A 115,343-nucleotide genomic window follows, 5' to 3' on the forward strand; every position below is an offset into this window, starting at 1 on the left:
GGCCTGGCGGCCATGGCGACGGAGGAGGCGCTGGCGCTGTTCGACGCCGCGCTGCGGTCCCCGGAGGCGCTGCTGGTCCCGACCCGGCTGGACCGTGACGCGCTGCGCGGGCAGGCGGCGGGCGGCGAACTGAACCCGCTGCTGCGCGGCCTGGTCCGCACCCCCCGCCGCACCGCCGCCACCGCCGGGGCACCGGCCGGCGACGGCCGTGAGGTCCTGTTCCGCAGGCTCTCCGCGGTGGGCGAGGCCGAACAGCTCCGGCTGCTCCTGGACCTGGTCCGGGCCAGCGCGGCCAAGGTGCTCGGCCAGAGCATCGACGAGACGGTGAAGCCCGCTCAGGCGTTCAAGGACGTCGGCTTCGACTCGCTGACCTCGCTGCGGATCCGTACCAGTCTTACCGAGGCCACCGGTGTCCGGCTCCCGGCGACCCTGGTCTTCGACCACCCGACCCCGGCCGCCGTCGCCGAGCACCTGCGGGACCGGCTGGGCCTGGCGGGCTCGGTGGCCGTGCCGCCCGTCCTGCTCGAACTCGACCGGCTGGAGCAGGCGTTGGCGGCCACGGCGGGGACGGCCGGCGCGTCCGGGGCGCCCGACGGGCTGCGCGCCCAGGTGGCCGCCCGGCTGGAGGCCCTCACCGCCCGCTGGGCGGAGTCGGGCGAGGAGCCCGAGGCCGAGGGCGTCGACCTGGGCGCGGCCTCGGACGACGAGCTCTTCGACCTGATCGACAACGAACTCGGCCTTTCCTGATGACGGATACGAGGAAGAACCCCATGTCGAACGACGACAAGCTGCGCGACTACCTCAAGCGCGTCACGGCCGACCTCCAGCAGACCAGGCGCCGCCTGCGCGACGTCGAGGCCCGGCGCACCGAGCCGATCGCCATCGTCGGGATGGCCTGCCGGCTGCCCGGCGGCGTCGCCTCCCCGGCCGACCTGTGGCGCCTGGTCCACGACGGCACCGACGCCATGGCCCCGTTCCCCCGCGACCGGGGGTGGGACGTGGACGGCCTGTACGACCCCGACCCGGACGCCGCCGGGAAGACCTACGCCGAGGAGGGCGGCTTCCTAGCCGACCCGGGCGGCTTCGACGCCGCGCTCTTCGGGATCTCCCCGCGCGAGGCGCTGGCGACGGACCCGCAGCAGCGGCTGCTGCTGGAGGCCTCCTGGGAGGCCCTGGAGCGGGCCGGCATCGACCCGGCCTCGCTCAAGGGGCAGCCGGTCGGCGTCTACGCGGGCCTGATGTACCACGACTACGCGCACCACGTGCTCAACCTCCCGGAAGGCCTGGAGGGGTACTTCGGGATCGGCAACTCGGGCTCGGTCGCCTCCGGCCGGGTCTCCTACACCCTGGGTCTGGAAGGCCCGTCGGTGACGGTGGACACCGCCTGCTCCTCCTCGCTGGTCGCCGTCCACCTGGCCGCGCAGGCGCTGCGCGACGGCGAGTGCACGCTGGCCCTGGCCGGCGGGGTCGCGGTGATGGCCACGCCGGAGGTGTTCGTCGACTTCGCCACCCAGCGCGGCCTGGCGCGTGACAGCCGCTGCAAGGCGTACGCGGAGGGCGCCGACGGGACCGGGCTCGCCGAGGGTGTCGCCGTCCTCCTGCTGGAGCGGCTGTCGGACGCCCGGCGGCTGGGGCACGAGGTGCTGGCGGTGGTCCGGGGTTCGGCCGTCAACCAGGACGGCGCGTCCAACGGCCTCACTGCCCCGAACGGTCCCTCGCAGGAGCGGGTGATCCGGGCGGCCCTCGCCAACGCCCGGCTGACGGCGGCGGACGTCGACGCCGTCGAGGGCCACGGGACGGGGACCTCGCTGGGCGACCCGATCGAGGCGCAGGCGGTGCTGGCCACGTACGGGCAGGGCCGTCCGGCCGAACAGCCGCTCTGGCTGGGGTCGTTGAAGTCCAACATCGGCCACACCCAGGCGGCGGCCGGTGCGGCCGGTGTCATCAAGATGGTGGAGGCGCTGCGGCACGGCGTGCTGCCGAAGAGTCTGCACATCGACACACCCACCTCGAAGGTCGACTGGGACTCGGGCGCGGTCGCGCTCCTCACCGAACGCCGCGACTGGCCGGAGGTCGACCGGCCGCGCCGGGCCGCCGTCTCCTCCTTCGGCGTCAGCGGCACCAACGCCCACGTGATCCTGGAGCAGGCCCCGGCCGGGGACGCTCCGCAGCCGGAGGCCGAACCGACCGGTGCCGCACTGCCGTTGGTGCTGTCGGCCGCCTCCGAGGACGCCCTGCGGGCCCAGGCCGGCGCCTGGGGCCGGCTCCTGGCCGAGCAGCCGGACACCGGCCTGGCCCGTACCGCCCGTACCCTCGTCACCGCGCGGGCCGCGCTGGAGCAGCGCGCCGTGGTGGTGGCCGCCGACCGTGCGGACACGGTGGCGGCGCTGGACGCGGTGGCACGGGGGGAGGAGGCGGCGGGTGTCGTCTCGGGCCGGGCGGAGGTGAGTGGTCGGTCGGTGTTCGTCTTCCCCGGTCAGGGTTCCCAGTGGGCGGGGATGGGGCGTCGGCTGCTCGCGGAGTCGGCGGTGTTCGCGGAGGCGCTCGGTGAGGTCGACAAGGCTCTGAGGGCTTATGTCGACTGGTCGTTGCTGGATGTGGTGAACCAGGTGCCGGGTGCCGCCTCGCTGGAGCGGGTGGACGTGGTGCAGCCGGTGTCGTTCGCGGTGAACGTCGCGCTGGCGCGCCTCTGGGCGTCGCTGGGTGTGGTGCCGGACGCGGTGGTCGGTCACTCCCAGGGGGAGATCGCGGCGGCGCATGTCGCGGGCATCCTCTCGCTGGACGACGCGGCGGCCGTGGTCGCGCTGCGGTCGCAGGCCATCGCCCGTGGTCTGGCCGGACGCGGCGGGATGGTGTCGGTCGGGCTGCCGCTCGCCGAGGTGACCGGCGCGCTGCCGGACGGCGTCGAGGTCGCGGCCGTGAACGGTCCGTCCTCGGTGGTGGTGGCCGGTGACCCGGCGGGTCTGGACACGCTCGTCGTCTCGTACGAGGAGCAGGGCGTGCGGGTGCGCCGGATTCCGGTGGACTACGCCTCCCACACCTCGCACGTGGAGTCCATCGAGGCCGAACTCGCCGAGCTGCTGGGTTCGGTGAAGCCGCAGCCGGCCGTCGTCCCGTTCCTCTCCACCGTCGAGGGCCGCTGGCTGGAGGGCCCGGAGCTGGACGCGGGGTACTGGTACCGCAACCTGCGGCAGACCGTCCGCTTCGCCGAGGCCGTCGAGACCTTGGCCGGTGACGGTTTCCGGGCGTTCGTCGAGGTCAGCGCCCACCCCGTGCTCGCCCACGCCGTCGTCGAGGCCCTGGAGGAGGCCGTCCAGGCGCCGACCGTCGTCACCGGGACCCTTCGGCGCGAGGACGGCGGCTGGGACCGTGTCCTGCTCGCCGCCGCCGAACTCCACGTCCGGGGCCTGCCCGTGGACTGGTCCACGGCCTTCCCGGACGCCGCCCTCCTCCCCGCCTCCGAGCTGCCCACCTACCCCTTCCAGCACCAGCGCTACTGGCTGGAGACCCGCCCCGCCACCGACGTGGGCGCCGCCGGGCTGGCGCCCGTCGGGCACCCGCTGCTGGGCGCGGCGGTGCAACTGCCCGAGGGCGGGGCGCTCCTCACCGGACGGCTCGACCCGAAGGACCACCCGTGGCTCGCGGACCACGCCGTCGCCGGCACCGTCCTCGCCCCGGGGGCAGCGCTGCTGGAGCTGGCCTCGCGGGCCGGAGACGAGGCGGGCACGCCCACCGTCGAGGAGCTGGTGATCGAGGCCCCGCTGCTCGTCCCCGGACGCGGCGCCCTGCAGCTGCACCTGCGGGTGGACGCGCCGGAGGACGACGCCGCCGACAGCCGGCGGCCGTTCGCCCTGTACTCGCGGCCCGAGGACGGCGAGGGCGGTGCCTGGACCAGGCACGCCACCGGGTTCCTGGCCGGCGAGCGGGCGCCGGACACCGCCGCCCCCGGCGCGTGGCCGCCGGCCGGCGCGGAGCCGGTCGCCCTGGACGGCTTCTACGAGCGGCTGGCGGACCGCGGCTTCGGCTACGGACCGGCGTTCCAGGGGCTGCGGGCCGTCTGGCGGCTCGACGGTGAGGTGCACGCCGAGGTGTCCCTGCCCGCCGGCCGGGCCGCCGAGGACTTCGGCATCCACCCGGTGCTGCTGGACGCCGCCCTGCAGGCCACCAACTTCCTGGGCATCGCCGAGCCGGAGCCGGGCCACGTCCTGCTGCCGTTCGCCTGGAACGACGTGGCCCTGTTCGCCACGCGTCCCACTGCTCTGCGGGTGCACGCCCGGCAGACCGGCCCGCACGCGTTCTCGCTCGTCCTCACCGACCCGACCGGCGGACCGGTGGCCTCGGTCGGCTCCCTGTCGCTGCGGCAGGTGCCGGTCGACCGGCTCGCCGGCCTCGGCGGGGCCGGTACCGACCACCTCTACCAGGTGGGCTGGACGCCTCTCGTCCTGCCCGCCGGCGCCGCCGGTGTCGCCGCCCCGGCGGTGCTGGACCTGACCGCCGGGACGGCCGAGGGGCCCGAGGGCGCCCGGGCGCTGGTCGGCCGGGTCTCGGAGTTCCTGCACCAGGGGCTCACCGATCCCGCCCGGAGCGGGGAGCCGCTGGCGGTCGTGACCGGGCCGCCGGACGCGGACCCGGCGGTCAACGCGGTGTGGGGGCTGGTCCGTTCGGTCCAGCAGGAGCAGCCCGGCCGGATCGTGCTCCTCGGCGGCGAGGGAACGGGCTTCCCCGCCGCGGCGGTGGACCCGTCGGTGGTGGGCGGCCTGCTGGCGTCCGGCGAGACCCAGGCGCTCTGGCGCGACGGCGGTGTGGTGGTGCCGCGTCTGGCGCGTGCCTCCGCTCCGGCCTCCGCCGACGGGCACGGCGTCCTGGATCCGGCGGGGACGGTGCTGGTGACGGGTGGCACGGGGACGTTGGGCGGGTTGGTGGCCCGGCACCTGGTGGAGTCGCACGGGGCGCGGCGGCTGCTGTTGGTGAGTCGCCGCGGCGTGGCGGCGCCGGGTGCGGCGGAGTTGGTGGCCGGGCTCGAGGCGCTGGGTGCCGAGGTGGAGGTGGTGGCCGCGGACGTGTCGGACCGTTCGGTGGTCGATGACCTGGTCCGTCGGGTCCCGGAGGGGCGTCCGCTGACGGCGGTGGTGCACACGGCCGGTGCGCTGGCCGACGGCGTGTTCGAGGGGCAGCCCGCAGGGCGGCTGAAGGAGGTGTTCGCGCCGAAGGCGGACGCGGCCTGGCACCTGCACGAGGCGACCGAGGGCCTGGGTCTGGCGGCCTTCGTCCTCTTCTCCTCCGGCGCCAGTGTCTTCGGGAACGCCGGGCAGAGCCTGTACGGGTCGGCGAACGGCTTCCTGGACGGCCTGGCCGGGTGGCGCCGTGAGCGGGGCCTGCCGGCGGTCTCGCTGGCCTGGGGCCTGTGGGCTCAGGCCAGCGGCCTGACCGGGCACCTGGACGAGGCCGATCGCGCCCGGCTGGCCCGGGGCGGCCTGGCGGCCATGGCGACGGAGGAGGCGCTGGCGCTGTTCGACGCCGCGCTGCGGTCCCCGGAGGCGCTGCTGGTCCCGACCCGGCTGGACCGCGACGCGCTGCGCGGGCAGGCGGCGGGCGGCGAGCTGAACCCGCTGCTGCGCGGCCTGGTCCGCACCCCCCGCCGCACCGCCGCCACCGGAGCGCCCGCCGACGACGCGGCGGACTTCGCCGCCCGGCTGGCCGCGCTGCCGGAGCGCGAGCAGCACCGCGAGGTCCTCGACCTGGTGCGCTCCGCCGCCGCCGCCGTCCTCGGGCACCCGTCCAAGAACGCCGTCGCCGCCGCCCAGGCCTTCAAGGAGGCCGGGTTCGACTCGCTCGGCGCGGTGCAGCTGCGCAACCGGCTGGCCCGGGCGACGGGCGTCCGGCTCCCGGCGACCCTGGTCTTCGACCACCCGACCCCGCTCGCGCTCGCCCGCCACCTGCGGTCCGAGCTGCTGCCGGAGCCGGCGGCCGGTCCGGCGGCCGTGCCCCCCGAGCCGCGCGCGGCCGGCCCGGACGCAGGACCGGTGCCCGTGGACGGGCCCGCCATCGCGGACCTGGACATCGACGGCCTCGTCGCCCGCGCCCTGCGCGGCCGCGGCTGAACCGTCCACCCGACCGCGCCCAACCCGACCGCGCCCACCCGACCGCGCGGACCCACCGCGCAGACCCACCGAGCCGACGCACCGCGCTCACCGACCCGCGCCCGTTCGTCCGCGCTCGGCGCCCGGCGCACCATCCGAAAGGCTGACATGACCACCACCACCAACGACGGCGCGGCCGCCCTCGACCAGACGGCGAGGCTGGTCGAGGCACTGCGGGCCGCGCTCCAGGACAACGAACAACTCGCCTCCGAGAAGGCCGCGTTGGAGGCGGCGGCCGGTGAGCCGATCGCCATCGTCGGGATGGCCTGCCGGCTGCCGGGCGACATCGCCTCCCCGGCCGACCTGTGGCAGCTGGTCGCCGACGGACGCGACGGCGTGGCCGAGTTCCCCGAGGACCGCGGCTGGGACCTCGACGGACTCTTCGACCCCGACCCGGACCGGGCCGGCCGCTCCTACGTCCGCGAGGGCGGATTCCTGCACGGCGCCGCCGACTTCGACGCCGCCTTCTTCGGGATCTCGCCGCGCGAGGCGCTCGCCATGGACCCGCAGCAGCGGCTGCTGCTGGAGACCTCCTGGGAGGCCCTGGAGCGGGCCGGCCTGGACCCGGCGGGCCTGCGCGGCACGGCCGTCGGCGTGTTCTCCGGCGTCATGTACCACGACTACGCCACCGGTCTGCGAAGCGTGCCCGCCGGGCTCGAAGGCTTCCTCGCCACCGGCACCTCCGGCTCCGTGGCCTCGGGCCGGGTCGCCTACACGCTCGGCCTGGAGGGGCCGGCGATCACCGTCGACACCGCCTGCTCCTCCTCACTGGTCGCCGTCCACCTGGCCGCCCAGTCGCTGCGCAGCGGCGAGTCCACGCTGGCGCTGGCCGGCGGTGTCGCGGTGATGTCCCAGCCCTCGCCGTTCGTGGAGTTCTCCCGGCAGCGCGGCCTGGCGACCGACGGGCGCTGCAAGGCCTTCGCGGACGCCGCCGACGGCACCGGCTGGGCGGAGGGCGTGGCGGTCCTTGTCCTGGAGCGGCTGTCGGACGCCCGTCGTCTGGGGCACGAGGTGCTGGCCGTGGTCCGGGGTTCGGCCGTCAACCAGGACGGTGCGTCCAACGGTCTCACCGCGCCCAACGGGCCCGCCCAGCAGCGGGTGATCCGGGCCGCGCTCGCCAACGCCCGGCTGACGGCCGCCGACGTCGACGCCGTCGAGGGCCACGGCACCGGCACCCCGTTGGGCGACCCGATCGAGGCGCAGGCGGTGCTGGCCACCTACGGGCAGGGCCGTCCGGCCGAACAGCCGCTCTGGCTGGGGTCGTTGAAGTCCAACATCGGTCACACCCAGGCAGCCGCCGGCGTCGCGGGCGTGATCAAGATGGTCGAGGCGCTGCGCCACGGCGTGCTGCCGCGGACCCTCCACGTGGACGCGCCGACCACCCAGGTCGACTGGTCGGTCGGGGAGGTGCGGCTGCTGACGGAGGCCCGGCCGTGGCCGGCGGCCGACCGCCCGCGCCGGGCCGCCGTGTCGGCCTTCGGGGTGAGCGGCACCAACGCCCACGTCATCCTGGAGGAGGCGCCCGCCGCGGAGGCGCGGACACCCGCCCCCGAGCCTGCCGCCGTCCCCTGGCTGCTGTCCGCCGCTTCCGCCGGCGCCCTGCGTGCTCAGGCGGAGCGGCTGCTCGACTACACCGAGGCACGCGGCCCGGCACCCGCCGACGCGGCCCGGACACTGGCCGAGGCCCGGACCCTGCTGGCGCACCGCGCCGTCGTGGTGGCCGACGCGCTCGACGGTCACCGCACCGGCCTGGCCGCGCTCGCGGGCGACGCCGCCTCGCCCGCCCTGGTCACCGGCACGGCGGACGTCGCCGGGCAGACCGTCTTCGTCTTCCCGGGTCAGGGTTCCCAGTGGGCGGGGATGGGGCGTCGGCTGCTCGCCGAGTCCGCGGTCTTCGCGGAGGCGCTCGGTGAGGTCGACAAGGCCTTGACGTCCTATGTCGACTGGTCGTTGCTGGATGTGGTGAACCAGGTGCCGGGTGCCGCTTCGCTGGACCGGGTGGATGTGGTGCAGCCGGTGTCGTTCGCGGTGAACGTCGGCCTGGCGCGCCTCTGGGCGTCGCTGGGCGTGGTGCCGGACGCGGTGGTCGGCCACTCCCAGGGCGAGATCGCGGCGGCGCACGTCGCCGGCATCCTCTCCCTGGACGACGCGGCGGCCGTGGTCGCGCTGCGGTCGCAGGCCATCGCGCGGGGTCTGGCGGGCCGGGGCGGCATGGTCTCGGTCGGCCTTCCCCGGGAGCGGGTGGTGAGCGCGCTGCCGGACGGTGTCGAGATCGCGGCCGTGAACGGCCCCTCCTCGGTGGTCGTCGCCGGTGACCCGGCCGCGCTCGACACCCTGGTGACCGGGTACGAGGAGCAGGGCGTGCGGGTCCGCCGGATCCCGGTGGACTACGCCTCGCACACCTCGCACGTGGAGTCCATCGAGGCTGAACTCGCGGAGCTGCTGGGCTCGGTGAAGCCCCAGCCCGCCGCGATCCCCTTCCTCTCCACCGTCGAGAGCCGCTGGCTGGAGGGTCCGGAGCTGGACGCCGGGTACTGGTACCGCAACCTGCGGCAGACGGTCCGCTTCGCCGAGGCCGTCGAGGCCCTCGCCGCCGCCGAGTACCGGGCGTTCGTCGAGGTCAGCGCCCACCCCGTACTCGCCCACGGCATCGTCGAGGCCCTGGAGGCGGCCTCCGTGCGCGACGCGGCCGTCACCGGGACCCTGCGGCGCGACGAGGGCGGCTGGGACCGCGTCCTGCTCTCGGCCGCCGCGCTGCACGTCCGCGGCGTCGAGGTCGACTGGTCGGCCTCCTACGCGGGCGCCGGCACCCTCCCCGCCTCCGAGCTTCCGACCTACCCCTTCCAACACCGGCACTACTGGCTGGAGTCGGTGTCCGTGACGACCACCCCCGCAGGAGATTCCCCGATGGCCACCGAGACCGAGCCCGACACCACCACCGAGGAGGCGCCCGGCGCCGTCCTCGCCCGCCGGCTGGCGGACGCCGACCCGGGGGAGCGCCTGGCCGTGCTGGTCGACGTGGTCCGCACGGAGGTCGCGGCCGTCCTCGGGCACGAGGGCACCGACGAGATCGGGGCGGACGCCGTCTTCTTCGACATCGGCTTCGTCTCGCTGACCGCCGTCGAGCTGCGCAACCGCCTCCAGAACGTCACCGGGCTCGAACTGCCCGCCCTGCTCGCCTTCGACCAGCCCACCCCGGAGCGGATCGCCGGCCACCTCCTCTCCCTGCTCGACGAGACCGTGCCCGCCGAGACCGAAGCCTCCGAGACCGTGCCCGCCGAGACCGAAGCCTCCGAGACCGTGCCCGCCGAGCAGCGGACCGAAGGGAAGTGACCGCCGTGTTCGACACCGCCGCCTACCTCAAGGCCCTCGACTACGACGGCCCGCTCGACCCCACCGCCGACACCCTGCGCGAGCTGCACCGGCGCCACCTGATCGCCATCCCGTACGACTCCTCGCTCAACACCGCCCGCGGCGAGGCCCTGTGGGCGGGCGTCGACATCGACGTCGACGCCGTGTTCGACGCCGTCGTGCTCGGCGGCCGGGGCGGCGTCTGCTACGAACTGAACGGGCTCTTCCTCGCGCTGCTGCGCGAACTCGGCTACGAGACCGGGCTGTTCTCGGCCGGGATCCGGCAGGTGGACGACAGCTTCGGGCCGGACCTGGAGCACGTCCTCGGCTTCGTCCGGCTGGACGGCGACCTCTGGCTGGTCGACGTCGGCTTCGTCGGCCCGTCCTACCTGGAGCCGCTGCGGGTGGTGCCCGACGAGGTGCAGCCGCAGTTCGGCACCGACTTCCGCGTCGTGCGCGCGGACACCGGCCACCACGTGGTGCAGCGCCGGGGCCGGGTCGGCGACTGGCGCGCCGTCTACCGGTTCCACGCGCGGCCGCGCGCCTTCGCGGACTGGCTGGTCCCCTCACCGGAGCTGGACCGGTTCGCCCGGGCCCTGGCCGGCTCCGGCATCGTGGTGCGCGGCCGGGCCTTCGAGGGCGGCCAGCGGATCCTGATCGGCACCCGCCTGGTCGTCGTCGAGGACGGCACCGAGCGGCTGCGCGGCCTCGCCGACCCGGAGGAGCACGCCCGGGTGCTCGCCGAGATCCTGCGGAAGGACGCGGCCACCGCATGAGCACCCCCGTCCACACCGAGACCGCCGCCGCTGTGGGAGACGGCGACGGCTTCGACACCGACGTCGCGATCGTCGGCTACGGGCCGGTCGGCCAGACCGCCGCCCTGCTGCTGGCCGCCCGCGGCCACCGGGTCACCGTCCTGGAGCGCTTCCCCCGGCCGTACCCGATGCCGAGGGCGGTCTCCTTCGACGGCGAGTCCGCCCGCATCCTCGCCGCCACCGGCGTGGGCGCGGCCCTGGACGAGCACGTCGAGTCCTCCCGGGACTACGTCTGGCACAACGCCGACGGGCAGACCCTCTTCCGGGTGGACGTCGAGGACGCCGGCCGCTCCGGCTGGCCCGACTCCAGCGCCGTCTACCAGCCGGGTCTGGAGGCCGCGCTGGCCGCCCACGGCGAGCGGTTTCCCACGCTGCGCGTCCTGCGCGGCCACCGGGTGACGGCGCTCGCCGACCGCGGCGACGCGGTCACGCTCACGGTCGAAGGACCGCGGACCGGCCCCTCGGGCGGCCCGCTCACCGCCCGCTGGGTGATCGGCTGCGACGGCGCCAACAGCGTGGTGCGCGAGGAGGCCGGGCTGACCGCCACCGACTTCGCGTTCTTCAACGACTGGCTGACCTGCGACGTCGTCCCGCACGACGGCCGGGAGTTCGTCCCCAACAACCTCCAGGTCTGCGACCCGGCCCGGCCGCGCACCGCCGTCTCCGCCGGGCCGGGCCACCGGCGCTGGGAGTTCATGCGGCTCGACCACGAGTCGCCCGAGGAGTTCGGCGGCGAGGCCAACGTCTGGAAGCTGCTCTCGCTGTTCGACATCGACCCCGGCAACGCCACCCTGCTGCGGCACGCCGTCTACACCTTCCAGGCGCGCTACGCGGACCAGTGGCGGCGCGGCCGGGTGCTGATCGCCGGGGACGCCGCCCACCTGATGCCGCCGTTCGCCGGGCAGGGCATGTGCTCGGGCCTCCGGGACGCCGCCAACCTCGCCTGGAAGCTGGACCTGGTGCTCACCGGCCGGGCCGGCGAAGGGCTGCTCGACAGCTACACCGCCGAGCGGCGCGAGCACGTGCGGCACGCGCTCACCATGTCGATGGACCTGGGCCGGGTCATCTGCCAGACCGACCCGGCCGCGGCCCGCGACCGCGACACCGTCATGCTGGCCGCCCAGGAGCGGGCCCGGCGCGGCGCGGAGGTCGGCGCGGCCCGGCCGCGCACCCCGGTCCAGCCGCTCACGGCGGGCCTGCGGCACGGAGGCGGGCCGGCCGGCGACCTGGTCGTCCAGGGGCGGGTGACGGCGGCCGGCCGGCCCGCCGGGCTCTTCGACGACGTGGTGGGGCGCGGCTTCGTGCTGCTCACCACCGAGCCGCCGGAGAGCCTGCTCACCGCCGGGGACCGCGCCTGGCTGGCCGACCTCGGCGGCCACGCGGTGAGGGTGCTCGCGGCCGCCGACGAGGAGCCCCCGGCGGGCGCGGTGGGCGACACCGACGGGGTGTACCTGCCGTACCTGGCCGAGGCCGGGGCGGTCGCGGTGCTGGTCCGGCCGGACTTCTACGTCTACGGCGCGGCTGCGGACCGGACGGAGCTGGCCGCGCTCCTCGAAGCGCTCCGCACCGACCTCGCCGCCTGACGGCCTGTCCGCCGGAACCTGCCTGAACCCGCAGGGAGTTGACCGCCCCCTCCCGCGCACGTGCTGACGGCCCGCTCCCCCTCCGCGTGGAGGAGTGGGCCGTCGGTCCGGGTGGGCGGTCCTCAGACCGCCACGGGCGCCCGCCGGGCGGAGTGCTCCAGCAGGATCTCCGCCACCACGCGCGCCAGGTCGAGGGTCTGGCGCCCGTTCAGCCGCGGGTCGCAGCCGGTCAGGTAGCGCTCGGGGAGCTGCTCCTCGCGCAGGTCCTCGCGACCGCCGAGGCACTCGGTCACGTCGTCGCCGGTCAGTTCCAGGTGCAGGCCGCCGGGGTGGCTGCCTATCGCGCGGTGCACGGCGAAGTACCCGCTCACCTCGGCGGCGATCCGGTCGAAGCGGCGGGTCTTCAGCCCGCCGGCCGCCGTCTCGGTGTTGCCGTGCATCGGGTCGCAGAGCCAGACCACCGGGTGTCCCGCGTCCGCCACCGCCTCCACCAGCGGCGGCAGCACGTCGGACACCCGGTCCGCGCCCATCCTGCTGATCAGCGTCAGCCGGCCGGGGACGCGGTCCGGGTCCAGCGCCTCGGCGTAGGCGACGGCCTGCTCCGGGGTGGTGGACGGGCCCAGCTTGAGGCCCAGCGGGTTGGCGATCCGGCGGGCCAGGGCGACGTGCGCGCCGTCGAGCTCGCGGGTCCGCTCGCCGATCCACAGGAAGTGGCCGGACAGCGCGTACCCGTCGCGCACCAGCGGCACCTCGTAGTCGAGCAGCAGGGCCTCGTGACCGGCGAACAGCTCGGTGCGGGTCGCGTCGGCCACCGAGTCCAGCACGTCGAGCGCGGCGCCGGCGCCGTCGTACGCGGTGAGCATCCGCCGCGGGTCCGGTGTGCGGGCCTCGGCCGTCGCCGCGAGGCCGTTGACGATGTCGCCCCGGTAGGAGGGCAGCCCGTCCGGGCCCGTCGGGCTGGAGCGCGGCTTGGCGTACTGCCCGGCGACGCGTCCGACCGGCACCACCGGCAGGCCGGAGGCGACCTCGAACAGGGTCGCGCAGTGCAGCAGGGCGTGCAGGTTGGCGCGCACGTGCTCGGGGGTGTTGCCGGCGAAGGTCTCGGCGCAGTCCCCGCCCTGGACGACCAGGGCCCGGCCGAGCGCGGCCTCGGCCAGGCGCTCCCGGAGCCGGTCCACGGCGGCGGGCTCCACCAGGGGCGGCAGGGCGCCGAGCGCGGCGCGCACCTCGCGCACCCGTTCCTGATCGGGCCACCGCGGTTGCTGGCCGGCGGTCAGGCCCGCCAGGGCCCGGGCGAGGTCGGGCCCGGTGCCGTCGTGCACCGTCAGGCTGGTGGCGGTCGGCGTGGTCATCGGCGTCGTCATCCCGTCTTCCTCAGGTTGGCCCACAGATCGGCGGGCAGGTCCTTGCGTCGGCGTACCCCGAGCTTGCGGTAGACCCGGGTGAGGTGCTGTTCCACGGTGCTCGCCGTGACGTAGAGGCGTCCGGCGATCTCGCGGTTGGTGTAGCCGAGTACGGCGAGCGAGGCGACCCGCCGCTCGGACTCGGTGAGCGCGTCGACCCCGCCCGGCTCCCGCGCGTCGGCGGCCGGGCCGCTCTCGCCGAGGTCCGCCGAGACCGACAGCAGCTCCTGGACGAGCGGCTGCAGGGCGCACATGTTCGCCACGTGCAGGGCCTGGCGCAGCAGCAGCCGGGCCCGGCGCCTGTTGCCGGAGCCCTGGTGCACCCGGCTCAGGTCGGTGAGCACCCGCACCTGCTCGTAGCGGTCGCCGGAGGCCTCGGTGAGGTCGACGGCCTCGGTGAGCAGGGGGCCGCGCCGCCCGGCCGGCCCGGCCGCGGCGAGCAGCCGCAGCGCCGGGCCGCGGTTGTGCGGCAGGTCGGCGTCGGCCCGGCTGAGCTGTTCGTGGATCAGCCGCCAGGCGCGGTCCCGGTTGTCCAGCCGCAGCCAGGCGTCGGCGGCCTGGGTGCGCCAGGGCACCACCCCGGCGCCGTCCAGGCCCCAGGTGCGCAGCAGTTCGCCGCAGGACAGGAAGTCGGCGAGTGCCGCGTGGCCGTGCCGGGTGGCCTGGTAGTGCTCGCCGCGGGCGAACAGGTAGTGCAGCCCGTACAGGCTCTGGAACATCGCCTCACCGACGGCGTGGGTGAGGTGCTTGGCGGCCGAGCGGTGCTCGCCGGTGCGGCTCTCGGCGATGACCAGCGTGCCCAGCGGCAGGCCCACCGCGATGCCCCAGGAGGTGGGGCTGAGGTGGGTCAGCGCGGCCCGGCTGTGCTCGGCCGCCGTGGTCGGCTCGCCGAGCCGCAGGGCCGCCTCGGCGTGCGCCGCCGAGTACAGGGCCGTCGCGGTCGGGGCCTCGCGGCGCGCGGCGGTGCCGAGCAGCCGTTGGCTCCAGACCGCCGCGGTGTCGGCGCGCCCGGCCTGGAGCAGCACCCGCAGCGCCAGCAGCGCGGCCTCCTCGGCCCACGCGGTGCGGCCGTGCAGGTGGGCGTCGTGCAGCACCTGCTGGGCGTGGTCGACGGTCTCCGTGGCCCGTCCCCGGGTGAGCGCCCCGGCGAGTGCGGCGGCGGCCCGCAGCTGTGGGTCGACGTCCGGGGCGACCGTGTGCCGCAGGTCGGCGGGCAGCACCGGGACGCGGCGGCCCCGGGCCAGGCCCGGGTGGGTGTAGGCGAGCCAGGTCTCGACGTCGCGCAGCGCGCCCGTCTCGGCGGGGGAGGCCGGTCCGGCCGGTCCGGTCCGGGCGCGCAGCAGGTCCAGGACGGCCAGCGCCTCCTCGCCGCGGCCGTGCCACAGCAGGTACCGGACGAGGACGAGCGCCTCGGCGAGCCCGAGGTGCCCGGCCCGGACCGCGGCGGTGAGCGGCACCAGGTGCCGGGCCGCCGCCGAGGGGTTGAGCTGCCACTCGGCCTGCGCCAGCCGGTGCCGGAGCACCGCCCGGTCGTTCTCCTCGGCGGCCTCCTTGTGGGCCAGGCTCAGGCAGGCGACGGCGGTGCGGTGACGGTGGTCGAGCAGGGCGTGCTCGGCCGCCTCGGTCAGCGCGGCGACCGCCCACGGCGCGGGCGCCCGCCCGGCCTCGACCAGGTGCCGGGCCACCTCGGCGGCGGGGCTGCCCGTCTCGTGGGCCAACTGGGCGGCCCGCAGCCGCAGTTCGGTGCGCTCGTGCGGGGCGAGGTCCTCCAGGACGGCGGCGCGGGCGGCCGCGGTGCGCAGCCGTCCCTCGCCGTCCAGCAGTCCGGCGGCGGTGAGCGTGGCGCGGGTCCGGGCGACCGCGTCGGCGCTCTCCCGCTCGCCCAGCAGCCGGGCCACGTCCTCGGCCGGGGCCTCCTCGCCGAGCACGGCCTGGGCCTGGACGACCCGCAGCACGCCGGGGCCGGCCCGGTGGAGGCAGCTCAGCAGGGCCGGGCCGTAGCGCGGTTCGGGCTCGTCGGCGCGGTCGAGGTGCTCCTCGACGAGGGCGTGCAGCAGCAGCGGGTTGCCGCCGGCCACGTCCACCAGGCCGGGGCCGCGGTGACGGGCGTCCTCCTCGCCCAGGCCCTCGGTGACCAGGCGCAGCGCGCCGGCCCGGGACAGCGGGGCCAGTGCGAGGCGGTGCGCGTGCGGGTGGCGCAGCAGTTCGGCGTGCAGCCGGCGCCGCGCGGGCCACGGGGTGCTGCCGTCGGTGAGGACCAGCAGCACCCGGCTCTGCGGCAGGTGGCGGACGAGGTGGCGCAGGAAGTGCAGGGACGCCTCGTCGGCGTGGCCGATGTCCTCGACGCAGAGCAGCACCGGGGTGTCGGCGGCGGCCGCGAGCAGGGCGGTGGTCAGGTCGCGGCAGGCGCGCAGCAGCGCCGGCGACGGCGGGCCGGCCGGGTCGCCGGCCGCGCCGCTGCCGTTGAGGGCGGTGCCGTTGAGGGCGGCGCCGCCGGCACTCCCGGCCGGGTCGGCGAGGACGGCCGGGTCCGCCAGCGCGGCCAGCCGCTCGGCGTGCTCGGCGGGCCAGCCGGGGGAGTGGGCGATCCGGTCGGCGATCCCGAAGGGCAGGTCCCGCTCCTGAGCGGAACAGCCCGCGCCCACGACCAGGACTCCGCGTTCGGCGGCCCGGGCGGTGAACACCCGCAGCAGCTCGCTCTTGCCGCTGCCGAGGGGTCCGTCGACCAGTGCCACCCGGCCCGCGCGGCCGAGACATTCGGCGAGCAGGTGGTCGAGTCTGTCGATGTGCGCGTCACGTTCCAGCAGGGAAGGCACCGGGTACCCCCGACCTCGTCTCTTGTAGGCGTCCGGCCGCCGGTCCCCGGCGGCTCTCCCGGGGCGGTGGCGACGGCCGCCCGCTCCCGGTCGAACCCATCATGGGGACACCCCGCCCATCGCCCGGGAACTGATCGCTCATGGGCGGGCCACTGCCGCCGGGGCGGCCGGGTGGGCAGGGCTGGTCCAGGGTCCTGACGATCTTTCATCGTCCCTGCTCAGGGGCGTGGAGGAGGACGAGTGGGCGGGTGAGGGGCCGACCGGAGGCGTGGCGGAGGCCGGCCGCGATGCCGGTGCGGCCGTGGTCGCGGAGGGTGTTGATCGCGGACGGCGTTGATCGCGGGGTCGCGCGGGGTCGCCGTGTTCCCGGGCCCGTGGCCGGTGCTGATCTCGGGGGCGTCCTGGCGGAAGGCGGTGTCGCGGACGGAGCGGAGCCGGGGTCTCGACCATGCGGATCACGCGGTCCACGGGGATCACGCGGACCACGGGGATCCACCGGCAACGCCGGCCGGTCCAGCAGGCCGGCGCCGTTACGACGCCCCCGTGGCCCGCACGCCTGCCCGATCACCGCGACGTCGAATCAGCCCGGCCGGTCGGCGGCGGCGAATTTGCCTCGGGGAATACCGGCAGGGGGGTCGCCATCGATAGCGTAGATCGAAGTCGACGTGCGGTCAACGGAAGGCCCCGGATCGATCTGATGTACCATCGGGCACATTCTCCGGAATGGCTTTCTCCGGAATCGCAGGGAATCAAGGGGGTAGGGGTGCGATTCAACGTTCTGGGGCCGCTTGAAGTGCTCTCCGACGGCACCGACGTGCCCATTCGCGGCCTGCAGCAGAGGGCCCTGCTCGGTGTTCTGCTGCTCCGCGCGAATAGCGTGGTGGGTATCAACGAGATAGTCGCCGCACTCTGGGGCGATGACCGTCCGTCCACGGCGCGGAAAATGGTGCAGAACTCGGTGGCCGGGCTGCGCCGCGCATTCCAGGCGGTCGGGGAGCCGGCGGACGGGAAACCCGCGCTGAATACCACTGTGCCCGGATACGTGCTCAGAATCGAGCCTGAACAGCTCGATCTCACGGAATTTCATGAGCTTGTCACATTGGGCCGGGCCCGACTGGCGGCCGGCGACTGGACGCGGGCCTCGGAACTGCTGCGCCGCGCCCTCGGCCTGTGGCGCGGTCCGGTGCTCGCCGACGTGAGCGACGCCGGGCTCACCTGGCCCGAGCTGGCCGCCCTCCAGGGCACCCGGCTCGCCGTCCACGAGGACTGCATCCAGGCCGAGTTGGCGATGGGGCGGGACCGCGAGCTGATCGGCGAACTGGAGTCCATGCTGGAGGCCGAGCCGACCCGGGAACGCCTGGTCGCCCAGCTGATGGTCGTCCTCTACAACTGCGGGCGCCAGTCCGAGGCGCTGGACCGCTACCGGCGCACCCGGGACCTGCTCGCCGACCGCTTCGGCCTGGAGCCCGGCCGCGACCTGCGACGCCTCCAGCGCGCGATCCTCAGCCACGACCCGGCCCTGGCGCTGCGGCTCACCACCGCCCCGGGCGGCGCGGCGGACTTCCCGCCCCCGGCCGGCCCCCGCCCTGCGGCCGCAGCCGCCCCGCAGCCGCCGCGCCCCCGGCCGGCCCCCGCCCCGCCCGCGCGCGCCGACGACCGCGCCGACGACAGCCGCGCCGACGACCGCGGCGCAGGCCGCGCCGGGACCGCCGCCGCCCCGGCCGCCGAACACGCCTTCCGCGCGTCCTGGGAACGGGTCGAGCGGCGCGCGGCCAGCGTCGTCATGGTCCGCGCCCAGTGGACGGCCGACGGCGGCGCCCTCGCCCCCGAGCGCGTCGACCACGCCGTCAAGGAGCTGACCGCCGACATCCGGCGCGAGATGGCGCCCTTCGGCGGACACGTGCGCCGCGCCTTCGGCTCGGTGTGGCTGGTCGTCTTCGGCGTCCCCCGGGCCCACGAGGACGACGCCGAGCGGGCCCTGCGCGCCGCCCTCGCCCTGCACCGCCACTTCGAGGCGCCCGGACCGGCCGCCCCCGGGGCCACCGCGGCCGGACCGGTGCCCGGCAGCGGGGCCGCCGCCACCCGGCCGGTCACCCACCTCGTGGTCGGCACCGGCGAGGTGGTGGTCACCTACGACGACAGCGCGCCCGAGCCCGTGGAAGTCACCGGAGAGGTCCTGGACGCCTGCCACCACCTGCTGCTGCAGGTCCCCCGCGGGGAACTGTGGGCCGCCGACGCCACCGTCGAGACCGGCGGCGCCGGCCTCGGCTTCGCCCCGGTCCCCGGCGTCCCCGGCGTCCACCGCCCCGCGCCCGCCCGCCCCGAGGGCCGCGGGCCGTCCGGGCACCCCGCCGAACCGCCGTTCCTGGAGCGCACCCACGAGCTGAACCTGCTGCGCGGCGCCTACCAGGACAGCGTCCGCCGCCAACTGCCCTACCTGGTCACGGTGCTGGGCGAGCCCGGCATCGGCAAGACCCGGCTGATCGGGGAGTTCGCCGCCGCGCTGCGCGACGGCGCCGGACCGCCCGCGCCCCGGGTGCTCCACGCGGGCACCCCCGCCTTCGACGCCCACACCCCTTATGAGCCGCTGGCCGGCCTGGTCCGCGCCTACACGGGCATCCGCGCCGGCGCGCCGGCGGCCGTCGTCCTGCCCGCACTGACCAACGTCGTGCGCGGGCTCCTCCCGCACGCCGACACCGGACCGATCGTCACCGCGCTCGCCGCCTGCCTCGGCCTGCCCGCCCCGGCCGCCTCCGCCGAGGGGCCGGACGGCGGCGCCGTCCCACGGGAGGAAGTCCTCGGCGCGCTGCGGCAGTTCCTGGAGGAGGCGGCCGCCGAGCGCCCGCTGGTGGTCGTCCTGGACGACCTCCACCGCGCCGCCGACTTCGTCCGCTCCTTCGTCGAGGACCTCACCGTCCGGCTCGGCCCGGTCGCCCTGCTGCTGATCGTCGGCGCCCGTTCCGAACTGCTCCACACCAGGCCCTCCTGGGGGTGCGCCAAGCGCCGCTCGGTCCTGCTGCACGTGGCACCGCTGTCCACCGCGGCCACCGCCACCGTGATCGGTGCCGCCTCCGGCCGCCGCCACCCGACGCCCGCCGACGACCGCCGCGCGGCCCTCGCCGACGGCAACCCGTTGTTCGCCCAGGCCTACGCGCGGGCGGCGGACGCCGGCGCCGACCACCCGCCGGCCGTCCTCGCCGTCGCCGCCGCCCAGCTCGACGGCCTCGACCGCACCACCCGCTCGGTGCTGCGCGACGCCGCCGTCGTCGGCGGCACGCTGTGGCGCGGCGCGGTCGAGGCCGTCAGCCAGCGCGACCCCGAGGAGGTCGGCCGCAGCCTGGAGCTCCTGGAGTCGCGCGAACTGCTGCGCCGGGTGCGCCGCAGCGGCGTCCCCGGAGACGTCGAGTACGCCTTCCGGTACGCCGTCAGCCGTGATGTCGCGCTCGCCCAGCTGCCCGGCCGCGTCCTGGTCGAACGCCACCTGCGGGCGGCCGACTGGGCCGCCCTGCTGGACGTGCCCCGCCCCGGGCTGCTGGCCTTCCACCACGACCGCGCCATCGTGCTCGCCGAGGCGGACGGCACCCCGGTGGAGGCGATGGAGCGCCGTGCCTGGGAAGCCCTGGTCGGGGCGTCCGCCCGGGCCGCCGCCGCGGGCGACGACGCGCTCGCGGTCAGCTGTCTCGACCACGCCCTGGACCGCTGCCCGCCCGGGGAGCCCGAGCGGGTCTGGCTGGTCACCCACCACCGCCGCATCCGCGACAGCCTCGGCGCCCGCGCCCATCGCCGCCGCCCGGCCGTTACCGGCTGACCCCGGCGGGGACGGGCAGCGCCGGGGCGAGGTCCCGCACGCGTTCCAGCGAGCGGATCTTCTCCTCGACGTCGGTGACGTTGTTGGTCACCATCAGCTCGTCCGCGCCGGTGCGCTCCAGCAGGTCCGTCAGCGCCCGGCGGACCTCCTCGGCGTCGCCGACCGCCTGGGTGCTGAGCAGCGCGTCGGCGGAGGCCCGCTCGGCCTCCGTCCACGGGTACGCCGCCGCCTCCTCGACGGTGGGCAGCGGCGCGATCGGCGAGGCGCCGTTCAGCCGCAGCACCGGGAACAGCGCCGGCGCCGTCAGCCGGCGCGCGTGCTCCGTGGTCTCCCCGCACACCGTGTAGGCGGTGACGATCGCGTGCGGCCGCTCGGCTCGGGCCGAGGGCCGGAAGCTCTGCCGGTACGCCCGCAGGGCCTCCTCGGTGCCGCGCGAGTTGAAGAAGTGGTGGGCGAACGCGTACGGCAGCCCGCGCCGGCCCGCGTCCACGGCGCTGCGCACACTGGCGCCCAGCAGCCACGGCCGGGGAGGCCGCGGCGGCTCCGGCAGGGCCTCCAGCCGCTGGTAGACGTGCCCGTCCGGGAAGCCGCCGTCGACGAAGGCGAGCAGCTCCTCCAGCGCCGCCGGGAAGTCCTCGTCGGGCGCCCGGCGCAGCGCGTGGGAGAGCAGCGGGTCCGCGCCCGAGCGGCCGATGCCCAGGTCCACCCGGCCGGGGAACAGCGCGGCCAGCGTCCGGAAGGACTCCGCGACGGCGTACGGCGGGTGGTTGGGCAGGATCACCCCGCCCGCGCCGATCCGGATCCGGCTGGTCCGCTCGCCGAGCGCGGCCAGCAGGACGGCCGGCACGGAGCCGGCGATCCCGCGCGAGTTGTGGTGCTCGGCCACCCAGAACCGGGTATAGCCCAGCTCGTCGGCGGCCGCCACCAGCCGGCGGGTGCCGACCAGGGTCTCGGCGGGGCTGCCGGCGGAGTCGATGGACGATATGTCGAGGACGGACAGCGGGACGGTCGGGGAACTGCTGGTCATGCGGGGGTGCTCCTTACTCGGGGTGTCACGCGTACCAGGTGGGGCGGGGGACTTCGCCGTGCAGGAGGTGGCGCCCCACCACGCGGGCGCGCCCCGGGTCGTCCTCGTGCACCCGCCGCGCCCGGGTGTCCCGCCAGTAGCGGTCCAGCCCGGCCGCGGCCTCGGCGCCGCCGGGGCAGGCCGCCCCGAGCACGCCGGCGGTGACCGCGTCGGCGGCCGCGCCGGCCTGCGCGGCCAGCGCCGCGACCCGGACGGCGTGCCGGCCGCGCTCCTCCTCGGTCACCGTGCGGCGCCGGGCGTGCAGGGCGTCCGCCTCGGCGCCGACGGCGTCGGCGAACGCCTCCACCGCCCACAGCGCGGAGGCCAGGGCGCCGTAGTGCCGGGCCGCGTCCGCGGCGGCGGCCTCGGTCAGCGGCGCCTGCGACCACTGCTCGCGGGCGTGCCGGGCGGCGGCGTCCAGCGCGCCCCGGGCCGCGCCGATCAGCGCGTTGGCCTGGGCGAGCTGGAAGGCCGGGGTGAGGAAGGTGTTGTAGACCCGGGGCACGAAGGTCTTGTCGACGTGGCCGAGCGCCCCGGTCCACGGGATGTTCGCGCCGTCGGCGACCACCGTCCCGGCGGCCAGCGACCGCAGCCCGAACTCCTCGGCGCCGGGCTCGAAGGACAGCCCCAGGTGGTCGCTCATCGCGAGCGCGCTGATCGGGGTGTCGCCGTCCTCCAGGAAGCCCTCCAGGATGGTGATGTCCGACACCGGGTGGCCCAGGACGCGCTCCAGCCGCCCGTGGAACAGCATCTCGCGGCCGGTGTCCTGGATCACCAGGGGCGCCGAGCGGGGCTTCGAGGACCCGCTGTAGAACCACCGGGCCCGGGCCGACACCTCGGCGATGTGCTGGATCTTCTCGTCGGTGCCGATGAACTCGGCGATCGACACCCACACGTAGTGGTGGGCCAGCAGCTCGCCGACCGAGGCGTCGGCCGCCGCGACGGTGCGCACCACCCGGAACGCGGTGGACCAGTCCTGGCCGGCCCCGCCGTACTCGACCGGCCCCAGCAGGGTCACCAGGCCGGACTCCTTCAGCAGCCGGATCTCCCGTACCGGCGGGGTGCCCTCGCGGTCGCGCCGGGCGGCGCCGGGCGCCAGCAGCGCCGCGACCTCCTCGGCCCGCCGCAGCCACGCCTCGGCGGCCTCGGGGACGGCGTCCGTCGTCGTGTCAGTCATGTCTCCCACTTCGTGACGTGCTCGCCGTCCTGCCCGGCGACGTGTTCGGTGTCCTGCTCGGTGTTCCGCTCCGGGGCCTGCTGCGGGTCCTGCCGGGGGTCGTCGCGGCCGGTGACGTCGGCGCCGTGCGCCCCGCCCGAGCCGTCCGTACTGCCCGTACCGTCCGCACTGCCCGTACCGTCCGCGCCGGGCAGCCGCAGGACGGCGTCCAGCAGGGCCCGGGTGTACGGGTGGGCGGGGGCCTCGAAGATCCGCTCGGTCTCGCCCTCCTCGACGACCGACCCGCCGCGCATGATCAGCACCCGGTCGGCGACCTGCCGCACCACGGCCAGGTCGTGGGTGATGAACAGCAGGGCGATGCCCCGCTCGCGCCGCAGCCGGTCCAGCAGCTCCAGCACCTGCGCCTGCACCGAGACGTCCAGCGCCGAGACCGGCTCGTCGCAGACCAGCACCCGCGGACGGCCCGCCAACGCCCGGGCGATGGCCACCCGCTGGCGCTGACCGCCGGACAGCTGGTGCGGCCGGCGGGAGAGCAGCTCGGCCGGCAGGCCGACCTGGTCGAGGAGTTCCGCGCACCGCCGGGCCCGCTCGGCGCGCCGCAGTCCCGGCAGCGCCTCGCCGATGATCCGCGCCACGGTGAACCGGGGGTCCGCCGAGGCGTACGGGTCCTGCTGGACGAACTGGATCGCCGAGCGCGAGGCCCGGCGCCGCCGCTCCGGCAGCGCCGACCAGGGCCGCCCGTGCAGCAGCACCTCCCCGGCGTCGGGACGGGACAGACCCATCGCGACCCGCGCCAGCGTGGTCTTGCCCGAGCCGGACTCGCCGACCACGCCCAGCGCCTCGCCCGCCCGCAGGGTGAACCCGACCTCGTCGAGGGCCTTCGGCCCGCCCGGGGCGAAGGACTTGACCAGCCCGCGCCCGGTCAGCACCGGGGCCGCCTCCTCGGCGTGCGGTGCCTCGGTGTCCGGTGCCTCGGCCTCGGCCGGGGCCTGGGCGGGACGGGCCGGCGGGCGGCCCGAGGGCACCGCGTCCAGCAGCATCCGGGTGTACGGGTGCTCCGGGGCGGACAGCACCCGGCCGGTCGGCCCGCTCTCCACCACCTCGCCCCGCCGCAGCACCAGCACCCGGTCCGCCAACTGCGCCACCACCGCCAGGTCGTGACTGACCAGCAGCAGTCCCCGGCCCTCGGCCTTGAGCCGGCCGAGCAGCGCCAGGATCTGCGCCTGGACGATCGCGTCCAGCGCCGTGGTCGGCTCGTCGGCGATCAGCAGCGGCGCGTCGGCGGCCAGCGCGGAGGCGATCAGCGCGCGCTGGCGCAGCCCGCCGGAGAGCTGGTGCGGGTACTGGGTGCGCCGGGCCTCCGGCTCCGGCACGCCCACCGCCGTGAGCAGTTCCACCACCCGGGCGCCGACGTCCGGGCCGGCGGTGCCGCCGAGACAGGCCGCCTCGGCGATCTCGGCGCCGACGGTGCGCAGCGGGTCCAGCGCGGTCAGCGCGTCCTGGAAGACCACGGCGACCCGCCGGCCGCGCACCGCGCGCCACTGCCGTTCGCCGAAGCCGGCGGTGTCCGTCCCTGCCACCTCCAGGGTCCGGGCGGAGACCCGGGCCCTGGCGCCCGCCAGCCCGATGAGGGAACGCGAGGTGACGGACTTGCCCGAGCCGGACTCGCCGACCAGCGCCACGCACTCCCCGGGGCCGATGGCCAGTGACACCCCGTCCACGGCGGGCCGCGACGCGCCGGGGAACGACACCCGCAGCCCCTCCACCCGCACGAGCGGGCCCGGCACCGGCGCACCGGTGTCCCCGGCCGTCGCCTCCGCACCGGTCGCTTCCGTTGTCGTCGTCGTCATCGCACCGCCCTCAGCTGCAGCGAACGGCCGATCAGCGTGGTGCAGACCACCACGACCGAGACGGCCAGGCCGGGTGAGATCGAGATCCACCAGGCCGTCTGGAGGAAGTCCTTGCCGTCGGCGACCATCGAGCCCCAGTCCGCCTCCGGCGGGACGGGGCCCAGGCCGAGCAGGCTGAGCCCGGAGCCCGAGATGATGGCCGAGCCCAGCCCGATGGAGGCCAGCACCACCAGCGGGCCCCCGACGTTCGGCAGCACGTGCCGCAGCACCGACCGCCAGGCCGGCACCCCCAGCACCCGCGCCGCCTCCACGTACTCCGAGCGCAGCACCAGCCGTGCCTGGCCGCGCACCAGCCGGGCGTAGTGGGGCACCCCGGCGATGCCGATGGCGATCGCCACGTTGACCGTGCCGCCGCCCAGAACCGCCACCACCACCAGCGCGAGCAGCAGTTCGGGGAAGCCCAGCAGCACGTCCACCACCCGCATCAGGACGAAGTCGACGCGCCGTCCGCCGCAGCCGGCGACCAGGCCGAGCAGCGCGCCGCCGCCCACCCCGATCAGCGTCGCGCCGACCGCGATCAGCAGCGACAGCCGGGTGCCGTGCACCAGCCGCGACCAGACGTCCCGGCCGAGCTGGTCGGTGCCCAGCCAGTGCTCGGCACCGGGCGGGCGCAGCGCCGCCGCGACGTCCGTCGCCGCGGGGGAGTGGGTGGCGAACACCCCGGGGAAGGCCAGGACGAGCGCCACCACGGCCAGCAGGACCAGCGGCGCCAGGCGGGCGGGCGAGCGCAGCAGCGCGCCCCGGCGGGCGGCGGCCCCGGCCGGCCGGTCGAGGAGGGCGGTCACGGTGCTCATGCCGCTCCTCCCTCGCGCAGCCGGGGGTCGATCAGCGGGTGGAGCACGTCCACCAGGGTGTTGATGACCACGAACGCCGCGCTGGAGATGACCACCAGGGCGCTGACCACCGGCAGGTCGCGGGAGCCGACCGCGTTGGCCAGCACCCGGCCCAGGCCGGGCCGGGTGAAGATGTTCTCCACCAGCACCGCGCCGCCGAACAGGCTGCCCAGCACGAAGCCGGCCAGCGTGGTCAGCGGCAGCAGCGCGTGCCGCAGGGTGTGCCGCAGCAGCACCGCCGTCGCGCCCAGGCCGCGCGAGCGCGCGGTCAGCACGAACGGGCGGCCGTCGGCGCTCTCCAGCTCCTGGCGGATCACCTGGGCGAGCACTCCGGCCAGCGGCAGCGCCAGCGCCAGCGTCGGCAGCACCAGCGCCGCCGGCCCGTCCGCCCCGATCGAGGGCAGCGCGTGCAGCCGGTAGGAGAACACCGTCAGCAGGATGATGCCCAGCCAGAACGACGGCATCGACACCATCAGCAGCTCGGCGACACCGGCGGCGGCGCGCACCGCCCGGCCCCGGCCGGCCGTCAGGGTGGCCGCCAGCACCGCCAGCACCAGCGCGGTGACCAGCGCGGACACCGCCAGCTCGACGGTCGGGCCGAGCTGGCTGCCGAGCAGCCGCTCGATCGGCTCGTTGAGCTGGTACGACCAGCCGAGGCCGCCGCTCGCCAACCGGGCGAGCTGGCGGCCGTACTGGACGAGCAGCGGGTCGTTCAGGCCGTTCTCGGCGATCACCTGGTCACGCAGGGCCGGGGTGCCGGCGGCGCCCGGCCCGATCAGTCCGTCCACGATGTCGCCGGGGGCGAGGTGGAGGGCGAAGAACGTCACCGTGAGCGTCCCCCACACCACCACCAGCCCCGCCGCGAGCCGCCGGGCGACGAACCTGGCCCAGGGCGGCACGTGCCGGACACTGTTCGACACCTCAGGCCACCCCGATGCCGTAGAAGTCGGTGTTGGCGTCGACGTCCAGGACCAGCCCGTTCACCTTGCCGTGCCGGGCGACGTCCATGGTGGCGATGTAGGCCGGGAAGGAGTACGCCTGCTCGACGATCTTCCGCTGGACCCTGCGGTACAGCTCGGCGCGCCGCTCGGCGTCCACGGTCGCCTCGGCCTCGTCCAGCCAGCCGTCGATCTCGGCGTCCTTGACCCGGCTGCCGTTCGCCCCGCCGCCCCCGAACTGGGACTTGGAGTGGTAGAGACTGCCCAGCAGGACCGGGTCGGAGCCCTGCCAGGCGAAGGCGAACACGTCGTAGTCGCCCTTGCCGGTGCGCCCGATGGAGCCCGCGGAGTCCAGCGGCACCAGCTTCAGCTCGATGCCGACCTGCTTCAGCGCGTCCTGCACGCCCACGTCGAAGGTGTGGTTCTGGGCCGAGACGAAGGTCTGCACGTACGGCTGCTCGGCGGTGAGGCGCTTGCCGTCCCTGGTGCGGTAGCCGTCGGCGTCCCGCCCGGTCCAGCCGGCCTCGTCCAGCAGCTTCTCCGCCTTCTCCTTGCTGTACTCCCAGGCCGGCTTGGCGAACGACGGCTCGGCGCCGGGGGTGGAGGGCGCCAGCGGCCCCCAGGCCTGCTCGTACTCGCCCTGGAAGACGCCCTTGACGATCCCGGCGAAGTCGATGGCGTGCCGGACGGCCTGCCGGGTGCGCGGGTCGTCGAACGGCGCGCGGGCGGTGTTGAGGTAGTAGGTGTAGGGGACGCCGGGGACCGCCTTGCGGACCACCTCGACGCCGTTGCGGCCGCGCAGGCCGGCCAGCCGGTTGGCGGGGATCAGCTCGGCGGCGTCGACCTGACCGGACGTCAGGGCGCCGACCCGGGAGGCGTCCTCCTTCAGCAGCAGCACGACGATGCTCTCCAGCTTCGCCGGCCCCTGGTGGGCGGCGGTCGGCGGGGCCCAGTCGTAGTCGGACCGGCGCTTGAACACCGCCTGCTGACCCGGCGTCACCGACTCGAAGGTGAACGGGCCGGTGCCGACGACGAACGCGCCGCCGGAGGAGAGGTCGCCCGCGTGGTCGCGCAGCGCGACGGGGGAGTGGAAGCCGAGGAAGGTGCTCCCCGCCGAGTTGAGGAACGAGGCGTGGGGGGCCGTCAGGTGCACGGCCACCGTGCGCGGGTCGACCACCTCGGTCTCCTGGTACGGGCCGAGCAGGCCGGCCGCCCGCTTGGACGCCGTCTTCGCCGCCGTGACGTGCTCGAAGTTCGCCTTCACCGCCGCCGCGTCGAACGGGGTGCCGTCGCTGAAGGTCACGCCGGTGCGCAGGGTGAAGGTGTAGGTGAGGCCGTCGGGCGAGACCGTCCACGACTCGGCCAGCCACGGCTTGACGGTCCCGTCCGGAGCGATCGCGACCAGCGACTCCAGTACCGGGCGCAGCAGCCGCCCGGTGACGGCGGTGGACGCGGCGTGCGGGTCCCAGCTGTCGGGTTCGACGGCGGCGCCGTAGCGCAGGGTGCCGCCGCCGGCGCTCTTCGCGGAAGGCGGGGCGGAGGAGTCGGAGCAGGCCGTGAGGACGGCGGGGCCGATGACGGCGGCGGCGGTCAGGGTGACCGGGAGACGGAGGAAACGGCGTCTGGTGTACATGGGTTCTTTCTCGATCCTGCGCGAGGCGGGGAACGGTGGGCGGCGTGAGGCCCGCCCACCCCGCGGGGGAGACGCTGATGGACCCGGCCGCGGACGATGCGACGAGTCTGCTGGCTCCGTCCGGATCCGACCCCCCTGACCGTCCCCCTAAGCGGGCCCTTTCCCGGGGCCCGCGGGTTTCGCGGCGGGATCCTCGTGGGTGTGCTCGGCCGGCGTGCTCGGCCGGCGTGTTCCGACGCGGTGCTCCGCCGCGGTGCTCCGACGTGGTGCCGAGTGCGGTGCGGCCCCGGCGGCGGTACGCGCCGTCAGGGTGGTGCGGCCGTTCCGGGAGGCCCTCCGGAACGGCCGCACGGGGACCGTCAAACGTGCGGTACGGGGGTGTCCGCAGACTTGAGGTCCGACTCGGGGGCGCTCTCGGCGCCGTCCGCGGGGCTGCGCAGGACGAAGGCGGCCACCAGGACGCCGACCGCCACGAACAGGGCGCTGAGCCCGTAGGAGAGGTGGAAGCCGCCGGTGAGCGCCGCCACCTTGCTGTCGCCCTCGCCGAGCAGCGTCGCGGTGCGGGAGGCGGCCACCGTGGCGAGCACGGCGGTGCCGATCGAGGCGCCGACCTGCTGGGTGGTGTTCACCAGGCCGGAGGCGATGCCGGCGTCGTTGGGCGAGGTGACCGACATGGCCTGGCCGATCAGCGCCGGCATGGCCGCGCCGAAGCCGAGGCCGAGCAGCACGAACGGCGGCACGATGTCGACGAGGAAGCTGCCGTCGCTCGGCACCCGGGCCAGCAGCGCGAGCGCCGCGGCCACCAGCAGCAGGCCGACGACCAGCACCCGGCGGGGCCCGAACTTCTGGTTCAGCTTGACCGCGAAGCCCAGCGAGACGATCGCGATGGTGACCGGCGCGGGCAGGAAGGCGAGCCCGGTCTTCAGGGCGTCGTAGCCCAGGACGTTCTGGAAGTAGAGCGCGGTGCAGAACTGGTAGCCGAACAGGCCGGCGACCATCAGGACCATGATGCCGTTGGCGCCGGAGACCGCCCGGGAGCGGAAGATGTGCAGCGGCAGCAGCGGCTTGGCCGCGTACGCCTGGCGGACCACGAAACCGACCAGCAGTACCAGCGAGCCGGCCAGCAGGCCCAGCGTGCGGGCGTCGCCCCAGGTGTACTCCTCGGCCTTGATGATCGTGTAGACCAGCAGCATCAGACCGCCGGTGGCGAGCACCGAACCGATCAGGTCGGCGCCCTCGCGCAGCCCCGCTCCCTTCCCGCCGGGCACCACGCTCTGCGTCAGCACGAGCGCCACCAGGCCGATCGGCACGTTGACGTAGAACACCCACGGCCAGCTGAAGCTCTGCGTCAGCACGCCGCCCAGGATCAGGCCCAGCGAGGCGCCGGCCGCGGAGACGAACGCGTACGCCGCCAGTGCCTTGGCGCGCTCGCCGGCGTCGGGGAACAGGGTGATGATCATGCCCAGGACGACGGCCGAGGCGAGCGCCCCGCCGACCCCCTGGACGAACCGGAACACCACCAGCGCCGTCGAGGAGGAGGACAGGCCGCAGGCCAGCGAGGCCACCGTGAACAGGCCCAGGCCCGCGCTGAAGACGCGCTTGCCGCCCAGCAGGTCGCCCAGCCGGCCGGAGAGCAGCAGCAGCCCGGCGAAGGCGATGAGGTAGGCGTTGACCACCCAGGCCAGGCCGGACTGGGTGAAGCCGAGGTCGGTCTGGATGGTCGGGAGGGCGACGGTCACGATCGAACCGTCGAGGATGATCATCAGGTTGCCGGTGCAGAGGAGCCCCAGTGCCAACCAGCGTGACCTGGAAGGCTGGAGGGACGGCGGGGCTTGCGTGGTCATCGGAGCAGTCCTTCGGGGGAATGGCCCGGGAGGGGCGCCCGGTGGCGCCCGCGCTCCCTGAGGGCACTTCTTGTTACAGCGACCATCATGTGTGACCATCAAGTCCACCGTAAGGAGGCACTTTCATGTTCCTGGGGAACAACGATGTGATCGAGGACATCGACGAGACCGGCGGCCTCGACGACCCGGCCCCCGCCCGCGAGGCGTGCACCGTCCTGGAGGCGCTCAACCGGATCAGCGGCAAGTGGGCGATCGGCATCCTGCTCAACCTCAGCCACGGCCCGGTCCGCTTCACCGAACTCGAACGGTCCGTACCCGGGATCAGCCGCCGCATGCTCACCCTGACACTGCGGAACCTCGAACGCGACGGACTGATCGAACGCACCGTCTACGCGACCGTGCCGCCCAAGGTGGAGTACCGCGGCACCGAGATGGCCGCCGAGCTCTACGCCTCCCTCAAGGGCCTCACCGCCTGGGCGGAACGCCACCGCGACGCCATCGCCCTCTCGCGGGACTCCTACGACCGGGAGCAGCTGGCGGCGGGCGCCGGGGACCTCTGAGGCCAGGCCCTCCGCTATGCGAAGGGCGAGCCCGTCATCATGCTCGACGGGCTCGCCCGGATACTCCGCGTCGACCGGCAGGAGGCGGCCCGCCGGGTCCTGACCCCAGCCGTTCGGCGCGGCGGCGCCCGAAGAACTGCCGGATGAAGCAAGGACGTTGGTGGCAAGCAGGGCTCGGCCTGACCGCCACGATCCCGGGCTACGTCAGCTTGTAGGCCATCTCGGCGAGCTCGAGTGCCTGGCGGAGCGTGTTCTCGTCCGTGATCTGCACGCTCACCCGGTAGGCCCGGTGGCCCTTGGGGACGAGATAGGCGTCCGGCGCGATGCCGTGAAGGGTCGCGGCGTCGCTGTCGTAGTTGAGCCGCAGGTTGACCACGCCGGTGTCGGCGTAGACGTACGCGAACCCGCCGAGCTGGCTTCCCTGCCGTCGCAGGCGCAGGTAGTCGCTGTAGTCGAGGGGTTCTCCCTCCTGGTGGGTCTTCCGCTTGACCCCGTGCAGCGCGGCGTTGGGCCACGACGTCGTCTCCTCGAGGAACGAGACGAACTGCTCCGCGGCGGGGTTCCGGGTCAGCATCTTCCTCACCTCCGCCTGGCCCTCGGCCGCGAGGCCGGGAATCGGCAGCGACTGCCATCTGCCCCCGACCGCCGCGTCCTCCCCTGCGGTGGCACGGCTGGCGGGCGTCAGGCTCACTCCCATCGCGGCGATGAGCTGCCTTCCCACGTCGGACGCGTCCAGCTCTTCTGCCGTGCCCTCCACCTGGATGAACGTGACCTTCACTTCAACCCCTCCCTGAGTTGCATCGGTACATGGAAAGTAGCATCAACTCCCAATGCATGAAATGTACTTAGGAGGCCCCGAAGCAGGAGGTGCCGGGTGCCGGAGAAAACGGATATCGGGCACAGAACCATCACATCGCGGGTAGGCGCAGGCTCCTACCGTCGTAGCATGAGGGGTGTGGAGTTGCGCCAGTTGCGGTACTTCGGCGCGGTGGTCGACGGGGGTGTCCGGCTGCCGGCCGGCGAACCTGTCAATCGGCCGCCGGGGTGATCTCGTACATCCCGGGGCCGTCCAGGTAGCGCACCGTATTGAGGTCGCGCTGCAGAACGGCGTCCACCGGGTGGCTGAGCGTCAGAGTGACCGGATACTCGCGGTCGTAGGTGGTTGAGGTGATGGCGTCACCGGGCTTCACCAGCTCGGTGAGGGAGTGGAAGCTCGCCAGTTGCTCGAGCTGGTCGAGCGCGCGGTAGCCCCGCAGCCGGCCCGTGGCCGGAGCGACCAGTGCCGCCCAGGCGAACGCGTGCTGCCGCTGGTAGGGCCGGCCCGCCCGGGCCCGGAACCGCTCGGGCCGGACGTAGGCGTCGACGGTCCACTCCAGCTGGCCCTCGCCCAGGACCTCGGCCGTGTAGTAGGGCAGCCCCGAGACACGGGCACCCACCTCGACCAGTCGCGGGCCGTCCGGGGTCAGCTTGATCTCCAGGTGTGCCGCGCCGTACCGGATGCCGAGGGCGTCCAGCACCCGGCGGCCGTAGCCGAAGAGCTCGCCGACCGGCTGTTCGTCGCAGCGCAGCAGCACCTGCGCGGTCACCAGGTCCCGCACCCCGTTGGCCTGGATCCGCTCGGTGCGCCAGGCGTCGGTCAGCTGGTGCACACCCGCGCAACTGACCGTGTTCACGATGTACTCGGCGCCCACCAGGTACTCCTGGGCGACGACCTCGGTGATCGGCTCGCCCAGCACCACGCGGCGGTCGCGGAGCGCGCGCAGCGCGGCGACCGAGTCCTGCGGAGCGTCGCAGAACGACACGCCGTCGCCCCAGTAGCCGCGCAGGGGTTTGACGACCACGGTCCCGCCCAGTTCCTCGTGCCAGGCCAGCAGTTCGGCCTCGTCACCGGTTCGCAGCTGCCGCATGCCGGGGACGCCCTGAGCCTTGATCGTTTCGATCTGCACGTACTTGTCGCGCCGCGCGCTGCTCAGGGCGGTGCCGTTGGAGGCCAGCCCCAGCCGCTCGGAGAGGGCGTCGGCGAGCTCCACCCCGGTCTCGCGACCGGCCAGGACCGCGACCGGCCCCAGCGCGGCGAGTTGTGCGGTCAGGACGTCCAACTCGCCGTCGTGGACGAGCACATGACCGAAGGCCCGGTCGTCCACCGGATCGAGTCCGACCGGAGGGGCGGGAGTGCTCCGGACCTGGATCACCTCGCCGCCCAGCGCGCCGAAGGCGCCGGTGAACCCGGAGGACGTGCCGAACGCGTCGACGACCGCGACACGGAATGCTGACATCGGTTGCCTGCCTAATGGTTGGCCGGAGCGGAGCCGGGGCGGATGAGATCGGCGCGAAGCGCGAGGAGCCGGTACACCGCATTGGTGAGCACGTGCCGGACGCTGAACCCCGACGTGCCGGGGTCCCGGCCGTCCAGGATGTCGTGTTCGCCGCCCTGCTCGCTGATACCGCGACGGGTCAGCCCGGTCCGCTCCCGGAACGCCTCGGGGAGCGCGTGCCGGGTGACGCCCAGGTGCGCCATCCGGAAGTCCACGAACTTGTCGATCACCCTGACCAGCCGGGCGCGCCCCGCGCGGTCGAGCACCAGCCGTCCCTCCCGCAGCCGCTGGGACACGTTCGCCCCGCGGATGGAATCGCCGCGCCACCGTGCGATGGCGGGCCGCGACCACGAGGGGAAGTAGGACATCGACTGGTCCAGGAAGACGCCGTACTCCTTCGACGGCGGCAGCAGGGCCAGTTCGAGGAGGTGGACACTGGGCATGAACGCACCGCTCGCGCCGCGCGGGCCGCCGGGATGCCCCATGTGGTAGGGGCGGAACCGGTTGAACGCCTGCTGGGACAGCTTGCGGTACCTGGCCATGTACCGGGTGAACTCCGCGAGGTACTCGACGACGTCGTCCAGGACCGCGGCCGGTCGGGCGGCGGCCGTCGGCAGGACCAGCGAGCGCAGGCCGTAGGCGGCCGATTTGGCCCATGGTTCGGAGAGGTGGTGGCCGAGGTAGAAGTCCCGTTCGAGAGGGGCGTCCCGGCCCGCGGAGAACACCCGGATGTCCCCGCTGCGCCGGTGTTCCTCGCAGTTGACGTCGATCAGGAGCTCATAGCTCAGATGGGGATCCAGGGCGGGGAACCTGCCGCACTGGGCGGATATCAGCTCGGCCAGGGCGCGGGGTGCGGCCTGCGGCCCCGCGGGCGCGTAGCCGCTGAGCAGGAAGAGCAGGTCGAGCTGGAGGAGACGCGCGGTCCGCTCGTCGTCCTCGGAGAGGCACTGCGGAGTGACGTTCCGGAGCATTCGCTCCTGGGTGTAGGCGAGTTGATGGTACGTCAGGCGCCCCGCCGAAAGGTCGCCGAGGGCGGCGGGAAGGCTGCACAGGACGTAGTCGCGCAGCGGTGATCCCGGGCGACCGGGGGCGGGAGAGGTGTGCTGCCGGGGGTGTGCGACACCGTCGAAGAGCTGGCTGCTGTTCACGTCTTCTCCTTGCCGGCCGCCGCGACGGGCCGTGACGGCGCTGGGGTTGGTGTTGCCCGCGGGACCGGCCGCCTGCCGGATCCCGTACCGGCGGCGACGAGGCCGCGGACGACGAGCGCGGCCGTCGAACGGTGCGTTCCGGCAGAGGGGCGCGACGGGTCGAGCGGGCCCGCGGGTCCAAGCGTGCTTCACCGCCACGCGTCGGCACATCGGTCATCTGACGGCGGGAGCCGACCGGTTGACCGCGTCGGCCACGTCGGGCGGTGAGCCGAGACCGGGGTGAGCGGTCCTGGTTCGGGCTGGACGAGGAGTCCAGAAAAGAGCGGACGCACCGTCAAATGACCGATGTGGAACAGAAGTACCGAGCCGATGATGGAGAGCACACGTCCGCCCCGAAGGCGGCGACCCGTCTGTGCCTCCCGTCATCAGCAGCCCGCTGTCCGACAGCGCCGGAGCGGTCGCCGGCAGTGGCCGGGTGTTCCGGGCGCAGAACCGGGCCCGGTCCCTCCGGCGGCACCATCACACACACGGAAAGGTGATTCACATGTTCACACCCAGGGCCATGCTCCGCGGCTCGGCCGCCACGGCGATGGTCGTCACCGCCCTGACCGGCCTCGGTGCCGGAACGGCACACGCCGCCGGCTGGCCTCCGTTGCAGCCGGGCGCCCGCCTCTACTCGGGCACCGGCGGGAGCGGCGCGGTGACCGCGGTCGACCTCGACGACTTCGGCACGTGCCACACGCTGGCGGCACCCGCCCGATCGGTCCAGGTCGCCTCCGGCTCCGCGTCCGTGGTGCTGTACTCCGGCGCGGGCTGCTCCGGCGCCACCCCGTGGGCCACCGGCTCGCTGGCCCAGTTCAACCTGCCGTGGCCGGTGCTGAGCTACCGGGTGGTCCCGGCCTGACGCCATCCGGACCAGGGCGGTACGGCCCTCGGCGACCTCTTCGCACGGAGGCCTCGAAGCCCCGGTCACGAGGGGCGCCGGGGTAGGCCGGTGACGCCCGACGGCGGGCGGAACACCTCACATCCCGTTCCGACACAAGGAGTCCACTGGAACGAGGTCGACAGGGGCGGCCACTTCGCCGTCCGGGACCAGCCGCGGCTCCTGGCCGAAGAACTCCGCGCCGCCTTCAGGACGCTGAGGTGACACGGCGCGGTGGTGCCGGGCCCCGCACCACCGCGCGTGCCGCCGGCTGACCGCCGCGCGCCGGTCGTGACGGAACCCGTGCGACTCGGCCGGCTCCGCCCTTCGTAGGATGGGTGCAGCTCCTCCGGGAGGAACTCTCCCCGGAGGTGCCATGCCGCAGTCCGCGAACCACCAGCTCATCGGGCGTACCCGGGAGGTGGAGGTGCTGGACCGTCTGCTGCGCGAGGTGCGCGACGGGCGCAGCCGGGTGCTGGTGCTGCGGGGTGAGGCGGGTGTCGGCAAGTCGGCGCTGCTCGACCACCTGGCGGGGCAGGCGGGGCAGTGGCAGGTGGTACGCGCGGCCGGTGTCGAGGCCGAGGCCGAGTTCGCCTATGCGGCCCTGCAACGGCTGTGCGCCCCGCTGTTGTCGCACCTCGGCCGGCTGCCGGAGGTGCAGCAGGAAGCGCTGCGGGTCGCGTTCGGCCTGAGCACGGGAAACCCGCCCGAGATGCTGCTGGTGGGGCTCGCGGTCCTCGGTCTCCTCGCCGAGGCGGCGGCCCGGTCCGCGCTGGTGTGCCTGGTCGACGACGCGCAGTGGCTGGACCTGATGTCCCGGCGAATCCTGGCGTTCGTCGGGCGCCGGCTGGACGCGGAATCGGTGGCGCTGGTGTTCGCCGAGCGGATCACCGACGGGAATTCGGACGACGAGGGCCTTTCCGGTCTGCCGGACCTTCCGCTGGGCGGGCTGGCCGATGCCGACGCCCGGGCGCTGCTGGACGGCGTGCTGCCGGGGCCGGTCGACGCCCGGGTACGGGACCGGATCGTGGCCGAGACCGGCGGGAATCCGCTCGCCCTGCTGGAGCTGCCCCGGGGCCTGTCGCCGGCGGAGTTGGCGTTCGGCTTCGGCGGGCCCGGCGCCGGCCCGCTGGCGACCCGGCTCGAGGACGGCTTCCGCCGGCGCGTCGACGCCCTGCCGGCCGACACCCGAGCCCTGCTGCTGGTCGCGGCGGTCGAACCGGTCGGCGACGGGCCGCTGTTGTGGCACGCCCTGCGTCTGCTGGGCATCGGGCCGGAGGCCGTGGCGCCGGCCGAGGCCGCGGACCTGATCACCCTGGGAGCCGCCGTGCGGTTCCGGCACCCGCTGGTGCGTTCGGCGGTGTGGCGCGGCGCGGATGCCGCGGCGCTGCATGCGGCGCACGCGGCCCTGGCCGAGGCCACCGACGCCGAGCGCGACCCCGACCGGCGGGCCTGGCACCGGGCCCACGCCGCGGTCGGGCCGGACGAACAGGTGGCGGCCGCACTGGAGAGCTCCGCCGACCGGGCCCTGGCACGCGGCGGCCGGGCGGCCGCCGCCTCCTTCCTGGAACGTGCCGCCGCGCTCACCCCTTGCCCGGAGGCGCGGGCGCGGCGCGCACTGGCGGCCGCGGCGGCCCATGTCGCCGCGGGCGTGCCGGCCCGGGTGCCCGACCTGCTCGCCGCCGCGGAGCTGGGGCCGCTGGACCGGCTGCAGCAGGCCCATGCCGACCGGCTGCGGGCCAAGGCGTCGTCCATGACCGACTCGGGGAGGGGCGCGGTGCAGCCGCTGCTCGACGCGGCGGGTCGGCTCAGGGACCTCGACCCGGCCCTCGCGCGGGAGACCTGCCTCGCGGCGTACGACGCGGCCATCTGGGTCGGCCGGTACGACGAAGGCGCACTGCGCCGGGTCGCCGAGGCCGCTCGAGACCTGCCGCCCGGCGACGAGCCGGCGGGAGTCTTCCTCAGGGCCCTGGTCGCCCGGAGCGTGGACGGGCCGGCTGCCGTCTTCCCGCAGCTGGCACGGGCGCTGCGCTCCCTCACCGACGAGGAGGATCCGTCCGTCCTGTGGGCGGCCGCGAACGCCGCCGCGGAGCTGGGCGATCTCCAGGGCTGGCTGGACATCGGCGGCCGGGCGGTCCGCTTCGCACGCCGGACGGGAACCCTGTCGCTCCTCTCGACGGCGCTGCCCTACCAGGCGTCCGCGCTGGGCTTCGCGGGGCGTTTCTCCCCAGCGGGCGACCTGCTGGCCGAGGCCGCGGCCCTGGACAAGGTCACCGGCTCGGTGGCGCGCACGGCCTCGGCGGCCTTGATCAGCGCGTACCAGGGGCGGGAACGACCGGCCCTGGAAGCGATCGAGGCGATGGAACACGAGGGCGAGCAGCGCGGCCTGGGCCGACTCGTCGGCGTAGCCGCGTGCGCGAGGGCGGTGCTCCACAACGGCCTGGGCAACTATCCGCTCGCCATGGAAGCGGCGCTTCGGGGCGGGGAGTACCAGGACCTCGTGGTGCACGTCTGGACGTGCGGCGAGCTGGTCGAGGCCGCGACCAGGGCCGGCGAGCCGGCTGTGGCGGCCGGGGCGCGCGAGCGGCTCGCCGACTGGAGCCGGGCCGGCACGCCCTGGGCCCTGGGCGCGCACGCGGTCGCCGAAGCCCTGACCGGAGCACCCGAGCAGGCCGAGGACCGCTACCGCGAGGCCGTTGACCACTTCGGCCGCGGTGGGCTCGGCGTGTTCGAGACCCGGGCCCGACTGCTGTACGGGGAGTGGCTGCGCCGCCGGAACCGGCGCGCGCAGGCCCGTACCGAGCTGCGGGCGGCGTACGAGGCGGCCGGGCGCACGGGTATGGAGGGGTTCGCCGAGCGGGCCCGGCGTGAGCTGCTCGCCACCGGTGAGACGGTTCGCAAGAGGACCGTCGGCGCGCCGGTCCTGACCCCGCAGGAGGCGCGGATCGCCCGCCTCGCGGCCGCCGGGCACCCGAACGCGGAGATCGGCGAGCACCTGTTCCTCAGCCCCCGTACGGTCGAGTGGCACCTGCGCAAGGTCTTCGCCAAGCTGGGGATCTCCTCCCGTCGAGAGATCGACGGCGCCCTGTCCGTACGGTGACGGCCGTGCGGTGACGGCGATGCGGTGACGGCCGTCCGGTGACGGCCGTGCGGGATCAGCAGGGGTCACAGATGGTCGGCGTCCACCACGGCCTGGGCGAACGCCGTCGGCGCCTCCTGCGGCGCGTTGTGGCCGATGCCGGTGAGGACGCGGTGCTCGTAGGGGCCGGTGAAGAACTTCCGGTACCCACTGCCGTCGGTGGTGGGCAGGAACGGGTCGAGGGCGGGGTCCACGGCGATGGCCGGCACCGTGACGGGCGGTCGGGCCGCGAGTAGCCGCTCGTAGTGCTCGTAGCGGCGCTCGCCGTCGGCCAGGCCCAGACGCCAGCGGTAGTTGTGGATCACGATGGCGGCGTAGTCGGGATTCTCGAACGCCGCCGCGGTGCGTTCGAAGGTGGCGTCGTCGAACCTCCAGGTGGGGGAGGTCTCCTCCCACACCAGCCGGCACAGGTCGTGCCGGTTCTGCCTGGTCTCCATGGCGACGCGGCCGCGGTCGGTGGTGAAGTAGTACTGGTACCACCAGGTGCGCTCGGCCTTCGGCGGCAGCGGGTTCTTCTGCGAGGGGAGGTTGACGATCAGGTAACCGCTCACCGCCACCAGGGCCTTGACCCGCTCCGGCCACAGCGCCGCGACGGTGCCGGCGGCCCGCGAGCCCCAGTCGAAGCCGGCCAGCACCGCCTCGGGGATCTTCAGGGCGTCCATCAGGGCGATGACGTCGAGGGCGATCGCGGACTGCTGCCCGGTACGGACGGTTGTCGGGGACAGGAAGGTGGTGGTGCCGTGGCCCCGCAGGTACGGCACGATCACCCGGTAGCCGGCGTCCGCCAGCAGCGGCGCCACGTCGACATAGCTGTGGATGTCGTAGGGCCAGCCGTGCAGGCAGATGACCACGGGCCCGTGCTTCGGCCCGGCCTCGGCGTAGCCGATGTCGAGCACGCCGGCCTGGACCCGCTTCAGGTCGGTGAACGTGGTGTGGGTGCCCGCGGTGACGGCCGGGATGACCGGGGCCGGGCGGCCGGGCCGGTCGGAACCGGCCGCGAGGGCGGCAGGCGCGTTCGAGACCGCGCCGACCGACACGGCCGTGGCGCCCATGCCGAGACCGACCGCTTTGGTGAAGGCACGCCTGTCGATCATTTCTGATCCTTCCTGGAGACCCGCTGGTGCCTCCACTGTTCTCCGGCCGCCGGCCGGCCGCATCGGTCACATGACGTCGAGACGCGGGAAGACGCCCGCGGACCCGCGAAGGGTCTGCCGGGCCGCCGGATTCAGTCATTCGACTGTGTCCGCCGGCCTGCCGCTCGGTGATCCTCGAAGGAGCGCCGTGATGCCGGCGGATCGTCGTGCGTGCAATTCGGAAGGTCTGGCCGTGAAACAAACCCCCGTCGTCCTCATCCACGGTGCGTGGTTCCACATGTCCTCCTGGGAGGGCTGGGCCGAGCGGTTCACCGCCTACGGTTACGCGGTGTGCGTCCCGGGCTGGCCCGGCGAAGCCCACACCGCCGACCGGGCCCGCCGCGATCCCGGCCCGCCGCGCGACCTCGGGCTCGCCGCGCTCGCGGCCCACTACGAGCAGGTCGTGCGCGGCTTCGACGACCCGCCGGTCCTCATCGGGCACTCGGCCGGCGGCCTCATCGCCCAGCACCTCCTCGGGGCCGACCTCGGCCGCGCCGCCGTCGCCCTCGCGCCGCTGCCGGCCGGCGGTGTGCCGCCGGCCGACGGCCGGTCCCGGCCGTGGCCGCTGATGTCGGCCGGCCCGACCCGGCACCCGGGCTTCGGGCAGCTGCCGCGCGCCCGGTTCCGACACCTCGTCGTCAACACGGTCGGAGAGGGGGAGGCCGAGCAGCTCTTCGACCGGTACGCCGTCCCGGCCCCGCTCCGGCTGCTCGCGGACCTCGGACTCGACGGCACCGCCACCGGGCCGGCCGGCACCGTCGTGGACACGGCCAATACGGCGCGCGGACCGCTGCTGCTGGTCTCCGGCCAGGAGGACCGGATGGTCCCGGACGCCGTGACCCGCTCGGTCTACAAGCTCTACGGCGACTCCTCCGCCGTGACGGACCTGAAGCAGTTCGCCGATCGGGGGCACTCCCTGGTGTTCGACAGCGGCTGGCGTTCGGTCGCCGACCACGTCCTCGGCTGGCTGGCCGCCAACGGCGTCGAGGCCGTGGCCCCACAAGGGTGAGCGCGGGCATCAGACCTGCGCCGCGTCGGTCCGGCTCAACGCGTCGCGCAGTGCCGCCCGGGCGGTGATGCCCAGCTTGGGGAAGACGCGGTACAGGTGCGAGCTGACGGTACGCGGCGACAGGTGCATCCGCGCGCCGATCTCCTTGTTCGTCAGGCCGCCGGCGGCCAGGTCGGCGATGCGGCGTTCCTGCCAGGTCAGCGGGGCCACGGTCAGCGTCGGGACGCGGGGCGGGGCCCCGGTGGCGCGCAGTTCGGCCCGGGCCCGTTCGGTCCAGCCGGCCGCGCCCAGCCGCTCGAACACCTCGGCCGCCGGGACCAGGTACTGCCGCGCCGGGGCCGGGCCCTGGACGTGGCGCACCCGGATGCCGTGCGCCAGCCGGATCCGGGCCAGCTCGAACGGGAAGCGGGTGGCCTCCGGCTGGGATTCGGCCCGCGTGAACATCTCGGCGGCCTCCCGCTCGTCCTCGGCGGTCATCGCCAGCGCGCCGTAGGTGATCAGCCCCAGGCGGGGCGACACCTCCGGCAGACCGGCGTCGCGGGCGGCGAGGGCGTGCGCCCGGGCCTGGTCGACGCGTCCGGTGTGCCGGGCGGCCTCGACGAGATCGAGCAGGGTGCGCGAGGCCTGGTAGGCGTAGGGCCGGAACTCACCCGGCTGGGTGATGCCGATGGCGTAGAGGTACGCGGTCTCGTAGTCGCCGGAGCTCAGCGCGGCGGTCGCGCCGGCGGCGTCGGCGACCTGGGTCAGGAATCCCAGTCCGCGCGGGCGGGCCCAGGCGTCCACCTCGGCCTGCAGGTCCCGGGCCCGCCCGACCTGTCCGCGCAGCGCCGCGAGCTGGGCAAGGTACGCGCGGCTCTGGGCGGCGAACAGCTGGTGGCCGTGATCGGTCGCCAGGTCCAGGCCGCGTTGTCCGGTGTCCTCGGCCTCGGCCCATTCTCCGACCGTCAACTGGTCGAGCATGATCTGGTGCAGCATGACCATGCCGGTTGCCACGGCCCCGGTCTCCAGCTCGCGGTCGACGACACGCTGCAGGTGGGGGCGGTAGTGGCTCAGGAGGTCGAGGTGGTACGCGGCCGCGCCGAACTGCGTGACGTCCCAGGGTTCCAGGTCCGGCAGGGTCGCGGCGGCCTGTCGCACCGGCCCGGCGAAGCCGGCTCCGTGCCTGGTCACGTCGCTCCAGGTGCCGCTGTAGAGACGCGAGCGTCGGGTGAGGAGGCTGCCCAGGGAGGCGAGGAGTTCGTGCGTGCTCTCCCAGGCCGCGCGGTCCCCGCTGTACTGACTGATCGTCAGGAGCAGAACCACCAGCCGGGTGAGGACCTCGTCAGGTTCGGCTTCGCCGACAGCCGACGCGACGGCCGACCCGCCGTCCCGGAGCTTCTCGATCGCGGCCGAGACCTGGCGGTGCGTGGAGCGGACGTCCCCGTCCTGGTGGAGCGCCCGGTAGGCGGCCGCCAGCACCGAGGCCGGCGACCCCGTCGAGCCGGGCGTGAGGTCCGCCTGGACCAGCCGGTGCGCCTGGCCGAGGCGGGCGGCGTGAGCGGCGACGAAGGCCGCGTCGGCCAGGCGCCGGGACCGGCCGGTGTGGGTCTCGCTGAGCTCGGCGGCCCGGGTCAGCCAGGCCACGGCCGCCAGCGCGCCGCCGCGCCGGGTCGCCGACTCGGCCGCCGCCTCCAGGATGTCGGCGACGTCCTCGTCCGGATCGACCGTTGCCGCCGCCAGGTGCGTCGCCCGGCGTTCGAGGTTCTCCCGGTGAACCTGTGCCAGCGCCAGGTGGGCGGCGCGGCGCTGGTTGGGAGTGGCCATCCGCACGACGGCGGACCGTACGAGCGGGTGCCGGAAGACGAGATCACCGGTGACCACCTCGATGTCCAGCAGCCCCGCGGCCACCGCCGTGTCGGCGTCACGCATGCCGTAACGGGTGCCGGGGACGGTGTCGGTGCCGCTCGGGGCCCCGGCGCCGTCGAGCGCGCCCATCAGCAGCTCGGTCCGCACCCGCTCGTCGAGGGCGGCGATGCGGGTGCCGAACAGCCGTTGCAGCCGTCGGGGCAACGGCACGCCGTGCTGACCGACCAGGTCTTCGACCGGGAGATCGCTCGACCGGCCGACGAAGTGGGCGGGCAGCTCCAGCAGGGCCAGCGGGTTGCCCCGGGCCCGCTCCAGGACGATTCGACGGACCTGTCGGCTCAGCTCCGGGTACCGGTGGTCCAGCAGGCGGGCCGCGTCCTCGTCGGTGAGGGCGGTGACCGGCAGTTCGGGCAGTGCGGCGGTGTCGAAGCGGGACGTGATGTCGCTGCAGACCGCGACCAGCATCTTCGCCGGGCCGCCGGCCAGGCGTCGGCCTACGAAGCCGCAGACGTCGGCGCTGGAGTCGTCCAGCCACTGCGCGTCGTCGAGGACCAGCAGCAGCGGCCGCTGCGCGGCGGAGAGCGACAGCAGGCTGAGCACGGCGATGCCGAGCGCCATGACCGACGGCGGATCGCCCCGCACTCCGCTGAACACGGCGTCGAACACCGCCCGGGTCCCGTCGTCCAGCCGCGCGACGTCGGTGAGCAGCGGATGGAGGACCTGGTGCAGCCCGGCATAGGGCAGCTCGGACTCCGCCTCGACACCGGCGGCCCGGATGACGACCTGGCTCTCCCGCTCCGCCAGCGCGGCGGCGTGGCTCAACAACGAACTCTTGCCGACCCCCGTCTCCCCCCGCAGGACCAGCGCCTGGCCCGTCGCGGCCGTCACGAACGCCGCGAGCTCCGCCTGCTCGTCCTCGCGGCCCACCATCGCCGTGGTGACGCCCCATCGCTGGAACCCGGTCATGTCCCCTTGCCCCTTCCTGATTTCGTTCCCACCGCGCGGCAGCTCCCGCAGCGCCGGCGGGGTGACGCGTGCTTCGGCGACGATCGCGCCCCGCACGCGGGGGTGCACCGGACCGGGCGGCATCGAGTCGAGCAACGTCCGGGCGTCGTCGCCGCGGAGCCCGTCCACCCGTGGTTCCGGCAGGCCGGCAAGGCGTCCGGCGCTGGTCGGCCTGCGGGCCCCAGGGCGGTCGTGCCGACGCCGGAAGCCCCTGCCAACAGGCCCCACCCCCGTCAGCTCCTTCGCGGCCATGGAAGCCGTGCGGCGTCCACCGACCACGATCCCGGGACCACGGGCCCGTCGAGCCAGTGTCGAACCCTGGCCAGTACCCTGGCCGGGGGCGGCCGGTGTCCGGCACGGGCGTGGTGGGGCCGGCATCCTCCTGGCCCCCGGGGGCCTGCCGACGGGACGCCACGCCGACGCCCTCCACCACCCGTAGACGCCCGCCGCGCGACGGGTTCCCCTCGCGTCGACGGGCGCGGAGGAGTCCGGGGCGGACGAACACCGACCGAGCGCCCCACCCGCACAACGGAAGCAGAGACATGAGCGATCAGCACACCATCGGCTGGGACGACGCGACCTGGCTCAACCCTCCGCTGGACGCCGTCCACGACGGCTCCGGGCTGCTCGTCACCACCCGGGACCGCAGCGACTTCTGGCGCACCACCAGTTACGGCTTCGTCCGGGACGACGGGCACGCGCTGCTGACCCCCTTGCCGGACGCCAGCGCCGTCGAAGTGACCTTCGTCGCCGACTTCGACGCCCTCTACGACCAGGCCGGACTCATGGTCCGGGTGGACGAGCGGACGTGGATCAAGGCCGGCGTGGAGATGACGGACGGCGTCCCGCACCTGGGCGCCGTCGTCACCCGCGGCCAGTCCGACTGGTCCCTGGCCCCCGTGCCCGAATGGAACGGGCGCCACATCACCGTCCGGGCCAGCCGCGTCGGCGATGCCCTGACCATCCGGGCCCGTCGCGACGACGACCCGTGGCGCATGGTCCGGCTCGCCCCGCTGGCGCCGGAGGCGGTGGCATCAGCCGGCCCCTTCTGCTGCTCCCCGCAGCGCGAGGGCCTTCAGGTACGGTTCACCGGCTTCCGTCAGGGGCCCGCCGACGCGTCGCTCCACGACCCGACCGCATCGTAGACCGGGCGTGCCCCGGCCCCCGCACCTTCCCTGAACCAGGAACCATATTTGCGGAAACGGCAAGTCTGTTTGCCGCCTCCGCGATTGCGGGCGCACCCTCGGAGCTGAGGTTCGAGCGCCGCCCCGGTCCGGGTCCGGTCCCGCCGGGAGCGGCGCTCGTGCGCGAACGCACCGGAAGAGGAGAGCCCCGCCATGGCCGCAAAGTCCACCCGCTTCGTGGAGAGTGTCACCGAACAGACCTTCCCCGCCCGCGTGTTGAAGGCGGAGCGCCCCGTCCTGGTCCAGTTCTGGGCCGCGTGGTGCGGGCCGTGCATCAGGGTCACTCCCATCGTCGAGGCGTTGGCCGCCGAGCACGCGGGCGTCCTGGACGTCGTCAAGATCAACGTCGATGAGGAGGCCGGACTGGCGGAGCGGTACGGGGTCACGTCGATCCCCGCCTTCGTGGTCTACACCGACGGCGCCGTCGCCATGGCGTGGACGGGTGCCGCGCCGAAGCCGGTCCTGGAGCGCCAGCTCGCCCCCTTCCTCCGCTGAGCGCGGACCCGGACCGACCCACGAAGGAAGGCATGGACTCATGAACCCGCAGCACGACCAGGACCTCGGGTGGGACGCCTCCGGCGCGCTCCGGGAACGCGAAGCCGGCGTGCACGCCCCCGCTCTCCTGCGGGCCGTGGAGTGGTTGCGGGGTCTGCTGCGGATCGGCGGCGGCGGACACGCCCCCGTCCACCGGGTGCTGGACGTCGGCAGCGGGCCGGGCGTGGTGACCTGCCTGTTGGCGCAGACCTTCCCGGACGCCGAGGTCGTAGCCGTCGACCGGTCGCCCGGCCTCCTGGAGCAGGTCCGTTCGCGCGCGGCGGCTCAGGGGGTGGCGGACCGCGTCGTCACGCAACTGACGGACGTCAGCGGCGAGTTCGACGCGCTGGGTGCCGCCGACCTGATCTGGAGCCGTCACGGTGTCCAGCAGGTGGGGGACCAGCAGGCGGCACTGCGCTCCCTGGTCGCCTGCCTGCGGCCGGGCGGGCTCCTCGCCGTCGCCGAGAGCGGGCTTCCCCCGCGTTTCCTGCCCCGCGACATCGGCACGGGGCGTCCGGGCTTGCAGGCCCGCCTGGACGCGGCCGCCGAGGATGCCTTCGGCGCGATGCGCGACCAACTGCCGGGCGTGGCCGCGACGGTGGAGGACTGGCCGGCCATGCTCGCCCGTGCCGGGCTCGTCCCCAGCGGGACGCGCAGCTTCTTCACCGATCTCACGTCCCCCCTCGGGATGTCGGCGCGGGAGTACCTGCACCTGCGTCTGACCCGGCTGCGCGACCGGATCGGTGACCGGCTGGATCCGGAGGACCGCGCAACGCTGGAGCAGCTCCTGGACAGCGACACGTCCGCGGGCATCCTCGGACGTCCCGACGCCTTCTACCTCACGGCCGACACCGTCCACACCGCCCGGCTGTGCCACGGCGGCGTTCGGCACTGAAACGCTCCTCACCGTGACGAGGCCGCAGCCCAGCAGCTGCGGCCTCGTCGCTCGTCGTGGCCGGTCCGGGTCCGGGCCCGGTGTCGGCGTCGGTGACGCCAACGGGATCGTCAGCCGTTCTCGCAACGATCGGGAGCCGGGGCCGCGGGCCGCTCCATCTCGCGCAGTCGTGCGAACGGCGCGGCCGTGGCGAGGGCGAGAGCGATCGCTCCCATGAGCAGGAGGGCGAACCAGCCGCCGGACGTGTCGATGACGACTCCGGCCGCGGCGGACGCCAGCGAGGCGCCGAGGTTCACGGAGGTGTTGATCCAGGTCGACGCCTCCGTCCGGCCGGACTCCGGGACGACGGTGTCGGCGATGAGGTACCCGGTGATGAGGGAGGGGGCGAGGAAGAGGCCGACGAGGGCGAGGCCCGCGGCGAAGAGACCGAGCGGGTGCAGCTGGGACACGAGCACCGCGGCGAGCCCCATGCCGGTGCACAGGGTGAACAGCCTCGCGCCGATTCCCGACGTGAGCTTCAGCTGCCCGTAGAGGAAGCCGCCGAGGGCGCTTCCGCCGGCGAAGGCCGCCAGGAGCCAGCCCGAGGCCGCGACGGCGTCACGCTGCGCGGCGACGGCCGGCGCCGCGATCTCCGCGACGCCGAGCACGCCGCCGACGCCCACGAGGACGGTCAACACCCGTGCGAATCCCGGCTGCTGGAGCGGGCGGTCACCCCGCGCGACACTCCCTCCGGTTCCGCGCAGCGCCCCCGACGACGCGCTGGACGTCATCGCCGCGGTGCCGAGGAAGACCGTGGCGGCGGTCACCCAGAGTCCGGTGGCGGGAGACGTGGCCACGATGACCGCGGTGATGACGACGGGACCGCCGACGAAGAGGAGTTCCTCGCACACCGCGTCGATGCTGAACGCCTTCGTCCGCTGGTCGCCGGCCGTCGTGAGCGACGCCCAGATCATCCGCATCGCGGCCCCCAGGGGCGGCGCCGTCAGGCCGACCACCGCGCCGAGGACGAGGAACCAGGCATCCGCGACGCCCTCGGCTCCCGCGATGAGCGCGAGGGCGACGAACCCCGAGGCCTGGCCTGCCGCCATGGCGGTGAGCGCGATCCGATGCCCGAGCCGGTCGACGGCCCGGGCGCGCCAGGGGGCGGCGACGACGTTGGCGATCCCGAACGTCGCTGTGGCGAAGCCGGCCTGGGAGTACGAACCCGTACTGGCCTGGACGGCGAGCAGGAGGGCCAGGCCGCCCATCGCCAGGGCGGACCGGGCGACCAGGGCGGGGAGGAAGGCGCGAAGCGCGCCGGGAAGGAGAAGCACTGCGAGCATGAGGAGGCTCCGATGATGCGCGGCCGGAGTCGTGTGCGCGGCCGCCGACGTCTGACGGTGATCGAAGTCCGGAGGGCATGGGGAACCGCACCCTCGACGGATCAGAACCTGGGCGGGAGGGACCCAGGACCGTCAGATGAACATCACGATGAACACCCGCGGAGCCTAACAGGCGGGTCGTGGAGACCGGCCGGAATTATCGCCCCGCCGGTGCCGCCCCGGTCCTCGACGTCGGCCTCGCGGCCTGAGACACCACAGGGCCCGGGCCCGGGGCATTGGTCCGTGCCGGTGAGCGGTCCCGTCGCGTGCCCGGGGATGGGCGGTCCGGTGGGCTGGGCGTGGTTCAGTGGCGCGGACGGCGGTGACCAGGGGCTTCGGAGGGTGGTGCGGATGTCGGGCGAGGGCGGGTTCCCTTCCCGCGGCGTGTGGCGGCGCCCGGCACTGCGCTGGGTGGACGTGCTGGTGACGGCGGCGCTGGTGGGGCTGCTGTACGGCCTGCTGCGGCTGGCCCCGTCGCTGGACGCGCCGTTCCTGCCGGAGCAGGCGCCGTCCACGGTGTCGACCGATCCGTCGGACCTGCCGTACTACGCGGTGCGGTCCTTGCTGCGGATGTTCGTGGGGCTCGTCGTCTCCGTGCTGTTCACCTTCGTCTACGCCACGGCCGCGGCGCGGATGCGGCGGGCGGAGAAGGTGCTGCTGCCGGTGCTGGACGTCCTCCAGTCGGTGCCCGTGCTGGGGTTCCTGTCGGTGACCGTGACCGCGTTCATCAACCTCTTCCCCGGTTCCACGCTGGGGCTGGAGTGCGCGTCGATCTTCGCGATCTTCACGTCGATGGCGTGGAACATGACGTTCGCCTTCTACGCCTCGCTGACCAGCCAGCCCGGGGAACTGGACGAGGCGTCCCGGGTGATGCGGCTGACCAAGTGGCAGCGGTTCTGGCAGCTGGACGTGCCGGGCGGGATGATCCCGCTGGTGTGGAACGGGATGATGAGCTTCGGCGGGGCGTGGTTCTTCCTCGCCGCGTCCGAGTCGATCAGGGTCCTGGGGCACCAGTACGCCCTGCCGGGCATCGGGTCCTACGCCGCCGCCGCGATCCAGGAGGGGGACCTGGGGAAGGTGGGCGTCGCGATCGCGGTGATGGTCGTGATGGTGGTCGGGGTGAACGTGCTGTTCTGGCGGCCGGTGGTGGCCTGGTCGGAGCGGTTCCGGGTGGAGGAGTCGGAGGCCGCCGAGCGGCCCCGCAGCGCCGTGCTGGACTTCCTGCGCCGCTCCAGCGTGCCGGAGCTGCTCGGACGGCCGCTGCGGCCGGTCGGCACGGCGCTCGACCGCGGCACCCGGGCCTTCGGCCTGGCCGAGCACCCGCTGGCCCCTTCGGCGGCACGCGAGCGAACCGGGGACGTGTTCTTCGCGGGCGCGGTGACGGCCGTGGTGCTGCTCGGCACCTGGCGGGCCCTGGACTACGTCGACGCCACGGTCGGGCTGGGCGAGTTCGTCCACGCCCTGTGGCTGGGCGCGGTCACCTTCGGCCGGGTCGTGGTCCTGCTCGTCGCGGCGACCGTGGTGTGGGTGCCGATCGGTGTGTGGATCGGCATGAACCCCAAGGTCACCCGCTTCGCCCAGCCGGTGGTGCAGGTGCTGGCGAGCTTCCCCGCGAACTTCCTCTTCCCCTTCGCCACGGTGCTCTTCGTGGCGGTGGGCATCTCGCTGAACGTCGGCGCGGTGCTGCTGATGGCCCTGGGCGCGCAGTGGTACATCCTGTTCAACGTCATCGCCGGCGCCTACGCGATCCCCTCCGACCTGCGCGAGGCGATGACCGGCTTCGGGGTGAGCGGGACGCTGCGGTGGCGCGCGTTCATCCTGCCGGCGGTCTTCCCGTACTACGTCACCGGCGGGATCACCGCAGCGGGCGGCGCGTGGAACGCCTCGATCGTCGCCGAGGTCGTCGACTACGGATCCCACCACCTGACCGCGACCGGGCTCGGCGCCTACATCACCGCCGCCACCGCCACCGGCGACTTCCCGAGGATCCTGGTCGGGATCAGCGTCATGAGCATCTACGTCGTCGCCCTCAACCGCCTGCTGTGGCGCAGGCTCTACCGGATCGCCGACACCCGCTACGCACTCTGACCGAGAGACCGAGAGACCGAGGGACGGCGAGACAGCGGGACGGCGAGACAGAGGGACCGAGAGACCGAGAGGCCGAGGGAGCGCGATGACCACCAGCACCGTCCACACCCCGATCGTCGAGGCGGTCGGCGTGACCAAGACCTTCACCACCCCCGACGGGCGGGCCCTGCCGGTGCTGGAGGACATCGGCCTGCGCCTGGTCGAGGGCGAGATCGTCGCCCTGCTCGGCAAGTCCGGCTCCGGCAAGTCCACCCTGCTGCGCTGCCTGGCCGGCCTGATCGCCCCGTCGTCCGGCACCGTCTCCTACCGGGGCGATCCGCTCACCGCCGCCAACCCCGGGGTGGCGATGGTCTTCCAGTCGTTCGCGCTGCTGCCGTGGCTGACGGTCCAGCAGAACGTCGAACTCAGCCTGCGGGCCCGCGGGGTGGGGGAGGAGGAGCGGCGCCGACGGGCGCTGGACGCGATCGACCTGATCGGTCTGGACGGCTTCGAGGGCGCCTACCCCAAGGAGCTGTCCGGAGGCATGCGGCAGCGGGTCGGGTTCGCCCGGGCCCTGGTGGTCGAGCCGGACGCGCTGTTCATGGACGAACCGTTCTCCGCGCTGGACGTGCTGACCGCCGAGAACCTGCGCTCCGAGCTGGTGGGCCTGTGGGAAGGGCACGAGGCGCCGGTCAAGGCGATCCTGATCGTCACCCACAACATCGAGGAGGCGGTGCTGCTCGCCGACCGGATCCTGGTGCTCTCCTCCAACCCCGGGCGGATCCGCGCCGAACTCACGGTGGACCTGACCCGGCCCCGCGACCGTCGCACCCCGCAGTTCGAGGCGCTGGTCGACACGGTCTACGGCATCCTCACCGGGCGGGAGGAGGGCGCGGCCGCCGGCGCCGGACCGGCCGCCCGTCCGGTCGAGACCCCGATCACCGTCCCGCTGCCGCAGGCGAGCGTGGGCGGCCTCGCCGGCCTGCTGGAGATCCTGCTCGCGATGGGCGGGGAGGAGAGCCTCGCGGAGATCGCCGACGAGCTCAACTTCGAGGTGGACGACCTCCTGCCGATCGTGGACGCCGCCGTCCTGCTGGGCCTGGCCACCACCATGGCCGGCCGGATCGCGGTCACCGGCGTCGGCCGGGAGTTCGCGGCCGCCGACATCCTCGCCAGCAAGCAGCTCTTCGCCCGGCTGGCCGCCCGCCGTGCCCCGCTGGTGCGCGCCATCGTCCAGTCCCTGGCGGCCACCGAGGACCACACCCTGCGCGAGGGCCTCTTCCTCGACCTGCTGCGGCGCGGCTTCGACCCGGTCGGCGCGCGTCGGCAGCTGGAGACCGCCATCGACTGGGGTCGGTACGCGGAGCTGTACGACTACGACGCCGACGACGCCGAGTTCGAGCTCGAACCCGGGGCGGAAGCCGCGCTGTGACGCGCCCGGCCCCGTCCGGTCAGGGGGCCGCGGCTTCGACGAACTCCAGGAGATTGCCCACGGGGTCGGTGGTGTAGAAGCGGCGCTGGGGCGGCAGGCTGTCGTCCCAGACCACCTGCGCGCCGAGTTCGGCGAGCCGGTGGGCGAAGTCGTCGATCTCGCAGACCGCGAGGCCGGGGTGGGCCTTGGTACTGGGGCGGAAGCGCTCCTCGACGCCGAGGTAGAGCCGGACCCGGCCGCCGTCGGCGGCGAACCAGCAGCCGCCGCGGCCGGTCAGCGGCCCGGGCTTGGGCAGCTCTGCCATCTGGAGGACGTCGCCGTAGAAGGCGCGCAGCAGTGCCTCGCTGCCGGGTGGTGCGGAGAGCTGGACGTGGTCGAGGGCCGTGATCACTGCGGTGTCCTCTCGGTCGGGGCGGTCGGGGTGGTTTCGACGGGCGGCTGGGAGTGGGCCGTACTCAGGCGAGTGCCGGCTCCGCGGCTGTCGTCGGGTGCCCGGCTGTCGGCTGCTCGGCGGCGTCGCGGCCGTCGTCGAGGTGCCAGTGCAGGTCGCGTACGCCGGGCTCCAAGGACAGCCGGGTGACGACCTGTTCGAGCGCCGGGGCGATCTGTCGGGCGATCGCGACGGTGGCCCGCAGGCTGGTGGCGTCGCCGTTGTCGGTGCGGCGGGCGCGCAGGCCGGTGGGGGCGAGTCCGGAGGCGGCGAGGGCCTGGAGCAGCAGGGCCCGGATGTGGGTCTCGGACTTGCGGTCGCATTCCAGGTGGACGGTGGCGCGGGTGGTGGAGTCGGGGTCGCTGCCGGCCTGCGGGGCCCGGTCGAGGAGTCGGCCGGCCGGGCGCAGGACCAGGTGGACGACGAGGACGGCGAGTGTGCCGAGGACGGCGAACCGCAGTTTGCCGGAGGCGGCGAGGACTCCGACGGCGGCCGAACACCACAGTGTGGCGGCGGTGTTGAGGCCGCGTACGCCGGCGCCGTCGCGCAGGATGACGCCGCCGCCGAGGAAGCCGATGCCGGAGACGACGTAGGAGGCGACCCGGGTGGGGCTGCCGGCGTCGCCGACGGCCTCGCTGTAGAGCACGAACAGGGTGGCGCCGGCGGCGACCAGGGCGTTGGTGCGCAGGCCGGCCATCCGGGCCCGCCACTGGCGTTCGACGCCGATCAGCGCGCCGCAGGCGACGCCGGTGGCGAGCCGTACCAGGAAGTCGACGGTGGTCAGGGTGTGCACGACGGCACCTCCTTCACGGGAGGAGGGGTACGGATGGTGGCACGCGGCTGGCGCTCCCGGTGCGATGCGGGCAGCCGCCCGGGGCGGTCCGGACGATCGTGATGACGACCAGGACCGTCACGATCGGCGGGTAGGTGCGCAGGGCACCCGTGCCGATATCGCAACCGGTGGAGACCGCGCTGCGCGCTGCGAGGACGCGACGCCGCAGGGCACGGCGAAGCCGTCGGGCAGGCGTGACGCAGCGGCGCGTGTGCGCGCGGGGAAGGTGGCTACCGCGTGCCGGAGGTGTACGAGGGCAGGCGCGGGAAGGGGCGACTGTGGCCCGGACTACTGCAATCCATGTCTCTCGCCTCCTCCCGGTCGACGCACCCCGTGGTGCGTGTGATCGACACGGCAAGGAGTTCGCCGGCGCGCGGAAACAGCGGCCGACTCACCCCAACTCGTCAGAGCTTTGGCACTCCACGGCGTGTCCGGCCGCATAGGCCGGAAGCCACTTCGGATCAACCCTTAGGTCGGGAGGATCTGTCCTAACCCTGGGCGTCTCTCGACGTCGTCGGATCAGTGGCCTGTGTCCGTGAAGAAGCCTCACCGAACGAGGTGCCTTCTTCAAACCTCGAAAAGCATAGTCCTCCGCCCCGGGCATACTTGCGTACTTGGTAGAATCTTTACCTTTCGGCTCATGCGGAGAGTGGGGGCACGTGACGGCCGCCTGACCCCTCACCTCGCCAATCCCGGGCACCCACCGCGCCGGTCGGTGATCCGGTCTAGCGTGAACGGTGCTGACGACGAGGACGAAGGAGGTGGCCGCCGTGCGGCTGGAGATGCTGACGGTTCCGCAGTGCCCGAACGAGTCGGTGCTGGCGGAGCGGCTCGCCGTGGTGTTGGCCGACCTGCCGGGCGTCGGGCTGGTGCGGCACGTGGTCGAGGACCAGGAGGACGCCGAACGCCTGGGCATGCACGGCTCGCCCACCCTGCTGGTCGACGGGACCGACCCGTTCGCCGCCCCCGGAACACCGCCGAGCGTGTCCTGCCGGCTCTACCGGAGTGCGGACGGCCGGGTGGACGGGGCGCCGAGCGTCGAGGAGCTGCGGCGGGTGCTCGGTGCCCCGGCCCGGTCCGCCACCCGCGAGGTCGGATGACGTGCTCCGCGGGGACCGACCCGCGGGCTCGTGCCGACTCACGGTGAGGCGTCCTGGCTCGCGGGCGGTGGCCAGGCCCTCGCCTCGGTCCGGTCCGCGAGGCCGGCTCGACACCTTGCTCCTATAGCGTGCGCCGGAACCGAAGTCCGGAACGGCCGTGCGCCGTGGTCGAGGAGCGAGCGATGGGGACACCGGCAGCGGCCCGGGCCGGGGAGCTGGGGCGCCACCTGGGTGTGTTCGACGCCGTGGTGATCGGGCTCGGGTCGATGATCGGCGCGGGGATCTTCGCCGCGCTCGCCCCGGCCGCCGGCGCGGCCGGGTCCGGTCTGCTGCCGGGCCTCGCCCTGGCCGCGGTGGTGGCGTACTGCAATGCCACCTCCTCGGCCCGGCTGGCCGCCCGCTACCCGGAGTCCGGCGGCACCTACGTCTACGGCCGTGAGCGGCTCGGCGAGTTCTGGGGCTACCTGGCGGGCTGGGGCTTCGTGGTCGGCAAGACCGCCTCCTGCGCGGCGATGGCCCTCACGGTGGGCTCCTACGTGTGGCCCGGACAGGCGCACGCGGTCGCGGTCGCCGCGGTGGTGGTGCTCACCGCGGTGAACTACGTCGGTGTACGGAAGTCCGCGTGGCTGACCCGGGGGATCGTCGCCGTCGTCCTGGCGGTGCTCGCCGCCGTGGTCACCGCCTGCCTGACCGGCCCCGCCGCCGAGGGCGCGCGGCTCGCCGTCGGTACGGACGCGACCTTCGGCGGGGTGCTCCAGGCCGCCGGCCTGCTGTTCTTCGCGTTCGCCGGCTACGCGCGCATCGCCACCCTCGGCGAGGAGGTCCGCGACCCGAAGCGGACCATCCCCCGGGCGATCCCCACCGCGCTCGCCATCACGCTCGTCGTCTACGCGGCCGTCGCCGTGGCCGTGCTCGCCGTGCTCGGGCCCGACCGGCTCGCCCACACCGCCGCACCGCTCACCGAGGCCGTGCGTGCCGCCGGCGTCCCCGCGCTCGTCCCGGTCGTGCGCGCCGGGGCGGCCGTCGCGGCGCTCGGCTCGCTGCTCGCGCTGATCCTCGGGGTCTCGCGCACCACCCTGGCGATGGCCCGCGACCGGCACCTGCCCCACGTCCTGGCCGCCGTCCACCCGCGCTTCCAGGTGCCGCACCGCGCCGAGCTCGCGGTCGGCGCGGTGGTCGCGGTCCTGGCCGCCACCACGGACGTCCGCGGCGCGATCGGCTTCTCCTCCTTCGGTGTGCTGGCCTACTACGCCATCGCGAACGCGTCCGCCTGGACCCTCACCCCCGTGAAGGGCCCCGTGCGGATCGTGCCCGTCGTCGGCGCCGTCGGCTGCGTGCTCCTGGCCTTCGCCCTGCCGCCCTCCTCGGTCCTGTGGGGAGCCGCGGTGATCGCGGCCGGTGCCGCCGCCTACTGCCTGCGCAGGGCCGCCGCCCGCGCCTGACGGACGGGAGCACCGTCCCGGCGGCTAGGCAGGGCCCCGGGAGGTGGCGTTACGCCTGGGCGCGGCTCAGGACCCAGACGCCGTAGGCGTCGTTCGCGGGGTGCAGCTGGTAGGTGCCGGCCCGCAGGTCGACGCGCAGTCCGGCGGCGGTCAGGTCCGCCTCGAACTCCGCCGCCGGGTAGGTGCGGGCGTGCGGTGGCGGGTCCTGGAGGTGGAAGCCGACCAGGATCCGGCCGTTCTCGCCGAGCACGTCGCGCATCGCGCCCAGCGCCCTGCGCTCCGTGTCCTCGGCGAGGAAGACGATGACGTTGCCCACGCAGACGACCAGGTCGAACGGGCCGTCGTCGGGGCCGAGGTCGAGGATGTCGCGCTCCTCGATCGCCAGCCCGGGGTAGGTCTCCCGGGCCTGCCGGACCAGGGCCGGGTCGGGCTCGATCGCGACCACGTCGTGCCCCCGCCGCAGCAGCGCCGCGGCGACCCGGCCCATGCCGGCGCCGGCGTCGAGCACCCGGGCGCCGCGCGGCAGGAGCGTGTCGGCGAGCCGGGCCTCACCGTCGACGTCCTCGCCGGCGGAGATGAGGTCGGCGAACCGCCTGCCGAAGTTCCCGCTCTGCCCCGCCTCCTGCCAGCGGGTTCGCCGCGTCGTCGGTATGGGCTCTCCGTGCGGCGGCGTGGTGCTGTTCATGTCCCGCATCCTAAGGCGAGACCGTCGGCGCTGGTCACGGCCACCGAACGCCCGGCCGTGGGCCCTGGCGTCGCAGGCCCTCCCGGGGCCTCGGGCTCCGCGAGACGACCGGACGATCATGTGTCGGACCGGCCCGGCCGTCACAGCTCGGCCGACAGGCTGATCGCCGAGGCGGGGCACAGGGCGACCGCCTCGCGCACCGCGTCCAAGGCCTCGGCCGGAGGCTCGGGTTGCCGTACGACCGAGGTGCCGTCGTCCTCGCGCTGGTCGAAGACCTCGCCGGCCGTGAGGGCGCACATTCCGGAGCCGATGCAGCGGTCGACGTCCACGGTGATCCTCATCGGTCACACGTCCCAGGTGACGGGGAGGCTCTTCACCCCGTAGATGTCCGCGAGCTCCGGGCGCAGGGCGACCTCCTCGGGCGGTACGGCCAGCCGCAGCGTGGGGAAGCGGCCGAGCAGCGCGGGGAAGGCGACCCGCATCTCGATGCGGGCCAGCTGCTGGCCCAGACACTGGTGGATGCCGTGGCCGAAGGCCAGGTGTCCGCCGTCCTGCCTGCCCAGGTCGAGCACGTGGGGATCGGGGAAGCGCTCGGGGTCGCGGTTGGCGGTGTTGAACGAGAGGATCAGCCGGTCGCCGGCCTTGACGGTCCGGCCGCCGAGTTCGACGTCCTCCAGGGCCGTCCGCATGAAGGTCTTGGCGACGCTCAGGTAGCGCAGCAGCTCCTCCACGGCCCGGTCGGCGAGCGCGGGATCGGCGCGCAGCGCGGCCAGTTGGTCCGGGGTGCGCAGCAGCGCGAAGGTGCCGAGGGCCAGCATGTTCGCGGTGGTGTCGAGACCGGCCGCGAGCAGGATCAGGCTGATCCCCTTCAGCTCCTCGTCGGTCAGGTCGCTGTCGGTGAGGTCGCTGAGCACGTCGTCGGTGGGGTTGGCGCGTTTGGCGGCCACCAGTTCCGCCAGGTACTCCTGGGTCGCGGCGTAGGCCGCCATGAGGTCCTCGTCGCTGGTCTCCCCGTTCATGAACGAGTCGACCTGCTCCTGGAAGGAGCCCCGGTCCTCGTACGGCACCCCGAGCAGTTCGCAGATCACGATGGCGGGGATGGGCTTGGCGAACGCGGTCACCAGGTCGGTCGGAGGCCCGGCGGCCTCCATGGCGTCCAGGCGGGCGGCGGTGACCTGCTCGATGCGCTCGGTGAGCAGCCGCATGCGCCGGACGGTGAACTTGCCCGTCAGGGGCTTGCGGTAGCGGCTGTGCTGGGGCTCGTCCATGAGGACGAACTCCCCGGGCGGCGCCGGCGGGATCTCGAAGTCGCCGTAGTCGATGGTCGGGTGGAGCATCAGGTCCTTGCGCGAGCTGAACCGGGTGTCGGCCAGCACCGCCCGGACCAGGTCGTACCCGGTGACCAGCCAGCCGGGCTGCCCGCCGGGGAAGGTGTAGCGGCTCATCGGCCCGTGCCGGCGGGCGTCGATCAGCTCGGCGGGCGGGTCGAAGGGACAGCCGGGGCGGCGCGCCGCCGGCATGGTGGTGACGGTGTGCGGGGATTCCCCCATGGCCGTGCCTCGTTTCGCGTTGCCGCACGTTCGGATAACTGGAAAGCTACGGCTTTTCCTGACGTGGCGTCAATCGCATGAAAGGCATTATGCCAGCTCAGTAGCGGTAAACTGATGCAATGACGCTGAACTCGAACGCAACGGCCCGTTGCAATGGATGAAGGTTAAGGCAAACTCGCCGGGCGTCACGGAGCGGGCTGTCACCCGGCGGGCCGGTGGGCGCGGTTCGCTGTGGCGTGCACGGAGCCGAGCAGGCTGAGTGCCTCGGCGCTGGGGCTGCCGGGTTCGGCATGGTAGATGATCAACTGCTGGCCGGGGGCGTCCCGCACGTCGAACGCGTGGTGGGTGAGGGTCATGCCGCCGACGTCCGGGTGGTGGACGTGCTTGTGTTCACGGGTCTTGCCGCGCACGGTGTGGGTGTTCCACGGCCGGGCGAAGTCCGTGCTGCGCGTGCTGAGTTCGCCTACGAGAGCCCGTAGGCGCGGACTGCCCGGGTCGACGCCGGACGCCTGGCGCAGGTGCCCCACCACTGTCTCCGCCGTCCGGTCCCATCGGGGGTGGAACGGCCGACCTACCGGGTCGAGGAAGACCATGCGGGCCAGGTTGTCCATCGCTTCGAAGGGGGAGTACAGGGCCTCGGCCAAGGCGTTGGCGGCCATCTCCGCCGCCTTGCCCGTGCTGCGCGCCCAGGGTGGCGGGCACATCGTGAACATCGCCTCCGTCGGTGCGCACGAGGTCTCTCCCACCGCCGCCGTGTACTGCGCCACCAAGTTCGCGGTCCGTGCGATCTCCGAGGGCCTGCGTCAGGAGTCCGCCGGTGACGTCCGGGTCACGCTGGTCTCGCCGGGCGTCACGGAGTCCGAACTCGCCGACGGCATCGCGGACCCGGCCGCCCGGGCGGCCATGCGGACCTACCGCGCCGTGGCCCTGCCGGCCTCCGCGATCGCGGACGCCGTCGCCTACGCGATGTCCCAGCCGCCGTACGTCGACGTGAACGAGATCGTCGTACGACCCGCGGCGAGCGTCCAGTGACGGAAGGAAAGGGCTGGAGAGGCCGCCTCCACCCTCTGGTGGAAACGGCCTCTCCGGTCTGTGGAATCGCGGTCGGGAAGGTGTAAACCCGCCAATTCCTCGGTGTCTTGACGGATCGTCAGGTTGTCAGGAAGCCGGAAGGCGCGGGGTGCGCGGCGGCTCCGTGCGGCGGTGTCCGGTCGACTCGAAGGCGGCGGCGAGCTGGAGCAGGCTGTTGTCGTCGTAGGCGCGGCCCGCGAAGGTCAGCCCGACGGGCATGCCGGTGTCCGCCATGGTGCCCATGGGCACGGTGACCGTCGGGATGCCGAGGTGGCGGGGGGCGAGGTTGCCGTTGGCGACCCAGACGCCGTTGCGCCAGCCGAGGTCGGCGGAGGCCTCGTTCACGTCCATGTCCGCGGGGCCGACGTCGGCGACGGTGGGGAAGACCACGGCGTGCAGGCCGAGTTCGTCCATCCACGTCTCCAGGTCGATCCGGCGGGTCTCCTCCAGGCCGCGCAGGCCTTCCTCGAGGTGCGGCATGTCGGTGATCGACGCGTAGGGGTGGTCGCGCACCAGCCGCGGGTAGTCGGCGATCCCGTCGTCGAAGCCGGCGTAGCGGTCCGGCAGTTCGCCGGGGTGCTTGGGCCAGATGAGCGCGCCGTCGACGTCGTCGAGGGTCGCCAGCGCGGGGTCCCCGTTGGCGCGCAGGAAGTCGTCCCAGGCCCAGGCGGAGAGGTCGAGGATCTCGTGGGTGAGGAAGTCGCGGCTGACCAGGCCCCGGGTGAGGAGCGACGGCGCGCCGGGGCGGTCCGACTCGTAGTTGGTCACCACGGGGAAGTCGACCTCGACGACCTCGGCGCCGGCGGCCTCCAGGTCGCGGCGGGCGGCCTGCCACAGGGCGATCACCGAGGCGCGCGTGTCGATCGGCTGCCCGGTCTGGCCGCCGATGCCGCCGTCGGGGTTGGTGCCGGCGTCGGGGTCGGCGTTGATGTACATCCGGGGGACGCCGACGCGCCGGCCGGCGAGCGTCGCGCGCGCCGCTGCCGCGTCCGCGGGGGCCAGCGCCGGGTAGGAGGCCGGACGGACCTGGGACGGCGCGGGCAGCGGGATCCAGGGCTGGGCGCGCCACAGGTCGCCGCGGGTGTCCGGGTCGTCGGCGACGATGACGTCGAGCAGTTCGAGCAGGTCGGCCATGGTGCGGGTGTGGGGGACGACGACGTCCATGGTCGGGACGAGCGGCCAGTTGCCGCGCACCGAGATCACGCCGCGGCTGGGCGTGTAGGCGCACAGCGCGTTGTTGGAGGCGGGGGCCCGGCCCGAGGACCAGGTCTCCTCACCGAGGCCGAAGGCGCCGAACGAGGCGGCCGTGGCGGTGCCGGAGCCGTTGGAGGAGCCGGAGCCGTAGGCGCTGGTCAGCCAGTCGGCGCTGTACGGGCTCTCCGCGCGGCCGTACACGCCGCGCTGCATGCCGCCGTTGGCCATCGGCGGCATGTTGGTCAGGCCGATGAGCACGGCCCCGCCGGCGCGCAGGCGCTCGATGGCGAAGGCGTCGCGCTGGGCCACGAGGTGCTCGAAGGCCGGTGAGCCGGCGGCGGCGGTGAGGCCCTCGGCGAGGTAGCTGTCCTTGGCGGTGTAGGGGATGCCGTCGAGGGGGCCGAGGGTCTCGCCGCGGGCGCGGCGGGCGTCGGAGGCCTCGGCCTCGGCGCGGGCGCGGGGGTTCGTCACGACCAGCGCGTTGAGCGCGGTGGCGGTGCCGGGCCGGTCGTAGGCGTCGATCCGGGCGAGATAGGCGTCGAGCAGGCCGACCGCGGTGGTCTCGCCCTTCTCCAACGCCGCGCGCAGGTCGGCGATACCGGTCTCGACGACGTCGAATGCGCGTGTCATGCGGGTGCCTCCAGGGTTTTCGGTTGAACGGTCCGAGGTGTCGGGCCTCGAAGGTGCGGCGCTGGGCCGCTGGTGGGACGTGACCCCGCCCGGGGGGGTGGGATGCAGCTTCGCACGCGTCGGCCGAGCGGTGCCGCCCGGGCCGACGCCGGCTACAGGACGGCGGGGGCGAGTTCGGCGGTGTGCGGGTGCTCCTGGTCGGTGTCGGTCATGCGGCGGTCGGGGCGGCGGGCCAGCAGGTAGGCGAGGCCGGCGAGGGTGACGGTGCCGACGCCGAGCGGCGCCGCCCAGATCTGGTACCAGGGCGCTCCGGCCGGGGCGAGGATGGCGCGCGGCCAGCAGATGTTGACCAGCTCGAAGCCGGTCCACAGCACCGCGAGGACGTTGAGCGGGGTGCCGAGGCGTCCGTAGCCGACCGCTCCGGCGGGCGTCCAGGTGCCGCGCAGGCGGGCGACGAGGGCGACGAGGGCGAGGATGAAGAACGGCACGAAGATGGCGGCGCTGCCGAAGGTGATCAGGCTGCCGATGGCCGAGGTGTTGAGGCCGAGCACCAGCGCGGCGCAGCTGACCGCCGTGGCGGCGACGAGGCCGCCGATCGGTGCCTGGTGCCGGTTGACCTTGCGGACGTGGCGGGAGAAGGGGAAGACGTCGTCGCGGGCGAGGGAGTAGAGGCCGCGGGCGGCGCCGCCCTGGGAGGCCATCAGGCAGGCGGTGAAGCTGATCAGGACGACGAGGACGAAGGGCTTCTCGGCCCAGCCGCCGAAGGCGTGGGTGACGGCGGTGGTGACCGGGTCGAGGTCCTTGACCGCGACGACGTCGGCGGGGTCGGGGTGGGCGAGTTCGACGGAGACCGCGTTGAGGATGACGACGAGTCCGACGCTGAGCAGCGACCACCACATCGCCCTGGGGACCTGTCGGGCGGCGTCCTTGGTCTCCTCGGCGGTCGACACGCAGGCGTCGAAGCCCATGAAGGCCCAGCCGGCGACGGCCACGGCGGCGAGCAGGGCACCGGTGTCGCTGATGCCCAGCCCCTTCGGCGCGTTCAGGAAGTCGGTGAGCAGGGAGAGGCCGTGCTGCCGGAAGACCAGCAGCAGGGTGAGGCCGACCAGGACGGAGGCGACGGCTTCGGCGGCGATGCCCAGGCCGACGAACCAGCGCAGGAAGTTGATGCCGTAGGCGTTGACCAGGGTGCAGCAGAGGATGAAGCCGGCCGAGACGAGGACCTGTTCGGCGGGCGTCGGGACGGTGCCGAAGAGCGCGAAGAGCCAGGGCGAGGCGAGGTAGGCGACGGTGGTGTTGCCGAACATCACGGCGAACTGCCACATCCAGCCGCTCAGCCAGGCGACGGCCGGTCTGGCCAGGCGTCTGCTCCACTGGTAGGCGCCGCCGGCCAGCGGCCACTGCGAGGCGAGCTCGGAGTAGACGGCGACGACCAGGCACTGCCCGAGCAGACACAGCGGCAGCGCCCAGACCCAGGCCCCGCCCGCGACGCTCATGCCGACCTGCACGGCGGCGTACAGCCCCACGACGGGGGAGACGACGGCGAAGCCCATGGAGATGTTTCCGAGCACGGTCAGGCTGCGCCGCAGCTCCTGCTGGTAGCCGAGCGTGGCCAGCCGGTCGGCATCGGTCGGGGTGGTCTCGGCCACGGGCTGCGCCTTCCAGATAAAACTAACTTTGTTAGCAACTGCTGTCGGTCTGGCACGATAGCCTCCGGACACGGAGAGCGGAAGAGGGGATTTTTCGGTGGGCCGACCGAGCAGGGCAGTGCTGACCCGCGAGCGGATCGCGCTCGCCGCGCTCCAGGTGGTGGACGAGGACGGCCCCGACGGCCTGACCATGCGGGCGCTGGCGGAGCGGCTCGGGGTCAAGGCGGCCTCGCTCTACAACCACATCCAGAGCAAGGACGAGCTGGTCGACGCGGTCTCCGGGCTGGTCAACGACGAGATCGACCACACGCCGCTGGGCGATCCCGACTGGCGGGCCGGCCTCGCGGCGTACGCGCGCGGCTACCGCGCGGTCTTCCTCAGGCACCCGAACGCCATCGCCCTGCTCGCCCGCCGCCGCGTCGAAGCGGCCAGCGCGCTGCGCGGCTACAACGGGCTGCTCGCCCTCCTCGGCCGGGCCGGCCTCGGCCCCGCGGACGCGGCGGAGGTCGCCGCGGCGGTGGACTACCTGGTACTCGGCTCCGCGGTGGAGACCTTCGCGGCCGGATTCACCCGGGCACCGGCCGAGTACCGGCCGGAGTACCCGGCGCTCGCGGACGCCCTGGACAGCTCCTTCGCCCGCGGCGGCGGTGCCACGGGCCTCGACGACCGCGGGTTCGAGCTGGGGCTCGGTCTGCTGCTCGACGGCGTGGAGCGTCGGACCCCGTAGGGCCGGGGCGGCTCGTCGCTGCCAGGGGAGGGGACCGAGGCTCGTGCCGGACGGCGGGGGCGTTCGCGCGCCGACGGGTTGTCGGTCTGCGAACGCCCCCGTCCGGGGCCGCAGCGGATTGCTCGCGCCGGTGTGCGGGTCAGTACCGGGTGGTGACGGTGACCCCGCTGAACGCGGTCTTGCCGTAGAGGGTGATGTACCGGTATCCGGCGGTGGTGTTGGTGACGGTGATGCTCTGGTCGGCGCCGTTCTTGGTCGAGGAGGCGGTGTAGGCCGTGTTCGAGGCCCAGGCGTCGGCGTTGTAGTACAGGTGGGCGGTGCCGGTGCCGCCGGCCGTGCTGACGTTCAGGGTGACGGTGCCGGCGGGCATGAAGATGTACAGCTTGTCCTGCTCGCCCTCGGCGGCGGACCGGTCGGTGCGGAAGCAGTTGCGGTCCATGGCCCGCGGGTCACTGCCGGTGCAGGCGGTGGGGGCGGCGGGGGTGGTGACGGTGACGGGCTTGCTGGTGCCGGCGGTCTTCCCGTTGGTGTCGGTGACGGTCAGGGTGACGGTGTAGGTGCCGGGCGCGGTGTACGTCTTCCACGGGGTGCTCTCCGCGGAGGTGGTGCCGTCGCCGAAGTCCCAGGCCCGGGAGGCGATGCCGCCCTTTCCGCCGGTCTCGGTGGAGCGGTCGGTCAGCTGCGCGGTCAGGCCGGAGACGGTCGCGTCGAAGGCGGCGGTCGGCGTGCCCGCGCTCAGACAGGTGTCGGCGGCGCAGGTGTCGAGCCAGGTCCTGAAGCCCGCGTCGTAGAGGGTGCCGATGGCGTTGTAGTAGGCGTAGCCCTGGGCGTAGTTGCCGGCGCGGAAGTAGTAGAGCATGCCCTGGATGACGCTCGGGTACCGCTCGACCATGTGGCGCACGGCGAGGTAGCCCCAGTGGTAGGTACGGACGAGGTCGCTGTTGCGGTAGGTGCTCTGGAACAGGGTGCTGAGCGGGTAGGTGTGCTTGGGGGCCTGGGTCACCGCGTTGGTGTCGGTGACGCCGCGATACGTGTAGGAGACGTACTCGGCGACGCCCTCGATCCACCACAGGTCGGGGACACTCGTCTGCTGGTCGAAGCCGCCCTTGAGGTTGTAGCGGGCGTCCAGGACGTGGGCGTACTCGTGGTTGAGGTTCCAGATCCGGGCGGTGAAGCCGTTGTCGGTGGGGTGCCGGTACATGATGGTGACGGGCTGGTTGGCCGGGTCGGTCGGTGTCCCGGTGAGGGTGATGCCGCCGTTGTTGGTGTTGGCGCCGTAGATCGCCCCGGCGTAGGTCTGGTAGTCCGCCTTGCCGGAGAAGACCACGATCTGCACGGACGATTCGTACTGGCCGGGTATGGGGCCGTTGTCGCGGACGAGGTTGTGGAAGAACGCGTCCTCGCCCCTGAGATCGGTGCAGACGGCGGCGAGTTCGGCCGGGGTGAGGTCCTGGGCCAGGATGGTGCGGGTGGCGTCGCAGGTGTGGCGGACCGGCAGCGAGGCGGCGATCAGCCGCTTGTTCAGGTCGCAGGTGCCGTAGGTGGAGCACTGGTCCGGGTCGAGGTAGTCGGCCATGGCGGCGGTGGCGACCCACAGCGGGGCGGTCGGGCCGGTGATCGACGATCCGTCGAGCAGGGACTTGACCAGCGGCCGCACCTTGCCCTGGAAGGCCGGGTACTTGACGAAGCGGGTGAGCACGCGGCCGGCGTTGGCGTCCAGGACCGCGTTGTCGGTGCCGAGTAGGTCCCGGTGCTTGAGGGTGAAATCGTTCAGGGTGTCGATGATGCTCGGGTCGGCGGCGACGGCGGCGAGGAAGTCCGGGTTCTTGTCGTGGCCGCGGTCCAGCGGGGTGAAGACGCTGTTGACGAAGGTGACCATGTTCCTGGAGCCGTCGTACGAGCGGTCGTAGCCGTTCAGTACCCGCTTGTAGGTGTTCAGGTAGCGGGCCTGCAGCTTGGCGCTGTCGGTGAGGATGACGACGTCGTTCGCGATCTGACCGTGCGCGTCGGTCACGTCGGTGAAGTGCGGGCCCGCGACGAACGCGTCGATGCCGCGTGCCACGGCCTCGGTGAGCGTGCTGTCGAAGCCGGGGATGTGCGCGGGGTCGTTGGACTGCACGTAGTAGCCCGCGCGCAGGAACAGGACGAGCTGCCACGCACTCGTCGAGTTGTCACCCGGGTAGGTGGCGGCGGCGTCCCGGAAGGCGTCGGCGACCGTCGCCATCTGGCCCTGGCGGAACACGCTGACCGCCTCCGAACCGGAGGCGTAGAACAGCGAACCGATGCACTCGGGCTTCGAGGCCTTGACGAAGGCGACGAGGGCCGTCCCGGAGCGGCCGCTGAAGTCGGCCGGGGTGCACGACTGGACGGCTGCCGGAGCCGCGGACAGCGTCTGCGGCGAGGCCTTGGCCGAAGCCGTTCCGGAGGAAGCGGGCTCGGGCGACACGGGAACGCCGGGCAGCGGGAGCTGATCGGGCGTCAGTCGGCGGCTCTGCGGTGCGTCGTGCTCCGAGGAGTCCGTCCCGGGAACGTCGGTGGGCGGCAGGAGGCTGCCAGGGGCCTGCCGGGTGCTGGGGGTGGTTGTGGGGGTGGGGGCGGCAGCCAGGCTGGGGCCGGCGGCCAGGCCGAGGAGGGTGGTGCTCGCCGCGATCGCGGCGAGCAGTCTGGGCATGCGTGAGGGCAGGCGCAACGTCGTTCCTTAGTGGGGGGAGGCAGACGAGCGCTCAGCAGGCGGGGGAAGGGGAGGCGGCTGGGGCGCGTCGACGCATGCTCTCACGTGGTCCGACGCGCCATCAATAGGGCGTGACATGTCACATGCCTTAGAGGGGTGAGGCGTGGTTCGGTGGGGGGTGGCCTGAAGTCGCCCACGCGGAGAGGATCATGACCCGCAGTCGGTTGGTGGGCGGCCGGGATCCGGCGGCAGGCGCCGGCCCGGCGAGCGGGCCGGCGCCTGCTGACGGCCAGACAGATCCTGGTTGCCGGTGGAGGTGCGGGTGCCGTCTCGTGTCAGCCCCTGGGGTGCCGCTGCCGCTGCGAACTGTCCGTTGCCATCGGGAGGTTGCGCAGTGTCAGTGCGGCCGGCGGAGGCAGCGGTCCGCTGGCCGCGTCGGCGCGGAACGACTGGAGCAGGTAGGCCACCAGGCGCCGGGACGCCGCACCGTCGTCCGGCAGGGCGGTCACCAGGGCGCAGTGTGCCAGCAGGACCACGGCGAGGTCGGAAGGATGGAAATCGGCCCGCAGCGCGCCCGAGGCCTGGGCCCTGCGCACCAGGGTCGTGAGGTCCCGCTCGGCTCGTTGCCGGGACCGCGCGTGCTCCGGCGTGCTGTCCGGGAAGGCCGTGACGAACGCGGCCGGGAACCCGCGCTCCTCCCGTTGCAGGGCGCAGACCGTCTCGACCAGCTGCTGGAAGCCCTGCCACGGGTCGGGGGCGGCCAGCGCCTCGGTGAGCGCCCGCGAGCAGGTCTCCATCTGCTGCGCGAACGCGCCCCGCACCAGGGCGTCCCGGGTCGGGAAGTGCCGGTACAGCGTCGCCACGCCGACCCCGGCCCGACGGGCCACGGTCGCCATCGGGGCATCGATCCCGTGCTCAGCGAAGACCGCACGGGCGGCGACGAGGACGCGCTGCCGGTTGCGCCGGGCGTCCGCCCGCACCCCGTCCCGGGCTGTGATCCGAGAGGATTCCGCCATCACTGTCTCTCGCTTCCGGTCGAAACGGACGATTGCGTCCACTTGAGAGCCTACGGTCGCTGCCAGATCCCTACGGCCCCCGGCGGCAAGGCGGAACGATGAACGACCACATGATGAAGGCAGTGCTCTACGACCGCTACGGCGGCCCCGGCGTGCTCTACACGGGCCGCGTGCCACGCCCCGAGCCGGCCCGCGGCGAGGTCCTCGTGAAGGTGCGCGCGTTCAGCGTCAACGGCGGCGAACTGGCCGTCCGCTCCGGCCGTCTCCGCCTCCTGAGCGGCCGGACGTTCCCCAAGCGCGTCGGCCTGGACTTCACCGGCGAGGTCGCCGCACCGGGAGCCGGAGCCACCCGGTTGGCGGCCGGCGACCGCGTCTGGGGAGTCCTGGGCCGCACCTCCGGGTTCGGCAGCGCCGCCGAGTACGTCACCGTGCCCGTCGAGCGGGTCGGCCGGCTCCCCGACGGACTCGACCCGGTGGACGCCGCCGCGCTGCCGGTGGCCACCGCCGTCATCACCGCGCTGCGGGACAAGGCCGGGCTGCGCCCCGGTGAACGACTCCTCGTCCGGGGCGCGGCGGGCGGTGTCGGCAACGCCGCCGTCCAGCTCGGACGGGCGTACGGCGCCGAGGTCACGGCCCTCGCCCGCGCGGCGAGCCTCGACTTCGTCCGCGGGCTCGGCGCGCACCGGGCCGTCGACCACCGGACCGTGCGCTCGGCTGAGTTGGGCCGCTTCGACGTGCTCCTGGACGCCGTGGGGACCGACCTGCGGGCCTTCCGGCGCCTGCTGACCCCCGGCGGGCGCATGGTCGCCCTCGCCTTCGACCCGAAACGGCCCGCCGCGACGTTCGGCTACGTCGCGGCCAGCACGGTCCACGGACACCGCCGGGTCCGCTTCTTCAGCGGCGACCCCAAGCGGGCGGACTTCGACGACCTCGCCCGCCACGTGGCCGAGGGCAAGCTGCGCCCCGCGGTGGACACGGTCTTCCCCCTGGAGGAGACGGCGGCGGCACACCGGGCGCTGGAGGCGGGCGGCGTCCGGGGCAAGTACGTGGTCAGGGTCGCGTAGGAGCTGGTGGAGGCGCTGAGCGCAGTCACCCGTACGGGTTCGTGCGGCCCTGTCTGAGCAACGGTTTCATCCGGCTGACCAGGGGTTGTAGGACCAGTACGTCCACGTTCGGCGCAATCGCGGGTTGGGGCCGGTTGGCGGCGTCGGGCTGCGCCTCGTTCTTGATCGCGGCAGTGTCGGAGGCCCGGGGTTGTCGTCGCGCGTGGCGGTCCGCCGCGGGTCGTCATCGCCCCGTTCGCCGCCGTCGCCGGCCGCCTACGGCCGGTTGTTCTCCCTCAAGTCGAAAGGCCCAGCATGACGCAGAGCACCGCCCAGGCTCCCGCTTCCACGGGTCCCCGGGGGCCCGACAGCCTGCCCGGACGACGCGGCGCCGATCCGGCGCCGGCCATCGAGGCGGCTGCCGCCGTATGACGGGCCAAGGAGATGCCGAGGACCAGGACCCCACCGTCACCGACCCTGACCTCTACCGCATCGTCTTCGAGAACGCGCGCGTCCGGGTGCTCGAGTACCGCGACACCCCGGGGGTCAAGACCGGGCTCCACTACCACCCCGACAGCGTCATGGTCGTCCTGAGCACCTTCCGACGCCGCATGACCGAGGGCGACACTGTGGTCGAGGTCGAACGGAAACGGGCACCTGAGGCGAACTGGCTACCGGCCCGGACCCACGTCGGCGAGAACATCGGGACGACGGACACCCACATCATCTTCGTCGAACTCAAATGACCGGCTGACAGGGTCCCGAAGCCGACCGGGCGGAGAGGAGGTGTTTCGCCCGGGTGGTACCGGCAGGGCTCGGCCGCCCGGGCCCTGGACGTCTCGCACGACCGGGGGGCGCCACGCGACCGTCCGGCTAGTGAAGGCGTCGCAGGCCCTCGCGCAGGGCGCGGGTGATCGGTTCGACGGCCTGTGGGGAGGCGAGGAAGTGGTGGGGGACGGGGAGGACGTGGTGAGTGAGGGGGTGACGGGTCATCGGCTGCCAGCGTGGTACGGAGGCGGCCGGGACGATCGCGTCGTCGCGGGCCGTCCACACGGTGACGGGGTACTCCAGGGGCCTGGGGCGCGGGCCGTACGCGTAGGTGTCGATCAGGGTGAGGTCGGCGCGGACGGCCCGTAGCGCTTCGCGTCGGTCCGCCTCGCGATCCTCGGCGGGCAGTGGAATGGCGAGGGTGGCGGTGAGCTCGGTCAGGGCGTGGTCGGTCAGGGACCGGCCGGCCACGTCGAAGGCGGCGTACTCCGGCGGCGAGAACGCGGCGCACACGTGCAGGGCGAGGGCGGGCCGGCCGCGCTGCTGGAGGCACCACGCGACCTCGTAGCCGATGACGGCTCCCATGCTGTGCCCGAGGATCACCAGGGGCTCCGTCGTGTAGCGGGCCACGGCGTCGGCCAGTTCGGCGGCGAGGCCGGCGAGGCCGGGGGCGCCCGGGTCGGCCTTCCGGCCGGGGTAGCGGGCGGTCAACGCCCGTACTTTCGAGGTGAGATGACGCGGCCACAGGGAGAAGTCGGTGAAGCCGCCGCCCACCCCGGGAAGCAGCAGGACGGCGACCTCCGCCTCGGTCCATCCCCCTCCGGCCGACAGCTCCCACAGCGGGCCGTCGCCGAGCATCCTGCCCCCCACGGAACCCTCCCTCCCCATGCGCACCCGTTCCGGTGAGGCAGCCTTCCCCGGACGGGGCACACCGATAGCCGGAACCACCCGATCGTGGTAACCGCAGGACTTCGACGTGTCCCCGCGCCCGGGCTGGGCAGGATCGGGCGGAAAGGCCTGGTCAGGGTGGGAAGGAGGCGGTTGTGCGGAGTACGGAGAACGTCCGCGGCGGTGGCGGCGTCCAGGCGCGGGACGTGGCGGTCATCGGCGTCTCCTGCCGCCTCCCGGGCGGCCTGAACGACCTCGGTTCGCTGTGGTCGGCCCTGATCGAGGGCCGGGACGTGGTCACCCGGATGCCTGCCGAGCGCTTCGACGCGCGGGAGTTCACGGATCCCGATCCGCGTCGCCCGGGCCGGAGTTACACGGCGGCGGCCGGGGTGCTCGACGACATCGCGGGCTTCGACGCGGAGTACTTCTCGATCTCCCCGCGCGAGGCGGCCCGGATGGATCCCCAGCAGCGGCTGCTGCTGGAGCTGGCCGTCGAGGGCCTGGACGACGCCGGCCTCGACCCGGCGGCGCTGGCCGGCTCCGGCGCCGGGGTCTTCGTCGGGGTGTCCAACCACGCCTACGGCAACCTCCAGCTCAGCCGGCTGGAGACGGTCGACCGGCACACCATGACCGGCCTGGCGAGCGGCAACACCGCGGGCAGGCTCTCGCACGCCCTCGACCTGCGCGGTCCCAGCCTGGCCGTGGACACCGCCTGTTCGTCCAGCCTGACCGCCCTCCACCAGGCCTGCGGGTTCCTCGCGTCCGGCGGGGAGCTGGCCCTCTCGGCCGGGGTCAACGTCCTCATCGGTCCACACGAGTTCGTCGGATTCTCCAAGGCCGCGATGCTCTCGCCCACCGGCCGCTGCCGGGCCTTCTCCGCGGCCGCCGACGGGTTCGTCCGGGCCGAGGGCGGGGTGGTGCTCGTCCTCAAACCGCTCGATCGGGCGATCGCCGAGGGCGACCGCGTCCACGCCGTGATCGCGGCCACCGGCGTCAACAGCGACGGCCGCACCGCGGGACTGGCCCAGCCGAGCGCCCAGGCGCAGGCCGCCCTGCTGCGCCAGGTGTACGGCGGGCCCGGCCCGGACGCCCGCGAGCTGGTGTACCTGGAGGCGCACGGCACCGGCACCCCGGTGGGCGACCCCCTGGAGCTGGAAGCCGTCGCGGCGGCGCTGGTCGGCAGGTGCGCGCCGGGCAGGCCGCTGCCGATCGGGTCGGTCAAGACCAACCTGGGGCACCTGGAGTCCGCTTCGGGGCTGGCGGGGCTGCTCAAGGCGGTGCTCGTCCTGCGGCACCGCGTCATCCCGCCGTCCCTGCACGGCCTGCCCGTCACGTCGGCCGTCGACTTCGCCCGGCTGGGCCTGCTGCCCGTGCCCGCCGCCCTGCCGCTGCCCCCGGGCCCGGGCGGACTGGTCGGCGTGAACTCCTTCGGGTTCGGCGGCTCCAACGCCCACGCCGTCCTCGCCCCCGCGCCCGAGGCGGCCCCTCGCGGCGCTCCGCCCGCCGGATCCCGCCCCGTCCTGGTCAGCGCGCGCGGCCCCGCCGCCCTCGCCGCGGCCGCCACCGAACTCGCCGACCACCTCGACGCCACGGCCGCGGACGGCCACGTGTTCCACGACGTCGCCCACACCACGCTCAACCGGCGCGGCAGGCAAGCCTTCCGCGCCGCCGTGATCGCCTCCGACGCCCGGACCGCCGCCGCCCGGCTGCGCGCCGTGGCCGACGCCCCGCCGGTGCCGGTCCTGGCGAGCGGTGCGATCGGCTTCGTCTACAGCGGCAACGGCGCCCAGTGGGCCGGCATGGGACGCCGGTTGCTGACCTCCCCGGCAGCAGGAGGCGCGAGCGGCAGCCCCTCAGGGACGGAGGCCTTCCGGCACGCCGTCGGCGAGGTCGACGCGGTGCTGTCCCCGCTCCTCGGCTGGTCCGTCCGCGAGGAACTGACGCACGGCACCGACGCCGCCCGGCTGGCACGGACGGAGGTGGCACAGCCGCTGCTGTTCACCGTGCAGGTGGGGCTCACGGCCGCACTGGCGGCGTACGGGGTGCGCCCGGCCGCCGTGGCCGGGCACAGCGTCGGTGAGGTCGCCGCCGCCCACGCGTGCGGTGCCCTCGACCTGGCCGCCGCCGCGCAGGTGATCGCCCACCGCAGCCGCGTGCAGGCCCGCACGGCCGGCAGCGGGCGCATGGCGGCCGTGGGCCTGCCCCCCGACCAGGCCCGGGAGGAACTGGCGGCCTTCGGCGACGCGCTGGAGCTGGCCGCCGTCAACAGCCCGCAGGACGTGACGGTCGCCGGAGACGAGGCCGCCCTCGTCCGGCTGGCCCGTCGGCTGGCCGAGCGCGGCGTCCACTTCCAACGGCTCGATCTCGACCACGCCTTCCACACCGCCCGGATGGACCCGGTCGAAGCGGACCTGCGCGCCGCCCTGGACGGGCTGCGCCCGGGCCCAGCGACGGTGGCGTTCGCCTCCACGGTGACCGGCGCCCTCCGGCGGGGCGAGGACCTGACGGCGCGGTACTGGTGGGAGAATGTCCGCCGACCCGTGCAACTGCCGCCCGCGGTCAGGGCGTTGGCGGCGGGCGGCTGCGACGCCTTCGTCGAGATCGGCCCGCATCCCGTCCTCGGCCACTACCTGCGCCGCACCCTCGGCGCCGACGGCACGGCCCCCGTCCTGGTCCTGCCCTCCCTCTCACGGGACCGGGACGGCGCCGAGGACATCGAGCGGACGGTCGCCACGCTGCTGGCCGCCGGCGCCCGCACGGACACCGGCGTCTTCTTCCCCGGGCCGGGCCGGGTGCGCAGCCTGCCCACCCGCCCCTGGCAGCGCGAGCGCCACTGGCACGGCGCTCCGGACTGGTTCGGACGGGGCTGCGGCGACGGAAGGCACCAGCACCCCCTGCTCGGCGAGCGCACCGCCCACGCCGAGCCGTTGTGGCAGCTGCGGATCGACCCCACCCGGCACCGGTGGCTCGCCGACCACGTCGTCACCGGAGCCGTCGTCGTCCCGGCCGCGGCCTTCGCCGAAGCCGCCCTGGGCGCCGGCCGGGTCCACCACCAGGGCCCGGTGCAGTTGGAGGATCTCGCCGTCGAACGCGCGCTCACCCTGCCGTTCGACAACCCCGCCATGGACCTCCGCCTGCAGACCTCCCTGGACACGGCGGACGGCACGGTGCGCATCGCGAGCCGCGACGGCACCGGTCCCTGGCGCACCCACGCCCGCGCGGTGGTCCGCCGCCTCCTGCGGGAGCGGCCCGCGGCGGAGGACCTCCGCGCGCTGCGGGACCGCCTGCCCACGAGGCTCCGCGCGGACGACGCCCGGGCCCGGGCCGCCGACGCGGGCATCGTCTACGGCCCCGCCTTCCGCGCCCTCACCGCCCTGTACGTCGGGGACGGCGAGGTCCTGGCCCGCTACGAGCTGCCGGAAGCCCCGGAACCCGCCGAGGCTCCGGGCAGCGGCGGGGCTCCGGACAGGGGTGGGGCTCCGGACAGGGGTGGGGCTTCGGGCGGCGGCGGGGGGTACGTCCTGCACCCCGTGCTGCTCGACAGTGCCCTCCAGGCCGGTGCGCCCCTGCTCGCCCAAGGGGGTGAGGCACCCGACGCCCTGTTCCTCCCCTCGGCCGTCGCGGCCCTGCGGGTGTGGGAGGAGGCACCCGCCAAGGGCTGGGTACGGGTACTCCGCCGCGACGCCGGGCCCCGCGAAGTGTGCTGGGACGTACGGCTGCTGGATGACCAGGGCCGGGTCACCGCCGAAGCGGACGGCTGCCGGCTGCGCAGCTTCGACGCCGCCCGTACCGCGCTGGCACACCTCGCCACCGTCCTGCGCGCCTCGCCCGGCCACAGCGGACCCCTCCCGTCCCCGGCCGGCATGCCCGCCCTCCGCGACCTGGTCCGTGCGGCCCGGCACTCGCTGGACGGCCCCGCCTGGGACGCCCGCCGGTACGCCGGGGCCGCCCTGCTGGCCGACCGGCTCAGTGGGCACTTCACCCTCCGCGCCGCCCGCACCGTGGCCCCCGGCGCCACCTCGTACACCCCCGGGAGCCTGATCGCCGCCGGGGCGCTCCCGGTCTACCGCCGGCTGCTGCACGCCTCACTCCGCCAGGCCGAACGCGTGGGCGTGCTGCGGCGCGACGCGGACGGAGCGTGGGCGGCGGCGGTGCGCCCCGATCCGCACGGCGCCCTCGCCGAGCTGGTGCGCGCACATCCGCAGTGCGCCACGGAAGCGGTGCTGCACTCCCACTGCGGCACCGTGCTGCCCGACGTGCTGCTCGGCCGGCGGGACGCCGTGTCCGTGCTGTTCGACGAGAACACCCGTCACTGGGTGGAGAGTTACTACTCCGGCACCACCGTCACCCGACACTGCAACGCCCTGGCCGCCGCTCTCGTCCGCCGGCTCGTCCGGCACTGGCCCGCCGACCGCCCGCTGCGCGTCCTGGAAGTGGGCGCGGGCACCGGAGGCCTGACGGCCGCGCTCCTCGACGCGCTGCCACCGGAGCGCACCCACTACACCTTCACCGACCTGTCCGACGCCTTCCTCCCGCGCGCCCGCGTCCGCTTCGCCGGCCACGACACCCTCGCCTACCGGCCGCTCGACCTGGACCGCGACCCCGAATCCCAGGGATTCCAGCCGGGTTCGTACGACCTCGTGGTGGCCGGCAACGTCCTGCACGCCACCGCCCGGCTGCGCGAGACCACGGGGCGGGTGGCCCGCCTGCTCGACGAGGGCGGGCACCTGGTGGCCGTCGAAACCCACGCCCTCGACCGCCTCCTGCCCTGCTTCGGCCCCCTGAAGAGCTTCTGGAACGCCGACGAACCCGACCTGCGCCCCGATTCGCCGCTGCTGACCGCCGCCCAGTGGCAGGACCTGTTCACCGCCCACGGCTTCGCGGACACGGCCCGGCTCGGCGTCGATGCGGTGCGGGCCGGTACGCCAGAGGCCGACTACTCCGTGCTCGTCGCCCGGCGCGGCGCCGTACCGGGCGGGAAGCCACTCGCGCCGCCCACCGTCACCGCCGTGCCCCCGACGGTCGCGACCTCGACGGCCGGAGCCGGTGCCATGGAGCAACCCGGTGCCATGGAGCAACCCGCTTGCCGGGGTCCCGCGACGTCGTGGGTCATCGCGGCCGAGCACCCCGAGGACCCGCTCACCGAACCCCTCGTCGCCGCACTGCGCGCGGCCGAGACCGGCCCCGTCACCGTCGTCCGGGCCACCGCCGACTCCGCCGACTGGCTCGACGGCCTCCGCGCCGACCCCGTGCGGCCCGTCCTGGTGCTCCTGCTCTCGGGCAGCGACACGTCGAGCGGTGCCACCTCGGACAGCGAGGAGGACACCGGTCGGCAGGCACTGTCGACCGCCGTGACCCGCACCGCCGTCCTGCGCGCCGTGGCCGAGGCCTGCGCCGTGCTCCCGCCCGCCGCCGACCCCGTGCTGTTACTGGTCGGCCCCCCGTCCGGTGCGCTGCCGACGCCAGGTGCCCGGCTGTTCCCGGCGGACTGCGTGCCGTGGGCGGTGTCGCGCACCCTCGTCAACGAGAAGCCCAGGCCGGCGGTCCGGCGGCTGGTCCTCGAGCCAGGGCCGTCGCCCCGACTCGACGCGCGGCGGCTGGCCGACGAGTTGCTCCAGTCCGGAGCGGAGGACGAGATCGTCCTGCGGCCCGCCGGCCGGTTCGTCCCGCGCCTGCGGGAACTGCCCGCGCCGACCGGCCCGGCGGGTCGGCGCCCCTACCGTCTGCGCCTGCGCCGACCGGGGCTCGGCCACGCCCTCGACTGGGTCCCCGCCCCCGAGCCACCGCCACCGGGCCCCGGTGAGGTGGTGATCGAGGTCCGGGCGGCCGGGCTCAACTTCCGTGACGTGCTGCTGGCCACCGGTTCCCTGCCGTCGGGCGCCGAGCCCGCCGTCCCGGGCGAGTACCGGCTCGGTCTGGAAGCCTCGGGCGTCGTCGCGGCGGCCGGGGAGGGAACCACCCTCCGGGTGGGGGAGCGGGTCTTCGCCTGCGCGCCCGGGGCGCTGGCCTCGCACCTCCTCGTACCCGAGGCGGCCACCGGGCGGATGCCCGACGGCATGATGTTTGCTGAGGCCGCGACGCTGCCCGTCGCCTTCTTCACCGTCCAGCACTCCCTGGAGCACCTGGCCCGCCTCACAGCGGGCGAAACGCTGCTGGTGCACGGCGCCGCCGGTGGTGTGGGCCTCGCGGCCCTGCAGTACGCGCGGCAGGTCGGAGCGCGGGTCATCGCCACCGCGGGCAGCCCCGCCAAGCGCACGCTGCTGGAACTGCTGGGTGCCGAACACGTCCTGGACTCCCGCACGCTCGCCTTCGCCGACCAGGTGATGGAGCTGACCGAGGGGAAGGGCGTCGACGTCGTCCTCAACTCCCTCGCGGGCGAGGCGCTCTCCCGCAACCTCGACCTGCTGCGGCCCGGCGGCCGCTGCGTCGAACTCGGCAAGCGCGACATCCACACCGGAGGCCGACTGGCGCTGCGGGCCTTCCGCAACAACCTGTCGTTCCACGCCGTCGACGCCCTCCAGATGTTCGCCCGGCAGCCGGAACTCTCCGCCCGCCACTTCGGCGACCTCGCCCGGCGCGTCCACCAGGGGGTCTACCGCCCGCTGCCGCACCACCTCCACCCCGCCGAGGACGTCGCGGACGCGTTCACCCTGTTGCGGCGCTCCCACCACGTCGGCAAGGTGGTCATCGCCCTCGACCCCGCGCCGCGCCTCACCACACCTCCCCGGCGCCTGGCCTGCGACCCCGCCGCCAGCTACCTGATCACCGGCGGACTCACCGGTCTCGGCGCCGAGGTCGCCCGGTTCCTCGCCGACCGCGGAGCCCGCCACCTGGCCCTGGTCTCCCGCCGCGGCGCCGCCACACCGGGCGCCGACGAGCTGCTCGCCGCGCTGGCCCGCCAGGGCGCCACCGCCACGGCGTACGCCGCCGACGTCGCCGATCCCGACGCCCTCGGCGACGTCGTCCGCCGCATCGCGGCCACCGGGCATCCGCTGCGCGGCATCGTCCACTCCGCCGTCGACGTGCGCGACGCGCTGCTCACCGAACTCGACGACGCGACGGTCGAATCGGTCCTCGCGGCGAAACTCCGCGGCGCCCTGCTCCTGGACCGGCTCAGCCGCGGCCTCCCGCTGGACTTCTTCGTGGTCCACTCCTCCGTCTCCGCCACCGTCGGTCACCGTGCGCAGGCCGCCTACGCCGCAGGCAACCTCGCCATGGAGGGCGTCGTCCGCGCCCGCCGAGCCGCCGGCCTGCCAGGTCTGTCCATCGGCTGGGGCCTGATCGGCGAGGTCGGCCTGGCGGCGGACGAGGAAGTCAGCCGGGTCCTGGAACGCATGGGCCTCGCGCCCATGCGCACCGACCGGATCCTCGCCGCGATGGAGGACCTCATGACGCGCCCGCACGGCGGCCACGGGGAAGACGGGGAAGGCGGGGAACCCGTTGTCCTGGTCGGCCACTTCGACTTCGCCCGCCTCGCCACGCTGCTGCCAACGGTACGCGCACCCCGCTTCACCGCCGTCCTGCCCGCCGAGGAACCCGACGCCGTCCGGAACGCCGTCCGGCGCCCCCTCGGGTCCGGCGGCGAACCCGCTCCCGGCACAGCCGACCTCACCGACCTGCTCGCGACCCTCGTCGCCCGCATCACCCACCGAGCGCCCGACCGCATCGACCGGACCCAGGGGCTCGACACGCTCGGCCTGGACTCCCTCATGGCCACCGAACTGGTCGTCGCCCTCCAGGGCGAACTGGGCGTCGACATCCCCACCATCGAGGTCGTCAACGCCGGCAGCATCGACAACCTCGCCGACCGCGTCCTGACCCTCTTGGACCCGGCCGCCGTCCGCCCGTGACCGCGGCGCTCCGCGACCGGTTGCTGCGCCTTGCCGGCGCGGGGGTTCGGACGGCCGAGTCACGGTGCCACGACTGAGGATGATCTGACATGTAGTCAAATCCATGGGGCGAGCCGCCGGATGCTTCCTCGATGACCGACGGCGACCTGAAATTCCGTAATAAGTTGATTGCTGCTTCATGGGTGATCTGCGGCATACGGTCGTGTCAGCGCGGCCAACCCGCCTCCGCACGCACCCGCGAAGGAGCGCCACCCTGAACGCCCACGACGACGCCGACGGACCCCACCGCCCCCAACCCGGCCCCGAGCGGGAGCCCGGGCCGGCCCCGGCACCGCAGCCCTCCGCGGGCAAGCCGGCCGCCGGACCTCCGCCACCGCTCCCGCAGCCCGAGCAGCCCGAGCGGCCCGAGCAGCCCCCGGCGCCGCCGCGCGACCACACCGCGGAGGGACGGCGACCGGCCCCTCACGCGCCGACGCGTACAGCCCCCAAGCCCAGGGGATCCCGCCTGCGTGCCGCGCTCGCCGCAGGCCCGCCGCCCGGGCCCGCGCGCCCGGAGTTCTGGCGCAGCCCCTTGCGCGGCCCGTGGCTCACCTCGGTGTTCGGCCTGGTGCTGCTGCCCGGGATCACGGTGGTGTTCGTGACCGGGCTGCTGTCCTACGCCGCCTACAACCCCGACCTCGCCGCGGTCAACGACCAGACCCCGGACAAGGGCTGGCTCGGCTTCTACCTCTTCTCCTGGCCGACCAGCCCCAGCTGGCTGTACCGGTTGAACCAGGGGATCCACGTGACCCTCGGCATCGTGCTGGTCCCGGTGCTGCTGGCCAAGCTCTGGTCGGTCATCCCCAAGCTCTTCGCCTGGCCGCCGCTCCGCTCGCCGGCCCAGGCGGTCGAGCGCCTGTCGCTGCTGCTCCTGGTCGGCGGCGCGCTGTTCGAGTTCGCCACCGGCGTCCTCAACATCCAGCTGCACTACATCTTTCCCGGCTCCTTCTACACCCTGCACTACTACGGTGCCTGGGTCTTCATCGGCGCCTTCGTCGTCCACGTGGTGTTCCGCGTCCCGGTCATGGTCCGGGCGCTGCGCAGCCGGCGCCTGCGCACCGAACTGCGCATCGGCGCCGCCGACACGCTGCCCGACCCGCTAGACGACACCGGTCTGGTCTCCCCGCGCCCCGCCCCCGCGACCCTCTCCCGGCGCGGAGCCCTCGCGCTGGTCGGCGCGGGCTCCCTCGCGCTGTTCGCGGTGACGGTCGGTCAGAGCATCGGCGGATGGTGGCGCAGGACCGCGCTGCTCGCCCCGCACGGCCAGGAGCCCGGCGAGGGCCCGAACGGTTTCCAGATCAACAAGACCGCCGCCGCCGTCGGCATCCGCCCCGCCGACATCGGCCCCGACTGGCGGCTGACCGTCCGCGGCCCCGGCCGCGAAACCGTCCTCACCCTGGACCAGCTGAGGAGCCTGCCGCAGACCACCGCGGCCCTGCCCATCGCCTGCGTCGAGGGATGGTCCACCCCCGACCAGGACTGGACCGGCGTCCGGCTGACCGAGCTGGCCGCGCTCGTCGGCCTGACCGACAGCCCACCGGACGTCTTCGTGGAATCCGTCGAACGCGGCGGGTCCTTCTCCTCCACCGTCCTGCGCGACAACCAGGTCCGCGACGCCCGCTCCCTGCTGGCCCTGCGCGTCAACGGAGCCGACCTCTCGCCCGACCACGGCTACCCGGCCCGGATCATCGTTCCCGCCAACCCCGGTGTCCACAACACCAAATGGGTCACCCGCCTCACCTTCGGAGCCACCGGATGAAGCGCCGCAGCGGCCTCCGCGAGCGCTACGGCGCGTCCCCCCTGCACCTGCTCCTCCTCCTGTGTTCCTTCGCCCTGGCCCTGTACGCCGGGATCCGCCTCCTCAAGGGCGATCCGCTCGGCGTCGTGGTCTGGTTCGTCGGGGCCGCGCTGCTCCACGACCTGGTCCTGCTGCCGCTCTACACGCTCACCGACCGGGCCGCCCAGGCCCTGACGGGTGTCCGCCAGGCTCCCGCGGGCGGTACGCACCGGATGCCGGCGGTCAACTACGTCCGCGTCCCCGCCTTCCTCTCGCTGCTGCTGCTGGTCGTCTGGTACCCGCTCGTCCTGCGTCGCGTCCCCGGGTACCGCTCCGCCACCGGCCTGGACCCGGACGTCTTCCTCGGGCGCTGGCTGCTGCTGACCGCGGCGGTCTTCGCCGTCTCGGCGCTCTGCCTGCTCGCCGCGACGGCCCGGCGGCGACGGTCGTACAAGCCCCGCCGCGGGCCCGCGGCGCGGGGACGTTCGTGATCCGTAAGGCATGGTGACCCGGTTCCGGCCCGGTCCGTTCCTACAGTTGGCCGGGAGGCTGTTCCCGAGAAGAGAGGTGGACCGGGATGACGGTCGACCAGGACGTCCCGCCGAGCGCCGAGGTGGGCGTCATCGGTGGCTCCGGGCTCTACGAGCTGCTGGACGACGTGACCGAGGTACGGGTGGACACCCCGTACGGCGAACCGAGCGACGCGGTGTTCGTGGGAGAGGCGGCCGGCCGCCGGGTCGCGTTCCTGCCCCGGCACGGGCGCGGCCACCGGCTTCCCCCGCACCGGATCAACTACCGCGCCAACCTGTGGGCGCTGCACACGCTGGGTGTGCGGCAGGTGGTCGCGCCGTGCGCGGTGGGCGGGCTGCGCCCGGAGTACGGGCCGGGCACGCTGCTGGTGCCCGACCAGTTCGTGGACCGGACCTCGGGGCGCCCGCAGACCTTCTACGACGGCCTGCCGCTGCCGGACGGCACGGTGCCGGAGGTGGTGCACGTGTCCATGGCCGACCCGTACTGCCCGGCGGGGCGGAAGGCGGCACTGGACGCCGCCCGGGAGGCGGCCTGGGAGCCCGTCGACGGCGGAACGCTGGTGGTGATCGAGGGCCCGCGCTTCTCCACCCGCGCCGAGTCCCGCTGGTTCACCGCCAACGGCTGGTCGGTGGTCGGCATGACGGGACATCCGGAGGCCGTCCTCGCCCGTGAACTCGGGCTCTGCTATGCCTCGCTGGCCCTGGTCACGGATCTCGACGCCGGGGTGGAGAGCGGCGCGGGCGTCACCCACGGCGAGGTGCTGAAGGAGTTCGCCCGCAACGTCGACCGGCTGCGCACCGTGCTGTTCAAGGCGGTGGAACGGCTGCCGCTGGTGCGCGAGTGCCCCTGCCCGCACGCCCTGGACGGTCTCACGACCGGTCTTCCGGGGGTCCCCGGCGTCTGACGCCCCACCCCGGCGAGGGAACGCCGGGGCCGCGAGACTTCATCACCGGGAGGTTGGGCAGGATGATCGACCGTACCGTTCCGTCCTGCGCGCTCGCGCTCGCGGCCCTGGTCAGCGCTCTGGCACTGACCGTCACCGACGGCGGCTTCGTGCCGCTCGCCGTCTGGTACCTCCTCGACACGGCCCTCTTCGCGGTCGCGGTGGTGCTGCTGCGCAGGGTGCCCAGCCGGCTGGTCGCGCCGCTGGTCCTGGCCGGCGCCGTGGCCGTCGCCGCCGTCGGGCTGCTGGCCCCACCCCGCACCAGCGACGACGCCTACCGCTACGTCTGGGACGGCCGGGTCCAGGCGGCCGGGATCTCGCCCTACGCCCACACCCCGGACGATCCGGCGCTGGCCCGGTTGCGTGACCCGGGGCTCTTCCCGGTCGGTGACGGCTGCACGGGCTGGGACGAGCGGCGCACCAGGGCCGGGGACTGCACCCGGATCAACCGGCCGGCCGTGCACACCATCTATCCGCCGGTGGCACAGGTCTGGTTCGTCGTCGTGCACCCGTTCGGCGGCGGGGTCCGCGGGGTGCAGGCCGGCGGTGCGGTGCTGGCGGTGGCGACGACCGCCCTGCTGCTGAGGGTGGGGCGGGAGCGGTGGCGGGCCGCGTTGTGGGGGTGGTTCCCCGGCGTGGCCGTGTGGGCGGTCAACGACGCGCACGTGGACACGCTCGGAGCCCTGCTGACGGTCGCCGGGCTCGGCTGCGCGGCGCGCGGGAGGGCCGTGCGAGGGGGGCTCCTCCTCGGCGGCGCGGTCGCGACCAAGCTGCTGCCGGCCCTCGTCCTCCCCGGCGCGCTGTCGGGCCTGTCGGCCCGGCGCCCTTCCCGGAAGGACGTCCTGCTGGTCGGATCCGCGCTCGGCGCCTTCGCCCTGTCCTACCTCCCGTACGTCGTGGCCTCGGGCACCTCGGTCCTCGGCTACCTGCCGGGCTACCTGAAGGAGGAGGGCTACGAACAGGGCCACATCGACCGGTTCGGGCTGCTGAGGCTGGTGCTGTCCGACCGCCTCGCACCGTGGGCGGCGGCGTTCGTCCTGGCGGCCGTGGCGGTCCGGGTCCTCCGCCGGGGCGACCGGAGTGAGCCGTGGGCCGGCGCGCTCCTGGTGACGGGCACGGCGCTGCTGCTGGTCGCGCCCTCCTACCCCTGGTACGGGCTCCTGGTGGTCGCGCTGGTGGCGCTCGACGGCCGCTGGGAGTGGCTGGCCGTCCCGGCCGCCGGGCAGGCGCTCTACCTGGTGCAGGGCCCGGTGGCGCAGCAGTTCGCCTACGGCACGGCCCTGTGCGTCGTCCTCCTGGTCCCGCTGCTGCGCCAGCTCCGTACGGGGCGGGTCGCCGCCGCGGCGGGGGCCGGGAACTGACCGGCGGCCGAGCTAGGTGGCAGCGCCCCCGACGTTCCGGCGAACCCACTGGGCCAGGCGGGCGGGCGAGCCGAAGTTGTCGGGGTTGATCTCGTCGAGTTCGGCCGAGAAGCCGAACGCCTCCTCGATCCACACCACCACCTCCATAACGGCCGTGGAGTCCAGCACGTACGAGAGGTCCGTGTCCGCGGCGATGTCGTGACCCGGCCCCAGCTTCTCGGAGATGTGGCTGATGATCCGCTCTTCGATGGTGGTCATACGGGTGGCTGCCCTTCGTTCGATCACGAGTTCTCAGTCACTGGTTCTCAGCGGGCGGGCGCGGTGCGGCGGCGCAGGGTGAGGAAGCGTCGGCCGTGGGAGGTCCAGCGTTCCGCCTCGACGAGCCCGGCGCCGTAGGCCCGTCGTACGGCGGCCCTGGCGCCGAGGCGTGCCCAGGCGAAGGGCGGGCCGAGCCGGCCGTCCGGGCCCTCGACCCGGACGGTGACGCGTTCATCGACCTCGCGCGGCTCGACCTCCACCAGCAACAGCCCGTCCGGCGCGATGAGTTCGGCCGCACGGCGCAGCAGGGCCTCCGGGTTCCCGCCGATGCCGAGGTTGCCGTCCGCCAGCAGGGCCGCACCCCAGCGGCCCTCGGCGGGGAGCCGGTCGAACACCGAGCGGCACAGGGCCGCGCCGCCGAGGCCGAGGGTGCGGGCGACGGCCGCCGGGGTGACGTCGACGCCGAGGGCCGGGACGCCCACGGCGAGGAGCGCGGCGACCAGCCGGCCGGGTCCGCAGCCGAGGTCCACGACCGGCGCCGACAGGTGGAAGCAGCGCATCAGGAGGCTGTGGTCGCCGCCGGCGGCCGGTGCGCACCAGCGTTCGATGTCGAGCGGGATCCGGCGTCCGTCGTCGCCGCGCAGCCACAGCGGACCGCGTCCGGTGCGGACGGCGTCGGCGAACGGGTCGTCGATCCATGCCGTCGAGGTGCCGGTCAACCCGCAACCTCGGGGACGGTGCGGAACGAGCGCAGGCGGGCGGCGAACCGGCTCCGCGGCGCCTGGGAGGCGACCAGCAGGGCGTCCTCGACGGTGTCCACGTCGGTGGCTTCGGGCAGGGTGCGCACCGTCAGGCCGGCCGCCCCGAGCCGGTCGAGGAGCACCCGCCCCGTGTTCGGGGTCGACATCGGGACCCCGAGGAGGAGCCGGCGGGCGAGGTCCTCGGTCGGCCGGGCCAGGCCGAGGGCCCAGAAGCCGCCGTCGGTCGCGGGCCCGTACCAGGCGTCGGCCCCGGCCCGGCCCGCCGGCGAGAGCGGCTCTGCCAGGGTGGCCGCGCTGAGCTGCGGGGTGTCCATGCCGACCAGCAGCGCGGGCGCGTGCGGGGCCAGCCGGGCCGCGTGGCCGAAGGCCGCCGCCAGCCGGGCGTCCAGTCCGCCGCCGCTCTGCGGAAGCACCTGCCACCCGGGCGGCAGCCAGCGGCCCGGCTCGCCGTCCAGGACCAGCAGGCGCCGCCCGGCCGGCACGGTGGCCAGGGTGTGCAGGGTGTCGGAGAGCGCGGCCTCGGCCAGCGCCGCCGCCTGCTGGGGCGTGCAGGCCGGGGTGAGCCGGGTCTTCACCCGGCCCGGTACGGGCGACTTGGCGATGACCAGCAGGGTGGGCGGCGGGGCGGCGAGCACGGCCCGCATGTCCCGGATCGCCTGCCGGGTGCCGCGCACCGTGCCGGTGACCTTCGAACGGCCCGCGCGCGGCAGGTAGTCGACGGAGGTCTCGGTGATCCGCATGCCGGCGGCCGAGGCGGCGAGCACCATCTCCAGCGGGTATCCGGAGCGGCGGTCGCCCAGGCCGAGCGCCAGCAGGCGTTCCCGTCGGGCGGCCCGCATCGGGCCCAGGTCGTGCAGCGGGGCGCCGGTGCGGGCCCGCAGCCGGCGGGCCAGCACGGTGTTGGCGAGCCGTGCGTGCAGGGGCCAGGCGCCCGTGCTCACCGGCCGGCGGCGGCCGAGGACGAGGTCCGCCGTGCCGTCGGTCACCGGAGCGGTGACCCGGGGCAGTTGGGCGGGGTCGAGCGAGCCGTCGCAGTCCAGGAAGCAGACCAGCTCGGCGGTGGCGGCGAGGAGCCCGGCGTGGCAGGCGGCGCCGAACCCGCGCCGGGACTCCTCGACCACGGTCGCTCCGAGCGATCGGGCGAGTTCGGCCGAGCCGTCCCGCGAGCCGTTGTCCACGACGATGGCCCGCCAGCCGGGCGGGATGCGCCCGAGCACCCAGGGCAGCGCCTCGGCCTCGTCGAGGCAGGGCAGGACGACATCGACACCGGACGAACGAGGGGTAGCGGAGGTCACGTCGGCCATGCTAAGGGCGTGTCGGCCCGGGACGGTGGTGCCGCAGCCTTACGGAAGCCGAACGTCGCGCCGACGGCCCACCGGGGAGCCGTCGGAGGCCCGCGCTGGTGTGCGGACCGGTGTGCGGACGGGGCCCAGGATCTTACGGAGGTCGAACGGGGGGACGGCGGCGGCGTCCGCACCGGCGCCCGGCGCCTATTCTCGGCGGGGTGAACGAGCCCTCCGCCAACGTGCCCTCCGCCATCGCCGGGCCGTCGGCCGCCGGCCGCATCCTGGTGATCGACGACGACCCGACCGTGGCCGAGGTCGTCGCCGGCTACCTCACCCGGGCCGGCCACCGCGTCGACCACGCCGCCGACGGTCCGCGGGGGCTCGCCCTCGCCCGTGCCCACCAGCCCGACCTCGTGGTCCTGGACCTGATGCTCCCGGGCATCGACGGCCTGGAGGTGCTGCGGCGGCTGCGCGGCCAGGCCGCCGGCGGGGAGCTGCCGGTCGTGCTGCTCACCGCCAGGAGTGACGAGGCCGACCGCGTCCTCGGCCTGGAGCTGGGCGCCGACGACTACGTCACCAAGCCGTTCAGTCCACGCGAACTCGTCCTGCGGGTCCAGTCGGTGCTGCGGCGCTCGCGCGTGGCGGCACCCGCGACGGGCGCCGCGGCCGGGCCCGTCCGCTCCGGGGACATCACGGTCGACGGGCCGGCCCGTCGCGCTCACCGTTCCGGGAGGGAACTGTCCCTGACCGCACGGGAGTTCGACCTGCTGGCCTTCCTCCTGCGGTTCCCCGGGACGGTGTTCTCCCGCCAGGAGCTGATGGCCCGCGTCTGGGGCTGGGACTTCGGCGACCTCTCCACCGTCACCGTCCACGTGCGGCGCCTGCGCGAGAAGATCGAGGACGATCCCGCCGCCCCCCGGATGATCAGCACGGTGTGGGGCGTCGGCTACCGCTACGACCCGGTGCCCGGTGCAGGGGAGGACCGCCGGTGAAGGACCTGCTGCTGATCGCCCTGTTCGCCGCGCTCGGCGCCGGCGGAGCGGGCCTGCTCGGCTGGCCGGCCGTCCGGCTGCTGCGCAGGCGCTCGATGGCGCTCTCGCTGTTCTGCGTCGCCGTCGTCACCGTGCTCGCGGTCGTCTCCGGCACCTTCGCCGTCGCGCAGGCCATGTTCCTCTCCGCCCACGACCTCGGTGTCGTGATAACGGTGCTCGCCATGGCCGCCGTCGTGTCCCTGGGCACCGCCGCCCTGCTGGGCCGACAGGTGGTCGCCGGCAGTCGGGCCCTGACGGCCGCCGCCCGGACCGTCGGCAGCGACACCGGCTTCACCGCGCCCGTCCACCCGCTGGGCCGCGAACTGGCCCAGCTGAGCGAGGAACTGTCCGCCACCAGCGCCCGGCTCGCCGAATCCCGGGGCCGCGAACAGGCCCTCGAACAGTCCCGGCGGGAGCTGGTCGCCTGGATCTCCCACGACCTGCGCACCCCGCTGGCCGGGCTGCGGGCGATGGCCGAGGCGCTGGAGGACGGCGTCGCCGAGGAGCCGGACCGCTACCTCCGGCGGATCCGCACCGAGGTCGAGCGGCTCACCGGGATGGTGGACGACCTGTTCGAACTCTCCCGCATCCAGGCCGGAACGCTCGCCCTCTCGCTCTCCCGGGTCTCAGTCTACGACCTGGTCGACGACGCGCTGGCCGGTGCCCACGCGCTGGCCCGGCAGCGCGGCGTCCGGCTCGAAGGCCGGCAGGTGGAGCCCGAACCGGTCGAGGTCGACAGCCGCGAGATCACCCGGGTCCTGGGCAACCTGCTGGTCAACGCGATCCGCTCGACCCCTCAGGACGGCGTGGTCACGGTCTCCGCGCGGCGGGAGGCGGACGAGGTGCTGCTCTCGGTCACCGACGGCTGCGGGGGCATCCCCGCCCAGGACCTGACCCGGGTCTTCGAGACCGGCTGGCGTGGCACCGAGGCCCGCACGCCCAGGCCGGCCGATCCCGGCGGGCGGTCCGACCGGCCCGAGGCCGGCGGCAGCGGTGCCGGCCTGGGCCTCGCCATCGTCCGCGGCATCGTCGAGGCCCACGCCGGGCGGGCCCGCGTCCACAACGTGGCGGGCGGCTGCTGCTTCGAGATCGCCCTGCCGTCGGCCCGGAGCTGACCTCAGACCCGCAGCGGTGCGGCGGCGAACTCCGCCATGCCCCGGTCGAACGGGACGCGCGGCAGCCAGTCCAGCTCGGCGCGCAGCCGGTTCGAGTCGGCGGTGACGTGCCGCACGTCGCCGAGCCGGTACTCGCCGGTCACCGTCGGCGCCGGACCGCCGTGGGCCGCGGCCAGCGCGGCCGCCATCTCACCGATGGTGCGCACCTCGCCGCTGCCCACGTTGTACGCCCGGACGCTGCCCGGCGGCCGGTCGCCCACGGCCGTCAGCGCCGCGAGGTTGGCGGCGGCGACGTCCTCGACGTGGACGAAGTCCCGGCGCTGGCGGCCGTCCTCGAAGACCCGGGGCGCCTCGCCGCGGGCGAGGGCCGACCGGAACAGCGACGCCACCCCCGCGTACGGGGTGTCGCGCGGCATCCCGGGGCCGTACACGTTGTGGTAACGCAGCGTCAGCACTGTTCCGCCGCAGGCGCGTGCCCAGGCGGCGGAGAGGTGTTCCTGCGCGAGCTTGGTCACCGCGTAGACGCTGCGCGGGTCGGCGGGTGCGCTCTCCGCGACCAGGCCCGGCCGCAGGGGAGCGCCGCAGACCGGGCAGGGCGGCTCGAACCGTCCGGCGTCCAGGTCGGCGGGCCGCCGCGGCCCCGGTGCCACCTCGCCGTGCTCCGCGCAGTGGTAGCGCCCTTCCCCGTAGACCACCATGGATCCGGCCAGGACCAGTCGTCGGACGCCGGACCGCGCCATCGCGGCGAGGACCACCGCCGTGCCGAGGTCGTTGCAGCCGACGTAGTGCGGTGCGTCCTGGAGGTCCAGTCCCAGGCCGACCATCGCCGCCTGGTGGCAGACCGCGTCCACCCCGGCGAGCGCCTCCTCGACGGTCTCCGCGTCCCGGACGTCCCCGCGCCGGAAGTCGACACCCGCGGGCAGCGCGGGCGGGTTTCCGGTCGGATGGACCGCGGGCAGCAGGGCGTCCAGGACGCGCACGTGATGGCCGGCCGCGACCAGGGCGCGCACCACGGACGCGCCGATGAAGCCGGCACCGCCGGTGACCAGGATTCTCATGCCGCCGACGCTAGCGTCCGACCGGGCCCGCGGCCGGTCGACACGGGGCGGCGTCACGGACCGGTAAGACGCGCACTCCCGGGCCCGCCGAAGGCGAGGACGCCGTCCTCGATCGGGTCGGACAGCAGGACCTTCCGGTCGTGGTGGTAGTCCATCACCATCCGCCAGGGGAACTCGCGCCCCTGGCGCGGCATGACGTCCTTCGCCCGCCGGATGTAGCCCGAGGTCAGCTCGTCGACCACGCCCTCGTCGGTCGCGTTGGCCGCGTGGTCCACGGGCACGGCGACGGTGCGGCCGGTGGCGTCCAGGTGCCTGAGCAGGCGCACCAGGTAGGCGGCGGCGAGGTCGACCTTCAGGGTCCAGGAGGCGTTGGTGTAGCCGAAGACCCAGGCCAGGTTGGGGATGCCCTCGAGCATGACGCTCTTGTAGGTGCAGACGTCGTGCAGGTCGCGCGGTTCGCCGTCGACGCTGATCGTGGCGCCGCCGAAGGCCTGGAGGTTCAGGCCGGTGGCGGTGACGACGACGTCCGCGGCGAGTTCCCGGCCGGAGGCGAGCCGGATGCCGGTGGGGGTGAAGGTCTCGACGGTGTCGGTGACGACATCGGCGCGGCCCTCCCGGAGCACCCGGAAGAGGTCGCCGTCGGGGACGGCGCACAGCCGCTCGTCCCACGGGGCGTAGGCCGGGCTGAAGTGGGTCATGTCGATGCGCGGGCCGACCGCCCGGCGCACCCCGGCCAGCAGCATCCGGCGCGTCGCGCGGGGGAAGCGCCGGGCGGTCCGGAAGAGGGCGCGCTGCAGGCCGATGTTGCGTCGGCGGGTCATCCTGGCGACCAGCGGACCGGGCAGGAACCGCTGCTGCCAGGCGGTGATCCGGTCGACCGAGGGCACCGAGAAGACGTACGAGGGCGAGCGCTGGAGCATCGTCACATGGGCCGCCCGGTCGGCCAGCGCCGGGACGAGCGTGACGGCGGTCGCGCCGCTGCCGATCACGACGACCCGCTTCCCGGTGTGGTCGAAGTCCCGCGGCCAGTGCTGCGGGTGGATCCGCACGCCCTCGAACCGCTCGGCGCCGGGGAACTCGGGCAGGTGGCCCCGGTCGTAGTCGTAGTAGCCGGTGCAGGTGACGAGGAAGGAGCAGACCCAGGTCTCCCGTTCGCCGGTCGCCTCGCGCAGCGCGGTCACCGTCCACCGCTGGTGCTCGCTCGACCAGTCGGCGGCCAGCACCCGAAGTCCGTGGTGGATCGCTTTGTCCACGCCGTACTCGCGGGCGGTGGCGGTCACGTAGTCGCGGATCGACTCGCCGCCGGCGAGCACCCTGGTCCCGTTCCAGGGGCGGAACCGGTAGCCGAAGGAGAACATGTCGGAGTCCGAGCGGACGCCCGGGTAGCGGAACAGGTCCCAGGTGCCGCCGATGCCGGCCCGGCGTTCCAGGATCGCGAAGTCACGGCCGGGGAGGTCCCGGCGCAGGCGGCAGGCGACGCCGATGCCGGCGACTCCGGCGCCGATGACGAGGACGTCGGTGCGGTGTGTGGTCATGGGTCCACTGTCGTGGTTCGCGGGGCGGCCGTACCGTCTTTTCCCGACAAGCTTTCGGCATTGCGCGACAGGGGCGGGCGACGGGCAGTCCCATCCGGGCCACCTCGGTCCGTCGCCGGCTCCGCGACCTGCGCGCAGGACGGTTCCACCGGCGGCGGCCCGGGCCGTGTGAGTGGCCCGGGCCGTGTGGGCGGTCCGTTTCGGTTCGAACGGCGGCGGTGCGGCGAGGGGTCCCGCCGGCGGGTGGGACCCCTGCGGGTAAGTCAGTCGGTTGCCTCCGCCGTCGGCCGGACGGCGATCGCGTCGATCTCGAAGAGCATCCCGGGCAGGGCGAGCGAGGCGACTCCGCTGAGTGTCTGCGCGGGCAGCCGGTCGCCCCAGGCGCCGGCGAGGGCTTTGCCGAGGACGGCGAGCTTCTGCGGGTCGTGGTCGACGATGTACGAGCCGAGCCGGACCACGTGCTCGAAGCCGAGGCCGACTCCGGCGAGCGCGGTGCGCAGGTTGGCGAGGGCGAGTTCCACCTGGGCGGCGAAGTCGCCGGGCGCGACCCGGCCGTGGGCGTCGGAGGCGTACTGGCCGCCGATGAACACCGGTTCGCCGGGTGCGGAGGCGGCGTGGCTGTAGCCGAACGGCGTCGGGTCGTGCAGGTCGGGCGGGTTGGTGATGGTGCGGGTGTCGGTCACGGGGGTCTTCTCCTGGTGTCGGGCCGGGCTCGGTGCCGGGCGGTCTACGGCTGGGACCGGGCGGCTTCCTCCCGGGCGTCGCGCCAACTCGGCGACTCCAGGAAGTGGTTGTCGAAGAGGTCCTGCTTGGCGAGCAGTTCCTCGACCGTCGCCTCGCCCGCGCGGATCCGCTCCAGCAGGCGGAAGTAGTCGAAGCGCTCCACGCCGGGGGTGATCACTATCAGCAGGTCCGCCCCGGAGTCCGGCGCGGCCGCGAAGGCGTGCGGCAGGTGGGGCGGTACCACCACGAGGTCACCGCTGCGGGCGGTGACCACCTCGTTCCCGACCAGCACCTGGGCCGAGCCGTCGACGACGAAGAACAGCTCCGAGGAGCCCCCGTGGTAGTGCGGGGTGGCGCCGTCCTTGCCGCGCCCCAGCGTGACGCGCAGGGTGCTCAGGGCGCCGCCGGTGGCGCTGGAGTCCGCCAGCAGCCGCCCCTGGCCGCCGAGCATCGAGACGGTCTCGGCTTCGTCGCCCCGCACGACCACGGCTTCCGGTCCGATCAACGTCATTGGTCTCTCCCCACGGTGAGCACTCCGATAGTTCCTCGGCTGATAGTACTACGTCTAACTATCTCCCATCGAATAACATTCCCCCATGGATCACGTGGACGTCATGCTCGACCAGTGGAGCCGGGAGCGCCCGGACCTCGACCTGGCGGCGGTCGGCACCGTCGGCCGCCTCGGCCGCTTCGCGCTGCTCGCCGGCCGGGTCGTCGAAGAGGTGTTCAAGCAACACGGCCTCCAGCGCGGCGAGTTCGACGTTCTCGCCACCCTGCGCCGCTCCGGCGCGCCGTACGAACTGATGCCCTCCGAACTTGCCGCGCTGCTGCTGATGTCGCGGGCCGGCATGACCAGCCGGATCGACCGGCTGGAATCGGCGGGCCTGGTGGAACGCCGCACCGACCCGGCGGACCGGCGCAGCGTCCGCATCGCCCTCACCGCGGCCGGACGCGCCCTCGTGGACGCCGCCTTCACCGACCACGCGGCCAACGAGACCGCGCTGCTCTCCGCCCTCTCGGGCGAGGAACGGGCCACCCTGGACGGGCTCCTGCGCAAACTGCTCGCCGACGTCGAGGGCACGCAGAGCCCGGCACCCTGACGCCCCCCGCCCGACGCCCCCGCCCGAGGTCCAACCACCCGAGGTCCAGCCACCCGCGACCGCTCCGGAACGCCGTCGGCCGCCGTACAAGGGGAACGCGTACGGCGGCCGACACCCGGTGCGGTGTGCCTGCCGCAGCTCCTGCGGCTGATGCGCCCGGAGACCCTGTGCCACGAGTAGCGGCGCGGGACCGGATCCGGTCGCGGGACCGGAACTGGTGAAACCGGCGGGCCGTACCCGTTCCTGACACCGGGTCGGCCCGTGTCGGCTCTCATCAGCCGATCCAGCTGGGAGCCGCCGGCGCACGCTGCCGCGTGCCGGCCGTCAGCCGTCAGCCGTCAGCCGATCGGTCCGAGGAGGAAGTTGCCCGGCGCGGTGGGGTCGTCGCTGAGGTAGAACTCGATGATCGCCTTGCGGAACTCGTCGAGGCTGATCACCCCGTTCCCGTCCCGGTCCAGCCGTGGGAACGCCTGCTCGGAGTGCACGCGGGGCACGCCCAGCTGCTCGTACATGTGGACGTACTCCTCCTTGCTGAGGACGCCGTCGCCGTTGGTGTCGTAGGCGTTCAGCAGGGCGTCGGCGATCGCCAGCACCGTGCCCTCGAAGTGCGCGGGCGTGGTCACGTCGGCCTTCATGACGGTGAGGAACTCCTGGCGCGAGACCTGTCCGTCGCCGTCGGTGTCCCCGTGCTCCAGCAGGAGGTCCCACCAGCGCGCGAAGGCGTCGTGCAGGGCCCGGATGGTGGCCTGGTCGTCCCTGGTCGCGGTCCGGGCGAACACGTCGGCGGTGCCGCGCAGGTCCTCCTGGGACAGCTGTCCGTCCCCGTTCAGGTCGAACCAGTCGAACAGGGTGTTGAACTTCTTGCTCTTCACGGCCGACGTCATGTGGTCCTCGATTCCCTGGCCGCGCGGGCGGCGTGCGGCGGCATGCGGCGAACGGTAGAAGGGGCGCTCCGGGGGACGCCCCCGCAACGCGGGGAAGCCACCGCCGCGGGTGACGGCGGGAGGGCGGCGGTGCGCCAGGTGGCTCAGCCCGGCCCGGTGAGGGCGTGGAGGGGGACCTCGACGCGCTGGTCGTGCTTGTCGACGAGCCAGCGGTCGGTGTCCAACAGCCACCAGCGGTCGACCTCGACAGTGTAGAAGCGGCGGGGGCCCGAACCCCGGAAGTCGGATGCGGGCAGGAGCCATTCGCTCCGCACGGCGGGGTCGGGGAAGTTCAACTCGTAGTAGAGCCGGTGGTGTTCCGCCACGCCCTGGTCGTCGGTGGCGCGGCAGGTGCCGGTGAACTGGGCCCCGTCCAGGCCGAGTCCGGGCAGGCCGGTCAGGTAGAGCGAGCCCGCGACGCGGGGGTGGCAGCCGATGTTGCGGGAGTGCAGGGCGGTGCGCAGCGAGTAGTAGAGCAGTCGCAAGGGGGCGCCGGGAGCGCGCAGCGGCACGAAGTTGACGGTGGAGGCCCACGATTCGGTGCCGTCGGTGGTGGCCAGGGTCATGAACCGGGCGTGGGTGAGCAGGTGCCCGCTGCGGCGCAGGAGTTCGTCGGGGCCGGTCACGGGGTGCGTCCCGGTGCGGGGGTGCGGTCGAAGCCGAGGGGGACCGGGGGGTCGCTGAGCAGGGTGGCGTCCAGCAGGGTCCACCAGCGGGTCTGTTCGGTGCGGCGGTGTTCCCAGGCCGGGTCGCGGCCGCGGTCGGCGACCTGGCGGCGGTAGCGGCCCCAGCCGGCTTCGTCGGCGAAGCTGACGGTGTGTTCGATGGTGTGGACGTGGGCGCCGACGGTGCGTACCGCCCACCGGGTGCGCAGGACGGTGTCGAGTCCGTCGTAGTACCAGGACTCGCGGGCGCGGACCCACTCCCAGAAGGCGTGCGGGTCCGTCTCCGCGTCCGGCGTGGGCTGGATCAGGTAGACCAGGTGCAGCACGGCGGGTCTCCTTCCGATGTCGGCGGCGGTCAGCCGGAGGCGGGAGCGTCGGGGCCGTCCTGGGCCCAGCCGTTCCACTCGGGTGCCAGGGCCCAGGGGCGGGCGGCGCACCGGCCGGTCCAGAGCCGGGCGGTGTGGGTGTTGTGCCGGGCCGCCGTCCGCGGGTCGCAGAACCGCCCGTGCAGGGGCAGGACGACGGCGGCGAGCGGGGAGAGCACGGCGCCCTGCCGGATCTTGATCTGCCAGGCGGAGACGGCCAGGCGGTAGCGGCGGAAGCCGCCGGCGGCCGCGTAGTCGACGGGGGCCTGGTAGCAGAGCACGAAGTACTCGCTCCGGGGCTGGGCGGCGCGGTAGTCGAAGCCGAAGTAGCGGCCGTAGAGCCGGTCGTGGTGGGTGTAGCAGACGTTCACGGCGACGGGGCGGCCGTCGCGGACCGCGAAGCAGCCGACGGCCCGGTCCAGCACGCCCGTCGTGGCCTGGGCCGCGAAGGAGCGGAGCATCCAGGCGGGGTCGGTGGTTCCACCGTGCCGGGCTCGGGTCTGCGTCACCAGGGCCGCGGCCTGCCGGGCGACGTCCCCGTGGGCCAGGGGCCGCCACTCCACGGTCGTGCCGCCCCGCTCGCAGGCGCGGCGTTCGGCCCGGCGGTGGGTGCGGTCGGGCTGGCTCATCCGCGCCGACTGCTCGGCGTAGCCGCCGGCCGGGACGGCGACGTTGGCGTCCGCGTCGTGCAGCAGGACGACGGCCCGGGGGTGCATCCGGGCGATCTCCCGGGCGTCGCCGGCGGCCAGGTAGGGCAGGACCACGCCGTCGAGGCCGCGGTCGCGGGCCAGCCGCAGCGCCCCTTCCAGCAGGACTTCCAGGGCGCGGTCGCGGTCCTCGCCGCGGGTGCGGACCAGTTCGTTGTAGGTCGAGCGCCGGGCTCCCAGCCACAGCCATCGAGCGGACCGGGCGGCCGCCAGGTCCGGGAACAGCGTGGGCAGGTGGAACAGCCCGGGTTCGTCGTTCTCGCCGGGCCAGACGGACAGGGCGCCCAACAGCCGGCCGCCGGAGGCGGCGGTGAGCGCGCCGGTGTCGCCGTGGGCGAGTTCGAGCGCGCGCACCCAGGCGCTGCTGTTGTAGAAGTTGTCCGGGCCGATCAGCCGGTCCCACCGCGCGGGGTCGACCGCCGCGGGGGACGGGGGGAATCCTGCCTCGATCGGGCCGGGGCGGCGGTGGTCCCGTGGTGTGGTCGCCATGGTGGTGTCTCTGGGATCGGGCTCCGGGGGTCGGGTTCTCCGGGATCAGGTCCTGGTGCAGCTGATGATCGCCGCGTGGGGGCAGGCGAGGTACGGCCGCCAGAAGTCCTCGCCGTGGCGGGCGGTTCCTTCCCCTGAGACCCGGAAGGCGGGCCAGGAGATCGAGGCGAAGCCCGTCTCGCGCAGGGCCCGTTCCAGGGTGGCCCGGCTCCAGTACCGTGCGGTGATCCGTTCGTCGTAGCGGCCGAAGCACAGTTCCAGCGTCACCCGCGAGGCGTCGTGGCGCGACTCGGTCTCCACCAGGCGCAGGCCGTAGCGCTCGTAGTAGGCGCGCTCGCCGTGGAAGTCCGGGTTCACCGGCAGGGTGACGAACCGGCCGCCCGGGCGCAGGGTCCGTGATGCCAGGGCGCACAGGGAGAGCAGTGCTCCGTAGTCCTCCGCGTACGGCAGGACGTACACGGCCAGGCACGCGTCGAAGGCGCCGTCCTCGACGAGGTCGCGGCGCTCGGTGTACTCGATGCCCAGCGGCTCGTCGCGTTCGGCCCGCCGCGCGACGTCGAGCATGCCGCCGGAGACGTCGTACCCGACCACCCGCGCCGCGCCGCGTCGCTTGAGCTCCCGGCTGTACAGGCCCGTACCGCACCCGATGTCCAGGACGCTGCGGCCGGTGACCGTGCCCAGTGCGGCGAACACGCTGAACGACTCCAGGTGTCGGCGCCAGGGCAGGAGGAACATCTCCTCGTACATGTCACCGAGGGTGTCGAACCGGTCCGCTCCGCCCATGCCTTCGATTGTCCGTCCGATCTCCGGGGCGTGCCCGGCCCGCTACCGCCGCGGGTCCCGAGACCGCCGCCGGCCGGGCTACCGCCCGCTCCCGGCCGTCGCCCGCCCGCGCAGGGAGACCCCGAAGCGGGTCCGGAGCCGGTGCACCTCCCACCACGCCACCGCGGTCACCGTCGCGGGCCCGCCGACCACGGCGGCCAGCCGGACGGCCGGCGGCCCGGGCGGCAGGCCGCCGAACACCAGCCCGATCAGGGCGAGTTCCCAGACCAGGACGCCGGTCAGGACGGGCGGGAACACCGGGTGCACCCGGTCCATGGTGAAGGCCGTGCGAACCACCGTCGGCGAGGCGAAGGCCACGAACATCAGCACCCAGATCGGCAACGCCAGGACCAGCAGGTTGAACAGCGGCCCGAGGAACAGCCCCTGGACCGACCCCTGCGCCTGACCGGCGAGCCACAGCAGCACCGGCACCGCCGCGCACGCGCCCAGGTACTGCGAAGCCATCAGGACCGCCGGCCGCACCTGGGCCCGCATGGCCGGGCGCGCGGCCGGCCCGGCGAGCCGGAACAGCACCCCGACCACCACGGGCGCGGTCACCAGCACCAGCAACGGGGTGACCGTCAGCCGGGTCTCGAGCTGGTCGTCGAGCTGGTCCCAGTCGTCCGCCGTCCCGTACACGAGCAGCACCACGAGCGCCGCCCCGAGCGCCAGCCACCCCCGTATCCTCTGCACCCGCAGCACCACCTCGTCGGTGATCCCCCGGGGCCCGGGCACGATGAACACCCGTCGCGCCAGCCGCCGTGCCGACCTGGCCATCGGATAGAGCGCCAGGAAGACCAGGAACGGCCACAGGCAGAACAGCAGCGGCACCAGGGCCCACCACCTGGCCACCCGCCGCGCGGGCGCCAGCAACTCCCGCAGGGTGGGCCACTCCTCGCCCCGGAACCGCTGCCACAGCGGAACTCCGGCCGGTCGCGGCCACTGGCGGGGATCCCGCGGGTAGGGGCTCCGTGGGAAAGAGCCCCGACCACCTACTTCAACGACCTGCGCGCCACCGCCGTCCTGCTGCGGCCAATGACCGCCACCCCGGACCAGAGCGACACCGCAGAGCCCCGGGGCGACGGACGCCTCCCGCAACACCCGGCCGACGCCGCCCGCACCCTCACCGCCGCCCACCGCCTCCTCGCCCTCGACACCGCTGAAGCCGAGTACAGGATCAGCGGCCTGCTGGCCGCCGTCCGCTGGTCACCCCACCGCTGGCAGTCCGTCCTCAACGGCACACGCGACGCCTCCCCGGCGATACGCCGCCTGGTGCACGAAGCCGACGGCCTTCCGCGACCCGCCCCGGCACCGCGCAGGCCGCAGCCCCCGATCCCGCCCACCCACCACGGGACCTTCAGCTGGCGCCACGTCCCCCAGCTCCTGCCCGCCCAGTGGATCCGGCAGCACTTCGACGTCCCCGCCGATCTCCACCACGTGCTCAGACGGGCCGTGCCCCTCCGCCTGGTCCAGATGACCGCCGGCGGATCGCAGAAACTCGCCGCCTCCCGCCTGGACCTGCCCTGGGCCACCGCCGGCTGGCTGCTGTTCGACGCCCGCCGCCGCCTCGCCACGGCAGGCGCCACCGACGAGGCCCAGGCTGGCCTGCGACGACTCGCCGCCCACCTCGACCATGACCCGAACCCGGTGGACTACCACTACCGCCGCGAGGCCCTCGCCCGCTGGACCCTCCCCCAGACCGACTGGAACCGCCTGGCCGAGCACCTGCCCGAGCGCACCTCCCGCCGCTTCGACGACGCCGTGCGCCGCGACATCGCCACCGTCCTGATCTGGGCGGACGTCACCCAGGGCCACCCCCACCGCGCCCCCGCTGTCCAGCGGGCCCGCGCCGCCTCCCACCCGGCCCGCAGCCCCCTGCAGACCGCGCTCTCGGAGCTCCTGTCCCAGCGGCGCGCGGGCCGGGCGTGGGACCTGCGGCCGATCGCCGATGCCCTCGACGCCTACGCACGCGACCTCGGCGACGCGATCCACCTGCTGCAGAGCAATGCACGCCTCGGATGCGGCCGCTTCCGGGGCCTCGTTCTCCCAGGTGGCGACGAGTTCGTCGACCGCAGCGGGTTGCGGCGGCCCGCGACATCGCCGCCCTCTCGACCACCATGACCGTCACCGGTCTGTCCCCCGACGGCGGTGCGCTCACCGCCGAGGCCTCCTGGGCGGGTACGTCGCCGGCCGCCGGCTCTTCGCGATCGACACCCCGCATCCCTCCCCCGGGACCCCGGCGACGCCGACAAGAGGGAGGCGACGAGAGTCTCCATGCCCGTTCGGGAGAACCTGGCCTGTTCAGCGCCCACCTGAACGTCACCGCGACTGTTCTATCGACAGGCTGCGGTGCCCGGCCGAGTGCCGGACACCGCAGCCTCCCTGGTTGCGACTCGGTCAGTCCTGCCCGCCCACGGCGACGGACCCGCTTGTATCCCCGTCCCAGATCACGTCCTTCGGCGACGAGAGGCCTGTGCCCTCGATCGTGGCGGTGTCGTTCCAGGAGCCGCTCATGGTGATCTGCGGGCCGCGCGCCGCGTGGGCCGCCGCAGGTACGGCGAAGGCCAGGGAGAGTCCGGCGAGCACGGCAGCGGCAACGCTTCGACGTCGCATGATGTCCTCCAGGTGTCGAGGGGTTTCTAGCGGGTTACCGAGCCTGGCGGACGCGAGGTCACGCAGTGGCCGCCGGAATCATCCGACGGTGAACAGCTCGCGCGCATGTGGTGACACCAACAGCGCCCTCCCGACTGGGTCGGCCCACCGGCTCCGTGACGAGATGCCGCCTGGCTCCGGGAAGCCGGTCGTCGCGCTCACCCCGGTCCGCCTCGTCCTGGCGGATCCAGTTGCGCAGGGCCTCATGGTGAACCCCGAGTTCGCGGGCCATCTGACGGATCACGGGCTTCGGATCGGCCGACCGTCCACGGCAGGGCGATCCCCACCGCCGAGGCCCACGCAGCGAGAACATCCGCTCCCCACTTCAGGCGCCGGTGGACTGGTGTGCGTCGGTGGCCTCGTTCGGACGGTTCCCTGCGACGCGCGGTTACCCCCGAGCCAGCTGGGCTACAGGTAGACACGGAAGCACTCCTGTCCCTATCCACATCCGATCACGGAGCTGCCATGCAGAATCCCGCCTTCTCGAACAGAATCCCGTCCACCTACTTCGCGACCACTGGCATCGGCGACTCCGGCGAGGGGGAGCAAGTGCTGAACGTGCAGAACGTCTCCGGACACGATGTCACCATCCAGGCCGGCCAGACGTTCCAGGTCCCCCTGTACAACGGATCACCGGACGAGTAGCCGCATCCCGCGGGGGCCGCACACAGGACGCGGTCCCCGCAACCCCTGCACACAGCGCACGCCCCTGGAAACAGGGCCCGGTCCTTCCTGGCCGAGGCGGGGACTCAAGGTGCGGGTGCCGGTCAGGGCCGCAGCAGCGTCCCGCCGTACGGGGCGGGTCCTCGCGGCGAGCGGTCGGCACCACGGTGCCGGGCCCGGTGCCGGACAAGGCCCTCGCCGGGGACGCCACCGGGGACGATCGACCGGCGCCCCGGCGCCCGAATCCTCCACAACCCGGCGTGCTGGACACGGGCACTACGGTGAGCCGCATGGACATGCGGACGGCGATTGCGCGCTTGACGGAGGAAGCCGAGCAGTAGATCCACGAGCGGGTATGGGAACCGTCCGCAGGCGAGCGAGACCTCGCGATCCGGGTCGAGGGCGGACTGCGCGAGGCCATCGGCCCGGCAAACGTCCAAGAGGTCCTGCCGGAGCAGAACCGGCTGGAACACCTGCGCGAAGTCCTGGCGGTCATCGCCATCGCCCTCGCCGGCACCCACGGCCGCCTTGCCTGGTTCCTCTCCGGTGCCATCACCGCCCTCGAACCCGTCCTGCGCTGGCGCGCCCTACCCGCGGACGATCACGCTTTCGGCACCGTCCCCCCGGCCCCCGAGCAGTACACCGAAGCCGAAGACGCCGTGCGACGCCTCCAGGCCGCCCTCGCCCGTATCACCGCCGGCTGACACCCGGGCGAAGCGCGAGCCGTCCACACCTGGCCTGGACACCTCGCAGGCCCAGCCCCCGAACCGCTCCAGCCCCGACGCCGACAACCCCGTCCCCCCGCAGCCGGTGAGCCCGACGCCATCGTTCGACAGCTCCGCTCCCGTCGCGTCGCTCCAACGGTCCCGGAACACTTCGCCCGGGAGGGGGAAGTCTGCCGGGATCCGTTGTGCGTGCTGCCGGGGACCGTGTCGGCTGGCTTCCGACAGCTGCCGACCGGCACCTGGATACCACCCGGGCCGTGCGCATGCGCCCGGGCCCGCGAGAGGAGCACGACCGTGAAGACCATCAGGGCACTCGTGACAGCCGCCGTCACCCTCGTGGCGGCAGCGGGAATCTCCGTGGCCACGGCACCCAGTGCGGCCGCGGACGTTGATCAGGGCGACTGCAGCCTGTACCAGTCCGTCTACAGCAACCCCCAGTACGCCAGGGGGTCTTGCGCCTATGCGCCTACAAACCAGCGATGGCGCGTCGTGGCGTTCTGTTCAACGCTGGAAGACCACAAGTATGCCGTCGTCACCCCCTGGGCCTGGGGACAGGGGTACACCCATCACCACGGCGAGGGCGTACCTGTTGTCAACAGCCAGCAGGCAACATGCAACCCCGGTGACGCCCTGCTCGACGCGACCATCGAAACGGGCTGACCGCCCATCGGGGCACGCTCACGCACAGACGGATGCCGCCCGGTCCGGTGGGGCCGTACGACGGCCTCGGAAAGCAGCGGTCTCCCTGCCTCGCTCCAACGGCCCCGGAACAGTTCGCCCGGGAGGGGGAAGTCTGCCGGGATCCGTTGTGCGTGCTGCCGGGGACCATGTCGGCTGGCTTCCGATAACTGCCGACCGGCACCTGGATACCACCCGGGCCGTACACATGCCCGCCCGGGCCTTCGAAGGGAACACAACCGTGAAGACCATCAGGGCACTCGTGACAACCGCCGTCACCCTCGCTGCGGCCGCGGGAACCTCCCTGGCCGCAGCACCGGTCGCCCAAGCAGTGCCCGCGGACTGTAGCCTGCGCCAGGAGACCGGCCACAACCCCCAGTACGCCGAGGGGGCCTGCCTGTACGCTCCAACGACGCAGCGGTGGCGTGTCCTGGCGACCTGCGAAACGCTGGACGGCCGCTTCTACGGCGTCGCCAGCGCCTGGGCCTGGGGACAGGGGTACCCTCGCAACCACGGTGAGGGCGTACCTATTGCCAACACCAAGGAGGCATGGTGCAAACCCGGTGACGCTCTGTACGACGCGGGGATCGAACTGGGCTGACCGCCCACCAAGCACGAGTCTTCGGCAGGGTCCTCGATTCGGATACCCTGATGCCCGCCCGGGTCCTCCGCCTGGGTGGGCCACCGAGGCACGGACGCACCTGGCCGGGGTACCGCCTTCGCGGGGCGGGCAGAGACGGCACCCACATCGGCCCTGCCAAACGCGCTCCGGCTACGCGGTCGCAGGCCGCCTCCTGAGCGGAACCGTCACCCAGGCGGTCGGCGCCTCTGGGCGGCACGGCCGTGCGCGCCATAGCCTCGACACATGTCCGGCGCCCTCGCGCAGCGCGACACCGCTGGTCGGACGGGCCTCCTCCAGGAACTTCAACCCGGGCTCGCTCACGCCGGTGTAGATGCCCCGACGGTCGAACGGGCACATGAAGCGCGACAGCACCCCCGGTCCTCCAACCGGCTGACCAGGTGAATCGTGGCGCTCTGGCCGAGCACAACCGCGTCGGCCACCTGGTTCATGCCGCTGTGCCCCACGCCGACCTCGACGCGCTGCTCGCGGCCGTCCGGGACTGGGAGGAACAGCCCCCCGACACCGGCGCCGCCACGTTCCCCACACTCGCCGACCACGCCCGCCGGGTCACCGGCCTCGCCACGGCCACGCCCCTCCAAGTCGACGCGGCGCTGCCCCTCGCGGCCGGGCGGATATCCCGCGAGGTCGCCGACGCGGCCGTGGCGGCGGCCGAACTGCTCCTGCGTCTCACCCCCTTCCCGGACGGGCCGCCGCACATCGCCGGCTACCGGCGCGCGTTCGAGGCCCGGTACGGCACCGACCGCGACGTGCCCCTCCTCGAACTCCTCGACCCCGTCGCCGGCCTCGGCACACCCTCCCCGTCCGCGGCGGGCGCACCCCTGGACACCACACGGGCCGACACCCTGCTCCGGCTCGCCACCGAGGCGCTCCACGACCACCTGACCGGCATCGACCTCGACCAGGACACCATCGACCGGATCGCCCTCGCGGACCCCGAGCCCCACCGGCTGCCCGCCTCGCTCGACCTCTACGCCATGGTCGCCGCCCCGTCGCCCACCGCCATCGACGCGGGCGACTTCCGGCTCGTGGTCGGCGCCAACACCGGCGCCGGAGCCGCCGGACGCAATCTCGGCCGCTTCGCGGGGGTACTGCCCGAAGCCGTACTCGTCCTCGCCGGGATCGCCGACGCCGAACAGGCCCTGGACCCCGAGCGCGTCCAGGCCGAACTGGTCTACCTGCCCGAGAAGACCCGCTCGGCCAACGTCGTCGTGCGCTCCGCCGTCCGCGACCACGAGATCGGCATCCGCACCAGCGCCGAGCCCGGGCCGACCCGCTGGATCCCCCTCGACGAACTCGCCGTCCGGGTCACCGACGGCAGGTTCGCGCTGATCTGGGACGACGGCACCGGCACCGTCCGGGAGATCGCCGTCTGCGCCGGACACATGCTCAACCACAGCCGGGCGCCGGCCGTCTGCCGCTTCCTCGCCGACCTGAGCCGCGACGGCACCGCCCTGCTCACCGGCTTCGACTGGGGACCGGCCCGCGGCTTCCCCTACCTGCCCCGCGTCACCCGCGGCCCGCTCGTCCTGCGCCCGGCCCAGTGGCGCCTCGACCACGCCCGGGGACAGGAGCTCACCGGGCACCCGGACGCGTTCCCGGCCGCGCTCGACGCCTGGCGCCGCCACTGGCGGGTGCCCCGCCACACCTACCTGACGAGCAGCGACGAGGCCGCCGACCACCGACTCCTCATCGACCTCGCCGCGCGCTCCCACACGGAGGAACTGCGCCGCGCCGTGAACCACCTGCGGCCCGGCGGCGCCGTCGTCCTCCAAGAAGCCCTCCCCGGCCTCGACGACGCCTGGGCCACCGGGCCCGACGGGCCCCACATCGTGGAACTCGTCGTCTCCATGACCCGCCGCGCCGCCGCCCCTCCCGCACGGCGGCCCCGGCCCGCCCACGCCCCGATCGGCCGCACGGAGCGATTGCGCCACCCCGGAAGCGACTGGACCTACGTCAAGCTCTACGGCGACCGGCAGGACGAGAACTCCCTGCTCGCCGACGGCGTCAGGGACCTCGTCCGCGCCACGGCGCACCACACGGACCGCCGCATATTCCTGCGCTACGCGGACCCCGACCCCCACCTGCGGCTGCGCCTGCGCGGCGACCCAGGCCGGCTCATCCCCGCACTCGGCGACTGGGCCGGAACCCTCCTGGCCGACGGACACCTCTCCCGGTTCGGCTTCGACGTCTACGACCGCGAGATCGAACGCTACGGCGGCCTCCCCGCCATGGACGCCACCGAGCAGCTCTACACCGCCGACAGCCTCGCCGTCCTCGACCTGCTGTCCCTCGGCCGCACCGGACAACTGCCGCTCGACGACACGGCGCTCGCCCTGCTCACCATCGACGACCTGCTGGCAGGCCTCGGCCTCGACGAACCGGACCGGCTGCGCTTCTACCGCCGGGTCCACGACCGTTGGACCCACCGACTGCGCTCCGCCGGCGCCCAGTACCGCACCCGCAAAGCGGAGTTCTGCGAACTGCTGCGCGGCCCGGCCCCGCCCGGCATCGACGCCGTCCTCGCCGAACGCCGCCGCGCCGCGCAGGACGTCGCCGCCCGGCTCGCCGACCTGGACCGCCACCGGCTGCTCGGCAAGCCGCTGCCCGACCTCTGCGACAGCTACGTCCACCTGCACTGCAACCGCCTGCTCGGCCCGGACCGCACGACGGAACACACCATCCTGGAACTGCTCTTCCGGACGCGCCAGAGCCTGGCCGCGACGGCCCGCTGACACCCCGGTGGGTTTCCTGGGGACCACCGCGTGATCGATGTCCGGTCCCGCAGTGCGTCCGTCCTCGACCTCGACGCGAAGCTGCCCGGCCAGGCCTTCAAGAAGGGCGCGGGGGAATCGTTGTTCTGCGAGTTCGACGCGGTCCTCACCCGGGAATTCCGGCCGGCACTCCGCGAGATGGCCCGGTGGCACGGCGACGACCGAATCGAACGCCTCGGCTCTCGTGCACCTGGCCGTGCCGCCGCACCCGCGGAACGCCGAGGACGACCCGTGGCGGCTGTGCGCCGTGCACAGCCCTGGCCCCCCGTTTCCGTGATCCGAATGGCCGCCTCCCGCACCACCGGACGGGCGATGGCGGCGCGCGGCCCCTCCCGAGGGCCCTTACGTTGAGGTCGAACGGCGCTCGGTCGCACCCGCCGCGACCATGCGCACAGACACGCGGCCATGCGCGGAGACAGTCGGCTCCCGGGGCCGAGGGAATCGGGGAACCGGGTGAGCGTGCCGGAAGAAGTCCTGGTGCCGGAAGGGGGCACCGCGGCGCCCTCGGGGTCGTCGGCCGGCGACAGCGCCGCCGGGCCGCTGCTGCCGACCCCGTCGCTGCCCAAGGGCGGTGGGGCGATCCGCGGGCTGGGCGAGAAGTTCACTGTCAACCCCGCGCGCGGCACCGGCTCGATGTCGGTCCCGCTCGCCCTCAGCCCCGGACGCTCCGGCAGCGGCCCCGGGCTGGCGCTGCGGTACGAATCGGGCGCCGGGAACGGCACGTTCGGCTTCGGCTTCGACATCGGGCTCCCCACGATCTCCCGCAAGACCGCCAAGGGCGTCCCCCGGTACGACGCCTCCGACGTGTACCTGCTCTCGGACGCCGAGGATCTCGTGCCGGTCCTGCTGGAGCAGCCGGACGGTTCCTGGTCGCCCGATGTCCGCGACGTGACCATCGACGGCGCCGCGTACCGGGTCGGCCGTTTCCGCCCGCGCTGCGACACCGCGTTCAGCCGCATCGAGCGCTGCGAACGCCTCGGCGTCGGCGAGGTGTTCTGGCGCACGCTCTCGCGCGACAACGTCACCAGCGTGTTCGGCCGCGACGCCGGCGCGCGCGTCGCCGACCCCGACGATCCCGGGCGGGTCTTCCAGTGGCTGCTGGAGGAGGTCCGCGACGACCGCGGAAACGTCACCACGTACACCTACAAGTCCGAGGACCTGGCCGGCGTCGACCCCTCCGCGCTGCACGAACGCCACCGCCTCGACGGGCCTCCGCCGGCCACGCGGTACCTGAAGAGCGTCCGCTATGGCAACCGGCAACCCGGATCGGCCGATCCGTCCTGCTTCCTGGTCGTCTTCGACTACGGCGAGCACGACCAGGCCCCGCTGGAGGTACGGCCCTGGCCGGTGCGCGAGGACGCCTTCTCCGACCACCGGGCCGGCTTCGAGCTGAGGACCCGCCGGCTGTGCCGACGGGTGATGATGTTCCACGACTTCCCCGAGGAGTTCGCCGGCGGCCCCAACCCGCGGCTGGTGGCCTCCACCGACCTGACCTTCGCGCCTGACGCCGTGGCCACCGAACTCGTGTCGGTGACCCACACCGGCTACGACTGGGATCCGACGCTCGGCGACTACCGCACCGCGGCCCTGCCCCCGCTGGAACTCGGCTGGACGACGGCCGAGCCGGACACCGAGGCCCGGCGGGTCGAGGCGGTTCCGGCACCGGAGGGCAGCGACGGGCCGTACTGGGTGGACCTCGACGGCGAGGGCCTTCCCGGCGCCCTGAACCGGCAGGCCGGGGCGTGGTGGTACCAGCGCAACCTCGGCGGCGGCCGGCTCGCCCCGCCCGAGCAGGTCGTGACGGCGCCCTCGCCGGGGACGGCGGCGCCCGGCGGCGAAGGACGGCTGCGACTGACCGACCTGACCGGCGACGGCCGCCTCAGCCTGGTCGACGCCGGCCCCGGAGGCCTCGGCTCGGCGCTGCGCGAGGACGGCGGCTGGTCGCCGTTCCGGCCCTTCCGCTCCACCCCCGTCCTGGACTTCGACGACCCGGGCCTGCGCCAGGTCGACCTCGACGGCGACGGGCTGCCCGACCTGCTGCTGGGCACCGGCGACGGCCTGGTGTGGAACCGCGGCGCGGGCCGCGACGGCTACGGCCCGCGGCAGCAGGTGACCCTGCCCTGGGACGAGACCCGCGCACCTCGGCTGACCTGGGTGGACACCACCCGGACGGTCTTCACGGCCGATATGACCGGCGACGGTCTGAGCGACATGGTGCGGATCCGCGACGGCGAGGTCTGCTACTGGCCGGCGCTGGGCCACGGCCGCTTCGGCGCCAAGGTCACCATGGACGGCGCCCCCGTCTTCGACTTCGCCGACACCTTCGACCCGCGCCGGGTGCGGCTGGCCGACATCGACGGCACCGGGCCGGCCGACCTCCTCTACCTGGGCCGCGACGACGTCCACTGGTGGCGCAACCTCGCGGGCAACGGCTTCGGCCCCAGACAGTCGCTCGGGGCGTTCCCGACCGTGGACGGGCTCGGCCGGGCCGACGTGGTGGACCTGCTCGGCACCGGCACCGCCTGCCTGGTCTGGTCCTCGCCCCTGGACCGCGGCCGGGTCGAGTACCTGGACCTGTCACGCGGCACCGACACCGGCCTGCCGGACGGCGATCCCCGCCTGGCCGGCTGGAAGCCGCACCTGTTGTGCGAGGCGCGCAACAACTTCGGTGCCCGCACCCGCGTCGAGTACGCCCCCTCCACCCGCTACTACCTCGCCGACCGCGCCTCCGCCGACCTGGCCGACCACTGGGTCACCAGCCTGCCCTTCCCCGTCCCGGTGGTGGCCCTCCACCGGATCACCGACGCCGTCTCGGCCGCCGACCACACCTGCGGTTACAGCTACCGGCACGGCTACTTCGACGGCGTGGAAAGGGAGTTCCGCGGCTTCGGCATGGTCGAGACCCGTGACGCCGAGACCTTCGCCGCGCCCGGCGGCGAACTCGACGTACCCCCTGTGCGCACCCGACGGTGGTTCCACACCGGGGCCTATGCCGACGTGCTGACCGGCCGCTGGAACGGGGACACGGCGGCGGACCCGCTGCCGCCCGTGACGTTCGACGGCGTGACCGGCGGCGAGGAGTACCGGCAGGCCCTGCGGGCGCTGACCGGTGCGCCGCTGCGCACCGAGATCTACGCCGACGACGGCACGCCGCAGGCCGTCCACCCCTACAGCGTCTCCGAGCAGTCCCACCGGGCCCGCCGCCTCCAGCCCGCCGCCGAGCCCGCCGTCCAGGGCACACCCGCGCCGCACCGGCCGTGGGCGGCGTGGGCGGCGTTCACCACCTACGAGGCCGAAGTGCTGCTCCGCCACTACGAGCGGGACCCGGCCGATCCCCGCGTGGCCCACTCGCTGACCCTGGACGTGGACGCCTACGGCTCGGTGACCTCCAGCGCCGCCGTCGACTACGCCCGCCGTACCCCCGCCGTGGCCGAACAGCAGGCCGTCCCGGTGACCTGGGTGAGGGCCACCATCGACAACACCGACACCGCGCAGGTGCTGCGGCTGGGCACACCGATCGAGGTCATCGCCCACGAGATCACCGGCCTGCCCGCCCCCGGCGGCCACCGGTACACCGCGGACCAGTTGCGCGCGGCCTTCGCCGCGGCCGTCGAGATCCCCTACGAGCAGCAGCCCGCGGCCCGGGTCGTCCAGCGGCGGTGCATCGAGCGCCAGCGCACCCGCTACTGGTCCGACGACCTCACCGCGCCCCTGCCGCTCGGCCTCACCGGCGCCCGCGCACTGCCCCACCAGTCCTACCGGCTCGCCTTCACACCCGGGCTGCTCACCGCCGCCTATGGCGGGCTCGTCGACGCCCCGCTGCTGACCGGCGAGGGCGGCTACGTCCTGGAGGACGGCCTGTGGTGGGCCCCCTCGGGCGTCCACGGCTACGGCGCGGACTTCCTGCTGCCCGTGTCGTACACCTCCCCGTTCGGCAACACCTCCACCATCGACTACGACAGCCACCGGCTGCTGACGACGGCGAGCAGGGCGTCGCGGACCGCGCCGTACGACACGCTCGTCACGACGGTCGACAACGACTACCGGGTGCTGGCGCCCCGGCAGATCACCGACCCCAACGGCAACCGCGGCCACTGCGCGTTCGACCCGCTCGGTCTGATCACCGCGACCTGGACCACCGGCAAGGCTGCCGGCACCGACGGCGACCCGGACGCCCTGCCCGGCACCGTCTACACCTACGGCCTGGACGCCTGGCAGACCCACGGGGGACCGGTCTGGGCGCACGTCGAGACACGGGAACGGCATGGCGACCCGGCGAGCCCCTGGCAGCGCAGCCGGGTCTACACCGACGGCCTCGGCCGCGTGGCGATGACCAAGTCGCAGGCTGAGCCCGGTCCGGCCCAGGCCCTGGGCGCCGACGGCCACGCGGTGCCCGTGGACACCGGCACCGCGCCGCGCTGGATCGGAAGCGGCCGCACCGTCTACAACAACAAGGCACTGCCGGTGGAGAGTTACGAACCCTACTTCTCCACGACCGTCGACTACGAGGACGCCGAGGTCCTGGTCAAGCAGGGCGTGACGGACATCCTGCGCTACGACCCGCTCGGCCGGCTGATCCGCACCGACCACCCCGACGGCACCTACGACACGACCGCGTTCACCCCGTGGGAGGAGACCCGCAGCGACCCCGGCGACACCGTCCTGACCAGCCGGTGGTACGCCGACCGACAGGCCGCCGGCACCCCGCCCGCCGAACAACGGGCCGCCCAGCTCGCCGCCGCCTACGCGAACACCCCGGCCGTCGCCGTCCTCGACACCCTCGGCCGCACCGTGCGCACCCGCGAGGACAACGGCCCCGACGGGGTGTACGAGACCGTTGCCGTCCTCGACGTCGAGGGCAACACCCTCGCCGTGACCGACGCGCGGGGCGTGCGCGCGGTGGACCAGACGTACGACCTGCTCAACCGGGTGCTGCGCACGGCCGCCGCGGACTCCGGCGAGCGGCGACGGCTCACCGACTGCTCCGGCGTCCCGCTCCGCGCCTGGGACGCGGTGGGCACGACCGTGCGTTACACCTACGACCCGCTGCGCCGCCCCGCCGAGACCTGGGTGCTGGCCGCCGGCGCGAGCACCGAACGGCTCGCCGACCTCACCGTGCACGGCGAGTCGCACCCCCAGGCCGTCAGCCTCAACCTGCTCGGGCGGGTGTACCGGCACTACGACGAGGGCGGCCTGGACCAGGCCGGAGCCTTCGACTTCAAGGGCAACCTGCTCTCCACCTCCCGCACCCCCGCCAAGGCCGAGACCCCGCCGGACTGGTCACCGCTGCACGGCCGGCCGCTCGCCGACCTCGACGCCCTGGCCGCGCCCCTGCTGGACACCACCGACGTCCTCACCTCCGCGACCGCCTACGACGCGCTCAACCGGCCGGTCCTGCAGACCCTCCCCGACGGGACCCGCGTCGCGCCCCGCTACGGCGAGGGCGGACTCCTCGCCGCCGTCGACGCCTTCCCGGGCACGGCGACCGCCGCCACCCCGATCGTGACCGACGTCGAACACGACGCCCACCGCCGGCGGCGGCTGATCGGCTACGCGGACGGCATCGTCACCACGTACACGTACGACCCGATCTCCTCGAACCTCACCGGCCTGCGCACGCTCACCGGCGGCGGATCGCCCACCGCGCTCCAGGACCTCGGCTACACCTACGACGCCGCCGGGAACCTGGTCGAGGTGACCGACGCCGCCCAGCAGACCGTCTTCTTCGACGGCAACGTCGCCGCCCCGGTCACCCGCTACACCTACGATCCCGTCTACCGGCTGCGCTCGGCGACCGGCCGCGAACACGCGAGCCTGGGCGTCCAGCCCGACAGCACCGAGCCCGCGTACGCGCCGCTCCCGCACCCCAACGACGCGCAGGCGCTGCGCACCTACCGTCAGGACTACACCTACGACCCGGCCGGCAACCCCCTGACCCTGGTGCACAGCGCCGGGCCCAACGGCAGCTTCACCCGCCGCTACACCAACGACACCGCGTCCGACCGGTTGCTCTTCCATACCAGGCCCGGCGACCCGGCCGGCAGCGCCGGCTCCGCGGCCTTCCGCTACGACGCGAACGGCCGGACGACCGGCATGGCCCACCTGCCGGGCGCACTGGAGTGGAACCATGCCGACGAACTGCGGTCGGTGGACCTCGGGGGCGGCGGCCGGGCGTCCTACCTGTACGACGCGACGGGGCGGCGCGTGCGCAAGACCGTGACCCGGATCGGCGGGCTCCAGGAGGAGCGGACCTACGTCGGCGGGTACGAGGTCTTCCGCCGCCGGCGCGGCGGGGCCGTCGTCTTCGAACGGACCACCGTGCACATCGGCGACGGCGAGGGCCGGATCGCGCTGGTCGAGACGGTGACCGTCGACACCGACGATCCGGGCTCGGACCGCTCGCCGGCGGTCCGTCTGCAGTTCAACAACCGCCTCGGCTCCAGCCTGCTGGAGACGGACACCACCGGCCGGGTCATCTCGTACGAGGAGTACCACCCCTACGGCACGACCTCGCTGTGGCTGGCGGCGGGTGCGGCGCAGGTCAGCGTCAAGCGCTACCGCTACAACGGCAAGGAGAAGGACGACGAGACCGGCCTGTACTACTACGGCGCCCGCTACTACGCCTGCTGGCTGGGCCGCTGGATCAGCACCGACCCCGGTGGCTTCACCGACGGCCTGAACCTGTACGCGTACGTCTCCGGCGACCCGGTGAACTTCGCCGACCCGACCGGGCGGGCGGGGAGCGGCCGGGGGAAGGAGTTCATCTACGACCTGCGGATGCGCACCACCCCGCTCGACGCGGAGACCCGCCAGATCATCGAGAGGCTCCACCCCGGCCAGCCCATCGATCCGCGCTGGGGGCAGGACGCCTGGAAGACGCCGAAGGAGATCCTCGAACACCACCGCACCATGCTCAAGCGCCACGGCGACAAGTTGTACAAGTGGCGCAATCCGGGCGGAGGCCGGGGCGGCATGGGCAAGGGCGCCCCGCGGGTCCGTAGCGCCGTCCACGTCGAGCACCCCTACAACATGAAGTTCGCCACGCACGGCGACGCCGGCAGCGGCTACTGGGGCAATGCCTCCGACAACTACGCCAAGGAACACGTCTACCGGCGCTGGCAGGCCGCACGGTCCTCGGCCCAGGCCACCGCGCAGGCCCCTGCCCAGGCCCCGGCGCAGGCTCCCGCCGCTCAACCGCCGGAAAGGGTGCGGGTGGACGTCGAGGAGCCGCGGGTCCGCGTCGACGCCGAACCGCGGATCCGGGTCGATACCGAGCCGCGCATCCGCGTGGCTCCCGTCGAGAGCGCGGCCGAACACGCCGCGGAACGCGCCGCCGAACACGCCCTGGAGGAGGCCGGAGAGGGCGCCCTGAAGCGGATCGGCGAGCAGGCGCTCAAGAAGAGCGCCCTGCTCGTGCCCGGCGTGGGCATCGCGCTCGGCATCGGGATGGGCCTGGAGGACCTGCGCGAAGGCGACTACTTCGGCGCCCTGCTGGACTTCGGCGGTGCCATCCCGGGTCCGGTCGGTGAGGCGTTCGGCATCGCCGGGATCGTGTACTCGATCGGCAAGGCCGTCGTTCAGGGCGCGGCCGAGCAGCCCCCGGCAGGGCCCACACCCGGACCCGCGCCGACGCCCGAGCCCGTGCCCGAGGCGCCGCCGGCGCCGCCGGTCGCGCCCCCGCCCCCGCGGCCGCCCGTGCGGCCCGCACCCAAGGCCGCCCCGGCCGCGCCGCCGGTCGAGCCGGAACCGCAGCAGACGTTCGATCCGAGTCTGCCCATGGTCTAGCGGCACCCCCGCTCGGCACGTTCGCCCTTCCTACGTCCGCGCACCACACAGATCAGTTTGGGGAGTCATGTCCACCGTTGTCCGTGGGACCGCCGCCGCGGCGGCCGGGTCGCGGCTCGGCCGGCGGGCCGCCGTCGTGACGGGGCCGCCGCAGAGCACCGAGTCCACGATCCTCGGGCCGTCGTCCACCGACCACCGGGGCCCCCACCGGGCGACCCGTGAGCCCGGGCGGGGCTTCGGCCCGCCCGGGGAGTGGGTGGTGGACGACGGTGGTGCCGTCCTCGCGTTCCCACCCGACCTGCCGACCGGGCCGAAAGGCCCCGCCGCACCCGGACCGGCCGCCGCAGGCGGGGCGGCCACGGGCGCGGGAGGCGAGGGCGGACAGGGCGGCGGCCCTGGCTACGGCGGCCGGGGCTACGGCGGACACGGGCCCGGCGACGGGCACGGCCCGTCCGTCGCTGACGACCTCACGGTGTCCGGGCAGGTCACCTGGCCGGAGGGAGCCCCCGTCGTCAATGCGGTGATCCGAGCCGTGGACCGGGACCTGCGCACCGAGCAGCCGCTCGGACCGTTCGCCCCCGGCTTCCCGAACGAGACGCGCACGGACGCGGCGGGCATGTACACCATCCACTACAACCGGACGCAGTTCGCCCGGGTCGAGCTGGGATCGGCGGACCTGATCGTCCGGGTCCGCGACGCGGCCGGCGTGGTGGTCGCGGCCTCGCCGACCATGTTCAACGCACCACCGCAGGCCGTGATCAACCTGGTGGTGACCGGGCCGATGGCCGGGCAGCCCTCCGAGTGGGACCGGCTGGCCGCGGTCGTCGAGCAGCTCGTCGACAATCCGAGCCCGGCCGGCCTCGGCCAACTGCGCATGTCCGACCTGGAGTTCCTCCTCGGGGAGACCGGTGCGGCCGCCGACCGGCTCACCGCGCTGATCCAGGCGGCGGGGCTGGTGACCGACGCTGTCGCCGCGGGCGTCACCGGGATCCCGCCCGAGGCGTTCTACGGCCTGATCCGCGAGAAGCTGCCCGCCGACTGGCCGGGCCTCGCCGGGCACCCGGCCGCCGACTTCGCCGCCGCCCTGCAGAAGGCCGTCAACGAGGGCATCGCCCCGTCGGCACTCGCCGCACAGGCCGCCCACCTCGGCGACCTCATCGCCCAGGCGGCGGCCCATGCGCGGTCCACGACGACCGGCCAGGCGGCGAAGCTGGCCGACCCCGCCGTCCGGTACGCCGACACCCGGCACGCCGGCGGCGAGCCGATCGTCGACGCCCGCCTCGACGCCGCGCTCGCCGGGGCCGTCACCGCCCTGGTGAACGGCGCGGGCACGCCGTCCGACGCCCTGGAGACCGCACTGGCGTCGGCGCTGTCCTCCGCACGCTGGCAGGAGTACGCCGGCGTGACCGTCGCGGCCGTGGCGGGCGCCGTGCTCGCCGGGATCGCCGCCTCTCCCGCGCTCACCGCCGAAGCCACCGCCCTGGCACGGACGATCGCGGCCCAGCCCGCCCCAGGCACCGGCGCCGTCACCGTCTCCGACCTCCTCCACCTGGACGCGCCGGTGCGGGACAACCCGCTGCTGCTCGGCGACGTACAGCAGGGCATCGTGGTCGAACTCGCCGGTCTCGCGGGGCTGTCGCAGACCGCGACCGGCGCCGCGGCCGCCCAGAGCACGGGACTGTTCGACGCGCAGGACAACACGCTGGACGCGCTGCGCTCCTCCGGTGCGATCACCGACGCCGAGGCCGCCTCGCTGAGCGGCATCCTCGACCTCGGCCGGCTCACCGACCACCACACCGGCCTGCTGCACACCCTGGTGAGCCAGGGCGCCACCGCTCCGCTCACCCTGGCCGGCTGGGACGCCGCGCGCTGGACCCAGGTGATCACCGCCACGCCGGGGCCCCTCCCGCCGGGCACCACCCCGGACGCCTACGCCCGGAACCTGGTCGCCAACCTCGAACACACCCATCCCACCCAGGCGCTGGCGGCCCGGCTGGCCCCCGGCGACGACCACCTGACCGCGGTGTACCAGAACAACCCGGGCCTGGACCTGCGCCGGCTGGACCTGGCCACCGGCGCGGGGGCCGCGGGGCTGAACTGGACCGGAGTCCCGGAGGCCGACCGGCCCGCCGTCCTGGGAAGGCTCTCCGCCCACCAGCGGCTGCTGACGATCGGGCACGACACCGCGACCCGTGCCGCCCTCGCCCGGGCCGGCTTCGACTCCGCCCTGCGGATCGCCGCCCACACCGAGGCCTCCTTCATCGCGAAGGTCACTGCCACCCTCAGCCCGCACGGACCGGGCGGCGCGACCTCCGCAGGCGGCCCGCACAGCCTGGGCGGCACGACCACCGGCGGCGGGGGCCTGGACGTCGGCACCGCCCGGATGGTCTACGCCCGCGTCCAGGACGTCGTCCTGAACGTCGCGCAGGCGTACGGCTCGGCCCGGGACGTCCTCAACGGGCCGTTCGCCGGGCTGCCGGTCTCACCGGTCACCCCGACCTTCGTCAACGACCTGCTGCGGATCACCGGCCTCACCGGACTGTTCGGTTCCCAGGACTACTGCACGTGCGGCGACTGCCAGTCCGTGCTCAGCCCCGCCGCGTACTTCACCGACCTGATGTACTTCACCGAACAGCACGTCTCCCAGCCGTACTTCACCGGCCCCGGCCTGAGCACCCACCCGCTGTACCTGCGCAACCGCCGTGCGGACCTGTGGAAGCTCCGGCTCACGTGCGACAACACCAACACCCTGGTGCCGTACCTGTCGATCGTCGACCAGGTGATGGAGGACTGGATCCAGGCGCACGTGCTGACCGCGACCCAGCCGGACGTCTACGCCGTGCTCAGCGATCCGGCGCAGAAATTCTCCTGCCAGGTACCCTTCAGCCTGCCCTTCGCCGAACTCGGCCTGTACCTGGGCTACTTCGGCCTCGCCGTGGCCGACGTTCAGCAGGTGCTCCAGTTGCCGGACGCGACGGTCAGGCGCGCCCGCACGGGCCTGTCGCCCGACGAGGCCACCGTCGTCGCGACCCCCGACCCCGCCGGGATCATCCAGCGGCTGGGCGGTCCGGCGACGCTTAACCTGCTGCCGGTCACCGACTTCGTACGCCGCCTGGCCATCTCCCGCGACGACCTGACCACCGTGCTGGCTGCGCGCTCCGACCCCGACCTCGCGCAGATCACCGTCGTCAAGCTGAGCGGCGGCGCCGGCGAGATCCAGAACTTCCCCGAGGCGCTGCAGAACCTGACCGCCGACCGCGCCGACCGCATCCACCGCCGTATCCGGCTCGCTCGGCCGCTGCCGTGGACCCTGGACGAGCTGGACCTGGTCCTGCTGTCGGCCCAGCAGGCCGCACTGGTCGGCGGCGACGTGAGCGAGGCGGCGACCGAGCTCGTCGGCCGGCTGCTCGCCCTGCAGGGCGCGTTCGGCCCGTCTGTGCAGCAACTGTGCGCGCTCGTCACCGACATGCCGGTCTCCACGGCCTTCCCGAACACCCCGACCGCACCCGGCGCCCGGCTGCTGTACGAGACGGTGTTCGACCTGCGCGGCATCTTCGGCCCCGCCGACCCAGCGCTCCCGCTCAACCCGACGGTCGGCTACTACCACTACTCGCTGGACACCACGCTCGGTACGAACCCGCCGGTCATCGACCCCAAGACACCGCTGCTGCTGGCCGGGCTCGGCATCAGCGAGACGGACCTGCTGCTGCTGTTCGCGCTGCTGAAGAACGAGCTGCCCTTCGACGCCACCGGGCACACCACCCTCAACCGGCACAGCCTGTCGCTGCTGTACCGGCACGTGCTCGTCGCCCGCTCGCTCGGGTACACCGTGCCCGACCTGATCACGGCGCTGGGCCTGGTCCTCCCACCGCCGGCCACGGCCGAGCTGAACTCGCTGGACCGGATCGAGCAACTGCTGGCCTTCCACCGCTGGCAGGCCGGCTCGCCCCTCACGATCTCCCAACTCGCACTCGTCCTCACCGGTGTGACCGGCAAGACCGTCGGATACCTCAACAACCCGGCCACCGCCGCCGCGCTGGTGCACGGCATCCAGGTCTCCGGCACGCAGCCCAGGCTCGACGCGCTGCGCAACAGGCTCGCCACGAACTTCAACGTCGGCTCCGCGCGGCTCGCCACGATGCTGGTCTGGGCGGCGCACGACATCGCCGCAGCGGACATCCAGGCGGCACTGGACGCGCCGTTCACCGGGACGGTGCCGGACAATCCGGCCCTGCTGCTCCCCCTGCTGGACCTGCTGCACCAGCTGGAGCGGGTGGCGCTGCTGTTCGGCACGGTGGGGCTGCAGGACGCGGGCATCGCCTACCTCACGGCGAACCGGCACGTCCTGGGCATCGCCGACCTCAAGGCCCTGACCCTGCGCGACGTACAGGCGGTGGCCGCCTACGGCGCGCAGGTCGCCGCGGCGACCGCGGTGACGCAGGCCGTCGACGCCGAGACCGTCGTGCAGCAACTCCTCAGCTCCTACGACGCCGGCGGCACCTTCGGCCCGGCCGACCGCGCCCGGCTCGCCGCCACGCACCAGGTGGACCAGAGCCTGATCGACTCCATCGTCGCGGCTACGAGCCTGCCGCCCGTCGCGATCGACGCCCTCACCCGCCTCGACCAGGTGTTCGCCCTGTGCCGCACCCTCGGAGTGAACGCGTACTCGCTGCACAAGCTCGGCCAGGACACCGGCTACCCGGTACTGCGGGACGCCGCCGCGGTGGCCGCCGGCGCCATCGCGGCGCAGTACAAGGACGACACCGCGCGCGACGCGGCGCTGGAGCCGTACCAGGACCGCGTCAACACCCTCAAGCGCGACGCCCTGTGCGGGTTCCTCGTCGACGGCCAGCCGCAACTGAACTTCCACGACCACAACGAGATCTACGACTACTTCCTGCTCGACGTGGACATGAGCGGATGCGCCAGGACCTCCCGGGTCGTGTCGGCGATCTCCAGCGTGCAGCTCTACCTCCAGCGCTGCCTGACCGGCCTGGAGAAGTCCGACCCCGCAGGCTCCGCGACCCTCGTCGACGTGCCACCATCGGCGGTGCCGGCCCAGCAGTGGGCGTGGCGCAGGAACTTCCGGGTCTGGCAGGCAAACCGCAAGGTGTTCCTCTACCCCGAGGCGTACATCGACCCGGACCTGCGGGACGACAAGACGCCCATCTTCACCGACCTCGAAGCCGATCTGTTGCAGAAGCCCATCACCAAGGACACCGGCGAGGAGGCCTTCCAGCGCTACCTGACCCGGCTGGCGGAGGTCGCGGGCCTGCGGATCTGTGGCAGCTACTACGACGACGACCAGGCGACGTACTACTTCTTCGGCCGCACCCAGTCCGACCCTGCGGTCTTCCACTACCGCACGTGGAACACCTCGACGTGGACACCGTGGAAGCGCGTCGACCTGCCCATCGAGGGGAAGTGGGTCTCGGCGACCCGGTTCCAGGGCAAGCTCTACCTGTTCTGGGCGAGCATCGTCACCACCGAGCACACCAGCTTCAGCGGCGGCGGCTCCCACGACGAGCCGTCCACCGTCAAGGTCGGCCTGGTCTACTCCGCGCAGAAGCCGGACGGCACCTGGCTCGCGCCGCAGAAACTGGACTGGCTCTACCCGATCGGCGAGCCGAACCAGGTCTGGTGGTGGGAGTCCTTCGTCGCCGACGACATGCCCGGGGACAAGACCGCCAACACGCCGTACCCCGTGATCAGCGGCGACGCCATCATCCTGCGCTACATGAACCGGTTTCTCGACCAGGGCGCCGACCGGGTTCACGACCGCCAACTGAACCTGTTCCACAACCAGTTGCACACCCCCGACCGTTGGGTGCCCGGCACGCCGACCGGACACGCCATGGGGCTGTACTGGACCTTCGGCTCACCCGTGGGCTGGCTGGGGGTGTGGCAGTCCTCCGACACCGACCCGGCCGGCTTCGACCTGCTGCGGGAGATGTTCCACACCGATCCCGGAGCGGGCGGGTCGTCGCCGGACTTCGTCACCACCGGCTTCCCCGTACCGGACTACAACGTCTACTTCGAGCACGGCAAACCGGACTTCGTCTCCCCGATCCAGGCGGTCAACAACGGATTCCCCGAATCCGTCCTGGCCGTCCCCGTCCACAACCAGCAGTACCTGATCCACGACCGCCACTACCTGGACTTCCCCCGCTTCTCGCACTTCGTCTCGGCACTGCTGCCCATCATCACGGAGGCCGCCGCGGGACCGGCGATCACGGCGGGCACCGCAGGACCGGCGAAGGAGGCGCCCGCACTCCCCGCCGCGGCGCTCATTCCCGGGCGGTCGCACTCGGCGCCGCTGACCTTCAACCTGGCGTCCCTGAGGCTGCCCCGGGCGCTGACCTCCCTGCCCCTCCAGCCCCTGCGGTGGTGGTGGAACCCGCGCCAGCTCATCCGGCTGACCACCTCGATCGTTGGCGACCTGCTGCGGATCAACGCAGACCACGGCGTGGAGGGCCTGCTGGCCCTGCACTCGGAGTACTTCTGGGGGCTCGAGTACGGCGTCGG

The 115,343-nt window shown here is 74.1% G+C and carries 75 protein-coding genes, 5 pseudogenes and 1 riboswitch (1 of these 81 cut by a window edge); of the genes and pseudogenes, 36 read left to right on the forward strand and 44 right to left on the reverse strand.

What is annotated here, in order from left to right; genetic code table 11:
• The 5 genes and pseudogenes from ACWDD9_RS27495 to mhpA all read left to right on the forward strand — a co-directional run.
• A partial coding sequence (locus ACWDD9_RS27495; protein ID WP_449812986.1) for a phosphopantetheine-binding protein occupies positions 1 to 747 on the forward strand: 747 nt, incomplete at its 5' end.
• Between the two features lie 23 nt (positions 748 to 770).
• Positions 771 to 6,101, forward strand: coding sequence for a type I polyketide synthase (locus ACWDD9_RS27500; protein ID WP_449812987.1), 5,331 nt, complete (start codon positions 771 to 773; stop codon positions 6,099 to 6,101).
• Positions 6,102 to 6,296: 195 nt separating this feature from the next.
• Positions 6,297 to 9,473 (forward strand): annotated as a pseudogene (locus tag ACWDD9_RS27505) (type I polyketide synthase); the annotation flags it as partial.
• Positions 9,470 to 10,267: an arylamine N-acetyltransferase family protein gene (locus ACWDD9_RS27510; protein WP_449812988.1), complete on the forward strand. Its 798-nt coding sequence runs from the start codon at positions 9,470 to 9,472 to the stop codon at positions 10,265 to 10,267. The pseudogene ACWDD9_RS27505 and the gene ACWDD9_RS27510, both read left to right, overlap by 4 nt.
• A complete protein-coding gene (gene mhpA, locus ACWDD9_RS27515) occupies positions 10,264 to 11,889 on the forward strand; it encodes a bifunctional 3-(3-hydroxy-phenyl)propionate/3-hydroxycinnamic acid hydroxylase MhpA (RefSeq protein ID WP_449812989.1) in 1,626 nt (541 codons plus the stop codon). Before ACWDD9_RS27510 ends, mhpA begins: the two co-directional genes overlap by 4 nt.
• A gap of 122 nt (positions 11,890 to 12,011) precedes the next feature.
• Here mhpA and ACWDD9_RS27520 read toward each other — a convergent pair whose 3' ends face one another.
• From ACWDD9_RS27520 to ACWDD9_RS27530, 3 genes are all read right to left on the reverse strand, one after another.
• Entirely contained in the window at positions 12,012 to 13,253 is a 1,242-nt protein-coding gene (locus ACWDD9_RS27520) for a 3-deoxy-7-phosphoheptulonate synthase (protein ID WP_380777098.1), read from the reverse strand.
• Complete coding sequence (locus ACWDD9_RS27525; RefSeq protein ID WP_449812990.1) at positions 13,250 to 16,108, reverse strand: AAA family ATPase; 2,859 nt, start codon at positions 16,106 to 16,108, stop codon at positions 13,250 to 13,252. The genes ACWDD9_RS27520 and ACWDD9_RS27525 overlap by 4 nt, the downstream gene beginning before the upstream one ends.
• Positions 16,109 to 16,688: 580 nt before the next feature.
• Positions 16,689 to 17,195: a hypothetical protein gene (locus ACWDD9_RS27530; protein ID WP_387976108.1), complete on the reverse strand. Its 507-nt coding sequence runs from the start codon at positions 17,193 to 17,195 to the stop codon at positions 16,689 to 16,691.
• A gap of 12 nt (positions 17,196 to 17,207) precedes the next feature.
• Here ACWDD9_RS27530 and ACWDD9_RS27535 point away from each other — a divergent pair, with 12 nt between their 5' ends.
• A complete protein-coding gene (locus ACWDD9_RS27535) occupies positions 17,208 to 19,916 on the forward strand; it encodes a BTAD domain-containing putative transcriptional regulator (RefSeq protein WP_449812991.1) in 2,709 nt (902 codons plus the stop codon).
• Here ACWDD9_RS27535 and ACWDD9_RS27540 read toward each other — a convergent pair.
• The 7 genes from ACWDD9_RS27540 to ACWDD9_RS27570 all read right to left on the reverse strand — a co-directional run bounded on the left by ACWDD9_RS27540 (position 19,906) and on the right by ACWDD9_RS27570 (position 29,317).
• The gene (locus ACWDD9_RS27540; RefSeq protein WP_074003437.1) at positions 19,906 to 20,943 is read right to left on the reverse strand and encodes an LLM class flavin-dependent oxidoreductase; all 1,038 of its coding nucleotides are present in this window, start codon (positions 20,941 to 20,943) and stop codon (positions 19,906 to 19,908) included. The genes ACWDD9_RS27535 and ACWDD9_RS27540 overlap by 11 nt on opposite strands.
• A 25-nt stretch (positions 20,944 to 20,968) precedes the next feature.
• Positions 20,969 to 22,159 carry an acyl-CoA dehydrogenase family protein gene (locus ACWDD9_RS27545; protein WP_074003436.1) on the reverse strand — a complete coding sequence of 397 codons (1,191 nt, stop codon included), beginning with the start codon at positions 22,157 to 22,159 and terminating at the stop codon, positions 20,969 to 20,971.
• Positions 22,156 to 24,009, reverse strand: coding sequence for a dipeptide ABC transporter ATP-binding protein (locus tag ACWDD9_RS27550; protein WP_449812992.1), 1,854 nt, complete (start codon positions 24,007 to 24,009; stop codon positions 22,156 to 22,158). The genes ACWDD9_RS27545 and ACWDD9_RS27550 overlap by 4 nt, the downstream gene beginning before the upstream one ends.
• Positions 24,006 to 24,863 carry an ABC transporter permease gene (locus ACWDD9_RS27555; RefSeq protein WP_117486372.1) on the reverse strand — a complete coding sequence of 286 codons (858 nt, stop codon included), beginning with the start codon at positions 24,861 to 24,863 and terminating at the stop codon, positions 24,006 to 24,008. Before ACWDD9_RS27555 ends, ACWDD9_RS27550 begins: the two co-directional genes overlap by 4 nt.
• Positions 24,860 to 25,822 (reverse strand): ABC transporter permease, encoded by a 963-nt coding sequence (locus ACWDD9_RS27560; RefSeq protein ID WP_387976121.1) that lies wholly within the window; start codon positions 25,820 to 25,822, stop codon positions 24,860 to 24,862. Before ACWDD9_RS27560 ends, ACWDD9_RS27555 begins: the two co-directional genes overlap by 4 nt.
• A 1-nt stretch (position 25,823) precedes the next feature.
• On the reverse strand, positions 25,824 to 27,473 hold the full coding sequence (locus ACWDD9_RS27565) for an ABC transporter substrate-binding protein (protein WP_449812993.1): 1,650 nt from the start codon (positions 27,471 to 27,473) through the stop codon (positions 25,824 to 25,826).
• Between the two features lie 359 nt (positions 27,474 to 27,832).
• Positions 27,833 to 29,317, reverse strand: coding sequence for an MFS transporter (locus tag ACWDD9_RS27570; RefSeq protein WP_449812994.1), 1,485 nt, complete (start codon positions 29,315 to 29,317; stop codon positions 27,833 to 27,835).
• 125 nt (positions 29,318 to 29,442) lie between these two features.
• Here ACWDD9_RS27570 and ACWDD9_RS27575 point away from each other — a divergent pair, with 125 nt between their 5' ends.
• A complete protein-coding gene (locus ACWDD9_RS27575) occupies positions 29,443 to 29,877 on the forward strand; it encodes a winged helix-turn-helix transcriptional regulator (protein WP_082345177.1) in 435 nt (144 codons plus the stop codon).
• A gap of 199 nt (positions 29,878 to 30,076) precedes the next feature.
• Here ACWDD9_RS27575 and ACWDD9_RS27580 read toward each other — a convergent pair whose 3' ends face one another.
• The 3 genes from ACWDD9_RS27580 to ACWDD9_RS27590 all read right to left on the reverse strand — a co-directional run bounded on the left by ACWDD9_RS27580 (position 30,077) and on the right by ACWDD9_RS27590 (position 33,340).
• Complete coding sequence (locus ACWDD9_RS27580; RefSeq protein WP_449812995.1) at positions 30,077 to 30,655, reverse strand: hypothetical protein; 579 nt, start codon at positions 30,653 to 30,655, stop codon at positions 30,077 to 30,079.
• Positions 30,656 to 30,905: 250 nt separating this feature from the next.
• Positions 30,906 to 32,153, reverse strand: a complete 1,248-nt coding sequence (locus ACWDD9_RS27585) for an ATP-grasp domain-containing protein (protein WP_449812996.1) — start codon at positions 32,151 to 32,153, stop codon at positions 30,906 to 30,908.
• A gap of 11 nt (positions 32,154 to 32,164) precedes the next feature.
• Positions 32,165 to 33,340, reverse strand: coding sequence for a hypothetical protein (locus ACWDD9_RS27590; RefSeq protein WP_449812997.1), 1,176 nt, complete (start codon positions 33,338 to 33,340; stop codon positions 32,165 to 32,167).
• A 544-nt stretch (positions 33,341 to 33,884) separates the two neighbouring features.
• On the opposite strand from ACWDD9_RS27590, the gene ACWDD9_RS27595 reads away from it, so the two are divergent.
• Positions 33,885 to 34,244, forward strand: coding sequence for a hypothetical protein (locus tag ACWDD9_RS27595; protein WP_449812998.1), 360 nt, complete (start codon positions 33,885 to 33,887; stop codon positions 34,242 to 34,244).
• A 394-nt stretch (positions 34,245 to 34,638) separates the two neighbouring features.
• Entirely contained in the window at positions 34,639 to 37,362 is a 2,724-nt protein-coding gene (locus ACWDD9_RS27600) for an AAA family ATPase (RefSeq protein WP_449812999.1), read from the forward strand.
• Positions 37,363 to 37,427: 65 nt separating this feature from the next.
• Here the strand turns inward: ACWDD9_RS27600 and ACWDD9_RS27605 are convergent, their stop codons facing one another.
• Entirely contained in the window at positions 37,428 to 38,495 is a 1,068-nt protein-coding gene (locus ACWDD9_RS27605) for an alpha/beta fold hydrolase (RefSeq protein ID WP_449813000.1), read from the reverse strand.
• 232 nt (positions 38,496 to 38,727) lie between these two features.
• On the opposite strand from ACWDD9_RS27605, the gene ACWDD9_RS27610 reads away from it, so the two are divergent.
• The gene (locus ACWDD9_RS27610; protein WP_449813001.1) at positions 38,728 to 39,543 is read left to right on the forward strand and encodes an alpha/beta hydrolase; all 816 of its coding nucleotides are present in this window, start codon (positions 38,728 to 38,730) and stop codon (positions 39,541 to 39,543) included.
• A gap of 9 nt (positions 39,544 to 39,552) precedes the next feature.
• On the opposite strand, the gene ACWDD9_RS27615 is transcribed toward ACWDD9_RS27610, so the two are convergent.
• Positions 39,553 to 42,354, reverse strand: coding sequence for a helix-turn-helix transcriptional regulator (locus ACWDD9_RS27615; protein ID WP_449813002.1), 2,802 nt, complete (start codon positions 42,352 to 42,354; stop codon positions 39,553 to 39,555).
• A gap of 581 nt (positions 42,355 to 42,935) precedes the next feature.
• Here ACWDD9_RS27615 and ACWDD9_RS27620 point away from each other — a divergent pair.
• From ACWDD9_RS27620 to ACWDD9_RS27630, 3 genes are all read left to right on the forward strand, one after another.
• The gene (locus tag ACWDD9_RS27620; RefSeq protein ID WP_449813003.1) at positions 42,936 to 43,538 is read left to right on the forward strand and encodes a DUF1349 domain-containing protein; all 603 of its coding nucleotides are present in this window, start codon (positions 42,936 to 42,938) and stop codon (positions 43,536 to 43,538) included.
• A gap of 192 nt (positions 43,539 to 43,730) precedes the next feature.
• On the forward strand, positions 43,731 to 44,072 hold the full coding sequence (locus ACWDD9_RS27625; RefSeq protein WP_449813004.1) for a thioredoxin family protein: 342 nt from the start codon (positions 43,731 to 43,733) through the stop codon (positions 44,070 to 44,072).
• 40 nt (positions 44,073 to 44,112) lie between these two features.
• Entirely contained in the window at positions 44,113 to 45,006 is an 894-nt protein-coding gene (locus tag ACWDD9_RS27630) for a class I SAM-dependent methyltransferase (RefSeq protein ID WP_449813005.1), read from the forward strand.
• Positions 45,007 to 45,116: 110 nt separating this feature from the next.
• Here the strand turns inward: ACWDD9_RS27630 and ACWDD9_RS27635 are convergent, their stop codons facing one another.
• Positions 45,117 to 46,328, reverse strand: coding sequence for an MFS transporter (locus ACWDD9_RS27635; RefSeq protein ID WP_449813006.1), 1,212 nt, complete (start codon positions 46,326 to 46,328; stop codon positions 45,117 to 45,119).
• A 390-nt stretch (positions 46,329 to 46,718) separates the two neighbouring features.
• Here ACWDD9_RS27635 and ACWDD9_RS27640 point away from each other — a divergent pair, with 390 nt between their 5' ends.
• Together ACWDD9_RS27640 and ACWDD9_RS27645 are read left to right on the forward strand one after the other, a co-directional pair.
• Positions 46,719 to 48,455 carry an ABC transporter permease gene (locus tag ACWDD9_RS27640; protein ID WP_449813007.1) on the forward strand — a complete coding sequence of 579 codons (1,737 nt, stop codon included), beginning with the start codon at positions 46,719 to 46,721 and terminating at the stop codon, positions 48,453 to 48,455.
• A gap of 85 nt (positions 48,456 to 48,540) precedes the next feature.
• On the forward strand, positions 48,541 to 49,866 hold the full coding sequence (locus tag ACWDD9_RS27645) for an ABC transporter ATP-binding protein (RefSeq protein ID WP_049650703.1): 1,326 nt from the start codon (positions 48,541 to 48,543) through the stop codon (positions 49,864 to 49,866).
• 19 nt (positions 49,867 to 49,885) lie between these two features.
• Here ACWDD9_RS27645 and ACWDD9_RS27650 read toward each other — a convergent pair whose 3' ends face one another.
• Positions 49,886 to 50,257 carry a VOC family protein gene (locus ACWDD9_RS27650; protein WP_387829953.1) on the reverse strand — a complete coding sequence of 124 codons (372 nt, stop codon included), beginning with the start codon at positions 50,255 to 50,257 and terminating at the stop codon, positions 49,886 to 49,888.
• Between the two features lie 64 nt (positions 50,258 to 50,321).
• Positions 50,322 to 51,089: an MgtC/SapB family protein gene (locus tag ACWDD9_RS27655; RefSeq protein ID WP_449813008.1), complete on the reverse strand. Its 768-nt coding sequence runs from the start codon at positions 51,087 to 51,089 to the stop codon at positions 50,322 to 50,324.
• 427 nt (positions 51,090 to 51,516) lie between these two features.
• A riboswitch (M-box (ykoK) riboswitch) is annotated at positions 51,517 to 51,693 on the reverse strand.
• Between the two features lie 172 nt (positions 51,694 to 51,865).
• On the opposite strand from ACWDD9_RS27655, the gene ACWDD9_RS27660 reads away from it, so the two are divergent.
• Both ACWDD9_RS27660 and ACWDD9_RS27665 read left to right on the forward strand, forming a co-directional pair.
• Positions 51,866 to 52,228: a DsbA family protein gene (locus tag ACWDD9_RS27660; RefSeq protein WP_387829957.1), complete on the forward strand. Its 363-nt coding sequence runs from the start codon at positions 51,866 to 51,868 to the stop codon at positions 52,226 to 52,228.
• 182 nt (positions 52,229 to 52,410) lie between these two features.
• Positions 52,411 to 53,670 carry an APC family permease gene (locus tag ACWDD9_RS27665; protein ID WP_449813009.1) on the forward strand — a complete coding sequence of 420 codons (1,260 nt, stop codon included), beginning with the start codon at positions 52,411 to 52,413 and terminating at the stop codon, positions 53,668 to 53,670.
• 49 nt (positions 53,671 to 53,719) lie between these two features.
• On the opposite strand, the gene ACWDD9_RS27670 is transcribed toward ACWDD9_RS27665, so the two are convergent.
• The 4 genes and pseudogenes from ACWDD9_RS27670 to ACWDD9_RS27685 all read right to left on the reverse strand — a co-directional run.
• Entirely contained in the window at positions 53,720 to 54,355 is a 636-nt protein-coding gene (locus ACWDD9_RS27670; RefSeq protein WP_449813010.1) for a class I SAM-dependent methyltransferase, read from the reverse strand.
• Positions 54,356 to 54,495: 140 nt separating this feature from the next.
• Complete coding sequence (locus ACWDD9_RS27675; RefSeq protein WP_449813011.1) at positions 54,496 to 54,696, reverse strand: ferredoxin; 201 nt, start codon at positions 54,694 to 54,696, stop codon at positions 54,496 to 54,498.
• Between the two features lie 3 nt (positions 54,697 to 54,699).
• A complete protein-coding gene (locus ACWDD9_RS27680) occupies positions 54,700 to 55,905 on the reverse strand; it encodes a cytochrome P450 (protein ID WP_449813012.1) in 1,206 nt (401 codons plus the stop codon).
• A 200-nt stretch (positions 55,906 to 56,105) separates the two neighbouring features.
• Positions 56,106 to 56,564: pseudogene (locus ACWDD9_RS27685) on the reverse strand (MmyB family transcriptional regulator); the annotation flags it as partial.
• On the opposite strand from ACWDD9_RS27685, the pseudogene ACWDD9_RS27690 reads away from it, so the two are divergent.
• Positions 56,554 to 56,937, forward strand: a pseudogene (locus ACWDD9_RS27690) (SDR family oxidoreductase); the annotation flags it as partial. The pseudogenes ACWDD9_RS27685 and ACWDD9_RS27690 overlap by 11 nt on opposite strands.
• Positions 56,938 to 57,063: 126 nt before the next feature.
• On the opposite strand, the gene ACWDD9_RS27695 reads toward ACWDD9_RS27690, so the two are convergent.
• Both ACWDD9_RS27695 and ACWDD9_RS27700 read right to left on the reverse strand, forming a co-directional pair.
• Positions 57,064 to 58,800, reverse strand: a complete 1,737-nt coding sequence (locus tag ACWDD9_RS27695; RefSeq protein WP_449813013.1) for an amidase — start codon at positions 58,798 to 58,800, stop codon at positions 57,064 to 57,066.
• A 152-nt stretch (positions 58,801 to 58,952) separates the two neighbouring features.
• Positions 58,953 to 60,449 (reverse strand): APC family permease, encoded by a 1,497-nt coding sequence (locus ACWDD9_RS27700; protein ID WP_380777169.1) that lies wholly within the window; start codon positions 60,447 to 60,449, stop codon positions 58,953 to 58,955.
• A gap of 97 nt (positions 60,450 to 60,546) precedes the next feature.
• On the opposite strand from ACWDD9_RS27700, the gene ACWDD9_RS27705 reads away from it, so the two are divergent.
• Entirely contained in the window at positions 60,547 to 61,176 is a 630-nt protein-coding gene (locus tag ACWDD9_RS27705) for a TetR/AcrR family transcriptional regulator (protein ID WP_074003363.1), read from the forward strand.
• A 139-nt stretch (positions 61,177 to 61,315) separates the two neighbouring features.
• Here the strand turns inward: ACWDD9_RS27705 and ACWDD9_RS27710 are convergent, their stop codons facing one another.
• Positions 61,316 to 63,847, reverse strand: coding sequence for a collagenase (locus ACWDD9_RS27710; RefSeq protein ID WP_449813014.1), 2,532 nt, complete (start codon positions 63,845 to 63,847; stop codon positions 61,316 to 61,318).
• Between the two features lie 335 nt (positions 63,848 to 64,182).
• On the reverse strand, positions 64,183 to 64,863 hold the full coding sequence (locus tag ACWDD9_RS27715) for a TetR/AcrR family transcriptional regulator (RefSeq protein WP_449813015.1): 681 nt from the start codon (positions 64,861 to 64,863) through the stop codon (positions 64,183 to 64,185).
• A gap of 98 nt (positions 64,864 to 64,961) precedes the next feature.
• Here ACWDD9_RS27715 and ACWDD9_RS27720 point away from each other — a divergent pair, with 98 nt between their 5' ends.
• Together ACWDD9_RS27720 and ACWDD9_RS27725 are read left to right on the forward strand one after the other, a co-directional pair.
• Entirely contained in the window at positions 64,962 to 65,927 is a 966-nt protein-coding gene (locus tag ACWDD9_RS27720) for an NAD(P)-dependent alcohol dehydrogenase (protein ID WP_449813016.1), read from the forward strand.
• 407 nt (positions 65,928 to 66,334) lie between these two features.
• Positions 66,335 to 66,652, forward strand: a complete 318-nt coding sequence (locus ACWDD9_RS27725; protein WP_074003360.1) for a cupin domain-containing protein — start codon at positions 66,335 to 66,337, stop codon at positions 66,650 to 66,652.
• A 127-nt stretch (positions 66,653 to 66,779) separates the two neighbouring features.
• On the opposite strand, the gene ACWDD9_RS27730 is transcribed toward ACWDD9_RS27725, so the two are convergent.
• Positions 66,780 to 67,544 (reverse strand): thioesterase II family protein, encoded by a 765-nt coding sequence (locus ACWDD9_RS27730; protein WP_449813017.1) that lies wholly within the window; start codon positions 67,542 to 67,544, stop codon positions 66,780 to 66,782.
• Positions 67,545 to 67,717: 173 nt separating this feature from the next.
• Between ACWDD9_RS27730 and ACWDD9_RS27735 the strand changes: the two genes are divergently transcribed.
• From ACWDD9_RS27735 to ACWDD9_RS27755, 5 genes are all read left to right on the forward strand, one after another.
• Positions 67,718 to 75,412 carry an SDR family NAD(P)-dependent oxidoreductase gene (locus ACWDD9_RS27735; protein WP_449813018.1) on the forward strand — a complete coding sequence of 2,565 codons (7,695 nt, stop codon included), beginning with the start codon at positions 67,718 to 67,720 and terminating at the stop codon, positions 75,410 to 75,412.
• A 505-nt stretch (positions 75,413 to 75,917) separates the two neighbouring features.
• The gene (locus tag ACWDD9_RS27740) at positions 75,918 to 77,210 is read left to right on the forward strand and encodes a molybdopterin-dependent oxidoreductase (RefSeq protein ID WP_449813046.1); all 1,293 of its coding nucleotides are present in this window, start codon (positions 75,918 to 75,920) and stop codon (positions 77,208 to 77,210) included.
• Positions 77,207 to 77,719 carry a hypothetical protein gene (locus ACWDD9_RS27745; RefSeq protein WP_449813019.1) on the forward strand — a complete coding sequence of 171 codons (513 nt, stop codon included), beginning with the start codon at positions 77,207 to 77,209 and terminating at the stop codon, positions 77,717 to 77,719. Before ACWDD9_RS27740 ends, ACWDD9_RS27745 begins: the two co-directional genes overlap by 4 nt.
• Before the next feature lie 86 nt (positions 77,720 to 77,805).
• Positions 77,806 to 78,663 carry an S-methyl-5'-thioadenosine phosphorylase gene (locus tag ACWDD9_RS27750; protein WP_049658829.1) on the forward strand — a complete coding sequence of 286 codons (858 nt, stop codon included), beginning with the start codon at positions 77,806 to 77,808 and terminating at the stop codon, positions 78,661 to 78,663.
• A gap of 62 nt (positions 78,664 to 78,725) precedes the next feature.
• Entirely contained in the window at positions 78,726 to 80,063 is a 1,338-nt protein-coding gene (locus tag ACWDD9_RS27755; protein WP_449813020.1) for a glycosyltransferase 87 family protein, read from the forward strand.
• Positions 80,064 to 80,075: 12 nt separating this feature from the next.
• Here the strand turns inward: ACWDD9_RS27755 and ACWDD9_RS27760 are convergent, their stop codons facing one another.
• From ACWDD9_RS27760 to ACWDD9_RS27775, 4 genes and pseudogenes are all read right to left on the reverse strand, one after another.
• Positions 80,076 to 80,321 (reverse strand): acyl carrier protein, encoded by a 246-nt coding sequence (locus ACWDD9_RS27760; RefSeq protein ID WP_387973218.1) that lies wholly within the window; start codon positions 80,319 to 80,321, stop codon positions 80,076 to 80,078.
• 47 nt (positions 80,322 to 80,368) lie between these two features.
• Positions 80,369 to 81,040 carry a methyltransferase domain-containing protein gene (locus ACWDD9_RS27765; protein WP_380742561.1) on the reverse strand — a complete coding sequence of 224 codons (672 nt, stop codon included), beginning with the start codon at positions 81,038 to 81,040 and terminating at the stop codon, positions 80,369 to 80,371.
• Positions 81,037 to 81,717 (reverse strand): TIGR04282 family arsenosugar biosynthesis glycosyltransferase, encoded by a 681-nt coding sequence (locus ACWDD9_RS27770; RefSeq protein WP_449813047.1) that lies wholly within the window; start codon positions 81,715 to 81,717, stop codon positions 81,037 to 81,039. Before ACWDD9_RS27770 ends, ACWDD9_RS27765 begins: the two co-directional genes overlap by 4 nt.
• A pseudogene (locus ACWDD9_RS27775) lies at positions 81,694 to 82,386 on the reverse strand (glycosyltransferase family 2 protein); the annotation flags it as partial. The gene ACWDD9_RS27770 and the pseudogene ACWDD9_RS27775, both read right to left, overlap by 24 nt.
• Positions 82,387 to 82,586: 200 nt before the next feature.
• On the opposite strand from ACWDD9_RS27775, the gene ACWDD9_RS27780 reads away from it, so the two are divergent.
• Entirely contained in the window at positions 82,587 to 83,360 is a 774-nt protein-coding gene (locus ACWDD9_RS27780) for a response regulator transcription factor (protein ID WP_259316388.1), read from the forward strand.
• Positions 83,357 to 84,514, forward strand: coding sequence for a sensor histidine kinase (locus tag ACWDD9_RS27785; protein ID WP_380777180.1), 1,158 nt, complete (start codon positions 83,357 to 83,359; stop codon positions 84,512 to 84,514). The genes ACWDD9_RS27780 and ACWDD9_RS27785 overlap by 4 nt, the downstream gene beginning before the upstream one ends.
• Positions 84,515 to 84,516: 2 nt before the next feature.
• On the opposite strand, the gene ACWDD9_RS27790 is transcribed toward ACWDD9_RS27785, so the two are convergent.
• The 4 genes from ACWDD9_RS27790 to ACWDD9_RS27805 form a co-directional block, all read right to left on the reverse strand.
• Positions 84,517 to 85,572: an NAD-dependent epimerase/dehydratase family protein gene (locus tag ACWDD9_RS27790; protein WP_449813021.1), complete on the reverse strand. Its 1,056-nt coding sequence runs from the start codon at positions 85,570 to 85,572 to the stop codon at positions 84,517 to 84,519.
• 53 nt (positions 85,573 to 85,625) lie between these two features.
• Positions 85,626 to 87,107 (reverse strand): flavin-containing monooxygenase, encoded by a 1,482-nt coding sequence (locus ACWDD9_RS27795; protein WP_449813022.1) that lies wholly within the window; start codon positions 87,105 to 87,107, stop codon positions 85,626 to 85,628.
• A gap of 263 nt (positions 87,108 to 87,370) precedes the next feature.
• Entirely contained in the window at positions 87,371 to 87,790 is a 420-nt protein-coding gene (locus tag ACWDD9_RS27800; RefSeq protein WP_449813023.1) for a RidA family protein, read from the reverse strand.
• A 44-nt stretch (positions 87,791 to 87,834) separates the two neighbouring features.
• Positions 87,835 to 88,341: a cupin domain-containing protein gene (locus ACWDD9_RS27805; RefSeq protein ID WP_449813024.1), complete on the reverse strand. Its 507-nt coding sequence runs from the start codon at positions 88,339 to 88,341 to the stop codon at positions 87,835 to 87,837.
• An 85-nt stretch (positions 88,342 to 88,426) separates the two neighbouring features.
• Here ACWDD9_RS27805 and ACWDD9_RS27810 point away from each other — a divergent pair, with 85 nt between their 5' ends.
• Positions 88,427 to 88,930 carry a MarR family winged helix-turn-helix transcriptional regulator gene (locus ACWDD9_RS27810; RefSeq protein WP_380742573.1) on the forward strand — a complete coding sequence of 168 codons (504 nt, stop codon included), beginning with the start codon at positions 88,427 to 88,429 and terminating at the stop codon, positions 88,928 to 88,930.
• Positions 88,931 to 89,268: 338 nt separating this feature from the next.
• Here ACWDD9_RS27810 and ACWDD9_RS27815 read toward each other — a convergent pair whose 3' ends face one another.
• From ACWDD9_RS27815 to ACWDD9_RS27840, 6 genes are all read right to left on the reverse strand, one after another.
• Entirely contained in the window at positions 89,269 to 89,814 is a 546-nt protein-coding gene (locus ACWDD9_RS27815) for an EF-hand domain-containing protein (protein ID WP_375875131.1), read from the reverse strand.
• A gap of 143 nt (positions 89,815 to 89,957) precedes the next feature.
• Positions 89,958 to 90,479 (reverse strand): pyridoxamine 5'-phosphate oxidase family protein, encoded by a 522-nt coding sequence (locus tag ACWDD9_RS27820; RefSeq protein WP_449813025.1) that lies wholly within the window; start codon positions 90,477 to 90,479, stop codon positions 89,958 to 89,960.
• Complete coding sequence (locus ACWDD9_RS27825) at positions 90,476 to 90,844, reverse strand: hypothetical protein (RefSeq protein ID WP_049650457.1); 369 nt, start codon at positions 90,842 to 90,844, stop codon at positions 90,476 to 90,478. Before ACWDD9_RS27825 ends, ACWDD9_RS27820 begins: the two co-directional genes overlap by 4 nt.
• 29 nt (positions 90,845 to 90,873) lie before the next feature.
• Positions 90,874 to 92,079 (reverse strand): GNAT family N-acetyltransferase, encoded by a 1,206-nt coding sequence (locus ACWDD9_RS27830; RefSeq protein ID WP_449813026.1) that lies wholly within the window; start codon positions 92,077 to 92,079, stop codon positions 90,874 to 90,876.
• Between the two features lie 45 nt (positions 92,080 to 92,124).
• On the reverse strand, positions 92,125 to 92,862 hold the full coding sequence (locus tag ACWDD9_RS27835) for a class I SAM-dependent methyltransferase (RefSeq protein WP_449813027.1): 738 nt from the start codon (positions 92,860 to 92,862) through the stop codon (positions 92,125 to 92,127).
• 78 nt (positions 92,863 to 92,940) lie between these two features.
• Entirely contained in the window at positions 92,941 to 93,774 is an 834-nt protein-coding gene (locus tag ACWDD9_RS27840; protein WP_449813028.1) for a hypothetical protein, read from the reverse strand.
• Positions 93,775 to 93,936: 162 nt separating this feature from the next.
• Here ACWDD9_RS27840 and ACWDD9_RS27845 point away from each other — a divergent pair, with 162 nt between their 5' ends.
• Entirely contained in the window at positions 93,937 to 95,022 is a 1,086-nt protein-coding gene (locus ACWDD9_RS27845; RefSeq protein ID WP_159028388.1) for a hypothetical protein, read from the forward strand.
• 276 nt (positions 95,023 to 95,298) lie between these two features.
• Here ACWDD9_RS27845 and ACWDD9_RS27850 read toward each other — a convergent pair whose 3' ends face one another.
• Both ACWDD9_RS27850 and ACWDD9_RS27855 read right to left on the reverse strand, forming a co-directional pair.
• The gene (locus ACWDD9_RS27850) at positions 95,299 to 95,514 is read right to left on the reverse strand and encodes a hypothetical protein (protein ID WP_147409018.1); all 216 of its coding nucleotides are present in this window, start codon (positions 95,512 to 95,514) and stop codon (positions 95,299 to 95,301) included.
• A gap of 58 nt (positions 95,515 to 95,572) precedes the next feature.
• Complete coding sequence (locus tag ACWDD9_RS27855; protein ID WP_449813029.1) at positions 95,573 to 95,866, reverse strand: transposase; 294 nt, start codon at positions 95,864 to 95,866, stop codon at positions 95,573 to 95,575.
• Between the two features lie 152 nt (positions 95,867 to 96,018).
• On the opposite strand from ACWDD9_RS27855, the gene ACWDD9_RS27860 reads away from it, so the two are divergent.
• From ACWDD9_RS27860 to ACWDD9_RS27870, 3 genes are all read left to right on the forward strand, one after another.
• On the forward strand, positions 96,019 to 96,198 hold the full coding sequence (locus ACWDD9_RS27860) for a hypothetical protein (RefSeq protein WP_049650462.1): 180 nt from the start codon (positions 96,019 to 96,021) through the stop codon (positions 96,196 to 96,198).
• 1,037 nt (positions 96,199 to 97,235) lie between these two features.
• Positions 97,236 to 97,601, forward strand: a complete 366-nt coding sequence (locus ACWDD9_RS27865; protein WP_049650463.1) for a hypothetical protein — start codon at positions 97,236 to 97,238, stop codon at positions 97,599 to 97,601.
• Between the two features lie 259 nt (positions 97,602 to 97,860).
• Complete coding sequence (locus ACWDD9_RS27870) at positions 97,861 to 98,220, forward strand: hypothetical protein (protein ID WP_117486294.1); 360 nt, start codon at positions 97,861 to 97,863, stop codon at positions 98,218 to 98,220.
• A 171-nt stretch (positions 98,221 to 98,391) separates the two neighbouring features.
• Here the strand turns inward: ACWDD9_RS27870 and ACWDD9_RS27875 are convergent.
• Positions 98,392 to 98,702: pseudogene (locus ACWDD9_RS27875) on the reverse strand (hypothetical protein); the annotation flags it as partial.
• On the opposite strand from ACWDD9_RS27875, the gene ACWDD9_RS27880 reads away from it, so the two are divergent.
• The 3 genes from ACWDD9_RS27880 to ACWDD9_RS27890 form a co-directional block, all read left to right on the forward strand.
• Positions 98,697 to 100,994, forward strand: a complete 2,298-nt coding sequence (locus ACWDD9_RS27880) for a lantibiotic dehydratase (RefSeq protein WP_449813030.1) — start codon at positions 98,697 to 98,699, stop codon at positions 100,992 to 100,994. The pseudogene ACWDD9_RS27875 and the gene ACWDD9_RS27880 sit on opposite strands and share 6 nt — an antisense overlap.
• 498 nt (positions 100,995 to 101,492) lie before the next feature.
• Complete coding sequence (locus tag ACWDD9_RS27885) at positions 101,493 to 108,818, forward strand: SpvB/TcaC N-terminal domain-containing protein (RefSeq protein WP_449813031.1); 7,326 nt, start codon at positions 101,493 to 101,495, stop codon at positions 108,816 to 108,818.
• A 67-nt stretch (positions 108,819 to 108,885) separates the two neighbouring features.
• Positions 108,886 to 115,343, forward strand: partial view of a Tc toxin subunit A-related protein gene (locus ACWDD9_RS27890; protein ID WP_449813032.1) — the 5' portion only. It continues 2,971 nt past the right edge of the window; the window shows 6,458 of its 9,429 coding nt (coding positions 1-6,458); it begins with the start codon at positions 108,886 to 108,888; its stop codon lies off the right edge, out of view.

It is taken from the genome of Kitasatospora sp. NPDC001119 (assembly GCF_053598475.1).

Bases quoted from the DNA above. Each gene is read 5' to 3' on its own strand.
- ACWDD9_RS27810 (WP_380742573.1), top strand. From the start codon at position 88,427: ATGGATCACGTGGACGTCATGCTCGACCAGTGGAGCCGGGAGCGCCCG.
- ACWDD9_RS27665 (WP_449813009.1), top strand. From the start codon at position 52,411: ATGGGGACACCGGCAGCGGCCCGGGCCGGGGAGCTGGGGCGCCACCTG.
- ACWDD9_RS27670 (WP_449813010.1), bottom strand. From the start codon at position 54,355: ATGAACAGCACCACGCCGCCGCACGGAGAGCCCATACCGACGACGCGG.
- ACWDD9_RS27595 (WP_449812998.1), top strand. From the start codon at position 33,885: ATGTTCACACCCAGGGCCATGCTCCGCGGCTCGGCCGCCACGGCGATG.
- ACWDD9_RS27795 (WP_449813022.1), bottom strand. From the start codon at position 87,107: ATGACCACACACCGCACCGACGTCCTCGTCATCGGCGCCGGAGTCGCC.
- ACWDD9_RS27675 (WP_449813011.1), bottom strand. From the start codon at position 54,696: ATGAGGATCACCGTGGACGTCGACCGCTGCATCGGCTCCGGAATGTGC.
- ACWDD9_RS27625 (WP_449813004.1), top strand. From the start codon at position 43,731: ATGGCCGCAAAGTCCACCCGCTTCGTGGAGAGTGTCACCGAACAGACC.
- ACWDD9_RS27805 (WP_449813024.1), bottom strand. From the start codon at position 88,341: ATGACGTTGATCGGACCGGAAGCCGTGGTCGTGCGGGGCGACGAAGCC.
- ACWDD9_RS27585 (WP_449812996.1), bottom strand. From the start codon at position 32,153: ATGTCAGCATTCCGTGTCGCGGTCGTCGACGCGTTCGGCACGTCCTCC.
- ACWDD9_RS27750 (WP_049658829.1), top strand. From the start codon at position 77,806: ATGACGGTCGACCAGGACGTCCCGCCGAGCGCCGAGGTGGGCGTCATC.
- ACWDD9_RS27850 (WP_147409018.1), bottom strand. From the start codon at position 95,514: ATGCGACGTCGAAGCGTTGCCGCTGCCGTGCTCGCCGGACTCTCCCTG.
- ACWDD9_RS27615 (WP_449813002.1), bottom strand. From the start codon at position 42,354: ATGACCGGGTTCCAGCGATGGGGCGTCACCACGGCGATGGTGGGCCGC.
- ACWDD9_RS27620 (WP_449813003.1), top strand. From the start codon at position 42,936: ATGAGCGATCAGCACACCATCGGCTGGGACGACGCGACCTGGCTCAAC.
- ACWDD9_RS27860 (WP_049650462.1), top strand. From the start codon at position 96,019: ATGCAGAATCCCGCCTTCTCGAACAGAATCCCGTCCACCTACTTCGCG.
- ACWDD9_RS27640 (WP_449813007.1), top strand. From the start codon at position 46,719: ATGTCGGGCGAGGGCGGGTTCCCTTCCCGCGGCGTGTGGCGGCGCCCG.
- ACWDD9_RS27725 (WP_074003360.1), top strand. From the start codon at position 66,335: ATGACGGGCCAAGGAGATGCCGAGGACCAGGACCCCACCGTCACCGAC.
- ACWDD9_RS27845 (WP_159028388.1), top strand. From the start codon at position 93,937: ATGACCGCCACCCCGGACCAGAGCGACACCGCAGAGCCCCGGGGCGAC.
- ACWDD9_RS27695 (WP_449813013.1), bottom strand. From the start codon at position 58,800: ATGACACGCGCATTCGACGTCGTCGAGACCGGTATCGCCGACCTGCGC.
- ACWDD9_RS27680 (WP_449813012.1), bottom strand. From the start codon at position 55,905: ATGGGGGAATCCCCGCACACCGTCACCACCATGCCGGCGGCGCGCCGC.
- ACWDD9_RS27500 (WP_449812987.1), top strand. From the start codon at position 771: ATGTCGAACGACGACAAGCTGCGCGACTACCTCAAGCGCGTCACGGCC.
- ACWDD9_RS27720 (WP_449813016.1), top strand. From the start codon at position 64,962: ATGAACGACCACATGATGAAGGCAGTGCTCTACGACCGCTACGGCGGC.
- ACWDD9_RS27565 (WP_449812993.1), bottom strand. From the start codon at position 27,473: ATGTACACCAGACGCCGTTTCCTCCGTCTCCCGGTCACCCTGACCGCC.
- ACWDD9_RS27755 (WP_449813020.1), top strand. From the start codon at position 78,726: ATGATCGACCGTACCGTTCCGTCCTGCGCGCTCGCGCTCGCGGCCCTG.
- ACWDD9_RS27745 (WP_449813019.1), top strand. From the start codon at position 77,207: ATGAAGCGCCGCAGCGGCCTCCGCGAGCGCTACGGCGCGTCCCCCCTG.
- ACWDD9_RS27830 (WP_449813026.1), bottom strand. From the start codon at position 92,079: ATGGCGACCACACCACGGGACCACCGCCGCCCCGGCCCGATCGAGGCA.
- ACWDD9_RS27530 (WP_387976108.1), bottom strand. From the start codon at position 17,195: ATGAAATTCCGTGAGATCGAGCTGTTCAGGCTCGATTCTGAGCACGTA.
- ACWDD9_RS27540 (WP_074003437.1), bottom strand. From the start codon at position 20,943: ATGACCAGCAGTTCCCCGACCGTCCCGCTGTCCGTCCTCGACATATCG.
- ACWDD9_RS27605 (WP_449813000.1), bottom strand. From the start codon at position 38,495: ATGATCGACAGGCGTGCCTTCACCAAAGCGGTCGGTCTCGGCATGGGC.
- ACWDD9_RS27835 (WP_449813027.1), bottom strand. From the start codon at position 92,862: ATGGGCGGAGCGGACCGGTTCGACACCCTCGGTGACATGTACGAGGAG.
- ACWDD9_RS27815 (WP_375875131.1), bottom strand. From the start codon at position 89,814: ATGACGTCGGCCGTGAAGAGCAAGAAGTTCAACACCCTGTTCGACTGG.
- ACWDD9_RS27790 (WP_449813021.1), bottom strand. From the start codon at position 85,572: ATGAGAATCCTGGTCACCGGCGGTGCCGGCTTCATCGGCGCGTCCGTG.
- ACWDD9_RS27570 (WP_449812994.1), bottom strand. From the start codon at position 29,317: ATGACCACGCAAGCCCCGCCGTCCCTCCAGCCTTCCAGGTCACGCTGG.
- ACWDD9_RS27645 (WP_049650703.1), top strand. From the start codon at position 48,541: ATGACCACCAGCACCGTCCACACCCCGATCGTCGAGGCGGTCGGCGTG.
- mhpA (WP_449812989.1), top strand. From the start codon at position 10,264: ATGAGCACCCCCGTCCACACCGAGACCGCCGCCGCTGTGGGAGACGGC.
- ACWDD9_RS27545 (WP_074003436.1), bottom strand. From the start codon at position 22,159: ATGACTGACACGACGACGGACGCCGTCCCCGAGGCCGCCGAGGCGTGG.
- ACWDD9_RS27710 (WP_449813014.1), bottom strand. From the start codon at position 63,847: ATGCCCAGACTGCTCGCCGCGATCGCGGCGAGCACCACCCTCCTCGGC.
- ACWDD9_RS27630 (WP_449813005.1), top strand. From the start codon at position 44,113: ATGAACCCGCAGCACGACCAGGACCTCGGGTGGGACGCCTCCGGCGCG.
- ACWDD9_RS27635 (WP_449813006.1), bottom strand. From the start codon at position 46,328: ATGCTCGCAGTGCTTCTCCTTCCCGGCGCGCTTCGCGCCTTCCTCCCC.
- ACWDD9_RS27575 (WP_082345177.1), top strand. From the start codon at position 29,443: ATGTTCCTGGGGAACAACGATGTGATCGAGGACATCGACGAGACCGGC.
- ACWDD9_RS27555 (WP_117486372.1), bottom strand. From the start codon at position 24,863: ATGAGCACCGTGACCGCCCTCCTCGACCGGCCGGCCGGGGCCGCCGCC.
- ACWDD9_RS27520 (WP_380777098.1), bottom strand. From the start codon at position 13,253: ATGACGACGCCGATGACCACGCCGACCGCCACCAGCCTGACGGTGCAC.
- ACWDD9_RS27600 (WP_449812999.1), top strand. From the start codon at position 34,639: ATGCCGCAGTCCGCGAACCACCAGCTCATCGGGCGTACCCGGGAGGTG.
- ACWDD9_RS27550 (WP_449812992.1), bottom strand. From the start codon at position 24,009: ATGACGACGACGACAACGGAAGCGACCGGTGCGGAGGCGACGGCCGGG.
- ACWDD9_RS27855 (WP_449813029.1), bottom strand. From the start codon at position 95,866: ATGTTCTCGCTGCGTGGGCCTCGGCGGTGGGGATCGCCCTGCCGTGGA.
- ACWDD9_RS27760 (WP_387973218.1), bottom strand. From the start codon at position 80,321: ATGACCACCATCGAAGAGCGGATCATCAGCCACATCTCCGAGAAGCTG.
- ACWDD9_RS27715 (WP_449813015.1), bottom strand. From the start codon at position 64,863: ATGGCGGAATCCTCTCGGATCACAGCCCGGGACGGGGTGCGGGCGGAC.